The following is an 83,551-nucleotide window of genomic DNA, read 5'->3' on the forward strand; positions in this document are numbered from 1 at the left end:
AACGCTTGGTGCAGTCCTACATTAATGACTTTTATAACACGTGGCGAGTACATGGCACCTTGAATCAGGTGCCAATGCTCTGCTATAAAGCTGCAATCTAAGTGTCCGTTTTATGTGGGTCACATCAACAAGCTACAAGCTACAAGCTACAAGCTACAAGCTACAAGCTACAAGCTACAAGCTACAAGCTTAAAAATTATTAGAGCAGGTTTTTCGAAGTCAATCTTTTTCTTAAAGCTTGCTGCTTACCTCTTAAAGCTGCCCGCAGGGCAAAGGTTTTCCAATGTCTCAGTCTCTTAGTTGTTTTAAAGCCTACGATGTGCGCGGTCGTATCCCCGACCAGCTCAATCCCGAAATTGCTTACCGTATAGGTCGTGCCTATGCCGAGGTGATTAAGCCTCAGCGTGTGGCGGTGGGCTATGACATACGCTTAACCAGTCAAGAATTAAAAGCCGCTTTAGCGCAGGGCTTGCTAGACTCGGGGGTGGATGTTTATGACATAGGCCAGTGCGGCACCGAGGAAATTTATTTTGCTGCGTTTGCGGGCGAGGTCGATGGCCACAAGATGGATGGCGGCATAGTGGTTACCGCCAGTCACAACCCCAAAGACTATAACGGCATGAAGTTTGTGCGTGAGGGCGCTAAGCCTATTAGTGGTGACACGGGATTGTTCGATATACAGCGCTTAGCTGAGCAGGGTAGCTTTAGCGACGCAACGCAAAAAGGTCAGTTGCATAGCTTGGATACGGCAGATGCCTATATAGCGCATTTGCTCAGCTATGTAGACGTGGCGCAATTAAAGCCCATGAAAATAGTGGTGAACGCTGGCAACGGCGGCGCGGGAGATGTGATCGATAGGATTGAGTCCCACCTGCCTTTTGAATTTATCAAAGTCCATCATCAAGCTGATGGCAACTTCCCCAATGGTGTGCCCAACCCATTATTGGTGGAAAACCGTCAGCCTACTATAGATGCCGTGCAGGCGCATAAGGCGGATATGGGGATAGCCTGGGATGGCGACTTTGATCGCTGTTTTTTCTTTGACGAAAACGGTGAGTTTTTGGAGGGTTACTACGTAGTCGGGTTATTGGCGGAGGCGTTTTTGGCCAAGTCAGGCGCGGCCAACATAGTCCACGACCCGCGCTTAACCTGGAATACCATTGCCCTAGTCGAGGCCGCTGGCGGCACCGCAGTACAAAGCAAAACCGGCCACGCTTTTATTAAAGAGCGTATGCGTAAAGAAAATGCCGTCTATGGCGGCGAGATGAGCGCTCACCATTATTTTCGCGATTTTGCCTACTGCGATAGCGGCATGATTCCCTGGCTGTTGGTGGCACAATTAATACAGCAAAAAGGTCTGAGCTTATCGCAGCTAGTGGCCGAGCGCGTAGCGGCTTACCCCTGCAGCGGTGAAATCAATCGCAAGGTCGATGATGCCGCAGCCGTTTTGCAAAAAGTTGAACAGACCTATTGCGGCGATGCTTTAGATGTAGACCGCACCGATGGCTTAAGCGTTAGCTTTACCGATTGGCGATTTAGTTTACGCATGTCCAATACCGAGCCGGTGATACGCTTAAACGTGGAGTCGCGTGGAGATGTGGCGTTGATGCAGCGTAAAACCGAGGAATTACTAAATCTAATCGCGTAGCTATTAGATTTAGTAAGCGGCAAGCTATAAGTTTTAAGAGCTAAGAAAAAGACTTGATTTAGTGATGAGCAAGTTCAAAATTTCTAGCCTCTAGCCTCTAGCCTCTAGCCTCTAGCCTCTAGCCTCTAGCCTCTAGCTGTAATATCCCTTATACCAAGCTATAAACGACTTGATGCCAGTTTCTATGCTGGTGTCGGGGTGATAGCCTACTTCATTAATTAATTCTGATACGTCAGCATAAGTGTCGGGCACGTCACCTTGTTGCATGGGGAGCAGGTTTTTCTGTGCTTCTATGCCCAGCTCCTGTTCTATTAATTCTATAAAGCGCATAAGCTCTACTGGTTTGTTGCAGCCTATATTGTAGATGCGATAAGGGGCGGTAGAGCTGGAAGGATCGGGGCTGTCGCTATTCCATAGCGGATTGGCTTGAGCCAATTTGTCACAGCTGCGTATTACGCCCTCCACAATATCATCTATGTAGGTAAAATCGCGGCGGTGATTGCCGTAGTTAAATACGTCTATAGGTTCGCCGGCAGAAATTTTTCTAGCAAAAATCATAGGTGCCATATCAGGCCTGCCCCAGGGGCCGTAAACGGTAAAAAAACGCAAGCCAGTGGTGGGGATGTTGTATAAGTGGCTGTAACTGTGAGCCATTAACTCATTGGATTTTTTAGTGGCGGCATACAGGCTTACCGGGTGGTTAACGCCGTGATGGGTGGAAAAAGGTTGCGCGGTATTGGCACCGTAAACCGAACTGCTGGAGGCATATACCAAATGTTCGGTTTGGTGTTGGCGGCAGCACTCTAAAATATTTAAAAAACCACTGAGGTTTGACACTGCATAGGCTTGCGGGTTGCTAATGGAATAGCGTACCCCGGCTTGAGCCGCCAAGTGGATGACGCGCTGTGGTGCGTGCTGTTTAAAAACGGCGTTAAGCTGGTCGTAATCTGAAATGCAAAATTCATAATGGTGGTAGTTACTATGGCCAGCAAGTCGTTGTAAGCGATCACGCTTTAAGCTAGTGCTGTAATAGTCGTTAACATTATCCACGCCTATTACCGTGTCGCCTCTGGCGAGTAATTGTAAGGCCGTTTCGCAGCCTATAAAACCGGCGCTGCCGGTGACTAAAATAATCATAGTTAATCCGTTATAAGCGTCCGTCAACTTGTTTGGCGCTGAGTAAATATTTTATATCAAAAATAACGTGTTTATCTTTGCACAGTTGTTTGAGTTTATTGCCATCTAGCTTTTTAAATTGTTCATGGGCAACGGCAATAATAACGGTGTCGTAATATTGTTGCTTGAGTTTGCTGGTCACGCTGATATTGAGTGCTTGCTGTGCTTCCTCAGGGTTAACCCAGGGGTCGTGTACGTCTACTTGGGCATTACAGCTACGCAGTTCATTATAAATATCCGCTACGCCAGTGTTGCGCAAATCGGGGCAGTTTTCTTTAAAGGCTAGCCCTAAAATAAGAATATTGGCGTCGACTATATGTATGCGTTTTTGAGTCATTAGTCGCATGACATCCGTGGCCACGCGCTTGCCCATGCTGTCATTGAGGCGGCGGGTAGCAGAGATGATTTCAGGGTGGTAGCCGTTTTGTTCTGCCTTATGCACTAAATAGTAAGGGTCTACACCTATGCAGTGGCCGCCTACTAGGCCGGGCCTAAAGGGTAAAAAGTTCCATTTGGTTTCAGCGGCCTTGAGTACCTCTTCAGTGTCTATATTCATGTCTTTGAAAATGATTGAGAGTTCGTTGACTAAACCTATATTGACGTCGCGCTGGGTGTTCTCAATTACTTTCGCGGCCTCGGCAACTTTGATGCTGCTGGCCAAGTGGGTGCCGGCCAGCACGATACGGCGGTAGAGTGCGTCTATGTAGCTGGCTGCCTCAGGGCTGGAGCCTGAGGTGATTTTAATCGTATTGGTAATGCGGTGTTCTTGATCGCCGGGGTTAATGCGCTCGGGGCTGTAACCTACTGAGAAGTCGCGGTTGAGTTTAAGTTGGCTCAGCTGTTCTAGTAGTGGCACGCATTGTTCTTCGGTGCAGCCAGGGTAAACAGTAGATTCATAAATCACCACATCCCCAGCACTTAGCACGGAGGCGATAAGCCTGGATGCTTCGAGCAGCGGGGTGAGGTTGGGCTGTTTATTGTTGTCTATGGGGGTGGGTACGGCAACAATGTAAACATTGCAGGCTGTTAGGTCTTTGAGTTGATGGCTTAGTCGTGGTTGCGAGCTAGCCGCCAATTCAGCAGGGTCTATCTCTAGGGTCTCATCCAACCCCGATTGCAGTGCCGCAATACGCTCAGGGTTGATATTAAAGCCTACACAGGGCAGCTGTTTGCCAAACTCTATGGCTAACGGCAGGCCTACGTAACCTAATCCTATGATGGCGATATGGGGTGAGGTAGGCAGTGCTATATGGCTCATGGCGTGGGGGGCTTGATGTTGGGGGGGGTAAGCGCCTGGCAGGCGGCCTGAGTGGCTGGGTTTTCTAGCCCAGCGCAGGCGTTTTGCAAGGCTGTATATATAGTAGTTGAGGCGGTTTTGCCTAGCTCTACGCCCCATTGGTCAAAGGCGTTAATGTTCCAAATAATGCTGGCGGCGTAGGTTTTGTGCTCGTATAGGGCAACTAGTGCACCCAGTGTTTCGGGGGTGAGCTTGTCTACGCTAATAATGCTGGAGGGGCGATTGGCTGGCATGGCTTTGTGCTGAGCCAGTAGGGCTGCGTCGTGCTCGCTATAGCCAGCCTCAAGGAGCTGTTTTTTGACTTGCTCACTGCTTTGGCCGTCCATTAAGGTTTGGGCCTGAGCTAGGCAGTTGGCTACCATATGCTGGTGTTGGGCTTGATTACTGCTGTGGCTATTTAGCGGCACTATAAAATCTACTGGGATAAGCTGGGTGCCTTGGTGCAATAATTGGTGAAAGGAGTGTTGGCCTATGGTGCCAGCACTGCCCCAGAGCACCGGTGCGCTGGCATAGTTAAGGGGGCGGCCCTGGCGGTCCACGCTTTTACCGTTACTTTCCATGGTGAGCTGCTGCAGGTGGTTGGGTAGCAGTCTTAGAGTGTGGTCGTAGGGTAGTACGGCAACATTGCTGCAGCCCCAAAAATTGACATACCAGATTTCCAGTAGCGCAAGTATCACTGGTAGATTGTGACGGTGCGGGGTGTTGAAAAAGTGCTGGTCCATATCGTGAGCGCCTGCTAGCAGGGCTTCAAAGGTAGCGTAGCTAGTGGCTAAGGCTATTGGTAGACCGGCGGCTGACCATAGCGAGAAGCGTCCGCCCACCCAGTCCCACATGGGCAGGATATTATCCTCGTCTATACCAAAGTCTTCGCATAAGTCAGTGCGGGCTGATATAGCAATGAAGTGTTTGCTGATATCGCTTTGTTGAGAGCGGTCGGTTAGCCAGCGCTTGGCGGCCTTGGCATTGGTTAAGGTTTCCAGTGTGCCCCATGATTTAGAAATCACTATAAACAGCGTGTTGTCGGGCTTTAATGGGGCTAGGGTGTGCTCTAGGTCGCAGGGGTCAATATTGGTAACAAAGTGCACTCTGACCTTGCTGTTGTGGTAGGGGGTGAGGGCTTCGGCCGCCATGCGTGGGCCCAGGTCCGAGCCGCCTATGCCTATGCTGACAATATCGGTTATGGGCTGGCCGCTAAAGCCTGTCCACTGTTGTGAATGCAGTTGTTGGCAGATGCGTTGCATTTTTGAGCGGCAGTCTGCAGCTAGCTGCTCTTCCTTGGTCTGAGTGCTGCTTGTGCGTAGCTGGCAGTGCAGTGCTGGGCGGTGTTCGGTAAAATTGACCGGCAGGCCTTGCTCTAAACTATTAATAGCGGCTGCTAGCTCGCAGTCTTCGGCTAGTGCCAGTAAATCAGCCAGTATGCTCTCGTTGATAAAATGCCTGGAGAGGTTGGCTTGCACATGGCTAGTGCTGAAATTAAAGTTCTGGTAGCGCTGCTCATCATGGCTGAAATAATCGGCTATGCTTAGCTGTTGTGCGCGAGCAGCTTGATCTATCAGCCTATTCCAAGCTGCTGTATGAGTAGGGTTGATATGGGATATAGGGTCAATTAACGCAGGCATAGGAGTAGAGGCTGATTATCATTTTATTGTTAAGGTCTTTACGCTGATAGTTTGATATTATGCGGGCATAATAAACGAGGCTATAAACAGACGCTATCATAACGTATGCAAGCATAACGTATACAAGATATCTTGGCTGTATTAGTTTAATTAGAATAATTCACATTAGGCATGGTTGCTATTAGGGGTGTTTAGCGCTAAACACTCGCGGTAATGCCTTGGGGTAAAACTGGGACGTCGTTATCAGTGGCACATATTCGAATTTTTAATCATTACGTACAATCCCCTTTTATATTTCTGGCCGCCGCCGAATTTACGCTATTGGCTGTGTGCGCCTATTTGGGGGTAACGCAGTGGGGCTGGGGCGATGAGGCCTTGCGTTACGGTGAGACCGGCATGCGTTATGCGCTGGTTTATGCCTTGGTAATGTTGCTGTCTACTTTGGCCTTAGGTTCTTATGCTGCCGGCGTGCGTGAAAGCTTTGCCGGTATGGCGGTGCGCTGCGTGGTGAGCTACTGCTTGTTAGGCAGTGCGGCTATGGTGATTTTGTTTTATCTGGTGCCGGATTTGTATATAGGCCGGCGCGCGCTGTTTGGCTCTGTTATTTTATCGCTGGTCATCATTTTGCTGGCCAGAAAATTGTTTTATCTGCTGGTGGATATCTCTCAGCTGCGCCGTCATGTATTGGTGTTGGGGGCGGGAGCCAAAGCAGCAGCTATAGATAAGGTGAGGGATGAGCAGGCCATAGGTTTTGATATAGTGGGCTTTATACCCGCAGCGCCAGAGCAAACGGTGCTGCCGCAGGAAAAGCTGCTGGATGCCTTTGGTGGTTTGCAGCGCTTAGTCGACAAGCATAAAGTTGATGAAATCGTCATTGCGGTCGATGAGCGTCGCCGTAGCCATGGTGGCTATTTTCCCTTGGAGGAATTGCTGGAATGCAAGCTCAAAGGGGTGCGTATTACCGAGGCGGTACAGTTTCATGAGCGTGAGTTGGGTCAAATAGAGCTGTCGGAGCTGCATCCAGGTTGGATGGTGTTTGGCGATGGCTTCCATTACAGCCAGCTGCGTGATGTTACTAAAAGGCTGTTTGATATTGGGATTAGCTTGTTATTACTGCTGTTGGCCTGGCCGCTAATGCTGTTTGCAGTAGTGGCGACTTTTTTAGAAACGGGCCGGCCCATACTCTACAAGCAAGTGCGCACGGGCTTAAATGGTAAGCCTTTCAGTATTTATAAATTTCGTAGCATGACACAGGATGCAGAGAAGGGCGGCAAGGCCGTGTGGGCTGCGGCCAATGATGCCCGCGTTACTCGTGTGGGTGCTTTTATGCGTAACACGCGTATAGACGAGTTGCCGCAAATTTTTAACATACTGCGCGGCGATATGAGCTTTATAGGGCCTAGGCCAGAGCGGCCTGAATTTGTCGCTGAGTTAAACCAAACCTTGTCGTATTATGATTTTCGTCACAGGGTAAAACCGGGTTTGATGGGGTGGGCGCAGTTAAATTATCCCTATGGCGCCTCTATAGACGATGCAGAAAGAAAGTTAGTATACGATTTGTACTATGTGAAGAATCATAGTTTGCTGCTGGATTTATTGATCTTAGTGCAAACCGTAGAGGTGATCCTATTGGGTAAAGGGGTGCGTTAACCTGTAGGTTGGCGTGATTGATTATTGCCTGCATGTTGCAGGTATTAGCTTGAGTTGAGGGTAGAACGATGTTTAAAAAAATAATGGTATCGTGGCTGGGGCTTTTTTTAGTGGCCTGCTCTTCGGTAGAGGTTTCTAAAGAGGCGCCGGAGCTGTCAGCCGGTATGCTGATGAAAGAGTATAAAATCGGTGTGGGTGATTTATTGCAAGTCAGTGTATGGCGCAACCCCGATCTATCTATATCAGTACCGGTAAGGCCGGACGGTAAAATATCCGTGCCGTTAGTGGGGGATGTGGTTGCCGCAGGCAGAACCTCTCCCGAGCTTAGCCAAGAGTTAGCCAAAGGTATCGGCAGTTTTGTGCGCAACCCCGAAGTTACGGTAATTGTTACCGACCCACGCAGCGCTAATTACTTGCAGCGGGTGCGAGTGACAGGTTCGGTAAAACAACCACAATCACTAGGTTATCAGCAGGGCATGACAGTCATGGATGTGGTTTTGCAGGCTGGTGGTGTTACCCCCTTTGGTGTGGCTAACGGTGCTTTGCTATATAGGCAAACTGAGCACGGCTTAAAAGTTTACCCTGTTTATTTAGAGGATATTCTTGAAGAGGGTAAATTGGAAACCAACTACGAATTAGCACCGTCTGATATTTTAACTGTGCCTGAGCGAGTATTTTAAAGGATTATGAACTTTTCACTGGTATTTATGTATGCGCCGGTCATATTTAGGGAGCTTTGGGCTCATAAATTTGCCGCCTTTTTTTGTTTTGCCATCGTCGCTATAACTGTGTTGGCCGCCGGTATTTTTTGGCCGGTGTCGTATAAAACGGCCACTACAATTTATGCGGATAATCAAAATATTCTCAAGCCTTTATTGGCCGAGCAGGCGGCGGTTACCAAAGTGCAAGATCAGGCGCGGGTGGTACAGGATGTTATCCACTCGCCGCGTATTCTTCGCGATGTAGTTGAGAATACACATGACATAGATTCTTTTGAGTCGGCAGCAGATATGGAGCGAGCAGTGGTTGAATTGCGCAACCGCCTAAAAATTACTCGCTTGGGTTCTAATTATATTAAGGTCAGCTATTCCGATAATACTGATGATGCTGCCTATAATACTTTAAATGCGGTAGTTGACCGCTTTATTAAAGATAGCTCCGATAATCGCCGCATAGAAAGTAAGGAAGCTTTTGTGTTTATAGATAGGCAGGTAAAGCAATATAAAGAGCAATTGTTGGCTGCTGAGGAGCGCCTGAAAGAGTTTAATTCCGACAATTTTGATGGTAGAGATTCCGACGTAGATTCGCGTATATCCACTTTGCGCTCATCCATAGAGGAAATGAAAATCAATATTGATGAGGAGGCCTCTAGGGTCATGGCTCTGGAACAGCAGCTTAAGGAAGAGAATCGCTATAATGCCAAGCGTTATAAGGTAGATGAATACAGGGAGAGGCTCAAATCCATACAGGAGCATATAAATGTGCTGTTGTTAACTTATAAAGAAAACTACCCCGATGTGGTGAGCCTAAGAGCGCAGGCGGAAGAAGTAAGAAAAAATATACGAGACGCCGAGCAAGAAAAGGTCTCGGGTGAAAGCGCGTCATCCGCACCTCAGCGTCAAGGCGACTTAACAGTAAACCCGCTGTATGAGGAGTTACGCGGTAAGTTGGCTGAGTCTAAGGTGAGCTTAAATACTAAGGTTCGCCGGCTGGAGGCCACCAAAAAACTCTTGACCCAAGAATACGAGCGCCGTAAGCGCATAGCGTCCAGACAGGCAGAGCTGGCTGAGCTAACGCGAGATTATAATGTCACCAAAAAAATCTATGACGATATGTTAGAGCGTAAAGAAAAAGCGCGCCTATCGATGACTTTAAATGTTGAGGGGCAGGGCGTGAGTTATAAAATACAAGAGCCTGCAGAGTTTCCACTTAAGCCTAGCGGCTTACGGTTTTTACACTTTGTGCTATTAGGGCCAATACTCGGCTTCTTAGCTCCTGTAGCTATTGCTATAGCTTATGTGTTGATGGATCAGCGTTTACGTTTTGCCAGTTTGGTCGAGGCATCAGTCAATGCACCTTTGTTGGCAGTAGTGCCGCATATCAAAACCCCTTTATACCAACGCCTGGCCCGCGCGGATATGGTGCTGTTATGTTTTATGGCTGCAGGGTTTATGGCGGCTTATGTGGGCTTAGCTTTTGCTCATAGGGCGGGGATGATTTAATGACTGATGTAAAAAATGAGTTAAACAATGAGGCAGAAATTAAACAACGCCTGCACGAGCTGGCCTTGGCTAAAAAAACTGCTGCCGCTAAATCTAGCCGTGTGCAAATTAAGGCTATGGCTGAGGTGCATGAACTGTCAACTGACGAGTTAGATAGCTTAAAAATATTGCATGCCGGCATGCAAAATCGGCAGGTGCTTAATGCTTTTAGAGAGCTGCGAGTTAAGTTGTTGCAAAAATCTAAAGGTGAAAACTTCATCTGTTTGGTGAGTTCGCTGTGTGAACGTGGTGGGGGGGGCTCTTATGTGGCGACTAATTTAGCTGCGGCGTTTGCACTAGATAAAACCAAAACCTCAGTGTTGGTGGACTGTGATTTATACGCCCCCAGTATAGACACTATGCTCAACATTGATGCCAGCCACGGTATTACCGATTACTTGGATGACGATGAGTTGGATGTGCAAGACATAATCTACGCATCAGGGGTGCCGCGCATGCGTGTGGTGCCTATAGGCAGTAATAGGGAGCGTGGCGCCGAACATTTTTCATCTGAGCGCATGAGTGAGTTTATTGCGGCAATGAAAGCTCGTTATTCCGATCGCTTTATAGTCATAGACGCTCCTCCCATACTTAATAGCGCGGAAACCAGAATACTGGCAGATTTGTGTGACATGGCGGTGTTAGTACTGCCCTATGGTAAAACCACTATGGAGCAAGTGCAGGCGGGCGTGGATGTGGTTGATAAATCTAAGTTAGCGGGCATTGTTTTTAATAATTAAAAAATAATAAGGCTAGAGTGTGTCTCATCATGTGCAATAAAAAATATTTGGCGGCATGGCTGATCGGTGTAAATTCAGTGATGGTGTGCGCGCAGAGCCAGGAAACTTCCTCGTTGCTGGATGGGTTGTCGCAAGAGGCGAAAGACGGCGGCTCGATCAGTTTGTTTGCCGATGCACGTTACACAGATAACGTTGCCAAAAAAGATACGGATAAACAGACGGACCTTATACAAACTTATGGGGTAGATTTAAGTTACCTAAAAAACACCCGTGCGGTAAACGCCAAGGCAAATTATCGCTTAAAAAATACCGGCTATAGAGACAGCAGCTTTAGTGATGAGGTCTGGCTGTCAGGGGCGTCGCAATTAATTATCTCAACGACGCCTGAGCGTTATTCTTGGTTTGCCCGGCATCAACAATCAGCTAGGCAAGTAAATTTTTTGCAAGCCGATACCCCTGATAATAGAGATGAACGTTCCACCTTTATCACCGGCCCAGATGTTAATTTGCAGATTAGCCCAGTGGATACCTTGTCGTTGCAGGCGCGTAGCATTAGTACGCGTTTTGATAAGTCCACGGATAATGACTCCGACCGTAATACTGGCTCTATACGTTTAAGTCACAGCCTTAATTCGCAGCATAAAATTGCCTTAGTGGGCAGTTATAGTGATGTGGATTTTGAGTTGGCGCAAAATGATTATAGAAACAAGACCATTGGCATAGAACTGTCGGGGGTATACCGCAGCAGCTTTTACCAATTGAGCGCGGGTAACTCTAGTTTAGAGCGCCGCAATGGTCTAGAAACCGATGATGGCTATTTACGCGCATTGCTCAGCCTTAATCAAGATAACGGTCAATGGTTGCTTTCTTATAGTCGTGAAATTACTGACTCTAGTATAGGGCTTAGCCTAAGCACCTTAGGTGACGCTAATCCATTTAATAACACGCAAGGTGTTACAGGGGAAGATTTAGACGGCGACTTAGATTTGGATGGCGGCGCAGGCGATGGCGATTTTCGTATTTCAGATGTTATTTACAGAACCCGTATGCAAGCCTCCTATACGCGCAAGGTGCCCAATAGCCGTGTAGGCATGTCGCTGAGGGTGCTACAAAATGAAAACGATTATGAGCAGTTATTAGCCGACACCCGCTCGCTAAGTGGCGTGATGAACTTACACTACGACATGGCAGAAAACTTGAGGTGGTTTTTAAATCTTGAATACCGCCGCACCGATTTTATTGATACCCCGGGTATAGGTGAAGATGAGATCGAGCAAACAAAACTAGGCTTTCATTATGATGTGGGGGAGGCACTGCGAATATCCTTCGATATAAATTATGAGACTAGGGATAATCAATATATTAGCAGTCGCGAGTATGATGCCTTTGGCTCAACGCTATATCTGAATTATCGTTGGCGATAGCCTGAGTGACAATATTTGTATATTTAATGATTAAATAATGAGATAAAAATGGATCGTTTCTTAGTTGGGCCTAACAAAATCATTACTAAAATTGGGCCTGCTGGTTTATTAGTAGGTGTTATTTTCCTATGGTTATCGGCGTTTTACCTAGATATATATTCTGCGATAAACGTATGGTCAATAAATCAGACGTATAACCATTGTTTTTTTGTTTTGCCAGGTGCTTTGTATCTGATTTGGCGGCAGAGATCTGAGTGGGTTAAATTGCCTGTCACCCCTGCTTATAATGTTTTGTTTTTGTTGGCTCCCGTTTTGATGCTGGGGTTGCTAGGTAAGGCCGGAGAAGTTCAATTATTTTCACATATCGCGGCATTTTCTAGCTTTTCTTTGCTGCTTATTCTTTTTTTAGGCTGGCGTATATCTGCAGTTATTCGCTTTCCTCTAGTGTTTATATTGTTTGCTGTGCCAGTTGGAGCAGAGTTAGTGCCTTTGTTTCAGGAAATGACAGCAGATATTGCTTTATGGTGTTTGGGGTTTACTAATGTTCCGGTTTATCGTGAGGGCTTGTATATAAATATTCCGGCAGGGCGTTTTGTAGTGGCGGAGGCGTGTTCGGGAGTTCAATTCTTTATAGCCTGCCTAGCGTTTAGCGCTATTTATGCCCACTTTAGCTTCACTTTAGTTAGGCTTAAAGTATTTTTTATGTTGTTAGCTATTGTCCTGCCAATCCTAGCCAATGGGGTGAGAGTATTTTTGACAGTGCTTGTGGGTCAGTATTTTGGCATGGAGTATGCGGACGGTGTTGATCATTTGGTATTTGGTTGGGTCTTCTTTTCTTTTATCTTGCTGTTGTTAATACTGTGTGGTGAGTGTGTGCAGTTGGCCGATATTAAGTCTAATCAAGAGCCAGCTAAAGTGACTCGCGCTGATCTTATGTCATGGTGGCAGCAAGGACGATGGGGCGGGGCATTTGTTGTCATATTACTCCTGATGGTGGCCTATATAGGATTGAAGGAGCTACAAGCGAGTAATAAGCCGCTGCCTGCTAAAATTAATGTGGAACTACTGCCAGCTCATAGTGACACTAGCCATTATAAAGGAGGCTGGAGGCCATATTTTTCGAAGTCATCGGACTCTAAATTAATCAGGCTTATTGACAGACCTTTGGCGGGTGGGTCAGTAGAGTTGTTTATCGCCTGGTATAAGGATAATCAGTCTGGTGCTGAGTTGGTGTCTAACTCCCATCGTATTTTTGATCTTGATAAGTGGAGTGTTATCAGTCAAGGATATTCGAGTATAGTTATCGATGATCAGGCTACAAGTGTTAACAAAGTGTTGATTACAAATCCTGAGGGAGAAAAGCGAATCGTTTTATATTGGTATGAATTGGAGAATACTCGATCTGCTCATCGACTATTTGTCAAATTGCATCAAGCGTTAAATAGGATGGTTGGAGTTACTGATGCCGGAGCAGTTATAGCGTACTCATCAGTTTTCAACGGTAAGCCAGATGGGGTTGCGGCAGAATTGGGCCAATACATACCAGAACAATTCTCTAATGTAAGGTCTGCACTGCCTTTTGAAGTATCAGTTGATAATGAAAAAGGTAGATTTAAAAATGACCATTAAAAACGCATTCACCGTCGATGTGGAAGACTACTTTCAAGTCTCCGCCTTTGCCGACACTGTTGCTGTAAGCGATTGGGAAAAAAAAGAGATGCGCGTAGAAGCCAGTATGAATAGGCTGCTGGCTTTATTGGATAAGCACCATGTTAAAGCAACGTTTTTTACGTTGGGGTGGGTGGCCGAACGCTATCCTCAGTTGATAAAAAACTTGGCCCAGCAAGGTCATGAAATTGCCAGTCACGGTTATTGGCATCAGCGGGCTACTGGGCAAACCACTGCCCAGTTTAAAGAAGATGTAGGCTCTGCTAGAAAACTGTTGCAGGATCTTACCGGTTGCGATGTTCACGGCTACAGGGCACCCAGCTTTTCCATTGATAGAACTAATGAGTGGGCTTACGATGTGCTTTTGGAAGAAGGCTATCAGTATAGCTCTAGTATTTACCCGGTTAGCCATGATCACTATGGTGTGCCAGATGCGCCACGGTTTAAATATAAAACCGAACAAGGTTTGTGGGAAGTGCCATTAAGCACCTTGGTTATGAATAATAAAAACATACCCATCTCTGGTGGTGGCTATTTTAGGTTATACCCTTACCGAGTAACATCTTGGGCGATAAAGCGTTTCCATGATAAAGATGCGCAGCCTTATATTTTTTATATGCATCCTTGGGAGATCGATCCCGGGCAGCCTAGGCAGCAAGGCTTATCGTTTAAATCCAAGTTTAGGCATTATTTAAACTTGGGGCGAGTAGAATCGCGTTTAGATAAAATGCTACAAGAATTCAAATGGTCCACAATGGCCGACAGCTTGGATTTATAAAGCTGTAACTAGGCCATTGATGCAGAGATCATTCCTATGGATAAGAATAAGAGCCTCGCTATGTTTTCAGTTAATCAGCCTATCGCATTGCCTGCTGAACAGCCGCCGCAGTTGATTGTAGTGATTGATACCGAAGAGGAGTTTGACTGGGGGGCAGGCCCCGACCGTAGTAAAACATCAGTATCAGCTATGCAGCATATAGATAGAGTGCAAAATATTTTTGATCAATATGGCATAGTGCCCTGCTATGTGGTGGATTATCCCGTAGTTAGTCAAGCACAAGGTGTGGCATTGTTACGGCAGTACCATAGTGAAGGGCGCTGTGAAATTGGTGCGCACTTACACCCATGGGTTACGCCTCCTTATGATGAGGAGGTCTCCGCTTTTAACTCCTATGCCGGTAATTTACCCGCAGAGCTGGAGCGGAAAAAATTGCAAGCTATGGTCGATAAAATTACCGAAGTTTTTGCTAAGCGCCCCACAATCTACAAGGCAGGCCGCTATGGTCTGGGCTCAAATTCAAGCGCTATTATGGAGCAGCTGGGTTTTGAAGTAGATGTGTCGGTGTGTCCACCTGTTGATTATCGCGCCGATGGTGGGCCGGATTATAGTCGCGCTCATGCTCAACCATTTTGGTTTGGTAGTGATAATGGCTTGTTGGAGTTGCCGGTTACTGGCGCGTTTGTTGGTTGGGCTGGTGCTTTGCAGCGCCCGCTATATAACATGGCGGGTAAACTGCAAAAATTTAAAGCTAAAGGCATATTGTCACGTTTATCTGCTGTGGATAGGCTGATGTTGTCTCCTGAAGGGTTTAGCAGTCAAGAGCACATAAAATTAACCGAATACTTACTAAAGCGTGGGGTGCGTACTTTTACTTGGAGTTTTCACAGCACCAGTGTTAAACCAGGCATGGCACCTTATGTAAAAACAGAGCAAGATTTAGCAGAATTTTTAGATTCATTTAGACGTTATTTTGATTATTTTTTTACACAATTAAAAGGCGAGGCAACGACGCCTAGCTTATTAAAACAAAAATTGGAGAGTTACAGATGAAGGTTTTGGGGCTATCACCATTAGATAAAGACGCTACCGTATCCATCGTTGAGGACGGCGTTATTATCTATGCCGCTGGGGAAGAGCGTTTTTCTCGCGTAAAACAGCAAGATGGCTTCCCCTACGAAGCTATTCAAAAAGCTCTAGATTATACCGGCACCAAAATTGAAGATATTGATGTGGTGTCCTACCCCTTTATGCCTTGGGAAAAAGAGCAGGAGCTGTTTACAGCCAATATGCAGGTAGAGCAAGACTTTATAGCTAACTTTAAAGGTAATGGTTTAGCGACACAGGTTAAAGCAGCGAAAAAAAATATACCCCAGCGCACCGAGGGTGTGCATGGTTTGAAAGATCCTAATGAGAAAATGGACAAGGGTTTATTAAAGCGCGCTTATTTTCGCTTGGCAGGAGCCACTCCAGCTTTTTCTAAACTGGCGGCTAAAAAAGCTTCTCAGCGGTGGTCTGATAATGCATTAGCGTCATTTAAACAGTGGCAGCAAGAGTTAGATAAGGGGCTAAAAAGCTTAGGGCTTGAGGGGAAGCTAAAACGCATAGATCACCACCTTAGTCATGCGGCTAATAGTTTTTATGCGAGTGGTTATGAAAAAGCATTGTGCATTACCTTAGATGGTTATGGTACTGGCCTTGCAGGATCGATAAGCATAGGTAGCGAAGGAAAAATAAAGCGTATCCACGGCGTTAAGTTTCCTTACTCATTAGGGAGCTTCTATGAGCAGGTTACCTCCTGTCTAGGTTTTAAGCCTAGCCGCCACGAAGGCAAAATTGTAGGGCTGGCTTCTTATGGCGACCCCGAAATCTTGTCTGATATTTTATTAAGCCGTTTTATACAACAAGACGGTGATATTAAAATGTACGAAGCGAATAATGTTTACTTTTCGCGTTATCTCGCTGCCCATTTCCCAAAAATCGATGTGGCCGCCGCCTACCAAAAAGTATTAGAAGTAGTAGCAACTAACTTTGTACAGCATTGGGTAGAAGAAACAGGTATCGATACCGTGGTGCTTTCGGGCGGGGTTACAGCCAATGTAAAATTAAATCAGCGTATCTTTGAAATTGAGGGGGTTAAACAAATGTTTGTTTACCCCAATATGGGGGATGGTGGCTGCGGCACCGGGGCAGCCCTGTATCACTCTTGGCCGGGTGGTGTTAAGCCCAGTATTAGCAATGCTTATTTTGGCCCTGACTTTACTGAACAAGAAATTATAGCCGAGCTGGAAAAAGCGAACTTAAGCTATACGCGCCCCGATAACTTAGCAGCAGAAGTGGCAGCCCATATCCACGGTGGCGCGGTAGTGGCGCGCTTTGATGGTCGTATGGAATACGGCCCTAGGGCCTTAGGTAACCGTACGATTATGTATCACGCTCGCGAGCCAGAGGTAAATCAGTGGTTAAATAAGCGTTTAGGCAGAACAGAGTTTATGCCTTTTGCACCGGTCACCTTGTATGAGGCCAGAAAGCGTTACTATCACAATATAAAAGGTGCAGAACATACTGCTGAGTTTATGACAGTCACCTTTGATTGTACTGATGAGATGAAACGTGATTGCCCAGCCGCTGTGCATGTAGATGGCACCGCTAGGCCGCAGTTAATTAAGCGCGAGGTAAACCCTGGCTACTACGATATTATTAAAGAGTATGAAAAGCTAAGCGGTATCTCTAGTTTGATTAATACCAGTTTTAATATGCATGAAGAGCCCATAGTCTGCAGCCCCTATGATGCAGTAAGAGCCTTTTTGTTGGGTAATTTAGATTGGCTGGCTATAGGGCCGTTTTTGGTAAAGCATCCTGAGTCTAAAGCTGTTTAAATTTTTTAATATTTAACTGTGGCAAGTAAAATGCTTAAAAGAATAATCAATCTAATGTTTTTTTTGGTGGTAATTCCTTTGCTTGCCTTATTCGTTTTATTGGGCTTAGTTTTTAATAAAAAAAGCTTGTTTATAGGGTTTTCTCAGTTTTTAAGCTTAATACCTGGTAAGTTTGGGAGCTATCTTAGAAAGGCTTTTTATAGAGTTGTAATAAAAAGCTGCGGTGAAAGCTGTGTTATTGGTTTTGCTACTCTGCTTTCAGATGCTGATATTGTAATAGAAGAGGGCGTTTATATTGGTCCACAGTGCAATATAGGTAAAAGTCACATTGCGAAAAATTGCCTGCTAGGTAGCGGTGTCCACATATTAAGTGGTAAATCTCAGCATGATTTCTCTAGATTGGATGTCCCTATACAGCAGCAGGGTGGCAGCTATCAAAAGGTTTTCATCGGTGAAGATAGTTGGATAGGAAATGGCGCCATTGTCATGGCTAATATAGGTAGGCAATGTGTCGTTGCTGCAGGAGCGGTTGTTGTTAATGATGTTGCAGACTTTTCAGTTGTTGCTGGGAACCCAGCAAAGCTTATTAAGCTGCGTACCGAGAACTGCTAGTAAAAATATCATTCTATAGTTTTCAGGTATTGGTGGCCAAAGATAATGCGTTCTATAGTCGTTTTAATATTTACAGCCTATTTTATGATAATGGCTATGAAAAGCAGCTTTGTAGCCATGTTGCTTTATTGGTGGTTTGCAATATTTAGGCCGCAAGACTGGATTTGGTGGGATGTTTCAATTCTTCGTCTGCCATTAATAGCAGCACTAATATTTTTCATACCGGCACTTTTTAGGGGCTATGTGCCAAGAATTAAAGATAAGTTGTCATTATGTTTTTTACTATGGATTGTAATAGCTTTAATTGCCAACTTTACAAATGGTTGCACAGTGGCGTCTGGCATAAAAGCAGCAATTGTTGCAATGCCAGTGTTGATATATACAGTTCTGTTAACAGAGCGGGTAATTGAGACCAAGGCCCATGTTGTAGCTCTCATGCTGACTATTGCGTTGTCTTTAGGTTTTCATAGCGGGAAGTCAGGTGTTAATTCATTATTGCAGGGTGGGGTTAGTAACTATGGAGCCGAAAATTTAACCGGCTTATTTTCTGGCAGTAATGCATATGCATTAGGTACGGGAATGCTTGTTTTTTTTATGATTTTTATATATCAACAAGCAAAAAGCAACCCATCGATAATGCCAGTTATTTTCTCTAAAAACAATAGACTCAAATATTTCAAAATAATTATGCTGATTATTATTGCAGGGTCAATTTATAACATTGTGTCACTGTCATCGCGCGGGGCTTCTTTGGCTACCTTTGCGGGCTTTGTCGGTTTCTTTATGATGAAGCCTAATGGCGTTAAACATGTATTAATGATACTGCCATTTTTAGTAGTCTCGTTTTTCATAATACCTCTCCCAGAAGGATATAAAGAAAGGATAGAAAGTGTTTTTGTTGAGGAAGAAGAGCTTGATCACTCTGCCAAGTCAAGGGGGCATTTCTGGGAAACAGCTAAAAGAATGGCCGATCACAATCCTGTAGGGATAGGTGCAGGGTGCTATTCTAGTTATTATGATTTATATGATTACTCAAATGGGTTTTATGGTAGTAAAAGATCTGTTCATAGTAGTCATTTTCAGATATTAGCTGAGACAGGTTATATTGGGTTTATCATATGGGTAGTTCTATTTGTAGTATCTTATATAAAGCTATTTAAATTAAGGATGATGGCATATCGATTTCATGATTCTTTAGATCCCAATGGTTTTTATAAGCAAATTTCCGAGACATTAATTTGTGCTCAAACGGTGTTTCTACTAGGCGGGTCTTTTTATGAGCTCGCCTATTCTGATTTAATCTGGCTAATCTGGGCCGTTGTAATATGCCTGATAAGGCTTATGAATTTCGATATTGAAAATCTTAATGTGAAAAATGATGGAAAAATATCACGCTTGTGATTTTACTGCTTTTAATTTGGGTCGTGTTTATGATTATTGATGGTTTAAAAATTGGAGAAGAGGTCAAGACTGAGTGTGAGCTTTGTATTGTGGGTGGGGGTGTTGCAGGCATTGTGTTGGCTAATGAGCTTAGTAGTGCTTTCTCTAGTATCGTAGTCATAGAGTCAGGAAGTCAAGATTATAACGCGCAGGCACAAGAGTTATATGAGGCTGAAAGCCAGCATGAACAAATCCCTAATCCGCTATACTCTAGGCTGCGCATGCTTGGTGGATCTAGTAATCACTGGGAAAATAACACCTCACCTTTTAGTCCTTTAGATTTTGAAAAAAGGGATTGGATAAAAAACAGTGGCTGGCCTTTGGGGTTTGAGGAGTTAAGTGATTATTACAAGAAGGCGGGATGGTATTGTGGTGTTGGTGATGACGGATATGATCAAAATTATTGGTCTAAAAAGCTAGAAAAAAATGATCTTGCTGCTGGTTCTCAGGTTTTAAAAACTCAAATATCTAAATATGCTGTGCCGCCGGTTAGGTTTTTTCAGCAGCATGGGGATGTTTTGATAAATAGTAATAATATTACTGTTTATACAGGCTTGAATCTTGTTGATATTATATATAACAAAAATAATAAAGATGTTGAGCTTGCGAAGGCTATAAACACTGGCGGTAATGAGCTGAGTGTAAGTGCAAAAATATTTATCTTTTGTCTTGGGGGTATTGAAAATGCTCGTATGATGTTGGTGTTTAATGACAAATATGATAATCAATTAGGGAATCAAGGTGATTCCGTTGGACGTTATTTTATGGAGCATCCAACGCCTAGAGCTGCACAGTTATTGGCGGACTCCCCCGAAAGGTATAGTTTTTATCTGGGTGAGGAGACGGGGGATAAATTGGTGGCAGGATATTTCTCATTAGAGGAAAGTGTAGTTCGTTCCGAACAAACCACAAATTTAAGAATGCCATTACACCCATCTACAGAGTATATGCTCTCCGATGGAATATCATCATATCATATTTTATCTGATGCAATTGCTAAGGGTGATGTGCCAGAAAATTTTGGCCAACACCTTCTTAACCTTACAGCGGATATTGATTTAGTAGCTGAGGCGGTGTCTAGGAAAAAATTTCAAAAAAGCTTGTTTGATTATTCTAAAAACTTCGCTGGATTTCAAATGCCGATGATGATGGAGCAGACACCGCATAGAGATAATCGCATAAGGCTCGGCTCTAAAAAAGACAAAATGGGTATATCGAAATTAAAAATTGACTGGGAGCTTAAAGAAAGTGATAAAGCTATGGTCTGGAAAACGCTAGAGTTAGCTGCTAACGAAATTGGCGCGCTTGATATTGGGCGTATGCGCTTGCTGTATGAGAGGGCGAGCAGAATATGGGGAGATCAGTTAGGTTTTAGTCAGCATCATATGGGCACAACAAGGATGGCTGAAAACCCTGACAATGGTGTTGTTGATAAATATCACCGAGTATTTGGTACCAATAATTTATTTATGGGGGGATCTTCGGTTTTTTCAACTGGCGGGCATGTCGCGCCAACTCTTACTATCGTTGCCATGACTATTCGATTGGCGGATTACATCAAGAGGGAATATGCTCATGATTGATTTGAAAAAAAGGCAGTTGATAAAAATGGCTGCAGCTTTACCACTTTTTAATGCGGCTTTAGTGAGTAGAGCACACACAGAAAAAAGTGATTTTTCGGTATCTGAAATTAATAAGGTGTTAGATGCGTGGCTAAAAACTATGAGTTTGACTCCACAAGATTATCTGGCAAATAGAAGTGTATTGCCGGGCAGTGCTGATAAAATTCGAGAAATGTCTGTAGAAGATTTCAGGAGTGGTAAGACGTTGCACGTTAATGGTGTGGTTCTAAGCTGCACAGAAGCTGCGCTAATAGCTGAATTAGCGAGTGCTTTAAGTTGAAATTTGTCAGCTTTTGTCGGCATCGGCTTTTCTGTGGTGTGCTAGATATGCTAATGAGTAGGCGCTTCGTGGTTAAGGGGGTATTAATTTGCGTTGCATTGTTATCTAACGGCCCTTATTTACTAGAGCGTATTTCCGAAATTAATAGCGCTCCATTAATTGCTTTATTTATACTCTTGTACACTTTTTTTCTTATCTCTGTATTGATTACATCGGTAATAACTAACGCAATTACCCGTTGGTTGTGCGCTGCTATATATCTCGTGTTTTTTCTTTTTTCCGATGCTTATTGGCGGGTGACAGGTGGATTCATATCTTATTCGTCATTTATATCGATGGTCAATGCTCATGGCTTCGTTGGTGATGCCATGGAGCAGTATGGTAATTTGTTTTTAATAAGTGGTTTTTTGGGGGCTTTGCTCTTTGTCGGTTTAGTTATACCTGTAAAAAAATCACCATCAAACTTATTTGTGCTTTTTATTCCGTTAACGTCAATTTTTATATTGGTGTCAATGCTGTTTATTCGTGGTGGCGATGGTGGAAAGGGTTTGTCTCTGATTTATACTCCAATGGCATACTCAATTTTATTTTTATATGAAAAAGCCGCTGAAGATAACGGCCCCAGGCTTCCTGTTACTATTGAAACAGCAGGGGTTGAGCAAGGTAAGGATATTGTTTTTGTTATTGATGAGAGTGTAAGAGGCGATTTTTTAGATATTAATGCTAATAATGGCGTTTATACGGGGTTAGCTGACGGTGATGTTAATTGGAAATTGTATAACTATGGTTTGGCTGTTGCTGTAGCTACATGTAGTGCGGAAGTTAATGTTACCCTCCGATATGGTGGAACAAGAGAGCAATATAAAGCAATTATAGCGAGGCACCCTTCAATTTGGCAGTATGCAAAAAAAGCTGACATGAAAACTGTTTATATTGATACACAGCGCACTGCAGGCAAGCTTCAAAATTATATGGATTCTGAAGAGTTGTTAAGTATTGATGAGTTTGTCCAGTTTGATGGTGTAGATATATTGTATAGAGATGTTCTTGCCGCTGAAAAGATTGCAAAATATTCACAGAATGATACGGCTGAGTTTATTTTGGTTAATAAAATGGGGGCGCATTTTCCAGTTCATGATAAATACCCTGATAACTTTACTTATTATAAACCTGTACTGCGAAGAGGTGGTTTTGTTGGTATTAGTGACACTGGTAATAGGGATGGCTTTGATGGTGCTGATGAGTGGCGGCTCTACGTTAACTCTTATAAAAACACGCTTTTATGGAGTGTGGGTGAGTTTTTTAAAACAATTAAACTGCAGGCCAAGTTGTCTAATTTAATCATGGTGTATACGTCTGATCACGGTCAGGATTTACACCTTGATGGTAGGTCTGGTGTGACAACTCATTGTAGTGGCGAGCGCGCCAGATCGAATGAGGCTGTTGTGCCATTGGTAGTACTTGAGGGAGGGAAAGCAAAGTTTGATTGGAGTGAGAATTTAAACCATAACTATAATGCTGTTAGCCACTTTAATATATTTCCCACATTACTGAAGTTGATGAACTATGATGCCGAAGAGGTGAGTAAAATCTACGGTTACTCATTAGATCAAAAGGTTGAAGATCCCTATACCTATAATGTTAGATTTAATGCAAGGCTTGGGATGAAGCCGATATGGAAAAAAATGGATCGTGAGGATCCAATTAACTCCAAAAATTGACAGCTATATTTGTTGTGGTGCACCCCTTAAATTCATTATTAATAAAAATAAGGGGTGTACATAATTATTTGTTAACTTTAGGTGGCGGGAGAGTTATTGTGGCAGGGCCTATATTTGCGCCTACGCGATAGTCGGGGCCTATATAAGAATCGCTAACAACTACATCATTAACGTAAATAAATCCATCCACTCCACTTTGACCCCAGTCTTTATTCCAAGCGTACATGTTGTCAAAGAATACAAAAAAGTTAAACCCACTGCCATGCTTGGTAGTAGGTATGCCTGTGAGCTTTGGAGCACCACCATTTTCGATGATTCTAACCCAATCCCCTTGTTTTACACCGTCAAACCACATTTCCCACACGCCATCATTTGAGGTCGCGTTTGTAGCTAATTTAATATGATATTCAATAGTGTGCCATGTTTGAGATTGACTGGTTCCGTAAGTAATAAAGTGTCCTTTATTGTTGATCCAGTCTATTTCCCAGGCTCCATTGCCAATGCTTTGGAAAAAACCACTAGCTTTTGTGAAGTCCGTAATGCCATTGTAATAATCAATGTTGTAACGTTCTCCTCCGGCGCTTCCAAAAGCAAGATTGCTGCCGGTGTTGGCACTTACTACAACATTGGTGTCAATGCCATAAGTTGGGCTGCCAGCGAAATTCCAAACCACATAGAAAGAGTCTTCGCGGTTCTCCGTCCATGTTGCATCTAGTGTTGGGGAAGTGTTTTGCCATAAGCGTCCCCACTTCCAGTATGGAACCGAAGAGGTGCCATCTCCAGCCTTAAAACTGTCAGGGAAGCGAACGTGGTAGCGAATATAAAGCTCATCATAACCTGTGTTTTTATTGCCAGTTAGGTGTTTCATCAGGCGGATAGTTGGTTGAGATGAGTTGGGGTCCCAAGTCAGTTTAAGTGCATTTTTGCCATTTAATCCTTCACCGCTTTTTACTTCAATGCTCGAATTTTCAGAAGCCTTGACTGCATCCCAGCCTGTGGGAACATTACTCGTCTCAAATAAATTAATGCTGTTAATGGTATAGCCGGTGTCGGCAGAAAAGTCAGATTCAAAAATGACGCCCCCTAGAGAGCTGTTTATCAATACGCAGCTAAGTAGAGCAGGGGTTAGTGTTTTCATAGTGAAAGCCTCGTTGAACGTATGGCGCAAGTGTCGTAGATCTTTGGTAGGTATTAAGTGTAGCTGTACGTGAAAAAAGTTAAATAGTGTAATGCGCTTTATGAGATGTGGCTCACTAGCCACAGTGTATATTTTTGTTTATTTGGGAATATGTAGTTGGCATAAGAGTATTATAGCTCCAATTATAACTATTGGTTATTTAAAATTATTAAATAGTGGTTGCAGGGCATATATGGTTCTAGCTGAATTTTCCCTGTAGTTTGTTTAGAGCATTGGCCCTTAGAAAATTCCATTCGGAAAAGGGTATGAGAAAAAAGCATGCAGTGTAAATAGTCGCGCCAATGGTAATTGAAAGAATAAAGCTAAACCAATCCCCGCTTGTGTTGTAGAACTGCAAATAGGCAGTTATCCCCAAATACATCACAGTTACAGAAAGTGTCGGAGGTAGAAGTAGTTTTATTGATGTTGAAGGGGCTAGGTTTATTACGGTTTGTAAAATAATAAAAGAGGATATTAAGGAGGCAAAGTTAAAGTAAAGGATTATATATGATAAGGTGAGTGTGCCTTGGTCGGCAAAATAAATTAGGTTCGTAATAAGCACAATTAATAAGATAATTCGAGAAATAGTTTGAATTTTTAATTTTCCAGCAGCTCTATTCAGAGCAGATATAGGCTCGTTAATAGCCATTATTAAAAATGAGAGTGAGAATATTTTAAATACAGGAATCATGGGAGTCCATTTTTCCCCAAGGATGAGAAGTGTGAAGTCCTCTGCGACTAAAAATAATCCTATGTAGAGGGGAGTGTTAAGAAACGCACATATAGAAAAGGCTTTTGAAAAGTGCTTTTTAAGCTCCGATATTTCATGGCGGCAGCGTGAAAATGTAGAAAATGAAACCATAGCAACGCGTTTGGCGATTTGATCATTAGGCATCTGCGCAATGCTCGCTGCTTTGTCATAATAGCCAAGTTGTTCAGAACCCAAATATTTTCCAATTATAAGCTTGTCTATATGATCCCCAATAATTTTGGATTGTCCCCAGATGAAATCCCATACACCAAAGCTCATTAAGTCCTTTAGATATTGGTGTTTAATTGAAATATGTGGTCGAATTTTTGCTTTTATTATCATTAATAGCATTGCGACGAAATTACTAGCTATTGTTGCAATTATAATTGACCAATATCCAAATCCGTTTAGAGCTAGTACAAGGGAAATGATAATCGAAAGAAAAACATTCACTGCTTCAATTAGAGCTAAGAATTTGTAATCTAATTCTCTTTGCAGTATTGCTTGGGGGATATCGCTTAGGGCTGTAATTAGAAACATAGTAGCAAAAACTTGTGTTGCTGTTTCAAGCTCATAAATATTGAAATAAGAAGCGATGCTGGGTGATAGGAAATAAAATAATAAAAAAAGGATTGTTGAAATACCTATGTTAAAACAAAAAAAAGCATCGATATGATGGCTTGCAAGTTTGGTGCGCTGTATGACTGCGTTGGTTAGGCCAAAATTAGATATGTTGTTACTATAATGGATCATTACAGTGATGATCCCCATGATTCCAAAGTCATGAGGACTAAGTATTCGTGCTAATATTATTGAGCTGATAAAACGAAAAATATGAAGGATGGGTGGGAGAACGGTAAACCATATTATACTTTCCGAAGATTTTTTTTCAAAGTTGTCAGCTGTATTGGTCATTGTAAGAGGCTTGAGTAGTGTGTTAAAACTGAAAATAGATAAATGTTGGGGTGCCAATGGAGGCCCCGACAAATAAGAGCAATAAGCCCGCATAGACTGAAGACTTAAATAATGTAGGTAGGGCTATGAAGTCTTTGGTTGTAATGCGCTCAATAAAATTTCTTGGTATTACATGGGCTATTATGGCTGTTGATAATACTAAATAAAATAGAGGGCTTAGGGACGATGTTAATGATAGTTCAGATAAGCCGCCTATATACTCATTAAATGTATTTATGTCGCTGACTCTAAATAACAGCCAGCTGAAAGCGATGAGGTGAAAGTTAATTATTATTTTTCCAATCATTTTTAAGTTAAACGATTGTTCAATAATTGCGTTCCTAGTAAGTATAAGAATAAGTCCATGAAATGCTCCCCAGAGCAGAAAGTTAAAGGCGGCTCCATGCCAAAGACCACCAAGGAGCATAGTAATCATGAGATTTCGATAAGTAAAGAATCTTGATCCCTTATTTCCTCCTAGGGATATATATAAATAATCCCTAAGCCATCCAGATAGTGATATATGCCACCTTTTCCAAAAGTCTGAAGGTGATTGAGCAAGATATGGGCGATTAAAATTGATTGGGAGTTTGAGGCCTAATAAAAGAGCAATGCCAATTGCTATGTCTGAATACCCAGAAAAATCACAATAAATTTGAAATGAGTAGGCGTAAATTCCCATCAGTAAATCAAAAGATGAAAATGTAGAGGGGTTGTCAAAAACAGCATCCACTGCTAAATAAGCCAATAAATCAGCAATTATGATTTTTTTAAATAAACCTAAAAAAATCATCTGGAAGCCTAGCTCCCAATCTTTAGAGTTGATGGTAATGGGGCTGTTGATTTGAGGTAAGAAGTCTTTCGCTCGTACAATTGGCCCCGCAACCAATTGAGGGAAAAAAGATACAAAAACTGCGAATTTTGTAAAGCTAGGTTCGTGAGATATTTTTTTTCGATAAATATCGATGGTGTAACTTAGTGTTTGGAATGTGTAAAAAGAAATGCCAACTGGCAGCAAGAGTTGGTGATATAGATCTGGAATAAAAATGCCGAATAAGCCAAGGGCTAATTGGCTGCTTTCGTAAAAGAAGTTGTAGTATTTAAAAGTAGCTAATATGCCGAGATTTACAGTTAGGCTTGTAATTAGCAATGCTAAGCGGTTTTGTTGTTTTTCACTATCTAGTCTTTTTCCGATATGGAAGTCAACAATAGTTGAAAGGGCTATCAGGGCTGCATATTGCCAGTACCAAAACATATAAAAAATATAACTGCCAATTAGTAGTATAATGTCCCTTAATCTCTCCTGTTTATAAGTGCTATAAAATAAAATAAGAAATATAGGGAGAAATAGGGCGAAGTTAATGGAGTTAAATGTCATCTTGGGTGTGCTCTGTTTCTAAGGTGGCATTTATATGCGAGCTAATAATTTGTGCTAAAGCAGCATGCCCGCGTTTGTTGAAGTGGATAAAGTCGCTAAAGTATTCTGGTTTTCCATTCATTACAGTTCTAGAGTCTATCAGTTCAATTTCGTGCTTTTTAGCAATATCCAGCAGTAATGAGTTATATTGGTCAAGTGTTTTTACCCAGCCTGTAGGGGATAAGTAGCTGTTGTATTTAACAAAGTTAGTTCGCTCGGAGTAATGCATATTGGCTAAATTACTCAAATCATGAGAAACAGAAAAATTCGTTAAGATGGGTGTGATGTTCAATTCCCTGCAGGTGTTAATAAATGAAATAATTCGATTTTCGAAGTCTGTAGCCATTGATGGTGGGAGTTCTTCTTTTAGCAATCCTGATAGCTTAATATTGCCGCCAATGTAATCTGATAGGTGAGTGTATAGTGAGGTTTGTTGCAGCCATTTAGTAAGATAATCGGTATTTATAATTGCATGATTTTTAGGTGGAGGCACTCTTGAGCTTGTTAGCAATTTTTGTTGATTAGATATTTCAAGACTCATTTGATACAGGATTGCATAGTCGGGCTGGTATGTTTTTGCGTATTTTCTGAGTAGCTGAATATTTTCATTGATTAACATTCCTGGGCCACTACCATTTATTGTTTCACAGTTACCCGTTGTGCTTATTGCTTTACAAATAAGATTAGGAAATATGTCTTTGGCTGGGGTTCGACCACCTACTGCATGGGATGACGATGCAATCCATAGCCGCAGCTGGGTTGTTTTTTTGGGGAGGATTATTCTACTCTTAAATGGAAAGGCCTCTGTCGGGCCAAACTTTGGGCTAAGTTGAGGGGAGGAATATTCTTTTTCTTGAGGTGCTTTGGTGCCGAGTATAGGGGTTGTATACCCTAGGTTATAGTGTCGATATTCAAGCAGTAACTCAGCACAGATAATGAGCGCAGCAATTGTAAAAATGTATGCATAAAATAATTTAATAGCATTCATGATAGAGGCTTGTATAGAGTTCAGTCATTTTTTCGACGGTAAATTTATTTTGAAAGCTGGTTCTCGCAGCTTCTCCCATCGCAACCCTTTTTCCTGGTAAATTAGTGATATTTATTACAGCTTTATAAAAAGCATCAGAGTTCCTGTTGGGTGTTATGTAGCCATTGAATTCATTAGTGATGATTTCAGGGTTTCCTCCAACATCAGTCACTATACAAGGTTTAGCACAAGCCATAGCTTCCAGCAGTGTCATTGAGGTTCCCTCGCTAAGAGAAGATAGTAAAAATATATCTATCAGCTGGAAGTAGCTCTTAGGGTTAACGATAAAGCCTGTAAATAACACTTTATCTTTAACGCCTTCATTTATTGCATGTTGCTCTAGTTCAGCCCGTATGGGGCCATCACCAACAATGATCAGTTTTAGATTTGAGTTTTCTTTGGCTGCTTTGGCAAAGGCTGAAATCATCATGTGCTGGTTCTTAATGGGATCCAGCCTGGCGACGGTGCCCAGCAGAATGTCACTGGGCGATAGCTCTAATTCTTTCCGGAGCGCGGTGGTGTCGTCATTGGCGCTAGGGGAGCTGGCTAGCCCATTATAGATAACCTGCACTTTGTTTTTAGGGAAATTCTCATATTTTATCAAGGCTTGTTTGGTGGCCTCTGAGATCGCGACTATGGCTTTGGTGCGCAAGGTGAGCAGAGGGTTAATGATAAAACGCTTCCATTTATAACTGTCAGGATAAAAGCGGCCGTGCTCAGTAAAGATAACTTCAACCTTTGTGCCTAAGGCTGCGAATACGCCATAAATATAAGGGGTGTATTGGTGGCAGTGCAGTATGTCAAAACCTCCGGTGTCTATCAGTTTTTTTAATGCTGCAATTAGACGGTAGTCAAAGCCGGGCTTGCGGTTTAAAACATAGACTTTATGGCCTTGCTGTTGCAGCTTTAAGCCTAGCTCCCCAATCTTGTTGTCTATACAGGCAATGGCGGTTTCATAGTTGTTGGGGTTGGTGTTTTCAACCAGCTGACATATTACCTGCTCGGTGCCGCCTATAGCCATATCAAAGGTGACGTGTAGGATTTTTTTCTTAGCCATTTGTGTGCTCGTTATTCATGTAACGTTGCCACCATAGCTCAAACATTAGCATAGACCAAAGCTCGCTGGAGTAGTCCCGTTGTTTGTTTTGATGTTGTTGCCACAGGCTGTTGATGGCTTCTACTTTGAAAAACTGCGATAACCCTGAGTCTTTGTTTAATAGTTTTTGCTCGGCAATATCTTTTATTTCGTCTCTTAGCCATTCAGCTAAGGGTACGGAAAATCCCATTTTTTTTCGGTACAAAATTTCTTTTGGTAGTAGTTTGGCAAAGGTTTTTTTAAGAGCGTATTTTTTTTCACCATTATTGTATTTTAGTTGAGCTGGCATTTGGGCAGCAAGTTCTATCACTTTGTGGTCAAGTATGGGGGCTCGTACTTCTAGCGAGTTAGCCATGCTCATGCGGTCAACTTTTACCAGTATATCGCCTGTTAGGTAAGTCTTAATATCGGTATATAGGATTTTAGCCAGATGATTGTTGCCATCAGACTTATGGTAGTAGCTCTCGGTAATAGAAGATGGGTGATAGCCAGCGAGAGTAGCTTTAGTTTGCTCATTGACTAGTTGATTCCAAGTGTCATCGGACATAAAGGCATTAGTCATGTAAAAGCCATGGGCTGCATCTTTGCTAAGGGTGTTGAGCAAGGTGCTGGCTTTTTTGAATAGCCGATGATTAATTTTTGCGGATGCCTTTGCCAGAGGCGGAAAAATTGTATGGCGAATAAAACCGGGGAAAAGGTTGCGTAGCCGATTCTCTATGTTATCGATATGATACTTGTTGTAGCCAGCAAAGCTCTCGTCGCCACCATCGCCAGCTAAGGCTACAGTGACTTGTTGCCTGGCTAATTCTGAAACAAAGTAAGTGGGGACTAAAGAGGGGTCGGCAAAAGGCTCATCAAAAAAGCTAGCTATGTGCTCTAGCCGTTCGCGGACGTTGCTTTTAACGGTAAACTCATGGTGATCAGTATTGAACAGTTCAGCAACTTGCTTGGCGTATTTAACTTCATCGAATTTTTCGGAGTCAAAACCTATAGAGCAAGTAGTGACGGGTTTATCGCTATTTTTAGCCATCAGTCCAACAATGCCGCTGGAATCCACGCCGCCGCTTAAAAATGCACCTAAGGGTACATCGCTAACCATACGTTGCTGGGTGCAGTGGTTAAGCTGCTGGTAGAGTTGCTCAAAGTTCTCCTCTTCGCTGAGGCTGTTTTCATGGGCAAATGAAACATCCCAGTACTCTTCGATATGCTGACCATTTTGGTCTACTGTCATCATGTGGCCAGGTTTTAATTTGTAAATATCCTGGAATATGGTTTTAGGGTCGGGCACATATTGATAGCTGAAGTAGTCATACACAGCCTGTTGATTGATGACTTTGGGAATGTTGTTAACTTCAAGTATGGCTTTGATTTCTGAGCCAAAAACAAAGCGATCGTCTTTTTGAAAGTAATACAGCGGTTTTTTACCTAGCCGGTCCCTAGCAAGCAGTAGGGTTTGCTGTTGTTTATCCCATAATGCAATGGCAAACATGCCATTGAGTTGCTTGATACAGTTTTTACCATCGCGTAAATACAGGGCAATAATAACTTCTGTATCTGTATGCGTTTTAAACTGGTAGCCCTCTGCCTGTAGCTCTTCGCGCAGCTCTTGGAAATTATAAATTTCGCCATTAAAAACCAGCACAATATTATTATCGCTAGAGTACATGGGCTGATTGCCCGCCGCCGATAAGTCAATAATACTTAGCCGCCTGTGGCAGAGACCTATACGTTCATCCAGGTATTCGCCATGAGCATCGGGCCCTCTGTGGGCAATGGCATTGCCCATGGCGACTAAGGTATTGCTGTCGCCAGTGGGGCTATGAAAACGTGTAAAACCTGCTATTCCGCACATGGTTATTGCTTTTGCTGCAGCAGTTGGGTGAATAAATCATAGTACTCTCTGGCCATTCGGGCGGCAGAGAAGTTATCTAACACATATTGTCGCCCAGCTTTGGCAAGTTGCTGGGCTTTGGCTTGGTCAAATAATAAAGTTTCCCAATACTGCTGTAAGGTTTCTTTGTCGCCATAGTCGGCGAGCAAGCCTGTTTGTTCGTGGGCCATTAACTGGTCTATGCCGGGGATGTTATAGGCCGCTACAGGTATCTCCATGGCTAGTGCCTCCATAAGGCAGCGTGGAATGCCTTCGGAGGATGAAGTCATTACAAACAAATCAAAGTCCCGTAATTGTTCAAGGCGATCTTGGCGAAACCCTAAGAATTTGATTGTATGACTGCAAGGCAGTTGCGCTGCACTGGCTTCTAGCTCGGCGCGGCTGTCGCCATCGCCTAAAAAGAGTAGCTGTAAATTGTCGTGCTGCGTTGATAGATTGGCGAAGATCTCTAGTATGTGATCTATTTTCTTGCGCGGTATCATTTGCCCGATAAAACCTATGGTTTTAATCTCGCTAGGCTTTGTTTGCTTGCTTTGTAAATAATGATCTACTTCTTTTAGGTCTACCCCATTTTGTATATAGCGCAACTTGTTGCGTGGCACGCCGTAACCTAGGCATTCATCAAAGAGTTGCTGGGATAGTGGAGCTACGGCATCAAAAAAGCGCAATAAAAAGGCCCCGGTGCGTATATAAGCTTTGAGCTTGAAGTCTTTGGCTTCGCCAAAACCGTGCGGAGTGCTAACGCATTTAATGCCAGCCTTTTTGGCAGCTAATAACCCTAAAATATCTGATTTATAGCCGTGGGTATGGATAACGTCGATTTCACGCTCTTTGATCAAGTTGCATAGCTTGTTAACAGCGGAAAAGTCAAAACGGCCATTGGTAGGGATTTCAAATGCCTTGCCCGTGCAATCTGGATATTGTTTAACAATTTCCAGGGTGCCCTGATGGGGCTCCACTGTCACCGCCATATCACAGCGTACATCGGCTTGATCTAAATTGTTGGCTATGGCCAGTACCCAGCGCTCTGCGCCATAAAAACCAGTAGGGCAAATAAATTGCAGTATATTCATAAGGGGGTGCTTTTATTAGTTTATGCGTTCAATAAGCCGGCAAGTGAATCAAGTAGTAGCAGTAGTGTTACTACAAACAGTGCGCTGTTGATAAGAATGATTTTAACACCTGCATATTGCTGATTCTGTTCGGCTTGCCTAGGTGAGGTCCAAGTAATTTGAATATTGCCCCTTAAGGCTTGAATAACCCCCATTAGCGAATAAAAATTAACCATTAAAAAATAGTAGGGGTAAAAAAACAGAGCAGGTATATCATCATTGTGTTTGATTGCGTTACCTATCATCGCCAGCCAGAAAAAGGCGACTTCTAAGACTACTAGCAATTGAAATACGGTGTAGTCGTGTAGTGATAAATACACCGAGCCTAATGCTGTGCCGCATAGGAATACCGGTATTAACCAGCGTAGCAATTTGTGGGAAATAATCTCTAGGCTATAAATCCCCGTTTTAAAAGGGTTCATGACTGATTTAACTTTCATCAGACCGTTAAAGCTGCGGTTAACTATGCGCTCTTTACGTTTGGCTTCTTTGGCGAAGCTGGCAGCGGCCTCTTCATGGCAGATGGCCTCTTGGTCAAATATACCCCTATAGCCCATAGCAATAATTTGTAGCGGGTTAACAAAGTCGTTGATGTCGTCGGCAGCTAATGGGGTGTATAAAGATTTTCTAATGGCGTAGATTGCGCCATCCCCACCCACCACTGAATGCAAGCGGCTCTCGATGTTCTTCATAAATATTTCATAGCGCCAATAGCTGTTTTCGCTTTCAGCGGCGGCGTTATCGTCGGCATTGCTATAAAGTGCTGCGCCCACTACATAGCCTACGCTGGGGTCATTAAAGCTGCGGACGATTTTTTGAATGGCGTCGGTCTGGTACATGGCGTTAGCATCTGAGAATACCACTATATCGCCGTTGGCCTCGGGTATGGCTAAGTTAATGGCCGAGGTTTTGCCTAGGCGCCCCTCTTGCCGTATTAGCTTTACCCCCTGTTCGGCATATTCTTTAATGGCTTCGTCGGTACCATCATCGGAGCCATCGGAGATAAAAATAAACTCGATTAGCTCCTTAGGGTAATCAATGGCCAGGCAATTGTTAATTTTGCTCTGTATGACTTCAACTTCGTTATAGCAGCTCACCAGCAGGCTGACCTTGGGGGTGATATCTTGAGCATCTATTGGCTGGGCGCGGCAGTATTTATCCAAAATAAGCAATAGCAGAGGGTAGCCCACATAGACATAGATGGGGATTATTAGGCTAATGATAGTGATTAACAGAATAGCGGTAGTCATTATTATAGTTGCCCACAATAGCAGGGTTTAGGTCACGTTAACTTAGGGTGTAGAATACTCGATTCCTTGTCATCTTTGCAGTGCTAATACTGTGCATATTGCCATTGTGCGACTAAAAAACTGTGTGTAGGCTGTTTTCGGTTTATTATTGCGGCTAATTATATCTATACCAATAATATTGCTCTGCTTGCTAAGCATTAGGTCAAAAAAGATGTGTGTAATCTCAATTATTATCCCCGCTTATAATGAAGAAAAGTATATAGCGGGCACTCTAGCTGCCATCGAAGCTAATCCGCCTTTGTTACCCTACGAGGTGATAGTGGTGGATAACGGGTCTAGCGATAAGACGCGGGAGTTGGTGAGGCGAGCTGGGGTTGTATTGGTGGACTGCCCAGTAGGATCAGTGGCCGCGGTACGCAATAAAGGGGTAGCGCAAGCTGCTGGCAGTGTGCTGGTGTTTATCGATGCCGATGTTGTGGTGGCAGCTGATTGGGGGCAGCGGCTGCAAGCTGTGGCCGAACGCTTAGCCCAGCAGCCTATGTTGGTAACGGGGTCGCGCTGTTTGCCAGTAGACAATAGTCATTGGTTAAATCGCTATTGGTTTGCCTATTTAAATGAATACGAGGCTGCCTATATTAATTCTGGTCATTTAATTACGTCTAAGGCGTTGTTTGAGGCTATAGGGGGCTTTAATGCTGAGTTGGAAACAGCTGAGGATTATGATTTTTGTATGCGGGCCGTGCAGGCTGGTGCTGTATTGGAAAATAACAAGGCGCTAAAAGTGACCCATTATGGTTACCCCACCACAGTATTGGCTTTTATGCGGCGCGAGCGTTGGCATGGTTCTGAGGATGTACAGTCGTGGGCTGCTTTTGCGGCTTCTAAAATGGCTTGGCTGGCCAGCTTGCAGTTGGCCGGGGTATTGCTGCTGCTGCTAGTGTTAATGGCTGGCGTTGGTGAGCTGGTCGTGCTGTATTTAATGCTGGCTTACGGCTTTTGTTTGGCGCTGAGTTTGATCAAGTTTCCCCTTAAAAAGCCCATGGCCTGGCTGGTGACCCCTTGGGTATTTTATTTTTATTTGTTGGGCCGCAGTTGGGCCGTGGTGGACCGGCTGTTACAGCTAGGCAAAAGCCGCTTAGCTTAAGCGGCTTGTTAACCATTTCTTTTCACGCTGGTAGGAAAATCTCAGCGTTGCTTTAACTAGGTCTTTAATAATATTGGTAATTATGCCGCTGCGTTTGAGTTTAGGGGCTGGGCCGTAAGTGCCTACAGCTAGGGTAGCCTGCTCTGTGTGCTCAATTAGTGGCGTGATGTGTTCATAATCGTGTTGATTTTGCATCAATATGGCCAGTATGCGGGTAAAGCTGCGGGTGGGTTCTTGCTGTAATGTGTCGGTGACGTAGTGTAAAAAACGCTCTGCCTTTTGGCGGTAGTCAGGCGCGGGCTGAGGAGAAAAATAATAAGCTTCAAATAGAATATGTGCTTTACGCAAGTCTTGTGCTGCCCAAGTGTGGTTGGGGTATTCTAGCGCGTCGATTTGCTCTAGGTAGGGTCGCTCATGATGTTGCATCCACTGGGCGTAGTGCAGTAGACAGTCTCTGGCATATGTATATTGTTTGTCAAAGCTGTTTTCACTAACTTTGTAATGCAGGTATTTAGTGAGTGCCTGTAGAAAAATAGTGTAAGACCAGGTTTGTTCTATATTTTCAAAATGGCGTTCGGAAATAATATCGCTTGGGTGTATCGTGTTGCGGATAATAAATTCTATCTGCTCTATATGGCTGTACTTACCATCAAGGTAATAGCTGTCTAAAAGGGTGCTGATATAGTTACCTGTGCCCCGGGTTAGCGGATAGCGGTAAGGGCTGATAGCCAAGCCTTTATTGAGCCGTTTCAATAAAGGGATATCTTTGGTTTTTATTGCGAGTAGGCGTTCTAGTATGGCACCAGTACCTTCTTGGGCGTATTGCATCCAACTATTGAGCTTTAATACCGCCTCTTTCGCCCGTAAATTACCGGTGAAATAATAGTAGTAGCGTAAACCAGTAGTGTAACAGTGCTCGGTACCGGGGCCGCCGCCAGATTGGGCAGTGTGCTCTACGTTTAAGTGCTGCTTGGAAAAGGTTCTATGGCTGCAGGTGCCGGCATCTAGGTAATGGTCGGTATGCCAAAATAAGCCGTGATTGTATTCATCTCGGTCCAGGTCAGTATCGTATAGATCTATGTCTAGTATGTGGCGGCTGAGGTCGTCAAAAAGCTCTAGCCATTGTGGCTTGGCGCTGGCCATGTATTGCTTGGCAAAGCCTAGGGCAGGGTCATACTGGTTGTTGTAATGTGAGCACAATGGTACTTCGTTAGCTGATTGATATAGAGTTTCATGGTCAGCATATAAATCGCCAAAGTGTCGCCAGCCATATTCATCAATTTTTTCACGTTTGCTAAAAAAATTATTATCGCCCTCTACGCCCAGATTAATTAATTGTTGCAGTGCGTTGCTTTCAGCGCTGCTGGCAAAATGGGGTAGTGTATTTGCTTTGGCATAGATCTCTCTATCGAGCACCAGCTGGCTTGGGGTTCTGGCCCATAGCAGGCTTTCCCTGTTGTTATTGATATCTAAAAGTAGGCGATGTGTTTTCTTTTCGCCGCCCTGTAGCTCATAGGGCTCTCCCGCTTGGCTAGGAAATAGCTGTAGCGATAGCGTATTGTGATCGAGGCTTACAGCTTTGGGGAAGTTTTGCCAAAATTTTTCTATGTAGGCGTTAATGCCAGTGTGGCTATTGCTGCAGTGCGCTATAGGGTCCGCTCTTAGTCCGCAAACTTCTTGCTGCTGTTGTGTAAGTTTATAGCCTTTTAAGCTTAGCGGTATGTTGCCTTGATGATTGACATGATTGGCACTCTGCCAGTGTTCGCCGCCGCTAGAAGCTTGTAATAATTGTAGGCTGTTATCGCAGAACCATTCGCTGTCAGTTTGTGCTTGTAGCTGACAGCAATTTGTTTGGTGGAGTTGGCTGTCAAAGCTTAGGGCATTAAAAAATAGAGAATGCTCATCGCCCAAATCCCAAAAGCCGCCTTTGTGCTTGGCTGCTGCGGGGTTGTGCACAGTTAATTGCCATTCAATTAACGAGCTGTTGCTGTAGAAGCTAAGCTGGGCGGACAGGTTTAAGCGCTTTGTGTTATTTAGCAGGTAATGCCCAGCTAGTTCTATCGTGCAAAAATGAGTGGGGTGCTGGGTATTGACCTTAAGGTCATCAAGTATCAGCGCGGCTGCTTGGTCATTGGTCGTGAGCAGTTTAATGTTCTGATTGAGCTGGGCTTGGGTGCTTAAATCGGTGACAGCGATTAAAGGGGGTTGTTTACCTATGGTGCAGGTTATAGAGCCAGTATTGACTGTGATTCCGCTAGGGCTTTGGTCTAGGGTGATCGCGGGGGAGCAAGATGGCGCGGAACTAGGGGCCAAGGTCAGTAGGTCGCCATGCTTTATATCGCTACTGAGCAGCGTTTTTATTAGTAGCCAGCGCACGCTTCCGTCATTCCAGTAGGCTGTTATTTCAGTATTTAGGGGTAGTTGGGCCTGTTGGCACGTTAATGCGAGCGGCTGGTCTGCTTTGAGCTGGCCGCGGGCGTAGGGTATCCCTAAGGTAGCGGGTTCAGAGCTGGGGGCGGGTGTTGTTTGGCGTTTAGCGGTAATCGATACGGTGTTATTCATAAAAGGGCTTTATAGGGTAATGTACTTGCGCACCATAGGGCCAAAAAAATTGGCGCTGGCGAGAGGTTGTTTTTGCCATAGTTGCTCAATGATATTTCTGGCTTTGCCATTGCTTTGCGGGGCCTCGCTAAGCTCGCCATTGCTGTCGTATTGCTGCCACTCTAGCGCCTGTGGTTGTGCCCCCCATTGGGCTTTAAATTTGTAGGTACCGCAGTTATAGCTGGAGCGGCCAAAGTCAAAATGTTTACAGCCGCTGTCGGCCAGTTGTTCTAGCAGGCTCCAATATAGCAGCATGTTAGGTGACAGTCGGTTGTATTCGAATAAGGTTGAGGCCCAGGGGATGCAGGCGCGATTGCCTGCGCGTAACACTATGCCGGCGCCTACGGCGGTATTATCTAAGCTAACAACCGCCAACAGTAGTTGCTCGCCATACGCTTGGTTGAGTGCGTGAAATAATTGCCGGCTGTGTACGGGGGACCCCAGGCGCTTCATGTTATTGGCGAAGATGTTGTAGAAGGCGTTGATGTTTTGTGGCGTTTTTTCGAAGCTCACGGTAAGGCCATTTTTTTTGGCTTTATTTATTTGGCTGCGTAACTTGGATTTAAATTGTGCTAAGAGCTCGGCCGATGAATCTGGTAATGGTAGTAGCATGCTGACTTTTTGCTCTTCACTTAGCGTGCTCCCGTTGTTCATGCTGCGGCTTCTGAGTTCCAGCTTTCCGGCTTTAAGCTCTTTGCATAGCGTCGCTGCTTTGTTCATTAACGCTGACACTACCGTTTGATCGCTGGCAATAATGCCGCCTAAGTCGCAAAAAGGCAGTGAGCATAGGGTAGCGCTGGCCAGCGGTGGTTGTACCAGTATTAGCGGCAAGATGCCGCATATGGCCTGCTCCGCTTCGGCGATAAGATAGTAGCCTTTATGTTTATAGGTTTGCTCTATCGCTGTTTTCCAGGCAAACAGGTGATAGGGGCTGGCGTTGCTTTGTTGGTGGACGAAATTGTCCCATGCGGCTTGATCATGCTGATTTGCAATTCTTATTGTGGTCACAAGTTGCCCTTGTTCATCGAGGGGAGCAATAAAGTTATTAGGGGTCAAAGTTTAAGGTAAGTAAGGGTTATAAGTAAGCGCTAGCGCGTGCTTTTATTGGGGGGTGTTTGTAAAAATTGCCGACAGCGAGGCAATAAAAAAGCCCCTCAAGTAAACTTGAGGGGCTTTAAGAAGTGGTCGCTAGATATTAACGCTTGGCAGATTTTCTGCGTATGGCGCCTAAGCCAATTAAGCCTAGTGATAATAGTGCTAGTGAGCCTGGCTCTGAAACGGGAGCTTCAAAGACGTCGTTACCGCAGAACATAGTCCAGTGTATGGCTAGGTCTGGGTCATCAAAGTAGCTTTGCCCTAAAAACGAGAGGTCAATAGTGTACTTAAGTACGTTAGAGCCTTGCAGGCCTTGTACTGAGCCTTCTTCCGAAAAAGAGCTTTGGTTGTTGGCAATAGCAGTGCCACCACTGTTAACGCGGACTTCTTGTCCTTGTTTGGTGGTGCCTAGGTCTAATATTTCTGATCCGTCTAAGCTCAATAGCTGCATGGCGGAGGTGTCAAATGCTAACTCCCATATTTCGCCAGGAGCACCAGCCTGAGAACCCTGTATAGAGTTTGGGCCAGAAGCGATAGCACCAAAGTCATTGCTAGAATTGGCTACGGGGTTGTAACCATTGGTGCTGATGAATAGGTCGCCAAAGTATTCATAGGGGTCGTTGGCGTAGAAATTTGTGTCTATTAAAACTTCTAAGATAGAGCCGGTTAAGCCTACTTGGGCGCCGTAAACTTCATACCTAGAGCTGCCGATTTTATCTGTGTTGGAATAATCGGTAGATTTATCACCGTAGCCGTAATTAGTATCTTTACCCAAATACGTATCAGGTATGTAGGCCGCGTTTGCCGTGCCGGCTGTGAAGGCACCGATTAGGGCGGCAGCAGACATGATATTTTTTAAAAATGCCATTTTCGTTTCTCCAAAGTCCTTGAATGTTAAATATTAGGTTTTACTGCAATGTTAGTTTTTGTGAATCGTCCACTGAATCACAAGGTAATTCACTATACGGATGATAGTAAGCACTTATTGGGCCAAATATTTTTTTTCTTTTAATTTCAGCGGGTTAGCTGTCTGCGCTGAGTAAGGAAGGTTTTCTTTGTAAAGTTATTCGACGAATGTTAGAGGGGGCGATGAGTAGGGGGAGGAGGCCCATAGCGGTTGCCCGCTATGGGCCTAGTGGCAGGTTTAGCGCAGGGCCTTGGCCTCTGCTAGGTGTTGTTGGATCTCAGTGTTATTAGGGGCGATACCTAGCGCTTTTTCTAGCATGGCTATGCCTTCATCTATGCGCTGGCTCTTAACCAGTATCCAGCCATAGGTGTCGATGATAGCGGCATTGTCTTGGGCCGCATCAAAGGCGGCTTTGCCTTTGGCTTGAGCTTGTTCTAGGTTGCCCGCCTGCAGATAGGCCCAGGCTAGGTTGTTTAACAGCGCGGGGGATTTGTTGGTTTGTCGGCTCAGGGCTTTTTCTAGGTCGCGAATGGCGCTGTTATAGCGACCGGCATTAATTTCAACATTGCTGCTGGTGGTGAGGGCCGCTAGGCTTTGCGGAAAGGTGGACAGCCATTCTGATAAAAAGGATTGGCTGGCAGCGTCATCTGCTGTTAGTTGTAGCTGTTGGTATAGCTTTCCTGCAATAAGATCATTGGGTGAGGTGTCCCAAGCTAGTCGGTACTGCTGGATCGCTGTTTGAGTATCGCCCTGGGCTTCTGCCAGGTTGGCCTTTAGCAGGGTGGCTAGCTGGGCGTTATCGACCTCAACCTGTTTAATCAGCTTGCTAGCTTCGCGATAGTTTTTGGCTTGAATTTCTATGCTGGTAAGCAGCGAGAGCAGCCTTTGGTCGTTAGGTGAGTCGGTCAGGCCGCGCATGGCGATATTACGCGCGTCTTTGGTGTTTTGTTGTTGCAGATTTTTAGCCGCTTCGGCCATGGCTAGGGTGGCTGCCAGCTTGCGTACTTCGCCGTTATCTGGCTCTAGGCTTTTGGCGCTGTTGATGTAACGGTTGGCCTCGGGGAAGTTGTCGGTGCGGCCGTAGTACTCTGCCAGTATGGCGGCGGGGGTGGCGTTATCGCTTTTTGTCACCATGGCGTCAACGGCAGCCAGGCCTTTTTCGACTTGCCCTTGCAGTTCATAAACACTAATTAAGCCCTTATAGCCTATGGGGTGCTTGGGGCTTTTTTCTATTAGTGTTTCAAAGTTGGCTTGTGCAGCTTGGTATTGTTTGAGGGCGAGGTTGGCTCTACCTAGACCCTGCAGGCCGTTAACGCTGGCGGGGTTGATTGCTACCGCTTTGCTAAAACGTTGCTTGGCTTGCTCGGCCTGTTGGTTAACAAGGTTTAGGTTGCCGGCGATAATTTGGCTGCTCTCGGACTCTGGGTTGTTGCGGGCGATCTCTTGCGCCAGGCTGCTGGCTTTATCCCGTTGCTGTAAGCTCAGGTATTGCTGTACTAGGGCAGATTGTACAAAGGGGTCTTGTGGGCTTTGCTTATAAGCCTTTTCTAGTTCCTGCAGTGCCAGCTCTGGTCGCTGCGGAGCATTAACATTGTAGTGCTTGGCCAGTGCTAAGCGTATACGCGAGGCACTGGGGGTTAAGCTCAGTACTTTGTTGAGTACTTGTTCGCCTTCGGTATATTTACCGGCAGCAATCGCGGCCATGCCGTAAAGGCTGAGGGTTTGTGGGTTGTTGCTGCTTTCTATGCCGTCGCCTAATAGCTTTAATACCGCGTCGGGTTTATTGAGTTTGAGGTTGGTCATGGCAAAGATGGTTTTAGCTTGCTCGGGCGCAGTTTCTGGGTCGATATTGCCTGAGAAGTGTTGGTTGGCGCTTTCTATATCACCTTGGCTGTAATTGATAATGCCTAGCAATTGTGCGGCGGCTTCGTGGTAGGGAGCCTTGGCTAGCACTTTGTCTAGTAACTCTTCGGCTTGATCGACTTTGCCTTCTTTAAGAAGAGTGATGGCTTGTTCGTAGTCCTGCTGCAGTTCGTCCATGCCGGGCTGAGCTTCAGCTAAGATTTTGCTATAGAGCAGTGCTTCAGCGCTGCGGCCTTGCTGGGTGAGTACTTCGGCAAGTGAGCGCAGGGTGTGTATGCGCTGTGGTGTCATGATGTCGGTGTTGGGTAACACTGCTAAGGCGTTAGAGAGTGAGTCTTCAGCGGCGGCCAGGTCACCTTGGAAGTGCTGCATACGAGCTTGTACGCTAAGCGCCTCAAAGTGGTTGGGGTCTAATGTGAAAATTTCGGCCAGCAGCTGCTTGGCTTGATCGGTGTTGTTGTTTTGTAGCGCCAGCTTGGTGAGTCCCAGCTTGGCGTCTATGTTGTCGCTTTGCTCGCTGATTAGCTCTTCATACAATGCCTGGGCTTGCTCTAGTTGTAATAGCCCCAAGTGGGCGTTAGCGGTAAGCAGCTTTAAGCGTGTGGGGTCGGCCGTGGCAAGGCTGGCCTGATGTTGTTCTATTAAGCTAAGAGCTGATTTGGCTTTACGCAAATTCAGCAGGGTGTCGGCCTTGGTAAAGAGAAATTCGGGGTCGTTACTTTCTAGCTCGTTAAGAATGTTTAGTGCGCTTTTAGATTGCCCTAGGGAGTTTAAAATTTTTGCCATAAGGGTGACGGCTTCGGCATTTTTTGGGGCTTTTTGAATGGCATTTTTGGTTTCAATTAGGGCTGCTTTATATTGCCCTTGGCCCATATAGCTATCGCCACGTTTGATGTGGTTGCTAATATTAGCCTCAGAGTTGGAAGCGCTATCACAGGCACCTAGCACGAGCACTGCCGATAGCATGATAGATTTGGCTAGCGCTTTGCGGGCAAACTTTTTGCGGGTAGAGGTGTAGTTCTTCATATCTACAGTCCTTGTTATTTCTATTATTAAGTGTATTAAGTAATGAGTTAGCTACTCTCGTGGTCGGGTGACCGAATTTCATATTTTTTGACTAAGTCATACAGCGTAGGGCGTGTTACCCCCAGCAGTTTTGCGGCTGCTGAGTAGTTGCCATCCGTCATGGAGATGGCCAGTTTGATGGCATTTTTTTCCGCGTTATGGCGTACCTGTCGCAGGTTGATGGAGAAATTTTCCTGCGAGGTGATGCCTAAGTCTTCGGCGGAAACATGCTTGTTTTCGCACATGATTGCAGCGCGTTTAATTTTGTTTTCTAGCTCGCGTATGTTGCCTGGCCAGTTGTAGGCCTCTATGGCTTGGGCGGCATCGGGGGTAAAGCCGGTGATGTTGCGGTGTTGTTCGTTGGCGACGCGGCCCAGTATATGCCTGGCGAGCAGGATTTTATCGCCGCTGCGATCGCGTAGGGGGGGCAGGTCTATCACCATTTCGCAGATACGGTAAAACAAATCTTCGCGGAAGCTGCCTTCGGCGACCATTTCCTCTAGGTTTTTATTGGTGGCGCAGATAACGCGCACATCAACATCGATTTCTTCGCGGCCGCCTACGCGCTCAATAACGCGCTCTTGTAAAAAACGCAGTAGTTTGGCTTGCAGGGCCAGAGGCATATCGCCTATTTCATCTAAGAATAGGGTGCCGCCATTGGCAGTTTCTACCTTGCCCAGAGTTTTTTTGGCGGCGCCGGTAAAGGCGCCTTTTTCATAGCCAAACAGTTCGCTTTCCATGAGGTTTTCGGGCACTGCCGCGCAGTTGATGGCGACAAAGCGAAATTCTTTGCGCGGGCTGGCGTTGTGTATGGCGCGGGAGAAGACTTCTTTGCCGGTGCCGCTTTCACCCAGTATGGTGCAGGTAACGGTAGTGGGGGCTATTTTCTCTATGGTTTTGCAGAGTTTTAGCATTTGTGTGTCGGCGGTAATAATGCCGGCCAGCGGAGTGCTTTGTGACTCTTGTAGGCGCGCATTTTCATGTTCTAGGTCGAAGATGTTGTAGGCGCGCTGTACGATTAAATCCAGGGTTTTGGTGTCTATGGGTTTTTGATAGAAATCATAGGCGCCTAGTGCCACCGCTCGCACGGCGTTTTCATAGTCGTGATTACCGGTGACGACGATGATTTTGGTGCTGGGGGCTAGCTTGGTGATCTCTTGTACGCATTTAAAGCCTTCTTCTACGCCTTCGTCATCGGGGGGCAGGCCTAAGTCTTGAATAACTACGGCGGGCTCGTATTGGCGTACCGCAGCAATGGCTTCTTGACGGTCGCCGGCGATGACCACATGAAACTGATCGAAGTGCCAGCGCAGTTGGCTTTGTATGCCGGTGTCGTCTTCGACAATTAATAAGGTTTTGGGTATGTCTTTGCTCATATTACTTAGTCAGTTACTGAGGCAGTTATTGTTTCTATTGGTTTATGTGCTAATTATTATTAGGCTTTTATGGTGGGGATGCGCACGGTGAAGTGTGTGCCTGTCCCCTCGGTGCTTTCAACCGCTACCGTGCCGCCTATGGATTCTATGTAGGTTTTGGTTTGGTAGACGCCTATGCCCATGCCTTTGCCGGACTTGGTGGTGGCAAAGGGTTTAAAGAAATAGTTGTCCATAAAGTCCTGGCTCATGCCGCAGCCATTGTCTTCGACACTGATAATAGCAAAGTTTTCTTCTGAGCCTAAGGTTACATCAATAAAACCATTATGGCTTGTGGCATCTTGGGCATTTTTGACGATATGAACCAAAGTCATTAATAAGCTGTCGGGGTCGGCGTTAACTTTGAGGCCACTACACTCCCTGTGTATGGAGGGCAGTGGTTTTTGTTGCTGACATTTTTTGATGACCTCTATCAATAGGCTATCTAGGTCTATGGTGCGTATTTCGGTGGGCTCATCTTGCTGCAATTTGCGCAATAGGGTGTTCATGCGTGCGACGGAGTTGTCGATGGTGTTGATGGCATCTTCCACAAAGGCGGGGTTGTCTTTGTGTTTGGCGGCGTTCTCGACTACTAGGGCCTGTTGGGCAATCAGGTTTTTAAGGTCGTGCATAACAAAGGCTGAAAGCTTGTTAAAAGCGTCAAACTGCCGCGACTCTGCCAGTAGTTCCGCGGCTTGATGGCGATCCAGATAGCTGGCAACTTGTCTGCCTACAGTTTTGAGTAGGTCTAAATCTTCCCAAGTAATATCGGCATCTAGTTCTGGCTCGGTCAAAATAATAAAGCCTAATAAATCGTTTTCTGTCAGCAGGGGCACCACTAGCCACAGATCGGGGATATTGGCTATCCACTCGGGTAGTAGGGCATTGAGCTCGCATAGCTTACCTTCGTCAGGGGAAAGTGGTGAAAAAACCCATTCATGCTCTTTTAAGGCGCGGCAAAAAGCGCTGTTTATGGCTTCGGTGGGGGCTGGGTTGGGTAGCTCCAGTTGGTGGCTGGCGGCCAATTTAAACACTTTATCGTGTTTGCGCCACAGGCCACCCCTAGGGCTTTTAAAGATGGAGGCCAGGGTTTTGACGGCGATAAGCTGAAAGTCTTGGTTGTCAGAGGGGCGCGATAGGGCGTTAATCAGCTTTAGCCACTCGACCCGGTAATCGTATTTGTGCCTGAAGAAATGTTTGTTAATCCAGACATTGAGCCTGGACCTTAGCGTTTGAGAAATAAATAAGGTGATGATGCAGGTTAGCGCCAGAAAGATGATCACTGTGCGCAGAACATTGCTCCAGGAGCCACCGTATAGTTGTAGGTAATAGCCGCCGGTGGCCATGATCGCGAGAAAGGCCCCCGACACCGTCATGCTGGTAGTGTAAAAGGCGGCTGGCCTAGAGATGGCTATGCGGGTTGTGGCGCTGGGGGTGCTAAGGGTGATTGCTCCTATGGTCATCAGCAGGGCGGAGCAGCCGTTAATTGCACCGCGTGCCTGCCATAGCTGTATATCTATCACATTAAAAATAAGGCTATAGGAAAATAAAAATATGTCGTAAGCAAACAGGCCGCCTAGCACTAAGCTGTAGAGTTTGAGAATGCGCAGTGAATTGGCATTTTTATACAGCTGCTCAACGCAGATTAGGCTGACTATAGCTAGTAATAGGTTGGCCCAGATAAAAATATCGCTGTTATCCAATAGGCTGGGGGCAGTGCTTTTAAGTAATCCTATAATGACTAAGGCGCTTAGCCATAGGCTATGTATGCCGTAGAAAAACTTTTTGGGTAGCTCTTGGCCGGTGGCAAACTTGAGTGCTGCCAGAATGGCGGTAATCCAGGCGGCGTAGCGGCAGGTCTCTATAACCAGCATATCGCCTAGCGATAAAGTGCTGTGGTCGTAATGGGTGGCGACGAGTAACAGCCAGGCAGTGGAAACCAGCGCTGCTGTTACTAGCGTGAAATGGGTTGCTTTGCGGTGCCATAGCCAAATGAGTGTGAGTGTGAGTATGGCAAATAGTATGCCGCCGCCTATGTAGCTAAAATAGGTTATTTGATTGGCATCCATGAACGACTAATGTCTCTTTTATTATTAAATAATGGCTGTGGCCCTTAAGGCCCACGGCCATTTTAAACGATGCTGAGCGGGTGTGCTGCTGTTTTTATGAGGTGGGTTGTCGGTTTGGCTGCCCTAGCTGGCGTAAGTTATCGGTAATATTGCCAAAGGCACGGTCAAACAAGGGGGTGGACTCTAAGGCCTTGGCGCGCTTTTGCTGTAGGTCGTAGGCAAACTCTTTGCGAGTTTTTTCTAAAATATTAAAGCCAAAGCGGTTCACAAATATATAGCTATCGTTGGCCTCTATACGAGCGGATAACTTGCAGCGCACAGTTTTTTGTTCGCTGATTATCTGGTAATCAAACCAAGTGTTAGGGGCGATAGATTCCGCTTGTTTAATAAATTCGTAGGTCAGGGCTTGGTGCTGGGCTTTTTGCCGCTCTAGGGCGGTCATTTCTTTCCAGTTTTTATTGCCGCTGCCGGGGGTGTGGCCTAGCTCCTGCGCTTGCGCTGGGCTAATGGGGCGTATATTGAGCTCTGCCTTGTTGCTTTGTAATTGCTCGATGATTTGATGAATTTGTTGGCATAGCTGTAGCCTGTCTTCATCATCGGTAATGATGTGCAGCAGGCCTTTTTCTATGCGTGCCATAAGCGCGGGTTTAATCTTTTCCAACCTGGCTATTGATTTGGCGTCTTGCTGGGTTTGGCAGGCCCACAGTAAATCGTGGATCAGCTGGGTGGCATCTAGCCACTCGGGGCTATCTTTACCGAATTTAATAAACGTAGACACCATAAAGGCCTGCCAGTGATCAATAAGAAACTGGCTGATCTCTGGGGGCAGGGTGGCTTTTTTGAGCAAATCCAAAATCGTTTTTTGGGTCAGGGCCTTGGCGGTATTGGTAATAGCTTTGCCTTGTGCGGCCTGCTTGGAGCGTTTTTCAATAAGCGCTTGGCGATGTTCATATTGCTTAACGGCTTCGTTGAGCTCGGTTAGCTTATTGCTGAATATGCTCTCGTCCTGACCATAGTTTTCAATGATATCTTGAATGATTTGAGCGACCAGCAGGTAAAACTTATCTTTTTCTGGTAGCTCTGCCTCCCAGCCTATTGCCGTTGAGGCTATGGTGTTAATCAGTTTTCTGGCAGGGTGGCCGCTATTTTGGAAAAAGCCGCGGTCTTTTAATGCAACTTTTAGCACTGGGATTTGCAGGCGGCTGATCAGGGCCTGGAAGGGCGCTGGCAGGTTTTGGTCGTCCAGTATAAAGTCAAAAAACATGGCGACTAAGTTGATGGTGTCTTCGTCTGCTTGCTGTACCGATTGTGGGGCGTTGGGATTGGATTTGGATAGTATTAAATCCACAAACATGTGCAGGCTGTTGGCGGCGTTCTCGGCGCTTAGGGCTTGCCGTGTTTGCTCCACTTGAATGTTAGATAGTGCTGTGAGCAATTCGTGATTGCTCATTTGTGGCCCGGGGTTGGCGGTGTATTGGTTGTAGTTGGGCACCTGTATGGCGCCTAGTTGCCGTATACCCGCCAATAGGGTGCTAAGTTCGTTAAATTGCGTGCCAGAGCTAGCGGGCTCTGCCGAGGCCTGAGGGGGGGCGGTATCATTGTTTGCCGTGCTGGTTTCGGGCTGGGCTGGGCTATCTGATTTGGCCACGCTGTGGCTGATCTTGGGGATCACCCCTTCGTTGATTAATAGATCGTTGGCGGTGCCGTAGACCTTGCCTAACTGGCTGATGACCAGGCGGTCAAACTGCTTGTAGATAATAATTTTAGCTTTGATATGGATATCAAATAGCTCGCAAACATCGGCAAAATTATTGCACAGCTGCTGTGGGTCTAGCGGGTTGTTATCGCTGTCTATGCTGCGATTGTTAGTGAGGTAGTCTAGGCGTACTTGCAGGTGGTATAGCGCCTCTTGGTTGCTGCCTCTAGCTTTGCTAACCATGCTGTTAATCGCGACATCACGCTCTATATCGTCATCTTGCACTAGGCTGAGGCTGTCGCCGCGTGGCTCTTTAGGTGGTGCTTTTGGGGCGGTATTGCCGGGCTGATTTAAAGCGTCAAAGTGCTCTTCTACTTTGCGGCTAAAACTGCTTAATGCACCGGCCTTTTTGATGCGCAGCTCGCGCATAGACTCAAAATAGAGGTTTTGCTCGGTGTTGCTGGTGGCGCGGCTGGAAAGATCGAAAAATAAGTCGTCACAGCTGTTGAACAGGTTTTCTAAACAGTGCATCAAAATAGACTTGGCGCTGTTTTTAACCAAGGTTACGGGCGCAGGGATGCTAGCTTTGTTGCCATTGCTACCGGTAAGCCTGATGTGATCGTTCTTGTTTTTCATAAATACTTTTAATCTGAGCGGCGGTTATTTGAAGGTGTATATAAATCTTGCAAAAAACGTACCGAACACCCTAGGTGTTTTGGAAAGCGTTAACTGCCTGTATTTAAAGCTCTTTTATCCTATCTTGGCGCCAGTGGCAAGTGTTGCTGTTGTCAAGCTGTAAACTTATTCGACGTATGCTTGACGGCCTGGCTATTTATCAGCTGGCTGCTTAATCGATCTCCGCGGATACCGGTGTTGATAGGGGGCTGTATATCATCGAGGTGTCATAGGTAGAGATGGCGAAATAGTATTTGCCAGCAGGCAGCTCCGGAGTGGTGTAGGTGGTGGTGTTGCGGTCGCTAATATTAACCATTTGCCCTTCGTTTATAGGCGTGCCATCCAGGTAGTAGTAAATTTCATAGCCGCCGATTTCGGTTAGGGCTAGGGGGCTGTTGTCCGCGCGGGTGGTGGGGGCAGTCCAGCTTAAGGTGATGGTTCCGGTATTAGGGCTGGGGCTGGGTTCGGGCTCAGGGTCGCTGGGCTCCGGTGTTGAGGGTGCGGATTGTTCATTGTTTTCGGTGGCGCTGCTGGAGGAGTTGTCGCTGGAAGAGCTGCTGCTGGCTGCAGTATCATCACTGCCGCCACCCCCGCCGCCGCCACAGGCTGCTAATAGGGTGGAAAGTAGGCATAAAGTCAGTAGTTTGTGCATGGTTACAGCCTTGTTATGGTGAGTTGCGCATAGTCAGTTGGCGATGATCAAAGTGTAGATAGGCGGGAGGGTTTTTGGCAACTATTAGCTGAGCTGCTCTGCTCAAGTTGTGAAGCCAGTCACCGTGAGTTTAGAGCGGGTGCGTATAAAAGGTTGTTAGCTATGCCTGTTCACCGAGAGTTCTGCTAGTCGTAATAGCGTATCTTTATATGCTGAGGGGGCAAAGTCGCTGATAGCTGCGGTGGCTAGTTGTTGATGCTTGATGGCGGCTAGCCTGGTGTAGTTGAGGGCGTCGCAGTCCTGTATGGCGGCGAAGATGGCGTTTAGCTCGCTGCTGTTTTTTTCTTTGATGGCATTACTTACTAGGGCTTGTTGTTCGCTGCTGCCCTGCTTCATAACGTGGATCAGAGGCAGGGTGGGCTTGCCTTCGGCCAAGTCGTCGCCTACGTTTTTGCCCATGGTTTCTGGGTCGCCCTCATAGTCTAAAACATCATCAATCAGTTGAAAGGCTATGCCTAGGTTTAGGCCGTAATCGTAGAGTTTGCTGATGCTGGCTTGATCCAGCTCGGAGAGTTCGCCGCTGCCGGCGCAGGCCGCGGCAAACAGTACTGCGGTTTTGCTTTTGATAACATCAAAATAATCCGCTTCGCTGGTGCTGGGGTCGCCGGCTTTAGTGAGCTGTAGCACTTCCCCTTCGGCAATAATGTTGGTGGTATTGGCCATCAGTTCCATGACCTTTTGCTTGCCTAGGCTGACCAGTAGCTGAAAGGCACGGGTATAGAGAAAATCGCCCACTAATACGCTGGGGGCATTGCCCCACTCGGCGTTGGCTGTGGGGCGGCCACGGCGTAGGGATGAAATGTCGACTACATCGTCATGCAGCAAAGTGGCGGTATGTATAAACTCTATAGAGGCGGCGAAGGCGATATGCTGCTGCCCTATATTGCCGTTAATGCCGCCGCATAGCAGTGCCAATAAGGGGCGCAGGCGCTTGCCGCCAGCATCCACTATATAGTGGCCTATGCTGCCGACTAGGGGGATGCGGGAGTGCAGGTGGTCGATAATAAGCTGGTTTACGGCTTCAAATTCGGTGGCGACGATGTCACGAGCTTGCTGCATGTTGTTGTTCTGTATGTCGGGGTGCGGGCTGTGGATGTTTCTAGCTAGAACGCGGCATGCTATGGGGGGTAGGGGGTTCTGTCAAGCTGCTGGCGTAGCCTGTACGGCAATGCTGCAGCGAAAAGCCAGTTCGCTGTGAGTAAAAGGTGGTTTTGGGCTTTAAAATGCTTGTTCTTACTGGCTAACTGCCGTAGAATCCGCCCTCCGAAAAACCGAACCGGCTTTTGCTTTTCTCTTGGTTAATAAGTGAGGGTGAATGGCTGAGGTGCCTGGACTTGTCCCAGCTGATGCTGGCAGTAAGACCCTATTTGCAAGCAGGCTACACACTGGAGTAAAACATGTACGCAGTTATTGAGAGCGGCGGTAAGCAACATCGCGTCGTTGAGGGTGAAACCCTTAAATTAGAAAAAATTGAAGTCGCTACTGGTGAAACTATCACTTTTGATAATGTTTTGATGGTAGGCGAAGGTGAGGGCGTTAAAATTGGCGCTCCTTACGTTGCCGGCAGCAAAGTAACTGCAGAGGTTATTGAGCAAGGTCGTCACAAGAAAGTAAAAATCATGAAGTTTCGTCGTCGTAAGCATTCGATGAAGCAGGCCGGCCACCGTCAGTGGTACACCGAAGTTAAAATCACTGGTATCAGTGCTTAACAGATTTAGGAGATAAGTAATGGCTCATAAGAAAGCAGGCGGTAGTACTAATAACGGTCGCGACTCCCAGAGTAAGCGCTTAGGTGTTAAGCGTTTTGGCGGCCAAGAAGTATTAGCGGGCAACATCATTGTTCGTCAACGCGGCACTAAGTTTCACGCTGGCGTTAATGTAGGTTTAGGTACCGATCACACTTTGTTTGCTAAGGCAGATGGCGTGGTTAAGTTCGAAACTAAAGGTCCTAAAAACCGCAAGTTTGTTAGCATTGTAACTGCATAAGTTCACTGTGCTATAGCGAAAGCCTCGTCTACTATGACGGGGCTTTTTTGTTTCTGGCTATTTTTAGCTATTTTATAGGTAAGAGATTTAGCTTGCCTGGCAAGTGATTAACGGGAGAAAACCATGAAGTTTGTCGATGAAGCTACCATCAAGGTCCAGGCGGGGCGCGGTGGTAACGGCTGCTTAAGTTTTCGCCGTGAAAAATACATTGCCAAGGGTGGCCCTGATGGCGGCGATGGCGGTGACGGCGGCAGTGTTTTTTTAGAGGCTGATTTTGCTGTTAATACCATGGTGGATTACCGCTATCAGCGTAATTACCAAGCCGAAAATGGTAAGTCTGGCTCGGGTCGTGATTGTACCGGCAAGGGCGGCAGTGACTTAGTGTTGAAGGTGCCGGTGGGCACTACGGTGATAGACGAAGATACTCACGAGGTATTGGGTGATTTGCGTGAGCATGGTGAGCGCTTAAAGGTGGCTCAAGGTGGCTGGCATGGCCTAGGGAATACTCGCTTTAAATCCAGTACCAATCGCGCACCTAGGCAGACTTCGCCGGGTAGTGAGGGGGAGTGTAGAAATCTGCGCCTAGAACTAAAAGTGTTAGCTGATGTGGGCTTACTGGGCTTGCCCAATGCCGGTAAGTCTACCTTTATACGTGCGGTGTCTTCGGCTAAGCCGAAAGTGGCGGGCTACCCGTTTACCACCATGGTGCCTAACCTAGGGGTGGTAAAAGTGCAGGCCCATCGCAGTTTCGTGGTGGCTGATATACCTGGCTTGATAGAGGGGGCCTCTGAGGGGGCTGGCTTGGGGGTGCGTTTTTTGAAGCATTTAACCCGCACTCGTTTATTGCTGCACATAGTGGATGTGGCGCCTTTTGATCAGTCTTCTCCGGCTGAAAACGCCAAGGCGATAGTGCGTGAGTTGGAGGCCTTTAGCCCCACCTTGCACCAGCGTGAGCGTTGGCTGGTGTTGAATAAAATTGATTTGTTGTCCGAAGATGAGCGCGAACAGCGCTGCCAAGAGATTGTTGATGAGTTAGGTTGGACGGGGCCGGTATTCGCTATAGCGGCTATCAACAAAGAGGGCGTGGAGCCCATCTGTGGCCAGGTGATGGCTTATATAGAAGAGCGTAATCGCCTAGAGCAAGAAAATGAAGAGGTGTTGGCCGAGGAGCAAGCTATACAGGAGCGTATGCAGGCGGAGTCGCGCGAGCGTATTCAAGAGTTAGCCGAGGCGCGACGCTTGGCGCGGTTGGCGGCTGATAAAGACGATGATGATTTTGATGATGACGATTACGACGTGGAAGTGCATTATGAGCGCTAGTGTCATCGTGGCAGCCTGATTTGATAAACAATAATGACGAAAGATAATAACGTGGATAAACCAAGCTTATCGAAAACCCAGCGCTGGGTGGTGAAAATTGGCAGCGCCTTATTAACTGCTGGCGGCAAGGGCCTGGATGTAGAGGCGATTGCTAACTGGACGGCGCAAATGGCTGAGCTGCGTCAGCGGGGTATAGAGCTGGTGCTGGTGTCCTCTGGGGCTGTGGCTGAAGGCATGACCCGGTTGGGCTGGTCGCAGCGCCCCAGCTCCCTGCACGACCTACAGGCGGCAGCTGCCGTGGGCCAGATGGGCTTGGTGCAGGCCTACGAATCTTGTTTTAAGCAGTACGATATACATACGGCGCAGATATTATTAGGGCACGATGATATTTCTGCTCGTGACCGCTATCTCAATGCCCGCGGTACCATCGCGCGTTTATTGGAGTTGGGGGTGGTGCCAGTGGTCAATGAAAACGATACCGTGGTCACCGATGAGATACGCTTTGGTGATAACGATACTTTAGGGGCGCTGGTGGCCAACTTAATTGATGCCGATTTGCTGGTGATCTTAACAGATCAGCAAGGCTTGTTTGCCAGTGATCCGCGCGCTAATCCCGATGCTGAGCTGATCAGCTTTGCTCATGCTAATGATGCTTCTTTAGATGCTATGGCCAGTGGTGGCTCTGGCGCCTTGGGGCGCGGAGGGATGTTAACCAAGGTGCGGGCGGCTAGGTTGGCGGCTAGGTCGGGCACCCATACCGTTATTGCGGGCGGGGCCCTAAAGAATGTGTTGGTAGACCTAGTTAGCGATAAGGTGCAGGGCACCTTGTTGGTGGCCGAGCAGGCGCCGCTGGCGGCACGCAAGCAATGGTTGGCGGGGCAGTCGCAAATGTGTGGCAGCTTGCAGCTGGATGACGGTGCGGTGGCTATGCTGCGTAGCTCTGGCAAAAGTCTGTTACCTGTGGGGGTTGCGGCAATAAGCGGTAATTTCGATAGGGGTGACTTTGTGGTGTGCGTGGACGCCAAGGGGGTTGCAGTGGCGAGAGGGATAGTTAACTACAGTGCCGCCGAAGCGCAAAAAATCATCGGCAAGGGCAGTGCGGCTATGCAGGGTGCTCTGGGTTATCAGGGTGATGTGGAGTTAATCCACAGGGATAATCTGGTTTTGGTGTAGTTTTAGCGCTAGAAATAACAAGCATAAAAAAACCGGCCTAGGCCGGTTTTTTTATGCTGAGTGCAAAATTAAGCAGCAAGTGCTTTAACTTTAGCGTTCAGACGACTTTTATGACGTGCGGCCTTATTCTTGTGAATAATGCCTTTGTCAGCCATGCGATCAATAACAGGTACCGCAGCTGCGTAAGCTGTTTGCGCTTCTTCGGCGTTGCCACCATCAATAGCAGCGATCACTTTTTTGATAGATGTGCGTACCATGGAGCGCAGGCTGGCATTGTGTTGACGACGCTTTTCGGCCTGACGAGCGCGTTTTTTTGCTTGTGGAGAATTTGCCACCTTGTAACTCCTCGAAAATAGGGGGTCAAAAAATAAGAGGCGAGATTATTCCTTGTTGCTGGGTGGATGTCAAGCAGCGACCAGCCCTATTTGCAGTGAGCGCTAATCTAATGGCTGCGAGGGTTGGATAGCCTAGAAATAATTGGGCGGTCATTGATTAGTTAGCGTTATTGGTTATTATAAATACAGTTTTACATAACTATCTGGATGTTTTTCGTAGCTATAATTGTTTAGCGGCTAGGCCCTAATAATAAAATAACAACAAGGTAATGCTATGCAACAGAGACTTATCCTATTGGTACTGGCCTCATTATTGGCTTTGCCCGCTTGGGCGGCTTGCAAAGAGGCAAAGATCCCCTATTTACCCAACCCTAATATGGCTGATATAGGCGAGATGCTAGAAGCGCAGGCGGCGGTCAAGAATTATATGCAGCGTCAGCAGTCGTTTTTAGCTTGCAGCCGTGATGGCGTGCGCCATAACCGGGCGGTGGATCGTATGCACGAGGTGGCTAAAGAATTTAATAAGATCACTAGGCGCTTTAAAGCTAAGCAGCAATCTGAGGATATGTTTACTGAGCTGGCGTTAATTAGCTATTAGCGCTGTTTGCGCTGTTTATCTGCGCTGCGAGCGAGTTTACTCTTTTGTAAGAAGGCTGTGGTTGGATTGAGGTTGCTTTGGCTGGCGGCGTAGGTGGGGGGTTCATGCTCTGTTGTGGGGCGCTGTTTGCTTTTGCGATTATGAAGCTCTAAGCCAAAGCTGTTTACACTGTCGTTGCGCGCTAGTTTTTGAGGCTTGAGTTTAACCTGCAGCAAGTGCGCTAGTGTTTTAATATTGGGGGCTGAGTTAAGCATGGGCTTGCCATCGTTAGCAGGGTTATTGCTCAAGCTTAGTCGTTTATTATTATTTTGCTGTGTGTTGCGCATAAAAAAGGCCTCTAACTCAACATTAGAGGCCTTTTTTTATAGGGCTATCCCACCCAGAAATAAGCTTAGCGGCAGGCTTTTTTGGCTGCTTTGATTTGTTTGCGTTCGCAGTCCTCTGATTGGCCCTCGCCTAGGCACCACTTCTTGCGCTTGTCCCAGGCCGATAATTTCAGGCTTTTGTGGTTGGAGCAAACGACTACATAAACGGAGTACTCATCACCTTCGGCAGAGGTTTTGTCTGACTCAAAAGTTATGCTGGTAGGTTTGGCTGCTTGGGCCGTAAGGCTGAATAAACATATCAGGGCTGATAATGTAGCCGCGGTGCTAAATCTCATGTGGGTCTCGTTATTATGCGTTTGGTGCCGGGTGGCGGATACTATCATTTACTTGCTGGAAAGTCAGTAATGGCTAACTTTCATTGTGGGGGTTTTATAGCCCCAAGCCTATAAGTACTAAGCCTATCAGGCCTAATATGACAGCGTCTCTGGCTACATCTAAGCGGCATAAGCTGTAGAGATAGGAAAGGGGGGGGAGAAAAAACGAGCACAAGCCCCAGGTAAAATCTTCTTTAGCGCTACTGACTAGCAGTGAAAACCAGCTTAAAGCAAGAACGATAGAGCCGCACAGGATTAAAAATATGTCCATGGAGTTCCCTTATTATTTTAAGCGTTATTATATGGCCGGTGTGTTAATTGGCTGCTCACTAATTATGCGTGTGAAATGCCGCTTGAGCAATAAATTAGCGTGTGTGTATGGAATTAAAGTGTTTGTGTGGGGGTTGTGGCTGGATTGAGTTGAAACAGCTTGAGGCTGTTTTAACCCTGCGGGCGTCGGCGCGTGGCGCCTCGTAGCAAATTGCTGGCGCAATTTGTGAACCGGGGTCAGTTCTTCACGGGCCGCTTTGCGGCACACAAAAAGGCATGCTTATGGTGTTGGTGGGTTTGGGTGTAATTAGGGGGTGGTGTGGCCGGATTGAATTGAAACAGCTTGAGGCTGTTTCAACCCTGCGGGCGTCGGCGCGTGGCGCCTCGTAGCAAATTGCTGGCGCAATTTGTGAACCGGGGTCGGTTCTTCACGGGCCGCTTCGCGACAAATAAAAAAGGCCCGCCTATGGCGAGCCTTTTTTATTTGGTAGCGGGGGCCGGATTTGAACCGACGACCTTCGGGTTATGAGCCCGACGAGCTACCAGACTGCTCCACCCCGCACTTAACTTTGCTGATACTAGCTCAGCGTGAGAGTGGTTCTGGTTGAGCCGCTCTCCGTAATGAGCCGCGCATATTAGTGATCTACTCCGTGGTCGTCAAGGGGAATCTGGTGTTTAGTGTTATAAATGCGATAAATATAAAAAGCTGGTGGTTTTGTGTGCAGTGTTGCGCTGGTTGCTGGCTTTTGTGTACGGTTTTTGTACCATTCTATCGGGGAGTTATACGGTGTTCGGGTGGGGGCTAGGTTGCTCGTGGCTGGCTGCATTTCGGATGACTAATTCCACTATTTCCGGTATGGTTCACCGCTAATTTAACCCATTCAAAATGAAGTGAGCACGGTATCTCTATGGGCCAGTTTGCCGAAATACGACCCTACAATGATGATGAAGTCTCTCCCGTACTTGAGCGTCTAGTAAACGATAAGGAATTTATCGCTGCGGTGGCGAGTTTGCGCCTGGGGGGCTGGCATAAATGCTGTAAGCCTGTGGTTTACCCTATCGTAAAACACATATTGCGCAAACAGGTCAGCGGCATTAGTACGGTGCGCGAGGTGCAGGCGCTGGTGAAGTCGTATATGGACGGTATGGTGGATAAAACCACTAGCCAGTGCACAGTGTCGGGGCTGGAAAAGTTAGATCCCAAACAATCATATTTATTTATCAGTAATCACCGTGATATCGCACTAGACCCCGCCTTTGTTAATTATGCTGTTAGCCATAACGGTTTTGATATGGTGCGCATCGCCATAGGCGATAATTTATTAACCAAGCCCTATGTGTCTGACTTAATGCGGCTTAATAAAAGTTTTATTGTTAAGCGCTCTGCCAAAGGCCGGGCTATGTTGGCGGCTTATAAATTACTGTCGCGTTATATACGCCATTCCATAGAAGTAGACCACAATCCTATATGGATAGCCCAGCGCGAGGGCCGCGCCAAAGATGGCAACGATAAAACCGAACCGGCCATGATTAAAATGATAGCCATGAGCCAGCACAAACAGCAGGAAAGCTTTTCCGAATTTATTAATAAAATGCGCATAGTGCCGGTAGCTATTTCCTATGAGCTGGATCCCTGCGATGGCGCTAAAGCAAAAGAGTTATATGAGAAGGCTACCCACGGTCATTATCAAAAGGGCGAGCATGAGGATGTGACCAGCATCGCTTTAGGTATCTCTGGCGATAAGGACCATGTGCATGTGTCCTTTGGTGAGCCGCTGCAGGGTGAGTTTGACAATGCCGACGATGTGGCTGCTGCCATAGATCAGCAAATTTTTGCTAACTATGTGTTACACCCCACCAATTTTATTGCCCATAAAATATTACATGGCAGTTACCCTGAGGGTGTTTATTCCGACCAGCGCAAGCCTTTTTCTATTACAGGTTTAGAGTCGGTAGAACAGGCTTTTCAAAAACGTATAGACGCTTTGCCTGCAGAGCACAGGCCTTACGCCCTGGGTATTTATGCCAACCCCATAGACCGCATACGCGAGCGGCAGGCACAGGGCTGATGCTAACCGATGAGCTAAAAGCAGAAATACAAGGCGCTTATCGCCACCTACTAGACAGTAAAAGTTTAAAGCCACGCTTGGGTCAGCGCTTAATGATGGCTGAAGTGGCCAGAACCTTGGCCGGGGCCGATATGGATGCCAACGGCCATCGCGAGGGCAGTGCTAAAGTCTGCGTGGCTGAGGCTGGCACCGGCACCGGTAAAACTATCGCCTATACCTTATCCGCTATTCCTATAGCCAAGGCCCTAGATAAAACGCTAATCATTTCTACCGCTACCGTCGCCTTGCAAGAGCAGGTAGTGCATAAAGACCTACCTGATATTTTGCAGCACAGCGGTTTACATTTTACCTTTGCTTTGGCCAAGGGGCGCGGCCGCTATTTGTGTTTAAGTAAACTGGATAGCTTATTACAGGGCACTAATAGCAATCATCAAAGTCTGGCGCTGTACCCCGATGAGATGCAGCAGCAGGTGCAGGCGCAGGATCAAAAAGTTTACGATGCCATGCTCAATTCCCTGTCCACCGGTGATTGGGATGGCGACCGCGATAACTGGCCCGATGAGTTGGAAGTATCGCTGTGGTCGCGGGTGACTACCGATCACGCACAGTGTACTGGCAGGCGTTGCCCCAATATACGCCAGTGTTATTTTTATAAGGGTCGCGAAGCTTTAGATAAAGTGGATGTGATAGTCGCCAACCACGATTTAGTGTTGGCGGATTTATCGCTGGGCGGCGGTGCAATTTTGCCCGACCCGGAAGATTGCATATATATTTTTGACGAAGGCCACCATCTGCCAGAAAAAGCCATTAATCACTTTTCGCAATTTAGCCGGGTGCGCTCCACCGAGCGTTGGCTGGATCAGGGCGCCAAGGCCTTAGCCAAGGCGGCGCCAGAGTTGTCGACGACTACGGCGAACCAATATATACAGCGCCTGCCCGCCATTATGGATAGCTTAAAGCAGCAGCTGGGCATGTTGTTCAATCATCTAGAGGCCAATGTTCAAACCCAGCCCGACCAGCGCGGGGCCATCCCCTACCACCGTTTTGCGCAGGGCATAGTGCCCGAGCCTTTGCGTTTGGCGGCACAGGAGCTGGCTGGTGGCTTTCGCGATATGCATGACTTGCTAGACAAGGCCTGCAATATTCTGGAAGAAGCCATTAATACTCAGGAGCACGGCATTACCGGCCCCGAGGCCGAAGCCTGGTATAGCTCGTTCTCTATGTTGCGCAGCCGGGCCGAGGGCAATCAACATTTATGGCAGGATTATAGCGGCGCAACAGCGGTGGAAGAGCCGCCGCAGGGGCGCTGGGTGGCGGTAGTAGAAGGGGCGGGTGGGCAGTTAGATTTTGAGGTGTCCAGCAGTCCGATTTTGGCGGCCAATACCCTGCAGCGCTATTTGTGGTCGCGTTGTTTTTCGGCGGTGGTGACCTCTGCCACGATTACGGCTTTGGGCAGTTTTGAGCGCTTTATGATGCGTGCTGGCACTCCAGCCGATGCCGCTTATATAGTTGTGCCCAGCCCCTTTAATCATGCCGAGGCTGGTGAGCTGGTGGTACCCGCCATGCGCAGTGAGCCCTCCAATGCTGATGCGCACACTGAAGAGTTAATCGAGTTATTGCCGCAAATACTCGCAGCCGATAGCGGCAGCCTGGTGTTGTTTTCTTCTAAGCGGCAATTGGAAAACGTCTATGATGGCCTGCCCCTAGTGTGGCGGCAAAAAATTCTGCGGCAAAGCGATTACTCTAAACAGGAGGTGTTGCGACGACATCGTGCAGCCATTGACGATAAGCAGCAATCTATTTTGTTTGGCTTAGCCAGCTTTGCCGAGGGAGTGGATTTGCCGGGAGATTATTGCAGCCATGTGGTGATTGCCAAAATCCCCTTTGCGGTGCCCGATCAACCCGTAGAGGCGGCATTGTCGGAGTGGATAGAGTTGCGCGGCGGCAACCCCTTTATGGATATCAGCGTGCCCGATGCTTCACTGCGCTTAATACAGGCCAGTGGCCGCTTGCTACGTACCGAGAGCGATAGCGGTAAAGTGACCTTGTTGGATAGGCGGGTGGTGAGCAAGCGCTATGGCCGCGCCTTATTAGATGCGCTGCCGCCGTTTAGGCACAGTTTAGGTTAGCGGCGATGACTAAAGCCATAACCTTGGCCTCGTTATTAATGGACTTGCAGCTATTGTTGCGGCAGTTGGGTCATTGGCAGGCTGAGCGACCCAGTGCGCAAGCGCTGGCTAGCCAGCAGCCCTTTTGCGTGGATACACTGAGTTTTCCCCAGTGGTTACAGTTTATATTTATAGAGCGCCTGCAATTATTGCTGGATCAACAGTTGGCGCTACCCACTAGCTGCCAGGTCTGCCCCATGGCCGAGCAATATTTTAATCAGGATTTAGTGCGGGTGCAGGAGCTACTCGCTTGCCTGCAGCAAATTGATAGGCTGCTGTCGGCAGCCTAGCCTTCAACTATTCGTGGTTGTTAACCAGCTGCCCCTCTACCGCCATAAACATACGCACTAAATGCGCCAGTGAGTTGGCGCTTAGTTTCTCCATGACTCTGGCTCGGTGTATTTCTACGGTGCGCTGGCTAATATCTAAATCTATGGCGATAACCTTATTGGCCTTGCCCTCTACCATTAGCTGCATAACATCTCTTTCGCGCGGGGTGAGCTCGTTCATGCGCTGCATAATGACTTGCCGTTGTTGCAGGCTGGCGCGGTTTTCCTCGTCCAGCGCCATGGCGGTGGCTATTTTGTCCAGCAGTTCTTGCTCGCGATAAGGCTTTTGCACAAAGTCTATAGCCCCTTGTTGCATGGCCTCTACAGCCATGGGTACATCGCCGTGGCCGGTAACAAAAATAATTGGCAATATGGAATTTAATTCATTGAGTTTGCGCTGTAGCTCCATGCCGTTAATGCCGGGCATGCGTATGTCCAACACTATGCAGCCGGCCATCTCTTGGTTGTAGATGGATAAAAAGCTATCGGCATTGGCAAAGGCTTTGGTTTTTCGTCCTATAGACTCAAGCATCATCTGCAAGGAATCACGTACTGCATCATCATCTTCAATAATATGAACGCAAGGTTGTAAATCCATAGCTGTGTTTCCTTGTTATCTTTTTGTGAGGCTAAACATGCGCCACTTTATAGCTAAGTGTGGGTATTTGTACCTATACCGGCTTATGAAATGCTGGCCTAGTATTAATACCTATTTATATTTAACAATAATCGTTTATCGGCAAGCTTGCCAGAAAACTTGCGGTATTTAATGGATTGAAGGCCAAAAGATGAAAAGAGCCAAACACAGTCTCATACATAGCTATCTTGTCAGTATGTTACTGGTTGCCATCCTGCCGGTTACCTTAGTGGGCTATTTGTGGATAGCCGATGCTCGGCAAAGCTTTCAGCAATCCGCAGCGCTGTGGCAGCAAAGCCATATGCAAAAGTATAGGGCAGAGCTAAGCCAGCAAGTTGCCAGTGTGCTCAGTTATATAGAGTTTCGCCAGTCACAAATGCAGCAGCTGTTGCGTCAGGGTTTACGCTACCGTGTTGAAGAGGCTATGGTTATTGCCGACGCTCTATACCAGTCTGGTGCAGATCAGGCCTCTGTGCTTAGCGCCTTAAGGAAGCTACAGTTACAAGCGCAGCATGGTTATTACACGGTGCTTAGCCCTGAAGGCAGTATCTTATTAGGGCAGAAGCGGCCCCATCTAGAGCAGCGCTCGTTATTACAGCTCTACCAAGGCGAGGAACGCTTGGCTTTGCAAAATGCCTTGGCGGAGGTGGTTGCCAAGGGAGAGGTTTACCTCACCATACACGGGGTGTCGGAACAGCGCCCTAATACCGACCTGTTATTGGCCTTTGCGCAATATCATCCACAGCTCAATATAGTGATTGTTAATCACAATGCGCTTAGCGTTATTGCGCAACAGGTGCGAGCAGAGGTTTTACAGCGTTTTGGTAATAACAACTCTATAGCTGATACCTCTATTTTTATACTGGATAAAGATGCTCAGCTATTAGTCAGGCCCGATAGTTTACAGGACTATGACCAGGTGACTGTTACTGAGGCGGGCCCCTCCCTGCCTCTGGTAGAACTTTGGCAGCAGTTGTTTGGCCTAGCGCAGCCTGATAGTGCGCAGCCGTCGCAACGTTTTTTAACTTATCAATTGCAGGGTGCGCAGTCAGCTGCAGTGGTGCCGGCGATGAGTTATGTGAGATCTCACCCCGAGTGGCAGTGGGTAGTGGGGGCGCAAATATTACTGGCGGACTATTACCAAGAGTTAGCTCTACAGCAGCAAAGCTTTGACAAGAAAATCCAGCGTTCCATTATTTTTATTGTTGCAGTGATAGCCTTGTTTCTAATGCTAGTCAGTGCCATTGCTTATAGTTTTTACCGTGTTAATGAACGGGGTTTTAAGCGTTTTATACAATTTTTTAACCGCAGTGGTGAGCAGGCCGAGGCTATAGCAGTAGAGGATTTACCGTACAAAGAGTTTGTAGAGTTAGCTCATCATGCCAACCATATGTTGGCGCAACGTAAATCCTATGAGCAGGATTTAAGGCGTAGTAAACGTCGATTTCGTTTGGCTTTAAAAGCTTCTAATAGCTATTTGTGGGAGCTGGATGTTAGCAAGCAATGGCTTAAATTTACCGGCAAGTTTCTAACGAAGTTGGGTTATCAGCAGCTGCCCGGGCAAGAAAGTATAGGCGTTGAGCAGTTGCTGGATATTTGCCATCCCGATGATAAAGCCATCGTAGCCGACGGGCTAGTAACACATAACCCGCAATTGGCGGCGGCGGGTATAGAGTTTCGCATTAAACATGCGCAAGGGGGTTATCACTGGTTTCATAGCCGCGGTGGTGTTATTGGTGAAAGGTTGGCGGGTGAAGCTGGCTTTTTGGCAGGTATAGTGACGGATATAGGCGATAGAAAATGTTTAGAGTCTGATTTGCAGCGCGCTCACGTTGAGGTGGAAGAGGCCTGCCATGTGCGTGAGCAGTTTTTAGCGAGTATGAGTCACGAGTTACACACGCCCTTAAATAATATTTTAGGGCATCTGCAATTGTTGCAGCGTGATCCTGAAATGAATGATGAGCAGCGCCGACAATTGCAGTCTGCAGAGCAGGCGGGTAATTATTTATTGCGCTTGGTAAATGATATTTTAGAGTTATCAAAAATTGATAGCGGCTATATGCCCGTGCAAGTGGGTGAATATTGCTTGGTTGAGTTGGTGCAGGGGGTAGTGGATAAAATGACTAGCAAGGCCAGCGCCAAAGGCTTGGCGTTAGTGCTGGATGTCGATGCAAGTCTGCCCCAAAAAGTCGCGCTAGATGGCTTTAAACTCAAACAAATATTAATGAACTTATTGTCGAATGCGATTAAATATACTCAGTGTGGCCAAGTTCGCCTATCGGTGACTTTAGCAGAGCCCTTGCCGCAGTGCTCAGGGCCTAGCTTGAGGTTTGCCATCAGTGATACCGGTATAGGTATTGATGAGTGTATGGCCCAAGAGATTTTCAAACCCTTCACTCAACTAGGGGGCGCCAATGCTAGGGGCACGGGCCTGGGTTTACCCATTTGTTGGCGGCTAAGCCAGGCATTGGGTGGCGAGCTTAGCGTTGCCAGCAGTCTAGGTCAGGGCAGCTGTTTTAGCCTAAGTTTACCCCTGCATGCGGTAGGTGCCGATGTAGTGGGTGAGTATGATAGCCAGCAGTTGGCTGCGCCATCGCTAGCACCGCCAGCGCTCACTGGCCTGGCTGCCGAGCAGTATGAGCAGCTGCGCTGGGCTGCCAACAGGGGCGATATAGAGCGGCTGCGTGAGCTGTTTCAACACTTAGCAGAAAGCGGTTTTGGTGATAGTGATTGGCTGTTATATTGCCGTCAGCAGTTATCTGATTTTGACTTGAAAGGACTGCTGGATTTTTTAAATGGGCAGTTGAGCGAAAATAACAGGCAGGGAGCTCTTACATGAGTTTACATACTTAGCTATGGATACTGACAAAAATAAAGCTGCGTCTCAGCAGGTGGCAATAGAATCCTTGCTGCTGGTTGATGATAACCCCATCAACCTGCAAATCCTGTATAAAACCTTGGAGCCTACTGGCCATAGATTGCATGTTGCCAAAGATGGCGAAACGGCGCTGGCTATTGCCAGAGAGGTAAAGCCCTTTTTGATTTTGCTGGATATTATGATGCCAGGCATGGATGGCTATGAGGTATGCCAGGCATTAAAAAAAGATCCAGAAACCGCGCATATTGCGGTGATCTTTTTATCAGCGCTAGAGGATAGCGCCGCTAAGGTGAAGGGCTTTGCCGTCGGCGGGGTCGACTATATTTCCAAACCCTTTCAGGCTGACGAGGTGGTTGCCAGAGTCAGCAATCATATCAAAATACACCGTTTGGAGACCGAGCTGGCCAGGCGTAATAGCGAGCTGGAGTCAGAAAACTTACAAATATTAAATGCTGTTAGTGAGGGTATTATCGGCCTGGATAAAGATGGCCGGGTGCTGTTAATGAATCCCGCGGCAACGGCGATTACTGGCTGGGCGGCGGCCGATTGTTTTGGCGAGTTGCTATCGACTATAGAGCTATTCAATTCTGATGATAGCTACCAAGTTATGGAGTACCAAAGCTTACCTTACCGCAGCTATTACCAAGGCATAGCGGCTCATAGTGATATGGAGGTGATTCGCCGCCGCGATGGTACGCTCATACCGGTGGCGATTACCTGTAGCCCTAGACCCGAGGGTGGGGCAGTGGTGGTGTTGCGCGATATTAGTGAGTGGGTGGCCAGCGAAGAAGCCTTAAAAGTGGCTCGCGAAGAGGTGGAATTGGAGCGCCAGCATATGGCGCATATGGAGCGCCTTAGCACTACCGGCGAGATGGCTGCCGGCATAGCTCATGAGGTTAATCAACCGCTGACGGCTATAGTCAATTACGCACAGGTGGCTAAGCGTTTAATAGCGGCTGATGAGCTGGACAAAGCCCGGCTTAGTGAGTTGCTGGAAAAGCTTAATACCCAATCTGTGCGCGCCTCAGAAGTGGTGCAGCGCATGCGCAGTTTTGTAAAAAAACCTGAGCAGGGCAGGCAGGTGTGTGACCCCAATGAGCTAATGAATGATGTGCTGGCGTTAGCGGAAATAGACTCTAGGGTTAACGATGTGCCGCTGCATTATGAGCCCGATGACTCCCTACCGCAGGTGTTAGCCGATCCGGTGCAAATTCAACAAGTGATATTGAATTTAATTCGTAATGCCATGGAGGCTAGCCATCATCGTTCTGCCCATGTGGCTATAGTTGCGCCACCTAGTGTAATTGTTAGGGCGCAACTGCAGGGTGAAAGTGTGCGCTTTAGTGTTGTTGATAATGGCGGCGGTGTGGCGCAGGAGTTATGGGATAAGCTGTTTACCCCATTTTTTACCACTAAAGATAATGGTATGGGTATAGGCTTGGCTATCTGCCAGTCTATTGTGCAGGCCCATGGTGGGGAGTTAAGTTTTAATAATAATGCAGAGGGGGGAGCGACGTTCTTTTTTAGTTTGGCTGCAGCTTAAGCCTGCTAACGGTTACGCTAAGCAGGCTTAAACTGTTGAATTTAGGTATCTGACTTTTCCGTTGCACCCTGTTCGTCTTGTATGCGTAGGTAAACTTCTTCTCTGTGTACGCTAACATCCTTAGGTGCTTCTATGCCTAAACGTACTTGATTACCGCTAATGCCCAGCACTGATACTTTGACTTGATCGCCTATAACTAGGGTTTCACCTAAACGGCGTGATAAAACTAACATGATGCCTCCAAAAAAACGGGTACAGCGGCTTTGAGTGTATGAAATATTAGCGGCTATCTTATATGCAATACTTGCTCATTAATAATGAGCTTATGTACTTATCGTTATAAGGGGTTGTACTTACCGCTGGTATTGCGCGACCAAGCAATCCTAACGGATTGGCTTAGTGTCGCTAACTCTATCTGTTAGGGTGATTAATGTAAAGTGGTGGAGATAGGCTTGAGGCTCTCTTCTATATCTTTAAGCGTGGAGTTTTTTTGCGTGGGAGGTAGGGGGGGAGTGGCGGCATCTTGCTGCTCGCAGACATAGTGACGCAGTCGTCCAACGACGCTGGTCATAATTTCAATGGTTTGGCTAAGCTGATCTAAGGTCATTAAAATGGTTTCCGTATCCACGGGAACTTTTTTCTGCGTGCTCATAGTTCGGCCTTGACTCTGTGAGTGTAGGTTTAGCACCGACGCCTATCGGTGCTGTTGCTGTTGTCCTCTTACTGCACTAACGTTATCGCTATGTGGGTTGAGCTGGGAATTAATCCCAGCTTAACGCGCCACCGGTTTGATACTCGATAACTCGCGTTTCAAAAAAGTTTTTCTCTTTACGCAAGTCCATGATTTCACTCATCCATGGGAATGGGTTAGTGGCACCAGGGTATTGCTCGGCCAAGCCCAGCTGGTTAAGGCGGCGATTGGCAATAAACTGTAGGTACTCTTCCATCATGGCGGCGTTCATGCCCAATACGCCTCTAGGCATAGAGTCTTTGGCGTATTCGATTTCCAGCTCGGCACCCTCAACTATCATTTGGGTGATTTCTTCCTGGAATTCTGCGGTCCATAGCTGGGGGTTTTCCAGTTTAATTTGGTTGATCACGTCTATACCAAAGTTCAGGTGCATAGACTCATCGCGCAAGATGTATTGGAACTGCTCGGCTACGCCAGTCATCTTGTTGCGTCTACCCATAGAAAGAATTTGGGTAAAGCCGCAGTAGAAGAAGATACCTTCGGTAACGGCGTAAAAGCCGATGAGGTTGCGCAGCAATTCCTGGTCGTTTTCGGTAGTGCCGGTTTTAAAGTTGGGGTCAGACAGCGACTGGGTGTGCTGTAAGCTCCAGGCGGCTTTTTTGGCGATAGAGGGCAGCTCGCGGTACATATTAAATACCTCGCCTTCATCCATGGCCAAAGATTCTACGCAGTATTGGTAGGCGTGTGTGTGTATAGCCTCTTCAAAAGCTTGGCGCAATAAGTACTGGCGACACTCGGGGTTGGTGATTAGGCGATACACCGCCAGCACCAAGTTGTTGGCTACCAGCGAATCGGCGGTAGAGAAGTAACCCAGTGAGCGCATAACAATGCGGCGCTCGTCTTCAGTTAGACCGTTGGGGCTGCGCCATAGGGCAACGTCGGCGGTCATATTAACTTCTTGTGGCATCCAGTGGTTGGCGCAGCCGTCTAAGTATTTCTGCCAGGCCCAATCGTATTTAAAGGGCACTAATTGGTTTAAATCGGCGCGGCAGTTGATCATGGCTTTGTCGTCCACGGTCAGGCGGGCGGCACCCATTTCTAATTCTTCTAAGCCTGGGGCTACGTCTAGTGACTGTAGGTTATCCTTGGCTTTTTTTACTCTATCGTTAGCTTTTACCGGGCTGCTAGTGTTGGTGCTGGCAGCGGGGGCAGCCTGTTCGGCGGCTTTGGCGACTACTTGTGGGGCTGGTTTGCTGTTGTCTTCTTCGGCGTCGTATTCGTCCCAATTCAGCATTACGTCTCTCTCTTGTTTTTTGTTACTTTGTTGTCAGTTGCGGCCTCAGCGGGCTATGGGCTGAGGCCTTAATCATCTAGCGTTATTGGCAGGCTTCGCAATCTGGGTCGTCCAGTGAGCAAGCTTGCGGCACAGGGGCCGGGCCTGCCGGTGCGGCAGCTTGAGAAGAAACCTTATTGAGCGAGGCGCTCTCTATGGTGGACTTCTCGGTGCCAGTAGCAGCCAAGGCGCGCAAATAGTAAGTGGTTTTTAAACCGCGGTACCAAGCCATGCGGTAGGTCACGTCTAGTTTTTTACCCGAGGCGCCAGCGATGTAAAGGTTGAGCGACTGCGCCTGGTCTATCCACTTTTGTCTGCGGCTGGCGGCATCGACTAACCAGCGTGGCTCTACCTCAAAGGCGGTAGCGTATAGGGCTTTAATATCGTCGGGGATGCGGTCTATGTTTTGTACCGAGCCCTCGTAATATTTAAGGTCGTTAACCATCACCATGTCCCATAGGTCGCGGGCTTTAAGGTCGCGCACCAGGTGTGGGTTTACCACGGTGAACTCACCGGAGAGGTTAGATTTTACATAGAGGTTTTGGTAAGTCGGCTCTATAGATTGCGATACGCCGGTAATGTTGGCGATGGTCGCAGTAGGAGCGATGGCCATAATATTAGAGTTACGCACACCTTTTTTAACGCGCTCGCGCAGGCTGTCCCAATCTAAGGTGATAGAGCGGTCTACTTCTATATAGTCGTGGCCGCGGTTGTCACATAGCAGGTCTATAGAGTCGTAAGGCACTTTGCCTTGGCTCCATAATGAGCCTTCAAAGCTGGAGTAAGCGCCGCGCTCTTCAGCCAGGTCGGCAGAGGCTTGGATGGCGTAGTAGCTGATCGCTTCCATAGAGCGGTCGGCAAAGTCCACCGCCTGCTCTGAGGAGTAGGGTATGTGCTGCATGTACAGCGCGTCTTGGAAGCCCATTAAGCCCAAGCCCACAGGGCGGTGACGCATGTTAGAGGTGCGCGCCTGTGGCACCGAGTAGTAGTTAATGTCTATAACATTATCCAGCATACGCACAGCGGTTTTTACGGTTTGCTCTAGCTTGGCCAGGTCTAAGCCGTCGGGGCCTATGTGTTGAGCCAGGTTAACCGAGCCTAAGTTACACACCGCGATTTCTTCGGCGTTGGTGTTAAGGGTAATCTCAGTACACAGGTTAGATGAGTGCACCACGCCTGCGTGCTGCTGCGGTGAGCGCAGGTTACAAGGATCTTTAAACGTAATCCAAGGGTGGCCAGTTTCAAACAGCATACCTATCATTTTGCGCCACAGGTCTTGGGCGCGTACGGTTTTGTAGTATTTGATTTCGCCGCTTTCGCACATAGCTTCGTACTGGGTATAGCGATCTTCAAAAGCTTGGCCGTACAGGTCGTGCAAGTCTGGTACATCGTTGGGGGAGAACAGGGTCCACTTGCCGTCGTCGAATACACGCTTCATAAATAAGTCGGGTACCCAGTTGGCGGTGTTCATGTCGTGGGTACGGCGTCTGTCGTCACCGGTGTTTTTACGCAGCTCGACAAACTCTTCTATATCCATGTGCCAGGTTTCTAAGTACGCACATACCGCGCCTTTGCGCTTGCCGCCTTGGTTTACCGCTACGGCGGTGTCGTTCACTACTTTTAAGAAGGGAACTACACCCTGTGAGCGGCCGTTGGTGCCTTTGATGTAGGCACCCAAGGCGCGTACGGGAGTCCAGTCATTGCCTAGGCCGCCAGCCCACTTGGAGAGCATGGCATTGTCTTGTATGGCACCGTAGATGCCGTGCAGATCATCGGGTACGGTGGTTAGATAACAAGAGGATAATTGTGGGCGCAAAGTACCGGCGTTAAATAGCGTGGGGGTAGAGCTCATATAGTCGAAAGAGCTTAATAATTTGTAGAACTCTATAGCGCGCTCGTTTTTGTTTTCTTCTTCTATGGCCAAGCCCATGGCGACACGCATAAAGAAGATTTGTGGCAGTTCTATGCGCACTTCATTGCTGTGTATGAAGTAGCGGTCGTATAAGGTTTGCAGGCTTAGGTAGTTAAATTGCAGGTCGCGCTGTGAATCCAGGGCTGCGCCTAGCATGTCCAAGTCGTAGTCTTGCAGGTTGGGGGCTAAAAGCTCTAGCTCTATACCTTTGGCGACGTAGGCGGGCAGCACTTCGGCGTATAGCTTGGCCATGTCGGCTTGGGTGGCAGATTCGGCTATGCCGTAAAAGTTTAGCGCTTCGGCACGCAGGTTATCTAATAGCAGGCGAGCGGTTACATAGGTGTAGTTAGGCTCTTTTTCTACCATGGTGCGCGCGGTCATCACTAATGAGGTGTTGACCTCGGCAGCGGCAACGCCGTCGTATAGGTTTTTTAGGGCTTCATTTAAAATGGCGCTGGCGCTGACGTCTTCTAGGTCGGTACAGGCTTCGGCGACAATAATTTCTAAACGGCCTAGGTCTAAGGGGGTTAGGCTGCCGTCTTCTTGCTTAATGCGTATGCTGGGGTGGGCTTTGGTGGGCTCTTCGCCAGTTTGCTGTTCGGCGCGCTGACGGGCGTGTTCTTCGCGGTAGAGTACGTAATCGCGGGCCACTTTGTGCTCGCCGCTGCGCATTAGGGCCAGCTCTACTTGATCTTGTATATCTTCTATATGCATGGTGCCGCCAGAGGGCATACGACGCTTGAAGATCACGGTAATTTGCTGCGCCAATTTGGCTACAGTTTCATGTATGCGGCTAGAGGCGGCGGCAGTGCCACCTTCTACGGCCAAAAAGGCCTTGGTAATAGCGACGCTGATTTTGGACTCGTCATACACAACCACGGTGCCATTGCGTTTGATAACGCGCAACTGGCCAGGGGCGGTAGCATTAAGCTCGGCTTGGCTGGCGGCTGGGGTGGCGGGTTGTGAGGTGGAGCTCGTAGAGCTGGTTTCAACGTCAGTGTGCATGTGTTCTCCGGAACGTAGCTGTGTGATCAATGGCGATCGGTCAAATAAGAATGCGGTTTATCCTTTATGGGCATACGCAAGCGTTAAGCTCTGCACTAGCAGCAACTGATGCGGCAACTCATGCGCCATACATAAAAACACGTTGAGTTTGTGTGTATGGCTTGGCAGTAGTCGCGCTAGGCTTGTTTGGTTTGCTGTATACCCCTTTGTTTTCCGTTTAGATCGCTTAGTAAGCACTTACCAATAAGGGGTTGGTGACTTAATATCCTACAACGATTCTTTTTTTATGCCCCATATATGGGGGTGTTTGAAAAACTGCACACAAGATAATGCGGTTTGAGGCTTTTTGCAAGCTGTATAAGTTGCTAGCAAGCTGTGGATAAAATGTGGGTAAGTGGGCAGGTCGGCAGTCACTAACCTGCAGAGCTAGGGCGTGAGAATGATGGCGTTTTTGCAAGACAATTTAATGAAGATTTTATGAAGATAAACTTTTTCGGCATATAAAATCGCTTAGGTATGCTTTTTGGTTTTTGTGTTTATTTTACCGCCTGTGGCCGTAGTTTTGGGGTGATTAATTATTGGGCTGACAGCCATGGTTGTTGGGCTTTTGGCCGTTAAGGTTATGGCTGTCAGTGGGGTTTTACGCTGGCTAACTATTGAGCAGTAATTCCATTAAGGCTTTTTGAGCGTGTAGGCGGTTTTCGGCCTCTTGCCAGATGACTGTGTCGGGGCTGTCCATTAGCTCGGCGCTAATTTCCTCGCCGCGATGAGCAGGTAGGCAGTGCATATACAGGGCATCGCTATGGGCGTGGCTCATGAGTTCGGCATTGACCTGGAAACCGGCAAACTGCTTCTCGCGTTCTAGTTGTTCGTCTTCCTGGCCCATAGAGGCCCATACATCAGTGACCACTAAGTCTGAGCCTTTAGTTGCTTCTATAGGGCTGCGGAACAGGCTGACGCGGTCTTTGTTGGCGGCCACGAGTTCGCTGTTGGGGTCGAAGCCCTCGGGGCAGGCTATACGCAGTTCAAAGTCAAACTGGCGGGCAGCGTTGATATAGGAGTGACACATATTATTGCCATCCCCCACCCAGGTAACGGTCTTGCCCTGTATGCTGCCGCGGTTTTCCACATAGGTTTGTACGTCGGCAAGTAGCTGGCAGGGGTGGTAGTCATCGGTAAGCGCATTGATTACTGGCACCGAGGAGTGCTGGGCAAAGGCCTGCACTTTTTGGTGGGCGTAGGTGCGTATCATAATAATGTCCACCATAGAGGACAGTACTCTAGCGCTATCTTCTATGGGCTCGCCGCGGCCCAGTTGGGTGTCGCGTGGCGATAAAAACATGGCGTGGCCGCCCAGTTGTGACATGCCTGCTTCAAAAGAGACGCGGGTGCGGGTGGAAGATTTTTCAAAAATCATCCCCAGTACTTTGCCAACAAAAGGGCGTTCGTGGCCAGCGCCGCGCAGCTGCGCTTTCATCTCTGTAGCGCGGGCAATTAAGGCATTAAGCTCGCTGGGGCTTAAATCGAGTAGGGTGAGAAAGTGTCTGGTAGTCATGGTGACGTAAGCTTCCCGTTAAGTATTTTGGGGTTGAAAATCATTAACGCAGGCAACGACTGTGTCTATGATAGTGTCAGCCTCTGCTTGGCTGATAATGAGTGGCGGCAGTAGCCGTAGCACGCTGCCAGCGGTAACGTTAATCAGTACGCCGCGCTCGCGGGCAGTGTGTACTAGCTCGGCGCAGGGGCTGGTCAGTTCTATGCCTATCATTAGGCCCTTGCCGCGCACCTCTTTTAACAGCGGTGAGTCGGCTAGCCGCTGGCTGATGCCTTGGCGTATATAGTGGCCCATGGCCGTGGCGTTGTCACACAGTTGCTGGCTTTGTATGGTGTTGACTACGGCCAGTGCCGCGGCGCAACACAGCGGGTTGCCGCCATAGGTGGAGCCGTGGTTGCCGGGGCCAAAAACCTGCGCCGCCTTGCCCTGCGCCAAGCAGGCACCTATGGGGGCGCCATTGCCCAGGCCTTTGGCGGTGGTGACTACATCGGGCAGTATGGCATCGTGCTGGTAGGCAAAATAGCGGCCGGTGCGGCCGTTGCCGGTTTGCACTTCGTCTAACATCATCAGCCAATTATTGCTGTCGCAAAGCTGGCGCAATTCGGCTAGGTAGCCATCGGCTAATACGTGCAGACCGCCTTCGCCTTGTATGGGCTCCATTAATACGGCCACGACGCTGTGGTTGCTGGCATGGGCTTGGATGGCGGCTAGGTCGCCATAGGTTACGCGGATAAAACCTTCTAGTAAGGGGCCAAAGCCCTCTTGTACTTTGGGGTTGCCGGTGGCCGTTAGGGTGGCCATGGTGCGGCCGTGAAAGGCGTTATCCATCACGATAATTTGCGGTGACTCTATGCCCTGCTGGTGACCGTGCAGGCGGGCAATTTTGATAGCCGCTTCGTTGGCTTCGGCACCGGAGTTAGCAAAAAACACATTATCCATGCCTGAGATTTGGCATAGTAATTCGGCTAGGGCCTGTTGTTTCTCTATGCCGTATAGATTGGAGGTGTGCATCAGGGTATCGGCCTGCTGCTTAATGGCTTCGCTTACAGCGGGGTGGCAGTGGCCTAGGGCGTTAACACCTATACCGCTAATGGCATCCAGGTAAGCCTTGTTGTCGGCATCATATAAAAACACGCCTTGGCCGTGGCTAAAGGTCACTGGCAGGCGGCCATAGGTATTCATAATGGCGGTCATGCAAAAAATCCTAACTCATTACAGGGGCATTGTTACTGGGCTGCTCTGGAGTGGGGCATAGTGAGTGCCTGTAAAAACGCAAAAAGGCAGCGAAGGCTGCCTAGTAAGCAAGCATCATATAGCCTATGCCCTGGCTTGGCAATGGCCGTCACGGCCGCGATAGGGGGAGCGCATCTCAGCTAAATACAGGGTATAATGGCCGCCATTGCGCTTGGTCATTCCGCTAGGGGGTGGCCGTGATATTGTCAGTTTTATGTAAAGGTATATTAATGGACATCACAGAAACCCTGAAAGAACAAATCGAAAGCAACCCTATTCTTTTATACATGAAGGGCTCGCCCAATCAGCCACAGTGTGGTTTTTCGGCGCGCACCGTGCAGGCATTAATGTCTTGCGGCCAGCGTTTTGCCTTTGTTGATGTATTAAGCAATCCCGATGTGCGCGCGCACTTGCCTGCCTATGCTAATTGGCCGACATTCCCGCAGTTGTGGGTAGATGGCGAGCTAATCGGCGGCTGCGATATTGTTTGCGATATGTTTGATAAGGGTGAGCTAAAAACCTTAATCGACGAAGCTGCGGCTAAGCACGGTGTTGCCGAATAAGCTGTATATGAGCTGTGGGCCCGCTAAGGCGGGCTTTTTTATGCCTAAGATCTGTACTTGCTAGTGCCTATGGCTAAAGCAATTTGTGAACAAATAACTCCGATAAAATAAATACTTAGGCTATTCTATTAAGCGTTTTCTTAAACTAATCAGGCTTGTTGTACAGGGGTGTAACCATTACTACATCAACCGCTAACCCTATAGACATAGAAATACCCGGCTATAAGTTGATACGCCCTTTAGGTAAGGGGGGGATGGCGACTGTATACCTGGCAATACAGCAAAGTTTCGAGCGCGAAGTGGCCTTAAAAGTAATGGCCGCCTCACTGTCAGAAGATGCCGCCTTTAGTGAGCGCTTCATACATGAAGCCAAGGTGGTCAGTCGCTTAATCCACCCGCATATAGTCACCGTGCACGATGTAGGCATACATAACGGTCATCACTATTTATCCATGGAGTATGTACCCGGTCGTGAGTTAAAAAGCTGCCTGGCGGAGCTTAGCGGCGATGAAATTTTGCGGGTACTGCGTGAAATAGGTTCAGCCTTAGATTTTGCTGGCCAAAAAGGCTATGTGCATCGCGATGTTAAGCCCGAAAACATTATGCTGCATGCCGAGAGCGGCCGTGCTGTGCTTATGGATTTTGGCATAGCCAAGGCCGACGATGTGGGCGGTGGGCTTACCCAAACCGGCATGGCTTTGGGGACGCCCTACTATATGAGCCCTGAGCAGGCGCGCGGCCAAAAGGTCGACGGCCGTGCCGATTTATACAGTTTGGGCATAGTGTTTTATAAAATGCTGATGGGTACCGTGCCCTATGATGGTGACTCTGCTGTGACCATAGGCATAAAACATATTTCTGAGCCTGTGCCCGAGCTGCCTGTGCGTTTAGCGGTATTTCAGCCTGTGCTTAATAAACTTTTGGCCAAAGATAGAGAGCAGCGCTACCAGCGTGGTGCTGAGCTAGTGGCTGATGTGCAGCGCTTGTCTGGGGCGGTGATTGATAAATCCCGCAAGCAATATTTTAATAATGCCGCTCATAAAAAAGCCGCCTCCATGGCCTTTACCGGCAACCACGATGACACGGTATTACGCGCGCAAAGCAGTCAGCATATGCCAGCCGCCACCAGCAAGCGCTCGGCATTATGGTTATTGCCGGTAGTTCTCATCGCCGTTTTGGCTACCGGCTATTACACTTTATTTGGCTTACAAATTCCCCCCAGTGCTGCGGATCAGCAGGCGGCCTTAGAGCGCTTAGGCTTGGTAGAAAAGCCCCGGCTAACCTTAGAGCAGCTGATGCAGACACCAGCAGCCATAACCGTCGCAGAGCAGCCGCTTAGCGCTAAGCCTGCGGTAACGCCTGGCTCAGCCATAGTTGAAGAAGTTGTTGCTGAAGAAGCTGCCTTTGAAGGAGTTGTATCTGAAGAAACAATGGCTGAAACCGCAGAGCCGGCTATACCACAAGCTCCGGCGACCCAGCTACCGGCCGGTACTGAAAATCTTGCCGCAGCGCCGACACTAACCGAGGCTCAGCGCTTAAAGCAACAGATAGCAGAGTTGCAACAAGCCTATAGCAGTGATCCCGAGCAGCTAGCGGCATTGGTAGCTGCCCATCAGCGCTTATTGATTGTCGAGCCCAGCAATACCGAGTCCGGGCAAGTCTTGGCGGCCATAGAAGCTGAGTTATTGGAAAATATCGCCGCCGCCCTAGATCAAGAAAGTGATGATGCGGCCGAATTGTCGGCCATAGAGGCGTCATTAACCGAGGCCTTAGGTTACTTTCCTAACTTGGCCGACAATAAGCGCTACCAACGTTTGCGTGGCAAGCTCAGTGCCCAGCAAAGCGTGCAGCAGCAATTAAGTACGGCGGAACAACTATTTGCTCAAGAGCAGTGGCTAAGCCCCGCTGGTGAGAATGCAAAAACCTATTACGATGCGGTGCTGGCAGTGGACCCCGATAATGGCAAAGCTCGTGATGGCTTGCAGCGTATCGCTCAAGCGTATTTACAAAAAGCGCAAAGTGTAGAACAGCAGGGCCGTTATCAAAGTGCCTTAAATTTTATAGACAAGGGCTTAAGTGTTAACGCTGCTCACGGCGAGTTAATTCAGTTAAAAGCGCGCGTGCAAAAGGCGCAGGCCTTAGAGCAAAAAGTAGCGCAATTATTACTAGAGGCCGAACAGCTAGTGCAGCAGGATGCGATATTTAGCGGTCAGCCCAATGCCGTGCAAAGCTTGCAAAAAGTTTTAGCCTTGGCCCCCAATAACAATGCTGCCAGTGCGCAGCTGCAACAACTTAGCGGGCAATTAAATACGCAGCTGTTGGGGCATATTGCTAGACGCGAGTTAGACTTGGCGCAACAAGCGTTAAGCCCGGCCTTGGCTTTGCTGCCGGATAACCCCCAGCTATTAGCTCGCCAGGCTGAGATAGATGCGATGCAGCCAGTGATAGAGTTGTTAAAACTCAGTGGCGAGCCTATTGTTGATATAAGCCAAAACTTACCCGAACAATTTAAAGCGGGCAGGGTGTTGCATATAGCCTTTAGCTACAAAAATTTTGATGAGGCCACCACGGTTTTACAGGCTACACTTTACGATGGTGAGCAGACTGTACAAATTGCTGCGGTACCGGTAATTGTGAGTGGCCAGGCGGGTAATAACTTTTTCAAAATTAAACGTCCGGTAGAAGGTTTTAAAGCCGGCGGTTACCGCTTAGAGATTTTGTTAGCCAATAAAAATATTTACAGTCAGTCATTTGTGATTAAGCCATAAGGGTATTAGCAATGAGAAAAAAAATGGTACTGGTGGCCACGGCCTCGTTATTAGCAGCTTGCCAAACACCGCCGGATATACAGCAGCTGCAAAACGAAAAAGCGGGTTTGCAAAATCAACTCGTGCAAGCTAATTCCCAAATTACTCAGCTAAAAGCCGATGAGGCGAACCTGCAGCGTGAGCTGGCCGAACGCGACAGGGTGATAGGGGTATTAAACAGCGAAAAAAATTCGCGGGTGGTGACATCTACTCAGTTGCGCGGCCAAGTGCGTCAATTTGTACAGCAACAAGTTGATGCCTTAAAAAGTTTTTTATTAGAAGGCAATCTGCTGGATTATATAGGTGGGGAGTTAGTGGCGCGTACAGCGGTAGATGAGCAGCCTTTATTAGTCGTGGATTTGGCTAATACTGTACCTAAAGATGGCTCGCTAACCAGTGTGGGTGGTTATTTTATACGTGCGGGTAGTTTGCGCGTGAAGGTTATGCGTAAAGTGGAAGATAATTTAGTAGTGGTTTGGGAGAGTCAGACCTTGGCGATTAATGACGCCGGGCTGCAAAAAGTAGGCTTTTCTGTGAGCGTAGGTGTGCAGCAGGGCGATGTGGTTGCTTATTATTTGTCTGACCCGGGTATGGTGGGTTTTGATACCGGCACCGGTAATAGCCGCTACATAAAAGAAGATGTGAGTTTTGGCAAGGCTATACGCCAGTCTTCACTACTGGGTGAGCAGCAGCGCCGCGCTTATTCCTTAGGTGTTTATGGTTTGTTAGACACTCAGTAAGGCGCTATAGCAAACAAAAAAAGCTGGCGCACTGATATGCGCCAGCTTTTTTTTGCGTATTTTTTCGCTTACAGCTCTAGCGAGTATTTAAAATACTCCTCGTCTTTTTTATAACCTAAGTCTATGTACAGCGCCTGAGCTGGGTAGTTGTCGATGGCGGTTTCTAGATCTATGCGTTGGGCTTTTTGCTCCTTGGCATAGGCTTTGGCTTGGTTCATTAGGGTGCGGGCTACACCTAGCTGCCTGGCACTGTTATCTACATATAAGTCGTATAAAATAAAAATAGGCGCGGCAGCCAGTGAACAATAGCTGCGGTACAGCTGGGTAAAACCCACCGCTTTGCCATCGCTGGTATAGGCGAGAAAAATAGTGGAGCTGTTATTCTCCATATGTTTTTTAAGATAGTCGCTGGCCAGCTTTATATTGCTGCTTTCGCGATAAAATTGTCGGTATAAATCAAACAGCTGGGCGGCATCAGCTAGGTGTTTGGGCTGGGCTTTAACAACGCTTAGGCTGTTATCGGCAGTAGATAGTTGCGGGTTTTTAGCGCTGGGTTGCGCCGGCATGGTAAAGCACCATGGGAAAACACTGGCTAAAAAAGACAGGCATAAGGACATGGCCGCTTCCCGGTCGAAGTCTTCGCCCGCGTAGAGTATGTCGTGCCAAACATCATCAATAATGCCCTGTATGCCACTGGCTATGGCGCGGGCGCTCATGACTTTTTGTTTGTCGGCGCGCTGAATAATTTCGCTGCAGAGGTTTAAGACCAAATTAAAATTATTGCTATCGCGGGTGCCGCATATGCGCTTGTAATCTTCTCTAGCCCAGCGCTCTGCCGAAAAGGCATTCCACACAGCGACTTTTCTATGCTCGGTAATTTCGGGGTTGAGTTGGGCGTTAATAATGGCGATCAGGCGCTTATTGGGGTCTGCACCTGCCTGCTGCAGGGCTGCGGTAATACTTTGGTCCAGCTCTTCAGCCACAAACTGCAGGGTCTCTAGTAATAGCGCCTCTTTGCTGGCGAAGTGAAAATTGACTGAGCCCGCCGTTAAACCCGCGCCAGCAGCAATTTTGGCTAAGGTCAGCTGCGACAGGCCAAACTCAGAGATGGCGCTGAGGGTGGCTTCAATAAGCAAGCGTTTGCGCTCAGCTTGTATGGCCTCGCCGACATGGGTTTTAGTGCTGGTCATAGAGCGGACTCCCTAAGATTGTTTCTTTATAGAATAAGTATTTTATACGTCTGTTTAGTCAACTAAATATACGTATAATCAGTAAAGTAAAGCAGCTCTGATAATGCAATACCAGTTATTTTCGCGCTTCCGCTAGAGGGCGTTATGAGTATTCGCTTATTCCCTTGCCTAGTTAAGCAAGCCGAACCGGCCCACTCATTCCCTGCTCTTTGGCAGCTAAGCGTATAAGCTATGCTGATAGCTAGCAGGGCGCAGTATAGTTGCATGGTTTTGTAGCCTTAGGGTTACTGGCCATTACAATGTTGATCAACTTATTGCCTAAGCAGTCACTTTTTAAAAGAGGGAGGCCGCAAGAGGTGTATGCAATGATTTACAAAATCGAAACTTGAGATGAGAGTAAGAGTTATGAGTGATACCGAACAGGCCAAAACCTATTGCCTAGTGATATCCTGCCCCGATGCGGTAGGTATCGTTGCCGAAGTCAGCAAGTTTGTCGCCGAGCACGACGGCTCTTTTGTCGAGTCTAACCACTATACCGATGTGCAGGGTGCGTGGTTTTATATGCGTAACGTCATCAATGCGGACTCTCTGTCTATTAGTATTGAGGAGTTTCGTGAGCAGTTTCAAGCCGTGGCCGATAAATTCGAAATGATATGGACGGTGCGCGCTTCCAATGAAAAGCAAAAAGTCGTATTGCTGGCCAGTCACGCCTCGCACTGTTTGGCTGACTTGCTGTACCGTTGGCACAGTAATGAGCTGAACTGCGACATACCGTGTGTAGTCTCTAATCATGAAAACCTGCGCAGCATGGTGGAGTGGCATGGCATCCCCTTTCACCACGTGCCGGTGACTAAAGAGAACAAGCCTGAAGCCTTTAAGCAAATGAACGAAATTATCGAGCGCCACAATGCCGATACCGTAGTGCTGGCCAGATATATGCAGATCATCCCCCCGGAGTTATGCCAGAAGTTTGCCGGTCGTTTGATCAATATACATCACAGCTTCTTGCCCTCGTTCATCGGTGCCAACCCCTATCAAAAAGCTTATGAGCGCGGTGTGAAGCTAATTGGTGCCACCAGCCATTATGTTACCGAAGATTTGGATGAAGGCCCGATTATTGAGCAGGACGTGATACGGGTTAATCACAGCTGCTCCAAAGAGGATCTGGTGCGCATGGGTAAAGACGTAGAAAGCGCAGTACTTTCCAGAGCCTTGCGCTATCATTTAGATGACCGAGTCATCGTGCGTGGCAATAAGTGCGTGGTGTTTCAATAAACACTGAGCCACAGCCCAATAAATGAATAGAGGATAAAAAATGAAAACGCGTGCAGCCGTTGCTTTTCAAGCAGGCAAACCTTTAGAAATTGTTGAAGTGGATTTACAAGGCCCGCAACCCGGCGAGGTGTTGGTAGAGATTATGGCTACCGGCGTTTGCCACACCGACGCTTTTACCTTATCAGGTGACGACCCCGAGGGCGCCTTCCCCGCTATTTTAGGGCACGAAGGTGCGGGCATAGTGCGCGAAGTGGGCGCTGGGGTTACCTCGCTTAAGCCCGGTGACCACGTTATCCCCTTATACACGGCCGAGTGTCGCAATTGTAAGTTTTGTTTAAACCCCAAAACCAACTTATGCCAAGCGGTACGCGCTACGCAAGGCCAAGGCTTAATGCCCGATGGTACCAGCCGCTTCTCTTTAGATGGCAAGCCCATACTGCACTATATGGGCTGCTCTACCTTTTCTAATTTCACCGTGTTGCCGGAAATTTCACTGGCAAAAATCCGTGAAGACGCGCCCTTTGATCTAGCCTGCTACATAGGCTGTGGTGTGACCACTGGCGTGGGGGTGGTGGCCTTTGATGCCAAGGTCGAGCCCGGTTCTAATGTGGTGGTATTTGGCTTGGGCGGCATAGGCCTAAACGTGATTCAGGGTGCCAAGATGGTAGGCGCCAATAAAATCATAGGTATAGACATCAACCCCTCTAAGGTTGAAATCGCCAAGCAGTTTGGTATGACCGACTTTATTAACCCCAAAGAGGTTGAAAATGTCGTCGACGCTATAATCGAGGCCACCGACGGCGGTGCCGATTACAGCTTTGAGTGCATAGGCAATGTGAATACCATGCGCCAAGCTTTGGAGTGCTGCCATAAAGGTTGGGGCGAGTCTTACATCATAGGTGTGGCTGGGGCTGGCCAGGAAATTAGCACTAGGCCTTTCCAGTTAGTGACGGGTCGAGTATGGCGCGGTACCGCTTTTGGTGGTGCCAGAGGCCGTACCGATGTGCCTAAGGTGGTAGATTGGTTTATGGATGGCAAAATCAATATTAAAGATTTAATCACCCATAAAATGCCACTGCAGGATATCAACAAGGCTTTTGATTTAATGCATTCCGGCGAAAGCATACGCTCAGTGGTTGAGTTTTAATTGTCAGCTACACTATAAGCGCAACACAGAGCGGGTAACTTAGGTTGCCCGTTTTTGTATGTGCAGGCCGCAGGAGGGAAGGGCAAAATGGCAAATAAGCAGGCAGAATTTTTAGAGCAGGAATACAGTATTTACGGCAATATCTTTAGCTATATGGGCTTTCCCATATGCCGCGACCTCAGCGATGCCAGTGTGGATGTGGCGGTTATGGGTATACCCTACGACTTGGCCACCAGTGGCCGGGCAGGGACCCGCGGTGGCCCCAATGGCATACGCCAGGCCAGTTGTAATTTACGTTGGGAAGAAAAACGCTGGCCCTGGGGATTTGCCATCGCTGATAAATTAAATGTTATTGATTACGGTGATGTGCAATTTGAAAGTGGCAACAGCGAACATATGCTAGAGCTGGTACAGGCCGAAGCCGCGAAGATTATTGCCGCCGGTAAAACTCTGATCAGTTTTGGTGGTGATCATTTTGTTACCCTGCCGCTACTGCGTGCCCACGCCAAGCATTACGGCAAATTGGCGTTGATACATTTTGACGCCCATACCGATACTTATAAAGAAGAAGTGCAATACTCCCACGGCACCATGTTTTATCACGCCCCGAAAGAAGGTTTAGTGGACCCTGCGTGCTCGGTACAAGTGGGTATACGCACTGAATACGACAAACAGAATCATGAATACCTGGTGCTGGATGCCGACCTTGTTAACGAACAGTCGGTGGCGGCAACGGTGGCGGCGATTAAACAGCGGGTAGGCGACAGCCCAGCCTACTTAAGTTTTGATATAGACGCGTTAGACCCCGCCTACGCCCCCGGCACGGGTACGCCCGTAGTCGGCGGGCTGAGCAGCAACAAGGCTATGCAAATTTTGCGTGGCATCACTGAATTAAACATTGTTGGCTACGATGTAGTAGAGGTGGCCCCGGCTTACGACCATGCCGAGATTACCTCACTAGCCGGTGCCTCTTTGGCGCTGCAGTTTTTATATATGCATGCGGATAAAAAATAATTAAAGCGCTAGTTGTGGCTAATATTGCCGTCGCGTTTATTTGTTAAGACTTTTGACGCCAAGAGCTGTTAGCAAGTGAATAATTGCTAGCTAGCGAGGAGTTTGAGGGGGGCGACGGCAATTAAGTTTGCAGCAACGGCGAAAAATTCATAGCCTATGCTGGCGGCAGCACAAGCAGTGCGGCCTCTTCCTTAAGCTTTTAGGTGTAAACCATGAATACAATTATCTTGGCGGGGCAGGCGCTCAGCCCTAGCAAAATTATTTGTGTAGGCCGCAACTATGTGGAACACATACAAGAGCTAAATAACGAAGTGCCAGAGCAGCCAGTCATTTTTTTAAAGCCTAACTCGGCAATTAGCGATAACTTATTTGTGGGCGATAACGAGCCTGTGCATTATGAAGGTGAGTTGTGCTTTTTAATTAAGGCCGGCAAGTTACAGGCTGTGGGTTTTGGTTTGGATATGACCAAGCGCAAGTTGCAAAGCTATTTAAAGGAAAGAGGCCTGCCTTGGGAGCGCTCCAAGGCCTTTGATGGCTCAGCGGTGTTTTCGCAGTTTGTCGCTTTTGATGGTGATTGCTCTGAACTGCGCATGGAGCTATGGATTAATCAGCAGCTGATACAGCAGGGAGCTTATTCCTTAATGATGAATAAACCTCAGGAATTATTGCGCGATATTAAGAGTTTTATGAGTCTAGAGGATGGCGATGTGATGATGACGGGTACCCCCAAGGGGGTGGGGGTGGTGCAAGCCGGCGATCAGTTTTTAGCAAAGGTGTTTCAGGGCGAGCATTTGCTACTGGAGCAACAGTGGCTGGCGCAATAGTGTGTTAGCGCACTATTTTTTTGGTGCCGTTAGTGTTTGTTAGTCACAAAGATAGGGTTTAAGAGAGTGATTTTTTTATAGGCTCGGGGACTTTGTAAATCAATATCAGCAGCCCTGCTAAGCCTAAGCTGCCTACAACTAAAGTGGCGCTGCTCAAGCTTAGAGCTTCTGCTAGGGCTCCAATAATAACTGGGCCGCTTAAATTTCCGCCGTCACCTATAGTGCGCCACAGGCCTAAAAACTGTGCTTTTTGTCGCTGTGGGGCAAAGTCTGCTCCTAGGGTCATAATAAAGCCGGTGCCTAAACCATTACCTAGGCCGCTGAGTATCGCTATCCATAAAAAATAAGAGTAGCTGGTGGCCAGTGGTAGCAGTAAAAAGCTGCAAGAGAAAATAGCGAGGCAGGGGATGGCGGCTGCTTTGCGGCTTTTTTTGTCTAACAGCCAGCCTGCGGGGTAAAACATAGCTAGGTCAGCCAAGGAGCAAAAAAATGTGACTGAGGCTATGGCTAGTTCATCTATACCTATAGCGACTCCCCAAATCGGAATAATAAAGCTGCGGGCCGAGCGCAAAAGCTGCAAGACGATAACCACACTGCCGGCACCGATAAAAATATCTTTATAGTTGAACAAAAGGCGCCAGGTTGAAAGCCGCTTAAATTGGCTGTCATCTACCTCGTTGCCACGTTGTGTGTGCTTGGTCAATGCGATTAGTAGCAGTGAGATAAAACCCATGCCTGCTACCAGTAAAAAGGCTTTATGATGGTCGAAAAATTTAATAATAAGCCCTGCTAGCAAGGGGCCTATTAACCAGCCTACACGTTCTATAGCCATCATGGTGGCCATGGCGCGCCCCCTATGGCTAATAGAGGTGGCCAGGCTAACAAAATGTATGCGCGCGAGTATCCAGCAGCCAGAGCCGGCCCCCATAAGCAGCGAAGCTAGCGCTATCCCACTTTGTTGTTGTGCCTGGCTGGCGATAATGGCCGCAATGCAAATTAAAGCGGTGCCTAGTAGCATTGCCGTTTTGCTGCCCAGCTTAGCGATGAGCAAGCCTATAGGTATGCCGCTGATCAGCATGCCCAAGCCGCGCAGTGAAAAAATTAGGCCGGCTGAGCTTATGGTGGCGCCCAGCTCTAAGCTAATCAAAGGGATAATAAACAGTGCCGCCCCAGAGCCTATAGCTAAAAAGATAGAGGGTAGGTAGATAGGGATAATCAAGTTGCGAAGTGCTTGGGTATTGCTCATAGGGGTAAGTTTAACGTGTATTGCCCAGCATGGCCCATGGGAAAAGTTGCCACCGCTATAATCTTAGGCTTGTGAGCTGGTGGCGTTCAGGGCGGCGGCAAGCTGCAATTTGATTGCAGTGGCTAAATTGTTGTCTAAAAAGCCAGCTTGTTGTTGCTTTTTTCAGCAGGCAAAACAGCTTTTTAAATTAATTTTAAAAAGCGCTTGCCAAGGCGTATGAGATCTCTATAATGCGCCGCTCTTCCAAGGCAGAGGCCGACGGGAGAGGGTGAAAAACGCAG

At 47.2% G+C, this 83,551-nt stretch carries 66 protein-coding genes and 1 tRNA gene; 33 read left to right on the top strand and 34 right to left on the bottom strand.

Annotated elements, in window-relative coordinates:
* Positions 1–283: 283 nt before the first annotated feature.
* Positions 284–1,648 (top strand): phosphomannomutase, encoded by a 1,365-nt coding sequence (locus NO559_RS15030; protein WP_258332698.1) that lies wholly within the window; start codon positions 284–286, stop codon positions 1,646–1,648.
* Positions 1,649–1,780: 132 nt separating this feature from the next.
* Here NO559_RS15030 and NO559_RS15035 read toward each other — a convergent pair whose 3' ends face one another.
* Genes NO559_RS15035 through pgi form a run of 3 tightly spaced genes read right to left on the bottom strand, consistent with a single transcriptional unit; the run spans position 1,781 to position 5,740 of the window.
* Complete coding sequence (locus tag NO559_RS15035; protein WP_258332699.1) at positions 1,781–2,785, bottom strand: NAD-dependent epimerase; 1,005 nt, start codon at positions 2,783–2,785, stop codon at positions 1,781–1,783.
* A gap of 10 nt (positions 2,786–2,795) precedes the next feature.
* Positions 2,796–4,082 (bottom strand): nucleotide sugar dehydrogenase, encoded by a 1,287-nt coding sequence (locus NO559_RS15040; protein WP_258332700.1) that lies wholly within the window; start codon positions 4,080–4,082, stop codon positions 2,796–2,798.
* A complete protein-coding gene (gene pgi, locus NO559_RS15045; protein WP_258332701.1) occupies positions 4,079–5,740 on the bottom strand; it encodes a glucose-6-phosphate isomerase in 1,662 nt (553 codons plus the stop codon). Before pgi ends, NO559_RS15040 begins: the two co-directional genes overlap by 4 nt.
* A 246-nt stretch (positions 5,741–5,986) precedes the next feature.
* Here pgi and NO559_RS15050 point away from each other — a divergent pair, with 246 nt between their 5' ends.
* The 14 genes from NO559_RS15050 to NO559_RS15115 all read left to right on the top strand — a co-directional run bounded on the left by NO559_RS15050 (position 5,987) and on the right by NO559_RS15115 (position 22,815).
* The gene (locus NO559_RS15050; RefSeq protein WP_258332702.1) at positions 5,987–7,390 is read left to right on the top strand and encodes a TIGR03013 family XrtA/PEP-CTERM system glycosyltransferase; all 1,404 of its coding nucleotides are present in this window, start codon (positions 5,987–5,989) and stop codon (positions 7,388–7,390) included.
* A 68-nt stretch (positions 7,391–7,458) separates the two neighbouring features.
* Positions 7,459–8,070: an XrtA/PEP-CTERM system exopolysaccharide export protein gene (locus NO559_RS15055; RefSeq protein WP_258332703.1), complete on the top strand. Its 612-nt coding sequence runs from the start codon at positions 7,459–7,461 to the stop codon at positions 8,068–8,070.
* 6 nt (positions 8,071–8,076) lie between these two features.
* Positions 8,077–9,612 carry an XrtA system polysaccharide chain length determinant gene (locus NO559_RS15060; protein WP_258332704.1) on the top strand — a complete coding sequence of 512 codons (1,536 nt, stop codon included), beginning with the start codon at positions 8,077–8,079 and terminating at the stop codon, positions 9,610–9,612.
* Positions 9,612–10,391, top strand: a complete 780-nt coding sequence (locus NO559_RS15065) for a CpsD/CapB family tyrosine-protein kinase (RefSeq protein ID WP_258332705.1) — start codon at positions 9,612–9,614, stop codon at positions 10,389–10,391. The genes NO559_RS15060 and NO559_RS15065 overlap by 1 nt, the downstream gene beginning before the upstream one ends.
* Positions 10,392–10,420: 29 nt before the next feature.
* Positions 10,421–11,815, top strand: a complete 1,395-nt coding sequence (locus NO559_RS15070; protein WP_258332706.1) for a hypothetical protein — start codon at positions 10,421–10,423, stop codon at positions 11,813–11,815.
* Between the two features lie 48 nt (positions 11,816–11,863).
* Positions 11,864–13,444: an exosortase A gene (gene xrtA / locus NO559_RS15075; RefSeq protein ID WP_258332707.1), complete on the top strand. Its 1,581-nt coding sequence runs from the start codon at positions 11,864–11,866 to the stop codon at positions 13,442–13,444.
* On the top strand, positions 13,434–14,261 hold the full coding sequence (locus NO559_RS15080; protein WP_258332708.1) for an XrtA system polysaccharide deacetylase: 828 nt from the start codon (positions 13,434–13,436) through the stop codon (positions 14,259–14,261). Before xrtA ends, NO559_RS15080 begins: the two co-directional genes overlap by 11 nt.
* A 36-nt stretch (positions 14,262–14,297) precedes the next feature.
* Positions 14,298–15,314, top strand: coding sequence for a polysaccharide deacetylase family protein (locus tag NO559_RS15085; protein ID WP_258332709.1), 1,017 nt, complete (start codon positions 14,298–14,300; stop codon positions 15,312–15,314).
* On the top strand, positions 15,311–17,140 hold the full coding sequence (locus tag NO559_RS15090; RefSeq protein WP_258332710.1) for a carbamoyltransferase C-terminal domain-containing protein: 1,830 nt from the start codon (positions 15,311–15,313) through the stop codon (positions 17,138–17,140). The genes NO559_RS15085 and NO559_RS15090 overlap by 4 nt, the downstream gene beginning before the upstream one ends.
* Before the next feature lie 30 nt (positions 17,141–17,170).
* Positions 17,171–17,752 (top strand): acyltransferase, encoded by a 582-nt coding sequence (locus NO559_RS15095; RefSeq protein ID WP_258332711.1) that lies wholly within the window; start codon positions 17,171–17,173, stop codon positions 17,750–17,752.
* A gap of 45 nt (positions 17,753–17,797) precedes the next feature.
* Positions 17,798–19,153 carry an O-antigen ligase family protein gene (locus NO559_RS15100; protein WP_258332712.1) on the top strand — a complete coding sequence of 452 codons (1,356 nt, stop codon included), beginning with the start codon at positions 17,798–17,800 and terminating at the stop codon, positions 19,151–19,153.
* A gap of 29 nt (positions 19,154–19,182) precedes the next feature.
* Positions 19,183–20,775: a GMC oxidoreductase gene (locus tag NO559_RS15105; protein WP_258332713.1), complete on the top strand. Its 1,593-nt coding sequence runs from the start codon at positions 19,183–19,185 to the stop codon at positions 20,773–20,775.
* A complete protein-coding gene (locus NO559_RS15110; protein WP_258332714.1) occupies positions 20,768–21,094 on the top strand; it encodes a hypothetical protein in 327 nt (108 codons plus the stop codon). Before NO559_RS15105 ends, NO559_RS15110 begins: the two co-directional genes overlap by 8 nt.
* A gap of 68 nt (positions 21,095–21,162) precedes the next feature.
* Positions 21,163–22,815 (top strand): sulfatase-like hydrolase/transferase, encoded by a 1,653-nt coding sequence (locus NO559_RS15115; RefSeq protein ID WP_258332715.1) that lies wholly within the window; start codon positions 21,163–21,165, stop codon positions 22,813–22,815.
* 64 nt (positions 22,816–22,879) lie between these two features.
* Here NO559_RS15115 and NO559_RS15120 read toward each other — a convergent pair whose 3' ends face one another.
* The 8 genes from NO559_RS15120 to NO559_RS15155 form a co-directional block, all read right to left on the bottom strand.
* Positions 22,880–23,953, bottom strand: a complete 1,074-nt coding sequence (locus NO559_RS15120) for a hypothetical protein (RefSeq protein ID WP_258332716.1) — start codon at positions 23,951–23,953, stop codon at positions 22,880–22,882.
* 238 nt (positions 23,954–24,191) lie between these two features.
* The gene (locus tag NO559_RS15125) at positions 24,192–25,658 is read right to left on the bottom strand and encodes a lipopolysaccharide biosynthesis protein (RefSeq protein WP_258332717.1); all 1,467 of its coding nucleotides are present in this window, start codon (positions 25,656–25,658) and stop codon (positions 24,192–24,194) included.
* Between the two features lie 22 nt (positions 25,659–25,680).
* Entirely contained in the window at positions 25,681–27,075 is a 1,395-nt protein-coding gene (locus tag NO559_RS15130) for an MBOAT family protein (RefSeq protein WP_258332718.1), read from the bottom strand.
* Positions 27,065–28,102, bottom strand: coding sequence for a hypothetical protein (locus tag NO559_RS15135; protein ID WP_258332719.1), 1,038 nt, complete (start codon positions 28,100–28,102; stop codon positions 27,065–27,067). Before NO559_RS15135 ends, NO559_RS15130 begins: the two co-directional genes overlap by 11 nt.
* On the bottom strand, positions 28,089–29,198 hold the full coding sequence (locus NO559_RS15140; RefSeq protein ID WP_258332720.1) for a glycosyltransferase: 1,110 nt from the start codon (positions 29,196–29,198) through the stop codon (positions 28,089–28,091). The genes NO559_RS15135 and NO559_RS15140 overlap by 14 nt, the downstream gene beginning before the upstream one ends.
* A complete protein-coding gene (gene asnB / locus NO559_RS15145; RefSeq protein ID WP_258332721.1) occupies positions 29,191–31,089 on the bottom strand; it encodes an asparagine synthase (glutamine-hydrolyzing) in 1,899 nt (632 codons plus the stop codon). Before asnB ends, NO559_RS15140 begins: the two co-directional genes overlap by 8 nt.
* A gap of 2 nt (positions 31,090–31,091) precedes the next feature.
* Entirely contained in the window at positions 31,092–32,201 is a 1,110-nt protein-coding gene (locus NO559_RS15150) for a glycosyltransferase family 4 protein (RefSeq protein WP_258332722.1), read from the bottom strand.
* Between the two features lie 20 nt (positions 32,202–32,221).
* Positions 32,222–33,490 (bottom strand): glycosyltransferase family 2 protein, encoded by a 1,269-nt coding sequence (locus tag NO559_RS15155; RefSeq protein ID WP_258332723.1) that lies wholly within the window; start codon positions 33,488–33,490, stop codon positions 32,222–32,224.
* Positions 33,491–33,701: 211 nt separating this feature from the next.
* Between NO559_RS15155 and NO559_RS15160 the strand changes: the two genes are divergently transcribed.
* A complete protein-coding gene (locus NO559_RS15160) occupies positions 33,702–34,634 on the top strand; it encodes a glycosyltransferase (RefSeq protein WP_258332724.1) in 933 nt (310 codons plus the stop codon).
* Here the strand turns inward: NO559_RS15160 and NO559_RS15165 are convergent.
* The 9 genes from NO559_RS15165 to NO559_RS15205 all read right to left on the bottom strand — a co-directional run bounded on the left by NO559_RS15165 (position 34,626) and on the right by NO559_RS15205 (position 49,788).
* Positions 34,626–37,196 carry a hypothetical protein gene (locus NO559_RS15165; protein WP_258332725.1) on the bottom strand — a complete coding sequence of 857 codons (2,571 nt, stop codon included), beginning with the start codon at positions 37,194–37,196 and terminating at the stop codon, positions 34,626–34,628. The two genes, NO559_RS15160 and NO559_RS15165, sit on opposite strands and share 9 nt — an antisense overlap.
* Positions 37,197–37,205: 9 nt before the next feature.
* Positions 37,206–38,243, bottom strand: a complete 1,038-nt coding sequence (locus NO559_RS15170) for a FemAB family XrtA/PEP-CTERM system-associated protein (protein WP_258332726.1) — start codon at positions 38,241–38,243, stop codon at positions 37,206–37,208.
* 187 nt (positions 38,244–38,430) lie between these two features.
* Positions 38,431–39,198: a PEP-CTERM sorting domain-containing protein gene (locus tag NO559_RS15175; RefSeq protein ID WP_258332727.1), complete on the bottom strand. Its 768-nt coding sequence runs from the start codon at positions 39,196–39,198 to the stop codon at positions 38,431–38,433.
* A gap of 276 nt (positions 39,199–39,474) precedes the next feature.
* Positions 39,475–42,126 carry a tetratricopeptide repeat protein gene (locus tag NO559_RS15180; RefSeq protein ID WP_258332728.1) on the bottom strand — a complete coding sequence of 884 codons (2,652 nt, stop codon included), beginning with the start codon at positions 42,124–42,126 and terminating at the stop codon, positions 39,475–39,477.
* Between the two features lie 47 nt (positions 42,127–42,173).
* On the bottom strand, positions 42,174–43,541 hold the full coding sequence (gene prsR, locus NO559_RS15185) for a PEP-CTERM-box response regulator transcription factor (RefSeq protein ID WP_258332729.1): 1,368 nt from the start codon (positions 43,539–43,541) through the stop codon (positions 42,174–42,176).
* 59 nt (positions 43,542–43,600) lie between these two features.
* Positions 43,601–45,646 carry an XrtA/PEP-CTERM system histidine kinase PrsK gene (prsK, locus tag NO559_RS15190; protein WP_258332730.1) on the bottom strand — a complete coding sequence of 682 codons (2,046 nt, stop codon included), beginning with the start codon at positions 45,644–45,646 and terminating at the stop codon, positions 43,601–43,603.
* A 94-nt stretch (positions 45,647–45,740) separates the two neighbouring features.
* A complete protein-coding gene (locus NO559_RS15195) occupies positions 45,741–47,978 on the bottom strand; it encodes a DUF1631 domain-containing protein (protein ID WP_258332731.1) in 2,238 nt (745 codons plus the stop codon).
* Between the two features lie 211 nt (positions 47,979–48,189).
* Positions 48,190–48,669, bottom strand: a complete 480-nt coding sequence (locus tag NO559_RS15200) for a fibronectin type III domain-containing protein (protein WP_258332732.1) — start codon at positions 48,667–48,669, stop codon at positions 48,190–48,192.
* Positions 48,670–48,825: 156 nt separating this feature from the next.
* Positions 48,826–49,788, bottom strand: coding sequence for a polyprenyl synthetase family protein (locus NO559_RS15205; RefSeq protein WP_258332733.1), 963 nt, complete (start codon positions 49,786–49,788; stop codon positions 48,826–48,828).
* A gap of 338 nt (positions 49,789–50,126) precedes the next feature.
* Here NO559_RS15205 and rplU point away from each other — a divergent pair, with 338 nt between their 5' ends.
* From rplU to proB, 4 genes are all read left to right on the top strand, one after another.
* Positions 50,127–50,438, top strand: a complete 312-nt coding sequence (gene rplU / locus NO559_RS15210; RefSeq protein ID WP_258332734.1) for a 50S ribosomal protein L21 — start codon at positions 50,127–50,129, stop codon at positions 50,436–50,438.
* A 19-nt stretch (positions 50,439–50,457) separates the two neighbouring features.
* Positions 50,458–50,715 carry a 50S ribosomal protein L27 gene (rpmA, locus tag NO559_RS15215; RefSeq protein ID WP_258332735.1) on the top strand — a complete coding sequence of 86 codons (258 nt, stop codon included), beginning with the start codon at positions 50,458–50,460 and terminating at the stop codon, positions 50,713–50,715.
* A gap of 123 nt (positions 50,716–50,838) precedes the next feature.
* Positions 50,839–52,035 carry an Obg family GTPase CgtA gene (gene cgtA / locus NO559_RS15220; protein ID WP_258332736.1) on the top strand — a complete coding sequence of 399 codons (1,197 nt, stop codon included), beginning with the start codon at positions 50,839–50,841 and terminating at the stop codon, positions 52,033–52,035.
* A 33-nt stretch (positions 52,036–52,068) separates the two neighbouring features.
* Positions 52,069–53,208, top strand: coding sequence for a glutamate 5-kinase (gene proB, locus NO559_RS15225; protein WP_268904996.1), 1,140 nt, complete (start codon positions 52,069–52,071; stop codon positions 53,206–53,208).
* Between the two features lie 68 nt (positions 53,209–53,276).
* Here the strand turns inward: proB and rpsT are convergent, their stop codons facing one another.
* Positions 53,277–53,543 carry a 30S ribosomal protein S20 gene (gene rpsT, locus NO559_RS15230; protein WP_258332738.1) on the bottom strand — a complete coding sequence of 89 codons (267 nt, stop codon included), beginning with the start codon at positions 53,541–53,543 and terminating at the stop codon, positions 53,277–53,279.
* Between the two features lie 274 nt (positions 53,544–53,817).
* On the opposite strand from rpsT, the gene NO559_RS15235 reads away from it, so the two are divergent.
* Complete coding sequence (locus NO559_RS15235) at positions 53,818–54,141, top strand: hypothetical protein (RefSeq protein ID WP_258332739.1); 324 nt, start codon at positions 53,818–53,820, stop codon at positions 54,139–54,141.
* Here the strand turns inward: NO559_RS15235 and NO559_RS15240 are convergent.
* The 4 genes from NO559_RS15240 to NO559_RS15255 all read right to left on the bottom strand — a co-directional run bounded on the left by NO559_RS15240 (position 54,138) and on the right by NO559_RS15255 (position 55,673).
* A complete protein-coding gene (locus NO559_RS15240; RefSeq protein ID WP_258332740.1) occupies positions 54,138–54,467 on the bottom strand; it encodes a hypothetical protein in 330 nt (109 codons plus the stop codon). The two genes, NO559_RS15235 and NO559_RS15240, sit on opposite strands and share 4 nt — an antisense overlap.
* Positions 54,468–54,532: 65 nt before the next feature.
* A complete protein-coding gene (locus NO559_RS15245) occupies positions 54,533–54,802 on the bottom strand; it encodes a hypothetical protein (protein ID WP_258332741.1) in 270 nt (89 codons plus the stop codon).
* A 94-nt stretch (positions 54,803–54,896) separates the two neighbouring features.
* Positions 54,897–55,112: a hypothetical protein gene (locus NO559_RS15250; protein ID WP_258332742.1), complete on the bottom strand. Its 216-nt coding sequence runs from the start codon at positions 55,110–55,112 to the stop codon at positions 54,897–54,899.
* Between the two features lie 484 nt (positions 55,113–55,596).
* A tRNA-Met gene (locus NO559_RS15255) sits at positions 55,597–55,673 on the bottom strand.
* A 346-nt stretch (positions 55,674–56,019) separates the two neighbouring features.
* Between NO559_RS15255 and NO559_RS15260 the strand changes: the two genes are divergently transcribed.
* Genes NO559_RS15260 through NO559_RS15270 form a run of 3 tightly spaced genes read left to right on the top strand, consistent with a single transcriptional unit; the run spans position 56,020 to position 59,638 of the window.
* Entirely contained in the window at positions 56,020–57,180 is a 1,161-nt protein-coding gene (locus NO559_RS15260; protein WP_258332743.1) for a 1-acyl-sn-glycerol-3-phosphate acyltransferase, read from the top strand.
* Positions 57,180–59,309, top strand: coding sequence for an ATP-dependent DNA helicase DinG (gene dinG / locus NO559_RS15265; RefSeq protein ID WP_258332744.1), 2,130 nt, complete (start codon positions 57,180–57,182; stop codon positions 59,307–59,309). The genes NO559_RS15260 and dinG overlap by 1 nt, the downstream gene beginning before the upstream one ends.
* Before the next feature lie 5 nt (positions 59,310–59,314).
* Entirely contained in the window at positions 59,315–59,638 is a 324-nt protein-coding gene (locus NO559_RS15270) for a YqcC family protein (protein WP_258332745.1), read from the top strand.
* A gap of 7 nt (positions 59,639–59,645) precedes the next feature.
* Here the strand turns inward: NO559_RS15270 and NO559_RS15275 are convergent, their stop codons facing one another.
* Positions 59,646–60,275, bottom strand: a complete 630-nt coding sequence (locus NO559_RS15275) for a response regulator transcription factor (protein ID WP_258332746.1) — start codon at positions 60,273–60,275, stop codon at positions 59,646–59,648.
* 190 nt (positions 60,276–60,465) lie between these two features.
* Here NO559_RS15275 and NO559_RS15280 point away from each other — a divergent pair, with 190 nt between their 5' ends.
* Together NO559_RS15280 and NO559_RS15285 are read left to right on the top strand one after the other, a co-directional pair.
* Entirely contained in the window at positions 60,466–63,153 is a 2,688-nt protein-coding gene (locus tag NO559_RS15280; RefSeq protein WP_258332747.1) for a cache domain-containing protein, read from the top strand.
* Positions 63,154–63,169: 16 nt separating this feature from the next.
* Positions 63,170–64,735: a response regulator gene (locus NO559_RS15285; RefSeq protein WP_258332748.1), complete on the top strand. Its 1,566-nt coding sequence runs from the start codon at positions 63,170–63,172 to the stop codon at positions 64,733–64,735.
* Positions 64,736–64,776: 41 nt separating this feature from the next.
* Here NO559_RS15285 and csrA read toward each other — a convergent pair whose 3' ends face one another.
* The 6 genes from csrA to NO559_RS15315 all read right to left on the bottom strand — a co-directional run bounded on the left by csrA (position 64,777) and on the right by NO559_RS15315 (position 72,425).
* Entirely contained in the window at positions 64,777–64,968 is a 192-nt protein-coding gene (csrA, locus tag NO559_RS15290) for a carbon storage regulator CsrA (RefSeq protein WP_258332749.1), read from the bottom strand.
* Positions 64,969–65,162: 194 nt separating this feature from the next.
* Positions 65,163–65,387, bottom strand: coding sequence for a hypothetical protein (locus NO559_RS15295; RefSeq protein ID WP_258332750.1), 225 nt, complete (start codon positions 65,385–65,387; stop codon positions 65,163–65,165).
* Positions 65,388–65,496: 109 nt separating this feature from the next.
* The gene (locus NO559_RS15300) at positions 65,497–66,720 is read right to left on the bottom strand and encodes a ribonucleotide-diphosphate reductase subunit beta (protein ID WP_258332751.1); all 1,224 of its coding nucleotides are present in this window, start codon (positions 66,718–66,720) and stop codon (positions 65,497–65,499) included.
* An 82-nt stretch (positions 66,721–66,802) separates the two neighbouring features.
* Positions 66,803–69,676 carry a ribonucleoside-diphosphate reductase subunit alpha gene (locus NO559_RS15305; RefSeq protein ID WP_258332752.1) on the bottom strand — a complete coding sequence of 958 codons (2,874 nt, stop codon included), beginning with the start codon at positions 69,674–69,676 and terminating at the stop codon, positions 66,803–66,805.
* A 649-nt stretch (positions 69,677–70,325) separates the two neighbouring features.
* Positions 70,326–71,231, bottom strand: coding sequence for an ornithine carbamoyltransferase (gene argF / locus NO559_RS15310; protein WP_258332753.1), 906 nt, complete (start codon positions 71,229–71,231; stop codon positions 70,326–70,328).
* Positions 71,232–71,249: 18 nt separating this feature from the next.
* Positions 71,250–72,425: an acetylornithine transaminase gene (locus NO559_RS15315; protein WP_258332754.1), complete on the bottom strand. Its 1,176-nt coding sequence runs from the start codon at positions 72,423–72,425 to the stop codon at positions 71,250–71,252.
* Positions 72,426–72,694: 269 nt separating this feature from the next.
* Between NO559_RS15315 and grxD the strand changes: the two genes are divergently transcribed.
* The 3 genes from grxD to NO559_RS15330 all read left to right on the top strand — a co-directional run bounded on the left by grxD (position 72,695) and on the right by NO559_RS15330 (position 76,574).
* Positions 72,695–73,027 carry a Grx4 family monothiol glutaredoxin gene (grxD, locus tag NO559_RS15320; RefSeq protein ID WP_258332755.1) on the top strand — a complete coding sequence of 111 codons (333 nt, stop codon included), beginning with the start codon at positions 72,695–72,697 and terminating at the stop codon, positions 73,025–73,027.
* A 227-nt stretch (positions 73,028–73,254) separates the two neighbouring features.
* Positions 73,255–75,795, top strand: a complete 2,541-nt coding sequence (locus NO559_RS15325; RefSeq protein WP_258332763.1) for a serine/threonine-protein kinase — start codon at positions 73,255–73,257, stop codon at positions 75,793–75,795.
* An 11-nt stretch (positions 75,796–75,806) separates the two neighbouring features.
* Complete coding sequence (locus NO559_RS15330) at positions 75,807–76,574, top strand: hypothetical protein (protein WP_258332756.1); 768 nt, start codon at positions 75,807–75,809, stop codon at positions 76,572–76,574.
* A 68-nt stretch (positions 76,575–76,642) separates the two neighbouring features.
* Here NO559_RS15330 and NO559_RS15335 read toward each other — a convergent pair whose 3' ends face one another.
* Entirely contained in the window at positions 76,643–77,764 is a 1,122-nt protein-coding gene (locus NO559_RS15335; RefSeq protein ID WP_258332757.1) for a GNAT family N-acetyltransferase, read from the bottom strand.
* A 405-nt stretch (positions 77,765–78,169) separates the two neighbouring features.
* On the opposite strand from NO559_RS15335, the gene purU reads away from it, so the two are divergent.
* From purU to NO559_RS15355, 4 genes are all read left to right on the top strand, one after another.
* Complete coding sequence (purU, locus tag NO559_RS15340) at positions 78,170–79,039, top strand: formyltetrahydrofolate deformylase (RefSeq protein WP_258332758.1); 870 nt, start codon at positions 78,170–78,172, stop codon at positions 79,037–79,039.
* A gap of 40 nt (positions 79,040–79,079) precedes the next feature.
* On the top strand, positions 79,080–80,186 hold the full coding sequence (locus NO559_RS15345; protein ID WP_258332759.1) for an S-(hydroxymethyl)glutathione dehydrogenase/class III alcohol dehydrogenase: 1,107 nt from the start codon (positions 79,080–79,082) through the stop codon (positions 80,184–80,186).
* Between the two features lie 87 nt (positions 80,187–80,273).
* A complete protein-coding gene (speB, locus tag NO559_RS15350; protein ID WP_258332760.1) occupies positions 80,274–81,200 on the top strand; it encodes an agmatinase in 927 nt (308 codons plus the stop codon).
* A gap of 212 nt (positions 81,201–81,412) precedes the next feature.
* The gene (locus NO559_RS15355; RefSeq protein ID WP_258332761.1) at positions 81,413–82,024 is read left to right on the top strand and encodes a fumarylacetoacetate hydrolase family protein; all 612 of its coding nucleotides are present in this window, start codon (positions 81,413–81,415) and stop codon (positions 82,022–82,024) included.
* A gap of 58 nt (positions 82,025–82,082) precedes the next feature.
* On the opposite strand, the gene NO559_RS15360 is transcribed toward NO559_RS15355, so the two are convergent.
* Entirely contained in the window at positions 82,083–83,270 is a 1,188-nt protein-coding gene (locus tag NO559_RS15360) for an MFS transporter (protein WP_258332762.1), read from the bottom strand.
* Positions 83,271–83,551 lie beyond the last annotated feature (281 nt).

It is taken from the genome of Dasania sp. GY-MA-18 (genome assembly GCF_024734385.1).
Taxonomy (GTDB): Bacteria; Pseudomonadota; Gammaproteobacteria; order Pseudomonadales; family Dasaniaceae; genus Dasania; species Dasania phycosphaerae.

What these genes read in the sequence shown, in the direction of transcription:
- NO559_RS15285 (WP_258332748.1), top strand. Translation starts at nt 63,170, where the DNA reads ATGGATACTGACAAAAATAAAGCTGCGTCTCAGCAGGTGGCAATAGAA.
- NO559_RS15120 (WP_258332716.1), bottom strand. Translation starts at nt 23,953, where the DNA reads ATGAAAACACTAACCCCTGCTCTACTTAGCTGCGTATTGATAAACAGC.
- NO559_RS15110 (WP_258332714.1), top strand. Translation starts at nt 20,768, where the DNA reads ATGATTGATTTGAAAAAAAGGCAGTTGATAAAAATGGCTGCAGCTTTA.
- NO559_RS15260 (WP_258332743.1), top strand. Translation starts at nt 56,020, where the DNA reads ATGGGCCAGTTTGCCGAAATACGACCCTACAATGATGATGAAGTCTCT.
- NO559_RS15055 (WP_258332703.1), top strand. Translation starts at nt 7,459, where the DNA reads ATGTTTAAAAAAATAATGGTATCGTGGCTGGGGCTTTTTTTAGTGGCC.
- prsR (WP_258332729.1), bottom strand. Translation starts at nt 43,541, where the DNA reads ATGAGCAAAGACATACCCAAAACCTTATTAATTGTCGAAGACGACACC.
- NO559_RS15100 (WP_258332712.1), top strand. Translation starts at nt 17,798, where the DNA reads ATGCGTTCTATAGTCGTTTTAATATTTACAGCCTATTTTATGATAATG.
- NO559_RS15280 (WP_258332747.1), top strand. Translation starts at nt 60,466, where the DNA reads ATGAAAAGAGCCAAACACAGTCTCATACATAGCTATCTTGTCAGTATG.
- NO559_RS15360 (WP_258332762.1), bottom strand. Translation starts at nt 83,270, where the DNA reads ATGAGCAATACCCAAGCACTTCGCAACTTGATTATCCCTATCTACCTA.
- asnB (WP_258332721.1), bottom strand. Translation starts at nt 31,089, where the DNA reads ATGTGCGGAATAGCAGGTTTTACACGTTTTCATAGCCCCACTGGCGAC.
- NO559_RS15160 (WP_258332724.1), top strand. Translation starts at nt 33,702, where the DNA reads ATGTGTGTAATCTCAATTATTATCCCCGCTTATAATGAAGAAAAGTAT.
- speB (WP_258332760.1), top strand. Translation starts at nt 80,274, where the DNA reads ATGGCAAATAAGCAGGCAGAATTTTTAGAGCAGGAATACAGTATTTAC.
- NO559_RS15335 (WP_258332757.1), bottom strand. Translation starts at nt 77,764, where the DNA reads ATGACCAGCACTAAAACCCATGTCGGCGAGGCCATACAAGCTGAGCGC.
- NO559_RS15235 (WP_258332739.1), top strand. Translation starts at nt 53,818, where the DNA reads ATGCAACAGAGACTTATCCTATTGGTACTGGCCTCATTATTGGCTTTG.
- NO559_RS15330 (WP_258332756.1), top strand. Translation starts at nt 75,807, where the DNA reads ATGAGAAAAAAAATGGTACTGGTGGCCACGGCCTCGTTATTAGCAGCT.
- NO559_RS15200 (WP_258332732.1), bottom strand. Translation starts at nt 48,669, where the DNA reads ATGCACAAACTACTGACTTTATGCCTACTTTCCACCCTATTAGCAGCC.
- NO559_RS15305 (WP_258332752.1), bottom strand. Translation starts at nt 69,676, where the DNA reads ATGCACACTGACGTTGAAACCAGCTCTACGAGCTCCACCTCACAACCC.
- NO559_RS15060 (WP_258332704.1), top strand. Translation starts at nt 8,077, where the DNA reads ATGAACTTTTCACTGGTATTTATGTATGCGCCGGTCATATTTAGGGAG.
- NO559_RS15030 (WP_258332698.1), top strand. Translation starts at nt 284, where the DNA reads ATGTCTCAGTCTCTTAGTTGTTTTAAAGCCTACGATGTGCGCGGTCGT.
- NO559_RS15085 (WP_258332709.1), top strand. Translation starts at nt 14,298, where the DNA reads ATGGATAAGAATAAGAGCCTCGCTATGTTTTCAGTTAATCAGCCTATC.
- NO559_RS15275 (WP_258332746.1), bottom strand. Translation starts at nt 60,275, where the DNA reads ATGGATTTACAACCTTGCGTTCATATTATTGAAGATGATGATGCAGTA.
- NO559_RS15065 (WP_258332705.1), top strand. Translation starts at nt 9,612, where the DNA reads ATGACTGATGTAAAAAATGAGTTAAACAATGAGGCAGAAATTAAACAA.
- NO559_RS15240 (WP_258332740.1), bottom strand. Translation starts at nt 54,467, where the DNA reads ATGCGCAACACACAGCAAAATAATAATAAACGACTAAGCTTGAGCAAT.
- NO559_RS15090 (WP_258332710.1), top strand. Translation starts at nt 15,311, where the DNA reads ATGAAGGTTTTGGGGCTATCACCATTAGATAAAGACGCTACCGTATCC.
- NO559_RS15270 (WP_258332745.1), top strand. Translation starts at nt 59,315, where the DNA reads ATGACTAAAGCCATAACCTTGGCCTCGTTATTAATGGACTTGCAGCTA.
- NO559_RS15175 (WP_258332727.1), bottom strand. Translation starts at nt 39,198, where the DNA reads ATGGCATTTTTAAAAAATATCATGTCTGCTGCCGCCCTAATCGGTGCC.
- cgtA (WP_258332736.1), top strand. Translation starts at nt 50,839, where the DNA reads ATGAAGTTTGTCGATGAAGCTACCATCAAGGTCCAGGCGGGGCGCGGT.
- NO559_RS15155 (WP_258332723.1), bottom strand. Translation starts at nt 33,490, where the DNA reads ATGACTACCGCTATTCTGTTAATCACTATCATTAGCCTAATAATCCCC.
- NO559_RS15195 (WP_258332731.1), bottom strand. Translation starts at nt 47,978, where the DNA reads ATGAAAAACAAGAACGATCACATCAGGCTTACCGGTAGCAATGGCAAC.
- pgi (WP_258332701.1), bottom strand. Translation starts at nt 5,740, where the DNA reads ATGCCTGCGTTAATTGACCCTATATCCCATATCAACCCTACTCATACA.
- NO559_RS15135 (WP_258332719.1), bottom strand. Translation starts at nt 28,102, where the DNA reads ATGAATGCTATTAAATTATTTTATGCATACATTTTTACAATTGCTGCG.
- NO559_RS15105 (WP_258332713.1), top strand. Translation starts at nt 19,183, where the DNA reads ATGATTATTGATGGTTTAAAAATTGGAGAAGAGGTCAAGACTGAGTGT.
- NO559_RS15080 (WP_258332708.1), top strand. Translation starts at nt 13,434, where the DNA reads ATGACCATTAAAAACGCATTCACCGTCGATGTGGAAGACTACTTTCAA.
- NO559_RS15180 (WP_258332728.1), bottom strand. Translation starts at nt 42,126, where the DNA reads ATGAAGAACTACACCTCTACCCGCAAAAAGTTTGCCCGCAAAGCGCTA.
- rpmA (WP_258332735.1), top strand. Translation starts at nt 50,458, where the DNA reads ATGGCTCATAAGAAAGCAGGCGGTAGTACTAATAACGGTCGCGACTCC.
- NO559_RS15040 (WP_258332700.1), bottom strand. Translation starts at nt 4,082, where the DNA reads ATGAGCCATATAGCACTGCCTACCTCACCCCATATCGCCATCATAGGA.
- NO559_RS15150 (WP_258332722.1), bottom strand. Translation starts at nt 32,201, where the DNA reads ATGAATATACTGCAATTTATTTGCCCTACTGGTTTTTATGGCGCAGAG.
- NO559_RS15355 (WP_258332761.1), top strand. Translation starts at nt 81,413, where the DNA reads ATGAATACAATTATCTTGGCGGGGCAGGCGCTCAGCCCTAGCAAAATT.
- NO559_RS15315 (WP_258332754.1), bottom strand. Translation starts at nt 72,425, where the DNA reads ATGACCGCCATTATGAATACCTATGGCCGCCTGCCAGTGACCTTTAGC.
- NO559_RS15125 (WP_258332717.1), bottom strand. Translation starts at nt 25,658, where the DNA reads ATGACCAATACAGCTGACAACTTTGAAAAAAAATCTTCGGAAAGTATA.
- NO559_RS15245 (WP_258332741.1), bottom strand. Translation starts at nt 54,802, where the DNA reads ATGAGATTTAGCACCGCGGCTACATTATCAGCCCTGATATGTTTATTC.
- NO559_RS15035 (WP_258332699.1), bottom strand. Translation starts at nt 2,785, where the DNA reads ATGATTATTTTAGTCACCGGCAGCGCCGGTTTTATAGGCTGCGAAACG.
- NO559_RS15165 (WP_258332725.1), bottom strand. Translation starts at nt 37,196, where the DNA reads ATGAATAACACCGTATCGATTACCGCTAAACGCCAAACAACACCCGCC.
- NO559_RS15070 (WP_258332706.1), top strand. Translation starts at nt 10,421, where the DNA reads ATGTGCAATAAAAAATATTTGGCGGCATGGCTGATCGGTGTAAATTCA.
- NO559_RS15130 (WP_258332718.1), bottom strand. Translation starts at nt 27,075, where the DNA reads ATGACATTTAACTCCATTAACTTCGCCCTATTTCTCCCTATATTTCTT.
- dinG (WP_258332744.1), top strand. Translation starts at nt 57,180, where the DNA reads ATGCTAACCGATGAGCTAAAAGCAGAAATACAAGGCGCTTATCGCCAC.
- grxD (WP_258332755.1), top strand. Translation starts at nt 72,695, where the DNA reads ATGGACATCACAGAAACCCTGAAAGAACAAATCGAAAGCAACCCTATT.
- NO559_RS15295 (WP_258332750.1), bottom strand. Translation starts at nt 65,387, where the DNA reads ATGAGCACGCAGAAAAAAGTTCCCGTGGATACGGAAACCATTTTAATG.
- proB (WP_268904996.1), top strand. Translation starts at nt 52,069, where the DNA reads ATGACGAAAGATAATAACGTGGATAAACCAAGCTTATCGAAAACCCAG.
- NO559_RS15300 (WP_258332751.1), bottom strand. Translation starts at nt 66,720, where the DNA reads ATGCTGAATTGGGACGAATACGACGCCGAAGAAGACAACAGCAAACCA.
- prsK (WP_258332730.1), bottom strand. Translation starts at nt 45,646, where the DNA reads ATGGATGCCAATCAAATAACCTATTTTAGCTACATAGGCGGCGGCATA.
- NO559_RS15205 (WP_258332733.1), bottom strand. Translation starts at nt 49,788, where the DNA reads ATGCAGCAAGCTCGTGACATCGTCGCCACCGAATTTGAAGCCGTAAAC.
- NO559_RS15095 (WP_258332711.1), top strand. Translation starts at nt 17,171, where the DNA reads ATGCTTAAAAGAATAATCAATCTAATGTTTTTTTTGGTGGTAATTCCT.
- NO559_RS15345 (WP_258332759.1), top strand. Translation starts at nt 79,080, where the DNA reads ATGAAAACGCGTGCAGCCGTTGCTTTTCAAGCAGGCAAACCTTTAGAA.
- NO559_RS15140 (WP_258332720.1), bottom strand. Translation starts at nt 29,198, where the DNA reads ATGGCTAAGAAAAAAATCCTACACGTCACCTTTGATATGGCTATAGGC.
- NO559_RS15250 (WP_258332742.1), bottom strand. Translation starts at nt 55,112, where the DNA reads ATGGACATATTTTTAATCCTGTGCGGCTCTATCGTTCTTGCTTTAAGC.
- argF (WP_258332753.1), bottom strand. Translation starts at nt 71,231, where the DNA reads ATGACTACCAGACACTTTCTCACCCTACTCGATTTAAGCCCCAGCGAG.
- rplU (WP_258332734.1), top strand. Translation starts at nt 50,127, where the DNA reads ATGTACGCAGTTATTGAGAGCGGCGGTAAGCAACATCGCGTCGTTGAG.
- csrA (WP_258332749.1), bottom strand. Translation starts at nt 64,968, where the DNA reads ATGTTAGTTTTATCACGCCGTTTAGGTGAAACCCTAGTTATAGGCGAT.
- purU (WP_258332758.1), top strand. Translation starts at nt 78,170, where the DNA reads ATGAGTGATACCGAACAGGCCAAAACCTATTGCCTAGTGATATCCTGC.
- xrtA (WP_258332707.1), top strand. Translation starts at nt 11,864, where the DNA reads ATGGATCGTTTCTTAGTTGGGCCTAACAAAATCATTACTAAAATTGGG.